Origin of the sequence: Mycobacteroides sp. H001 (assembly GCF_001440005.1) — a bacterium.
Taxonomy (GTDB): Bacteria; Actinomycetota; Actinomycetes; order Mycobacteriales; family Mycobacteriaceae; genus Mycobacterium; species Mycobacterium gwanakae.
The window spans coordinates 1-115,343 of the sequence record NZ_LJYH01000032.1; the positions used below are offsets into that span (position 1 = coordinate 1).

Genomic DNA, 115,343 nt, shown 5'->3' on the forward strand with positions numbered 1-115,343 from the left:
GCCTACCACCCCCGCCGCCGGGATGGCGTCCCCCGCAGCCTCCACCGCCGGGATGGCGCCCCCCGCAGCTTCCACCCCCTCCACCTGGCTGGGTGGCCAATCAACCGGGTCCGGATGCCGGTCATCCCGGGCCTCCCGGGCCGCCGCCGCAGCAGGCACACCGAGCAGCGCCGCCGGCGAATTACCGCCCCCCGCAAGCCTTTCGAGTGCCCACGCCGCTAGAGGAAGCGGAGCTGACGGGGCAGCATCCGAACGCACCGCAATCCGGCTGGCGACGCAGGGTGCGTATGGCCACGGGTGGTCACGTCAACCCTGGTCTGTCCCGTCGGGATCGCCTACGGCAGGAACTCGAGGAACAGATCCGGCAGCCGATCGTCGGCGACTTCCGTATCGCCGTGCTGTCTATCAAGGGCGGGGTTGGCAAGACCACGACCACGCTTGGGCTGGGGTCGGCACTCGCGATGGTGCGACATGATCGTGTTATCGCTGTCGACGCCAACCCCGACCGCGGCACTCTGGCAGAGCGAGTCCGCGACGAGTCGACGCGATCAACTGTGCGTGACCTGTTGTCGGACCCCAACCTGCACAGTTACGCCGATGTTCGCAACCACACGCTGATGGCAACGAGTCGGCTGGAAATTCTGGCAAGCGAACAGGAGCCAGCGGTCTCAGAGGTGTTTAGTGAGGGCGACTATCGGCGCACCGTCGATATTCTGCGGCACTACTACAACATCATCCTGACCGACTGCGGCACCGGCATCATGCATTCGGCGATGGCGGGGGTTCTCGACCTGGCGCACACCATCGTATTGGTCAGTGCGCCCGCGATGGATGCTGCCCGGAGCGCATCGGCAACGCTGGACTGGCTGATGCAGCATGGTTATTCAGGGTTGGTACGGGGCGCGCGCGTGGTGCTCAGTACATCGCGTCCGGGATCGGCGAACTTGAAAATCGACAAGCTTTACGAGCACTTCGAGTCGCGGTGCCGGTCGGTGCACACGATTCCATTCGACCCGCATCTCTCCGAGGGCGCCGATATCGATTTCGGGCTGCTCCGACAGCAGACTATGGACGCCTACCTCGATCTGGCGGCTGCGGTTTCAGAGGATTTCGGCCGTCTCCGAGGCCCCGCGGAACGACCGTAAAACCATCATTGTCGCTGGCCCACTAGCAACGCGCGTACGTACATAACGTCAGGGAAGATGTTGTCAGTCCAGATCGACGACCACCGGAGCGTGGTCGCTTGCGCCCTTGCCCTTACGTTCCTCACGGTCGATATGCGCGTCGCCCACCCGCTTGGCGAATTCCGGTGAGCCGAGGACGAAATCGATGCGCATCCCGCGCTTCTTGGGGAAGCTCAGTTGCGTGTAATCCCAGTAGGTGTACACGCCTGGACCGGGGGTGAACGGCCGCACCACATCGGCGAATCCGGCGTCGTTCATCGCGGTGAACGCGGTGCGCTCGGGCTCGGACACGTGGGTGCTGCCCTCGTAGGCCTCGACGCTCCAGATGTCGTCGTCGGTGGGTGCGATGTTCCAGTCACCCACCAGCGCCACCTGTGCTGCGGGATCGGCTGCGAGCCAGCCGGCGGCCTCGTCACGTAGGGCAGAGAGCCACCGCAGCTTGTACTGGTAATGCGGATCCTGCAGCGTCCGGCCGTTCGGAACATAGAGGCTCCATACCCGCACTCCGTTGCAGGTGGCGCCCAGCGCTCGGGCCTCGGCGGCCTCCTCGACATCCGCGCCGGACGCCCACCCGGGCTGACCCTCGAATCCGACGGTCACATCGTTCAGCCCGACTCGCGAGGCGATGGCCACTCCGTTCCACTGGCTCAGTCCCACGTGTGCCACCTCGTACCCGGCATCGGTGAACGCCTGCATGGGGAACTGCTTGTCGGAGCACTTGGTCTCCTGCATCGCGAGCACATCGGTGCCGGAGCGTTCCAGCCAGGAGATCACCCTGTCGGCACGGGCGCGGATGGAGTTCACATTCCAGGTGGCCAATCGCATGACGTCACCCTACTTTTCGATGCTGACAGCCTCGATACGTGCATACCGGTATCGGTGCTGTTCGGTAAAACCCAAGCTCGGGTATAGCGCTAGCGCCGCCATGTTCTCCGCCCGTACCTGGACGTATGCGCGGCGCGCGCCCTGCGCGGCCCCCCAGCCCAGCAGTACCTCACACACCTGTCGGGCCAGCCCCCGGCGTCGATGGGTCTCGGCCACCCGTACCGCGGAAATTCCGAGCCAGCCCTCGGTGACGGCACCGCGCGCGATGGCTACGGCGGGACCGTCATCGGCGACGGAAGCAAAGCCCAGTTTCCCGTCGATCACCGCGGTCAGCACCGGCACCGTCAGGGGGTGGCTATCTCCGTGCAGGGCAAGCCAATCCGGCGGTGGTGCGGGAGGCAGGGGCGGGCCATCCGGCTCGCCCAGATCACGCGCCATCACCACAGTTTCCTCGCTCGTCACCAGCGTCTCGGGCGGATGCACCAACCGGTCGGGCAGGCACAACAGGGTGGGCAGCTGGTGTGCGGAGTACCAGGCACCCACATCGCCGAGCGACCGAGGGGATGCCGAATGCTCCAGTGGGACAGCAGAGTTGCCGCGATGTGTGTACCCGCCCGCGGCCCGCACAAACCATCCGTCCACCCAAGCGTGTTCGATACCCGGCCAGGCGAAGGCTGCTGCTCGCTGCGCGGATCTGATGTCCCGGTTCAGCACCGGAACTGGGGGCAATACGCGCACTGAGACGATATCGAGGGGCGAAATATCCACCACCGCACCGGATTTATGCAGTACCCGTACCGCCGGATGCGTTGCCACCAACTCGCCGACGGTGTCGGTGAACGGGGGCACCGAGCCGGCAGGCCGTTGGCTGCGGATGGCGACCCGCGTACCGAGTTCGGGCAGGGACACGGCGCCGGGTCGCTCTAGTGTCCGAACGGATCAGCGACTTGTCCTGGCGTCCAACTCAATCCGGGTACGCCCCATCCGTTGGACTTGACCGCGCGTTTGGCCGCGCGAGCGTTCCGGCCGATCAGTGTGTCTATATAGAGGAATCCGTCGAGGTGTCCTGTTTCGTGCTGCAGCATGCGCGCGAACAGATCGTTGCCCTCCAGGGTGATCTCTTTGCCGTCGGCGTCCAGGCCGGTGACTCGCGCCCAGTCCGCGCGTCCGGTGGGGAAGGACTCTCCGGGTACCGACAGGCAGCCCTCTTCGTCGTCATCCGGGTCGGGCATCGTCTCGGGGATGGCGGAGGTTTCCAGGACCGGGTTGATCACCACGCCGCGATGGCGGGTTCCGCCGCCGCGGGTGTCGGCGCAGTCGTAGACGAACAGGCGCAGGGGCACGCCGATCTGGTTGGCGGCGAGCCCGACGCCGTTGGCGGCGTCCATGGTCTCGTACATGTTCGCGATCAGCTCGGGCAGATCGTCGGGTAGCGAACCGTCAGGACCGACCGGGACGGGCTCGGTTGGCGCATGCAGCACCGGGTCGCCGACAATGCGGATAGGAACAATAGCCACGGAAGGCAAGCTATCGGCTTGGTATTGAGAGCCGACGCGCGGGGTTGGCTAGCCGGAGTTGCGGTTTGAGCGTGGTTAAATATCGCCGAACCACAGTGTTGTTATTTTCGGTGTTGCAGTGAACGCGATCGATCAAGAGACAAGACGACAAACGCCCGGTTGGGTCAGGAGCTTTTATGGACGGCGCCCAGGCGCGAGCTGAGCAGTCGAAGGCTGCGAATGCTGGTCAGGATTCGCCTGCCGTCGGCTCAGACGGAGTCGAGATCGCTGCTGGTCTGAGCCGGCGCGAGCACGACATCCTGGCCTTTGAACGGCAGTGGTGGAAGTACGCGGGTTCCAAGGAAGACGCCATCAAGGAGCTCTTCGGCATGTCGGCCACCCGCTACTACCAGGTATTGAATGCGCTGGTAGATCGTCAAGAGGCCCTGGCTGCCGACCCGATGCTGGTTAAACGTCTCCGTCGGCTGCGGGCCAGCCGCCAGAAGGCCCGTGCCGCGCGTCGCCTGGGGTTTGAGGTCACATAGCTGTCTCGGAGCGGCCGGCTGAATAGGTGCTGGCGCCCTCGGACCGTAGAGTGGATTCACAATGAACGAACGCGTACCCGATTCTCATGGCCTGCCGCTTCGCGCCATGGTGATGGTGCTGCTGTTTCTCGGAGTGATTTTCCTGCTCGTCGGGTTCAACGCTCTCGGATCGGACAAGTCCGCGTCATCGGACTCGACGTCCACATCGGTCAGCGCCGCCGCAGCCCCGAAGTCGACGACACCGCCGCCCGCGCCCAAGCCGGAGGTTCGTGTGTACAACACCACCTCGGTGCCCGACCTGGCGCGGGGTGCCGCCGACCAGGTCACGGCCGCCGGCTGGAAGGTCGCCGAAGTCGGCAACCTGCCGATGCCCGAGGTGAACGTCACGACCGTCTTCTTCGGCAAGACCGCCGGAGAAGAAGAGGCTGCCCACGAAATCGCCAAGGTGCTCGGTGTTCAGGCCGCGCCGCGTGCACCCGAACTTGTGGAACAGCCGCCGGGTGTCGTCGTCGCTGTCGCCATCTGACCGATCTGACGGATCGGCACTGCGGGTGCTACACGCTGTAGGAGAGATGGCATGATGAGGCCCATGGTTAAGCCCGCCGTTCTCGCCGCCGGAACCCTTGCTGCCGTTGCCTTGTCCCTGAGTGGATGCTCCCCGGATCAGCCCGCCAGCACCACTCCGGGCACCACGCCTCCGGTGTGGACCGGTTCCACGGCGCCCTCGACCGCGGGCGGCCATGGCGGCCACGGTGGCGAGCAGCCGATCCCTTCGGGTGAGAAGCTCAACGCCACGCTCAAGCTCGCCGACGGCACGCCGGTGGCCAAGGCCGAGTTCGTGTTCCAGGACGGATTCGCCACCATCACTGTGAAGACCACCGAGAATGGCAAGCTCACCCCAGGGTTCCACGGGCTGCACATCCACTCGTTCAAGAAGTGCGAGGCCAACTCCACCGCACCTGCCGGCGGGACGCCGGGTGACTTCTTGTCCGCGGGCGGACATTTCAACGTCCCCGGTTACACCGGTCATCCGTCCAGCGGCGATCTGGTGTCGATCAACATTCTCAAGGACGGCTCGGGCGAGCTGGTTACCACTGCGGATTCGTTCACCAAGGATGATCTGACCGCTGGCAACGGCACTTCGATCATCATCCACGAGAAGGCCGACAACTTCGCCAACGTTCCGCCCGAGCGGTACACCCAGGCCAATGGCACGGCAGGCCCCGACGACACCACCAAGTCGACGGGTGATGCGGGCAAGCGTGTGGCCTGCGGTCTCATCGACGCGGGCTAGCCGCCAGAGTGGCCCGCCCGATCGAATTTCGCGGGTCACCGCGACCCACGCTGGGGGTTGAGTGGGAATTCGCGCTCGTCGACGCCCAGAGCAGAGACCTCACCAACGAGGCCTCCGCGGTACTGGAGGTGATTGGCGAGACACCGCATGTGCACAAGGAGCTGCTGCGTAACACCATCGAGGTGGTGACGGGGATCTGCGGGACGGTCGCCGAGGCGATGGATGACCTGCAGACAACCCTCGCTACCGTGCGCCCGACCGTGCAGTCGATGGGTATGGAGCTGTTTTGCGCCGGAACGCATCCCTTCGCCCGGTGGTCGGCGCAGCAGCTCACCGATGCGCCGCGATACGACGAGCTGATTGCCCGCACCCAATGGTGGGGACGTCAGATGCTGATCTGGGGTGTGCACGTGCACGTCGGCATCTCCTCTAAGCACAAGGTGATGCCGATCGTCACCTCGATGCTCAACTACTACCCGCACCTTTTGGCGCTGTCTGCGTCGTCCCCGATGTGGGAGGGGCAGGACACCGGATACGCCAGTAACCGGGCCATGATGTTTCAGCAGTTGCCCACCGCCGGTCTGCCATTCCACTTTCAGACCTGGGAGCAGTTCGAGGGCTTCGTCGACGACCAGATGAAGACCGGAATCATTGACCAACTCAACGAAATCCGTTGGGATATCAGGCCTTCACCGGCACTGGGCACCGTCGAGATCAGGATCTTCGACGGGATCTCCAACGTCGCCGAACTCGAGGCGCTGGTGGCACTGACGCACTGCCTGGTGGTGGACCTGGACCGCAAGCTGGAGGCGGGGGAGTCGTTGCCCACCATGCCGCCCTGGCATGTTCAGGAAAACAAGTGGCGCAGTGCGCGTTACGGGCTCGATGCGGTCATCATCCTGGATGAGGACAGCAATGAGAGATTGGTGACCGAGGACCTCGACGATCTGCTGACTCGGCTGCAACCCATCGCGCGGCTGTTGGAATGCGAGACCGAGCTGGCCGCCGTGGAAGATATCTACCGCCATGGCGGGTCGTATCAGCGTCAGCGGCGCGTGGCCGAAGAGCATGACGGCGACCTGGGCGCGGTCGTGGACTCGGTGGTCAACGAATTGGAAACCGAGCGCTAGACAGACAACCAGTACTCCAGGATCGCGGCCGCCTGCTGTTCTGGATTGCCTTCCTGCGGACGCAACACCAGCTCGGCGTTCACCGGGGCCTCGTAGGGCGCGTTGACTCCGGTGAAGTCGCTGATCTCCCCGGCACGGGCCTTGGCGTACATGCCCTTCGGGTCGCGTTGCTCGCAGATCTCCACGGGAGTGTCGACGAACACCTCGATAAAGGGCAGCCCGGCCTTTTCGTGCTGGGCCCGGATTTTGTCCCGATCGGCTTGATACGGACTGATGAGCGCGGCCACCGCGACCACCCCGGAGTCGGAAAGGATCTGGGCGACGGCACCCACGCGGCGAACGTTTTCGGCGCGGTCGGCCGCCGAGAATCCGAGGTCCGCATTGAGGCCGTGCCGCAGGTTGTCGCCATCGAGCCGATAGGCGGGGATGCCCATTGCCACCAGTCGCCGCTCCAATTCAACTGCCACGGTGGATTTTCCGGATGCGGAGAGCCCGGTGATCCATATCGTTCCACCCTTGGTGGAGCGTTCCTCGCGAGAAATCGCGGACGAGTGCCAGACCACCTTGGACTGGTGCAGAGTCGGGCCGGAGATCATCCCGGCGGCGACCGTGTTGTTGGTGGCCTCGTCGACCAGGATGAAGCTGCCGGTGGTCCGGTTGCGCCGGTACGGATCGAACATGATCGGTCGCTGCAGTCGCAACTGCACGCGCCCGATCTCGTTGAGCTTCAGTTCCTTTGCTTCCTGGTCCCGGTGCAGGCTGTTCACGTCGAGCCGGTAGTCAAGGCCGGCAACGGCGGCCTTCACCGTCGAGTTGGCATGCTGCATCACGAACCGCGATCCCTCGGAGAGGGTGGAAACATCGGTGAACCAGCACACCATGGCATCGATCTGGCCATCTACCAGTGGCCGATTGTTCGGCCGGCAGAGCATGTCGCCGCGGCCCAGATCGAGCTGGTCGGCAAGTTGCACGCTCACCGCGCTTCCGGCGAAGGCCTCATCCACGACCGCGCCACCCGGACCCCAGATCGCCGATACGGTTGAGGTGAAACCTGATGGCAACGCAACGATCTCGTCGCCAGGTTTGAATACGCCGCTGGCGACGGTTCCGGCCACGGCCCGGAAGTCGTGTAGGTCGGTGATGTGCTCGGCGCCCGGTGCCGCCGCACCGCCCTGGGGTCGGATGACGTACTGGATGGGAAAGCGGGCATCGATCAGGTTGCGGTCTGACGAAATATGTACCTGCTCAATATGGTGCAACAACGACGGACCCTCATACCAAGGGGTATTCGCCGACCGGGTGACGATGTTGTCGCCCAGGAGCGCCGACACGGGAATGACGGTGAGGTCATGCAGCTCCAGTTTGGTGGCGAATCTGCGGAATTCCTCTTTGATTTCGTCGAAACGCTGAGGGGACCAGTCGACCAGGTCCATCTTGTTGATGCACAGCACCACGTGCTCGACACCGAGCAGCGAGGTGATGAACGCGTGCCGGCGAGTCTGTTGTGTCAGCCCGTTGCGGGCATCGACCAGAATGATCGCCAGGTCAGCGGTCGAGGCGCCGGTCACCATATTGCGGGTGTACTGTTCATGCCCCGGGGTGTCCGCAATGATGAATTTGCGTGCGGGCGTGGAGAAGTAACGGTGCGCGACGTCGATGGTGATGCCCTGCTCACGCTCGGCGCGCAGCCCGTCGGTGAGTAGTGCCAGGTTGGTATGTGTCTCGCCCTTGGCCTTGCTGCTGGCTTCCACGGCGGCCAGCTGATCGGCGAAGATCGACTTCGAGTCGTACAGCAGACGACCGATGAGGGTGGACTTGCCGTCGTCGACGCTGCCCGCCGTGGCGATGCGGATGAGCTCCTGGGCAGGTTCTGTGGTTTCGATGGTCTGCGGGCTCATCAGCTCTGCCCTTGTTCTTCGCGCAAGCGCCTCATCAGAAATACCCTTCCTTCTTGCGGTCTTCCATGCCGGCTTCGGAGATTCGGTCATCGGCGCGGGTGGCTCCCCGCTCGGTGATGCGGGTTACGGCAACCTCTTCCACTACCGCGCTGGGAGTTGACGCGACAGATTCGACGGCGCCGGTGCACGTCGCGTCACCGATCGTGCGGAACCGAACGGACTTCTCGACGAGTTCCTCGCCCGGCTGCAGGGTGAGGAATCTAGTCTCGGCCAACAGCATTCCGTCGCGTTCCACCACGTTGCGTTTGTGCGCGTAGTACAGCGGAGGCAGCGTAATGTCCTCCGATTCGATGTACTGCCAGATATCCAGCTCGGTCCAGTTGGACAGCGGGAACACCCGGATGTGTTCACCCTTGCGGTGGCGACCGTTGTAGATGTTCCAGAGTTCCGGGCGCTGGGCGCGTGGATCCCATTGGCCGAACTCGTCACGGAAGCTGAACACCCGCTCCTTGGCGCGGGCCTTCTCCTCGTCGCGGCGCGCGCCGCCGAACACGGCATCGAAGCGGTGCTCGTTGATGCTGCGCAACAAGGTCGCGGTCTGCAGGCGGTTACGCGTGGCGCCCGGTCCGGTCTCCTCGACGACGGCACCCGAGTCGATGTCGTCCTGCACACTGCCGATTTCCAGCCGCAGGTTGTAGCGGCCAACCGTCTCGTCGCGGAAAGCGATGACCTCGTCGAAGTTGTGCCCGGTATCGATGTGCATGACGGGGAAGGGCGGCGGCGATGGCCAGAACGCCTTGGCCGCGACGTGGAGCATGACCACGGAATCCTTGCCGCCGGAGAAGAGCAGCACGGGCCTTTCAAAGGTCGCTGCAACTTCGCGGAAGATGTAGACGGCCTCGGCTTCCAGCGCGCTCAAGTGCGATAACTCGTACGACTCGGCGGGTGGTGAGCCTCTGTGGCGAAGAATATCGGGCGATGCCGGCATGCGATTACTCCATTTCGGTCCAAATATGTACCGTATCGGTTCGTATTCGGTCCAGCCCAGATTAGAACGTGTTCTCGTTGGGTGTCAATGGGATGCGGTGACAAAACCGTCGAGTGGGCGCGGTGTCGCGCACACTCGGCGGAGGGGGAAGACGATGAGGAACGGTGGAGCTAGGCGGGCTTGGTGCCGCCGATGTGTTCGGTGATTCCGTCCGCGGTGTGTACCAGAGCTTTGGCGCGCACGGTGATCTCGGCGTCGGTGAGGTCGTCGCCGATGTAGAGGCTCGCGACCATTGCCTGCTTGCCGTTGTGGTCGTAGACCGGTGCCGACATCACGTTTACCCGGTGGCGTACTTTCGCCCCCGAACCGACGGTGTAGTTCTCGCTGCGCAGGTAGACCCGTTCGCCGATTCCCGACACGATCTCGCCGAGGAGGGCGCGCAACTCGTTGGGGATGTCACCGGGCACTCCGGCCATGAGTGAGTACAGCTGACGTCCGGCGGGGGTCAGCAGTTCGACCAGATAGCCGTCGGCACGGCACTCCTGGATTACCTTGCGCAGCCGGTCATCTGCGGTACGGCCGGGCGCGGTCGGATCCTTGCCCAGCCAGGAGGCGATGGTTTCGTCGGTGTCCCAGAGCACGAACATCAGGCCCACCGGTGGAGTGAACGGATAACTCTGGCCTACCTCGACCCGGACCGGATGGTCGGGGTCGCTGACCACCTCCAGCACCGTGACCCGATCGCTGACGACGGCAGACAATGCCGCGGTGTGCCCGAATTCTCTAGTAAGCGTGAGTAATTGATCGCGGCTCGCCGGCTTGGCGCGCAGCGATTCCTGGGCGGCTCTGCCGACACGGATGAGCGCAGGGCCCAGGCTGTACGTCTTGTCGCGGTCATCCCGGATGAGATACCCCGACTCGGCCAGGGTCGTCACGATGCCCAGGCAGGTGGGCTTGCTCAGTCCCAACCGGCGCGCTAATTCGGAAAGTCCGAAGCGCTCGGTGCGGTGCCGTGCCAGGAAATCGAGTACGGCCATCACGCGTTCGGTAGGGGGCGACGTCCTGCCTGCCCCGTTGTCCCGTTCCTCGACCACCGGCGAAACCTCCTGTGCCCCTGCGTAGATCCAGACATTCTTGACGTACCTGGCAGGGCGCTCTAATGTCTGGAGGGATTCTACCACTGCGGTACACATTTGTACCAGTCAGGAGCGCCATGTACAGCGAGGCATTCACCGCCGCGATCGCGGAAGCCGAGGAGCTGATTGTCGCCGCACCCCATATCGACACCGAGGCCGACCTGCTCGAGGGGCTTCAGTATCTGGCGCAGGGGATTGCGGCCTGTACGCACATGGCGTTTCACACCGACCGCGATCACCCATTTCTTCTCTCCGGCACGGGGCCATTCACGAAAATGGGATTGGACAACCCCGACACCCTCTACTTCGGCGCGCGGGTCAACGGCGAGTTCGAGTATGTGGTCACCGGAACGCGCGGCACCACTGCGGATTTGAGCTTTCAGGTGCTCGGCGGCGGTGAGTACACCGACAAGAACGTGCCGGGAAGCGCCATCGCCTTCGACGATCGCGAAATCCATATCGAGAGCGACGGCAGCTTCGAAGTCCGTTTCGGCCCCGGACCGGCAAGTGAGTCGCGGCCCAACTACTTCACCCTCGGACCGGGACCTGCACAGCTGGTCATGCGTGAGGTGTACAGCGACTGGCGTGCACAGCGCGGCACCCTCGCCATCGCACGGGTGGACACCGCGGGCACCGCACCGACTCCGCTGACCAAGGAGCAGATTGAAAAACGTTACGCCAGTGCGGGTAAGCAGCTGGTGAACCGAGTCAAGACGTGGCTGCAATTCCCCAAATGGTTCTACGACAATCTGCCCGTCAACACCATGACGGAGCCGCGACTCACGCCCGGTGGTCTGGCCACCCAGTTCTCCTCGGTGGGACACTATGACCTGGCCGACGACCAGGCGATGATCATCACCGTCCCCAAATCCGAGGCGCCGTATCAGGGTTTTCAGCTCGGAAGCCTGTGGTACATCTCGCTCGACTACATCAACCATCAGACCTCGCTGAACTCCAGTCAGGCTCAGGTTGACCCGGATGGCAACATCCGGATGGTGGTGAGTAATGCCAATCCCGGTATCACCAACTGGATTGAGACACTGGGGCATCGCCGTGCATACCTCCAGTTCCGGTGGCAGCGGGCCGATCGCCCCCTTACGGCCGCCGACGGTCCGACGGTCGAGGTGGTCGCGATCGGTGATGTCCCCGCGAAACTGCCGCATTACGCGCTGAATCAGATCAGCGCGGAGGGCTGGCGCAGTCGCATCGCCGAGCGCCAGACCGCCATCGGGGCAAGGATGTTGGGCTGATGAGTCTCCTCGATTTTGGCGGCAAGGTCGTCGTGGTGTCCGGTATCGGCCCGGGACTGGGCGGCACACTGGCCACCAAGTTCGCCGCGTCCGGTGCCGATGTCGTCCTCGCGGCACGCACCCAATCGCGCCTCGACGAGGTGGCCGAACAGATCACCGCGACCGGGCGCAAAGCCCTTGCGGTGGCCACGGATATCACCGATGAGGCCAGCGTCGCCAACCTCGTCGAACGTGCCACCGAAACCTTCGGAAGCATCGACGTCCTTGTCAACAACGCCTTTAGCATTCCCTCGATGAAGTCTCTGGAGAAGACGGACTATCAGCATATTCGCGATAGCGTCGAACTCACGGTGGTCGGCACGCTGATGCTTACGCAGAGCTTTGCGGGTGCGCTCGCCCAATCGAACGGAGCGGTGGTCAACATCAACTCGATGGTCATCCGGCACTCGCAGATTCGTTACGGCAGTTACAAGATCGCCAAGTCCGCGCTGCTGGCCATGTCTCAATCGTTGGCCACAGAATTGGGGCCACAGGGAATTCGGGTGAACTCGGTGGTACCCGGATACATGTGGGGTGAGAACCTCAAGGGCTACTTCGAGCATCAGGCCAAGAAGTACGGCGGCACCGTCGAGCAGATCTACGAATACACGGCCGCGAATTCCGATCTCAAACGGCTACCAACCACCGATGAGGTGGCCAATGCCGTGCTGTTCCTTGCGTCCAACCTGGCGAGCGGGATCACCGGCCAGGCCCTCGATGTCAACTGCGGCGAGTTCCACGCTTAGCCATAAGGAGAATCCACATGAGTCTGGAATCAAACACCGAGCGCACCAGCGTCGGCACCGTCGACGACCTGCACGAGTCGGCCACCCGGCTGATCGGACTGGACGACTTCGGGGACGGGTCCGTCGACAACTACCGTGAAGCGCTCGGGGTGCTGCTCGACTCCTATCACAGCGAAGCCGGGCTGACCCCGTTGGGCTCCAAGATGTCTCGGGTGTTCCTGCGTGGTGCGCTGGGCGCACGGTTGCTCAGCGAAGCGGCCTTCAAGGCGCACCCCGACCATGCGCAGGTCGCCATCGATCGGCCGATCTTTGTCACCGGACTACCGCGCACGGGCACCACCGCGCTGCACCGCCTCCTGAACGCCGATCCGATGCATCAGGGGCTGGAGATGTGGCTGGCCGACTTCCCACAGCCTCGACCAGCGCGCGATACCTGGGATTCCAATCCGGTGTACCAACAGCTGGAGGCGCAGTTCTCCAAGCATCACGTGGAGAACCCGGAATTTATGGGCCTGCATTACATGTCGGCCACCGAGGTCGAGGAATGCTGGCAGCTTCTGCGGCAGTCGGTGCACTCGGTTTCGTATGAATGTCTTGCGCACGTGCCCTCCTACGCGCAGTGGTTGTCGCAGCAGGACTGGACCCCGGCCTACCGCCGCTATAAGGCCAACTTGCAGCTGATCGGTCTCAATGACATCGAAAAGCGTTGGGTGCTTAAGAATCCGAGTCATCTTTTCGCCCTTGATGCGCTCATGGAGGTGTACCCCGATGCCTTGGTCATCCAGACACATCGCCCCGCCGAGACCATCATTGCCTCGGTCTGCTCGCTCAACGAGCATGCGACGGCGGGTTGGTCGCAGACCTTTGTCGGTGCCACCCTCGGCGCCGATCAGCTGGATACCTGGGCTCGTGGTCTGGAGTCGTTCAAGTCCGCGCGCACCAAGTACGACGAGGCGCAATTCTGCGATGTCGACTACTTCGACTTCATCTCCGATCCGATCGGCACCGTTGAGTCCATCTACCGGCACTTTGGATTGGAGCTGTCGGCGTCCGCTCTGGTGGAGATGCAGAAGATGAACGACGAGAGTCAAAAGGGCCCGCGCGCACCCAAGCATGTCTACTCGCTCGCCGACTATGGGCTGAGTAAGGAAGCAGTGATGGAGCGCTTCGCGGGGCTGTGACCCGTATCGCCGTAGTGGGCGCCGGCGCGGCGGGAACGCTTGTCGCCCTGCATCTACTGCGGCACGCAGCCACCGGGACGCTACATCTGACACTGATCGATCCCGATAGGAGGACCGGGCCGGGAGTGCCCTACCGCACTACGGATCCGCGTCACCTTCTCAACGTTCCGGCGGGCAAGCTCAGTGTCACTGCCGCCGAGCCGGCAGATTTCGTGGCCTGGCTTGCCGAAAACGGCGTACCAGAGGCGAGCCCCGAGGATTTCGCTCCGCGAGAACTGTTCGGACGTTACCTCTCCAGTGCATTCGAAGGAGCACGCGGTGATCGCGTGACTCGGGTCCATCACCGCGCCGTCGCGGTGGCTCGGCACACCGGCGGGCTCTCGGTTGCTTTATGCAATGGCGACGAGGTGCACGCCGACACCGTGGTGCTGGCGGCCGGGCCGAATACCCCCGGAACCTCCTGGGCGCCAGACTGGTTGCGGCGCAGTGCGCTCTTTGTGAGTGATCCGTGGCGCGCAGGCGTGCTCGACAACCTTCCCGAGGACGGCGACCTGCTTCTGGTCGGAACCGGTCTGACGATGGCCGACCTGGCCTGCACGCTGCGACGGCCGGGCCGAATCCTGCATGCGATATCCCGTGGTGGGCTGCTCCCGCGAGCACATCGACTGGATCCACACCCTCCGGCGCGGGCTCCAGCGTTCGTTGCTGAGCGCGGCGACGTACTGGAGCAGGCCGTGCGTTACGTCCGGGACGTGATATCCGAGGGCGCCGACATGTGTGCGGCCGTGGATGCGCTGCGCCCCCACGCCGGAGCGTTGTGGGCGGGTATGAGTATGGGTGAACGCGAGTGTTTCCTGCGAAAATATCGCAGGCTGTGGGACATTCACCGCCATCGGATGGCGCCGCGCACTGCTGCTCAGATCGACGGGGATACCGCAGACGGTGCGTTGCGTGTTCATCGTGCGGAACTGCAGGACGTTGTTGCGTCGGGTTCCGGGGTCGCCGTGACGTTGTCGACAGGGCAGGTTCTCCACGTGCGCGCAGTGATCAATTGCACCGGGCCGCAATACGATCTCACCGCCGGTGCCGATCCGTTGTGGAGCCAACTCCTTGCCGACGGCCTGGCGCGACCCGGCCCACTGAACCTCGGGTTGGATACCGATACCGATGGAAGGCTGCTGCCTGGGGTGGTGTCGATGTGGGCAATAGGGCCACTGCGGCGTGGAAATCTCTGGGAAACAACGGCATTCGTGGAGATTCGAGCACAGGCGGAAAAACTGGCAGCGCTGATAGGGTCGTAGCGTGCGTGTTCTGGTGCAGCGGGTCACTTCGGCAACCGTGTCCGTCGACGGGGAAGTGGTCGGTGCGATCCGCCCCGAAGGTCAGGGGCTGCTCGCGTTGGTGGGCGTCACCCACGATGACGATGCGGACAAGGCCTCGCAGCTCGCGGAGAAGCTGTGGCAGTTGCGCATCCTAGATGACGAGAAATCCGCTGCGGACCTGGGTGCTCCGATACTGGTGGTCAGTCAATTCACGTTGTACGCCAACACGAAAAAGGGACGCCGTCCGGCATGGAACGCGGCGGCACCCGGAAGCGTCGCCGAACCCATCGTGACGGCATTCGCGAATGCCCTGCGCGGCCTCGGCGCGCATGTGGAAGCCGGTGTGTTCGGGGCACATATGAGCGTTGAACTGATCAATGACGGCCCGGTGACCGTGCTGCTGGAGCTCTAGCTCAGCCGTCCCCGGGTGGGGGCGCCGTGCAGATCGGGTCGAGGCACCCCTCGGCTACGGCATGCGCGATGCTGTCGGATAGCCGGGGGCACCCGCGCACCCGCGCGGTGTTCGTGCCTTCCTCGCGCATCTGCGCGAAGTAGGCGCAACGTCCGGCTGCTTCGGTATTCCATTGCACGGCAGTGTGATTGATGCCCAGCTTCTTGACCATGACCGAGCCGTGGCAGAACCGGCAGTCGACCTCCTGCAGGCCGGAGGTCAGATACCGCTGTTTGTCGCTCTCGGTCGCCTCGTGCAGAAGCGCGGCCTGCACCGGATTGTGTTCGAATGCAGGAGCCTTCGACCACTGGCCGTTCGGCCTGCCTGATCCAGCGGATTCGTGAGCCTCGTCTTCCCCATGGGCGCCGTGCAAAGCCAGCATCGACTGAGCCAGCTCCTCCACGGAAGGTGGGCTGGTGTTGGCCTCAGTCGATGCTGAAACTTCGGTCATGGCACTAGCTTTGCGTCGCCTCGGCGGGAGCTTCGGCCTGGGCTTGAGCTTCTGCGGAAGCCTTTTCGTCCGCTTGCCGCTTCAGGTTTTCGTCGACCTCACCATGCCAGAACTCGTTGGCCTTGGTGGTGTCGATCTCAAGCTCGAAGCGGTCGGTCATCTCCGCCGTGACGTCGGCCTTGTTGACGTAGAACTGCGAGTACCACCGGCGCATCTGGTAGACGGCGCCGTCCTCCTCGACCAGCAGCGGGTTGTCGATACGGGTCTTGTTCTTCCAGATCTCTACATCCTGCAGGAAGCCTTGTCCCACACCCTTGGTCATGGCGCGCGAGAGCTTGCCCGTCATCTTCTCGTCCATGCCCTCGGGCTTCTGCACGATGACGCCGTACTGCAGCACGAAGGAATTCTGGTCGATCGGGTAGTGGCAGTTGATCAGGATCGACTCGGCCTTGTAGCCGCCATAGTTGTTGTGCAGCCAGTTGATCATGAAAGAAGGCCCGAAGTAGGACGCCTCCGAATCGAGTATCTGCTCGCCGGTGTATTGCGAGGAACCACCGAGCTGCACGTCGGGGCGGCCGACGGTGCGCAGGTACTGCGAGGCGATGTGCCCCTCGAAGACATTCTTGAAGAACGTCGGGAATCCGAAGTGGATGTAGTAGAAGTGCGCCATGTCGGTGACGTTGTCCACGATTTCGCGGCAGTTGGAACCTTCGATGACGATGGTGTTCCAGTCCCAGGTGGTCCAGCCGTCGTCGGCGAACTCCGGAACTTCCGGAATCTCAACATCATCCGTCGGGCCGTTGCCCTCGGCGTCATGCCAGACGAAGAGGAGGCCGCTCTTGACGTCGGTAGTCCAGCTGCGGGTGCGGGCCAGCTTGGGGGTGCGCTTGGCGTAGGGCACCAGCTTGCACTTGCCGTCGCCGCCCCAGCGCCAGTCGTGGAACGGGCAGGCGACGTTGTCGCCCTTGATGGTGCCCTGGGAGAGGTCGCCGCCCATGTGACGGCAGTATCCGTCGAGGACCTTGATATCGCCCTGAGTGTCGGCGAATACGACCAGCTTGGTACCGAACGCGTCGATGGCGTGCGGCTCTCCGTCCCTGAACGATTCTGCGACGCCCAGGCAGTGCCAACCACGGGCATAGCGCGTGGGAAGCTCGCCGACGTCGATCTCGCGAACGCCGATTCCTGCGGTATCTGTGCTCATGGCGGGGCTGCCTCCAGTGTTTCGATGCTGGTCGCTGTGGCGACCATCTTCAACTAGAACATGTTACAGTTTTGGCCCCCCGGGGCGCAAGAAATGTGCCTGCCACAAGCGCAAATAAGGCCCTTGGCTAGGGTCTGCGCATGCCTTTGTACTCACTCGACGGAAAAAGCCCGAGCGTCCACCCTGAGGCGTTCGTCGCGCCGACCGCCTGTCTCATCGGGGATGTCACGGTGGAAGCCGGCGCTTCGATCTGGTTCAACACGGTCATCCGCGCCGATTACGCGCCGATTGTGATCCGGGCGGGCGCCAACATCCAGGACGGGTCGGTGCTGCACAGCGATCCGGGGATGCCGGTCGATATCGGTGAGGGAGCCACGGTGGCGCACATGTGCCTGGTGCACAGCTGCACCGTGGGTGACGGCGCCCTGATCGGAAATCACGCGACGGTGCTCGACGGCGCCTCCATCGGCTCGCGCAGCATGGTGGCCGCGGGTTCGTTGGTACTCGGCGGCAGCCAAATCCCCGAGGACGTGCTGGTGATGGGCTCGCCCGCCAAGGTCAAGGGGCCCGTCGCGGGCACCCCTGCGGAGTTCCTCACCAAGGGCGTTCCCGCCGCCTACCAGGCGCTGGGGAAGCGCTACCTGGACGGTTTGGACACGTAACCGCTACGGCCTGCTCAGCTGCAGGCAGTCGGGCACGTTGAATACCCGCTGCATCCGCAGTTCCTTGGCGGGCAGCTGGGTACGCACTTCGGCGGTGCGGACCACGCGTGGGTCGGTAAGGCGCAGAGTTTCCCCGGCCCGGACCAGTTCGGCCCCGCCCCGTGCGATGACATTGCGAACCCAGTCGGCGTTCGCGCCGTACGGCAAGAGAATGAGCACGGTGTTCTCGTGCGTGTCGAAGGCCTCGACGGGGGTCTCGTAGGCACGTCCGCTGTTCCTGCCGGTGTGGTGGATGACTGCTGTTGATGTGGATGCGGTACCGGCGGTTGTCATCACTCTGGGGTTGGTCACGGCGCGATTGAACCGGCGGACCGCGTTGAGTATCGCGGGGATCTGCATCCGGATACCGACTACAAGCAGTGCGAATAGGGCGAGCGGAACTGCGGCGACGATGAGGATGAGCGCGATGAGCACGCGTTCAGGCTACTGAGATGCGATCGGGAGTGTGACCAGGATCTCTGGACGTGCGTGCCACTTTCTTCGGAATTCTTTTTAGGCTTGCCTTACCTAATCGATGTCCGAATCAAAGGGGATGGCATGAGGAAGATCCGAGTCGCGGTTATCGGCGCAGGTCCGGCCGGTATCTACGCCGCCGATATCCTCACCAAGGAGTACGAGCAGGCGCAGGTCGATGTGTTCGATCGACTGCCCGCGCCCTATGGCTTGGTGCGTTACGGCGTGGCTCCCGATCATCCCCGCATCAAGGAGATCATCAAGGCGCTGCGCCGGGTGCTCTCGCGCGACGAGATCCGGTTCATCGGCAATGTCCACTACGGCACCGACATCAAGCTCTCGGATCTGCGGCGCTTCTACGACGCGGTGATCTTCTCGACCGGCGCGCGCGCCGACCGTGACCTCGACATCCCCGGTATCGACCTTCCGGAAAGCTATGGCGCCGCCGACTTCGTCTCCTGGTACGACGGTCACCCCGATGTACCGCGGGACTGGCCGCTGACGGCCAAGAGCGTCGCGGTGCTGGGAGCCGGGAATGTGGCCCTGGATATCGCGCGCATGCTGGCCAAGCCTGCCGACGAACAGCTCAGCACCGAGATCCCCGACAACGTCTATCAGGGCCTGGCGCTCAACCAGGCCACCGACGTACACGTCTTCGCGCGGCGCGGTCCGGCGCAGATCAAGTTCAGCCCCATGGAGTTTCGCGAGCTGTCCCACTCGCCGAGTGTGGATGTCATCGTGCACCCAGAGGGATTTGAGATCGACGAGGGCAGCCAGCAAGCTATCAATTCCAGTAAGGCCACCAAGCTCGTCGTCGACACCATGATGAAGTACCTGGACACCGAGCCCACCGGCGCGCCGCATCGCATCCACATCCACCTGTGCCAGTCGCCGGCGGCCGTGCTGGGGATAGATCGGGTCGAAGCCCTGCGCACCGAGCGCACCGAGCTCATCGGCGACGGAACTGTCAGGGGAACAGGCGAATACACCGACTGGCCGGTGCAGGCGGTCTACCGCGCGGTCGGCTACATCTCCTCGCACCTGGCGGATCTGCCGTTCGACCACCACGCCGGGGTTGTCCCGCACGACGCCGGGCGGGTGCTCGATATCGACGGAATCCCGGTCGAATCGACCTACGTCACGGGCTGGGTCAAGCGCGGGCCCGTGGGATTGATCGGACACACCAAATCCGATGCAGCCGAGACGATTTCCAGCCTGCTTGCAGACCTCCCGGGTATTCAACCCGCCGAAATCTCCGACCCCGATGCGGTTTTCGCGCATCTACGGGGAAGCGGGATTGACTACACCACGTGGGAGGAGTGGGAACGGCTCGATGCTCACGAGGTAGCCCTCGGCGAGGAGCAGGGCCGCGAACGCATCAAAGTGGTACCGCGCGAGGAGATGATCAGCGCCGGTCGCCAGGCCTCTTAGCGCGAAGACATAAAGGCCCCCGTCGCTGCGAGCGCGGGGGTCTTTATGTGGTGCGGCGGAGTCAGACCTTCTTGGCGGTCCCCGCCACCTTGTCGAACTCCCAGTACGCACGCAACACGACGAGCTTGCCCTCGTCATTGGCCTCGTAGGTGAACACACCCTCGGCCGTCATCTGGTAACCGTTCATCGTGGTGACGATCCGGCCCACGTTGGCCTGATGTGTGCCGCAGTCGTAGGTGGCGTCGAAGATGAAATCCAGGTTCTCGGTGGGCGCGATGATGTTGTCCCAGAAAGCCGCAATGGCCTGCTTGCCGCGATGCCCCTTGCCCTCGGGATCGAACGGCGACGGACCCACCGGATCCTGCACTACGCCGTCGTCGGCGAAGTTGTCGACCCAGGCCTGCTTGTCGCGGGCTTCGACGGCTGCGCGGGAACGCTTGCCCGCTTCATCTGCGAGGCTCATGCCTTACTCCCATTCCCTGCGGGCTTTTCGCTTCCCACGACCCACATCGAGTAGTACTGCGAACCGCCGCCATACGCGTGGCCCAGCGCCTTCTTGGCGTCCGGTACCTGATGATCGCCGGCCTTACCCATCACCTGGATGGCGGCCTCCGCGAACCGGATGAGGCCCGAGGCCCCAATCGGATTCGAGGAGAGCACGCCGCCGGAGGCGTTGACGGGGATCCGGCCACCAATGGCGGTCTCGCCGGCCTGTGTCAGTTTCCAGCCCTCACCCTCGGCCGCGAATCCCAGGTTCTCCAGCCACATCGGCTCGAACCACGAGAACGGCACGTAGATCTCTGCGGCGTCGATTTCGTCGATCGGGCTGGCGATTCCCGCGTCACGCCACAATGCCGCCGCGGCGTCGCGTCCTGCCTGCGGATTCACCCGGTCGCGCCCGGTGTAGTCGAGCGGCTCGGTGCGCAGCGCGGTGGCATGCACCCACGCGACCGTATGGCCGTCGGCGATACGGCGATCGGCGGTTTCTTCGTCTCCCACCACGATTGCGCATGCGCCGTCCGAGGACGGGCAGGTCTCGTCGAAGCGGATCGGGTCCCACAACATCGGAGAGGCCATCACCTTCTCGACGGTGATATCCGGCTGGTGAAGGTGCGCCAGTGGGTTCTTCGCCGCGTTGAGCCGGTCCTTGACCGCGACGATCGCTCCGGTGTCCAGCGGAGCCTTGGAGCGTTCGATGTATGCGCGCACATGTGGGGCGAAGTAGCCGCCCGCACCCGCGCCCACGGGCACCGAGAAGGGCACCGGAATCGACAACGCCCACATGGCATTCGACTCCGATTGCTTCTCCCAGGCCAGTGCCAGCACACGGCGGTACTTGCCCGACTGCACCAGGCTGGCCGCGACCACGCCGGTGGAGCCGCCGACCGAACCGGCGGTGTGTACCCGGATCATGGGCTTTCCGGTCGCGCCGATCGCGTCCGCCATGAAGAGCTCGGGCATCATGACGCCCTCGAAGAAGTCGGGGGCCTTACCCACGACGACGGCGTCGATATCGTCCCAGCCGACACCCGCATCGGTCATTGCCCGGTCAATCGCTTCGCGGACAAGGCCATTCATGGAGACGTCCTGGCGCTTGGCCACGTACTTGGTCTGCCCGGTGCCGATCACAGCAGCGAGGTTTTTTGATGCACCCACGATTACTTACCCTCCAGCACCGCGACGAGGTTCTGCTGAAGTACGGGCCCGCTGGTCGCGTGGGCCAGCACCCTTCCTGCCGAACCATTCCAGATATGTTGTGCGGCAAAGCCGATCCGCTCCAGCCCGGCCGAGAACATTGGGTTGGCTACCAGGGTGCCGCCCGAGGGGTTGACGGTCGTGGAGTCCTTGAGGCCAATGGCTTCGGCGAGGATCAGCTGCTGATGGCTGAACGGTGCGTACAACTCGGCCACCTCGATGGAGCCGGGGTCGCCGCCGGTCGCGGCGGCCGCGGAGGCAGCCGTGGACGGCGAGGTGGTCAGATCTCGGGCACCGAGTATCGGCGTCTCGATCCGATGTTCGAATCCGGTAATCCACGCCGGGTTTTCGCGTAGCTCGCGGGCGCGGTCACCAGAGGCCAGCACCATGATCGAGGCGCCATCGGATATCGGGGCGATGTCGTGCTTGTGCAGGGGATCGGCGAAGTACTCGCGCGCCAGCAGCTCGTCGACGCTCGAGGCCGGGGCCTCGGAATCCACGCGCTGGGCGCGGCCGAGGGCGTCGAGGGCAACCTGTGCCATCTGCTCCTTGGTCCACTTCCCCGAATCCAGGCCGATCCGCGCCTGCAGCGCCGCCAACGACACCGAATCGGGCCATAGCGGGGCGACGGTATACGGATCGGTCTGCAGGGCAAGGGCTCTGCGTAGGGTGCCGGCGGAGGACTTCCCGAATCCGTAGACGAGTGCGGTCTCCACCTGCCCGGTGAGGATCTTGATGTAGGCCTCGTACAGCGCCCACGCCGCGTCCATCTCCACATGAGACTCGTTGATGGGCGGCACCGCACCGATCGAGTCGATCGCCGAGATGAACGAGAAGGCACGACCGGCCAGGTAATCGGATGATCCCGAGCACCAGAAGCCGATATCGGACTTGGTGATTCCGAGGTCGGCGTAGATCTCCCGGAAACAGGGCACCAGCATCTCGACACCGTTGGTGGTGCCCTCGGTGCTGCGTACGTGAGGGGAGTGGGCGAAGCCCACAACTGCTACTGCGGGGGCAGCGGAACTCATCAGATCCGGTCCTTGTAGGTCTCGTAGTCGGCGTCGGGCTCACCGGTGGGGCGGAAGTACTGGATGTTGTCGATCCCGTATCCCCACTCCTCCTTGGGCTTCCACACGGCCTCGACTCGCATACCCATGCGGACATCCGCCGGATCGATGTCGTAGACGAGGTGCAGGAACGGAATATCGGCACCGTCGAGCAACACATATGCGGCCACATACGGCGGCTTGATGCGCTGCCCGGGGAAGGGGATGTTGATGATCGCGAAGGTGGTGACGACGCCCTTGTCGGCCACTTCCACCAGGTCCGAGGTGGGCTCACCGGTCAGCGGATCGGCCCCACGCGCCGGGAAGTACACGCGTCCACCGGCGCCGGTGCGGCCGCCGAGCAGCTTGCCCTCGGCCAGCGCGCGCAGATAGGCGCTCTCCTCCGGTGAGGTGATGTGCTGAACTTCCAGCCGGATGGGGGTGACCTGCATGGTCACCGGCTCCTGATCCGGTGCAGGCGCGGGCACGTCGACCGGACGGTCTCCGAGCGCGAAGTAGGCGATGTCGGTGATCGCGCCGACGGTCTCATCGGCCCATACCGCGTGCACGCGGGCACCGGTCTCGATACCGGCAGAGCCCGCATCCCCTGCGTCGACGGCGTGCAGCAGCGCGGTGTCGGCACCGTCGAGCTTGATGAGTGCCCAGGCGAACGGTTTGGCCAGCGGCTGGCCCTCGAGCGGCTCGGGCTGCCAGGACCACGACTGGACCGTGCCGACACTCGACACCGGCACCACCTCGGTCAGGGGTGCGTAGGTCACCGGGTCGTACTCGGCCGCCGGTACGTGAACCCGGCCGTCGCTGCCGCGGGTGCCGACGATCTGCCGATCGCGCAGGGCGGTGAAGAACTTGGAGAGGGTCGGTCCCACCGAACGGGTGTAATCAAAAGACAGTTCGAGGGGTGCCGTCAGGAGGGGCAATTGCCCGGTTGTGCTGCTTTGGCTGACTGTCACACCTCCGAGTAGAACAAGTTCTAGTTTTTTTCGCAAGGGTGGTGGTCGCGGCATATCCCGCCGGTTACAGTCGGGCCATGAAATTCGGATTGCAGCTGGGGTACTGGTCGGCCTCCCCGCCGGAGAACGCGCCCGAACTGGTGGCCGCCGCCGAGGAGGGCGGATTCGACGCCGTCTTCACGGCTGAGGCCTGGGGTTCCGACGCGTACACCCCGCTGGCCTGGTGGGGATCGGACACCAGCCGAATCAGGTTGGGTACCTCGGTGATTCAGCTCTCGGCGCGAACACCCACGGCCTGTGCCATGGCGGCCCTGACGCTGGATCACCTCTCCGGTGGCCGCCATATCCTGGGGCTGGGCGTGTCCGGGCCGCAGGTGGTGGAGGGCTGGTACGGACAACCATTCCCCAAACCTCTGGCCCGCACCCGCGAGTACATCGACATCATCAGGCAGGTATTGGCGCGCGAGGCGCCCGTACGCAGCGACGGCCCGCACTATCCGCTGCCGCTGACCGGGGACAAGGCCACCGGGCTGGGCAAGCCGCTCAAGCCGATCGTGCACCCGCTGCGCGCCGATATCCCCATCTTCCTCGGGGCCGAGGGCCCGAAGAATGTGGCGTTGACCGCTGAGATCGCCGATGGCTGGCTGCCCATGTTCTATGCGCCGCGGCTCGCCGGCATGTACAACGAATGGCTCGACGAGGGCTTCTCGCGTCCCGGTGCCCGGCGCAGCCGCAAGGACTTCGAGATCGCCGCCACCGCGCAGGTGATCGTCACCGACGACCGCCGCTCGGTGCTCGACCAGCTGAAGCCGTTCTCCGCCTTGTATATCGGGGGCATGGGCGCAGTCGAACTCAACTTCCACGCGGAGGTGTATCGGCGCATGGGCTACGGCGAGGTGGTTGATGAGGTCACCGAGCTGTTCCGCACCAACCGCAAGGACAAGGCGGCCGAAGTGATTCCGGACGAGTTGGTGCTCGACACCACCATCGTCGGAACCGAGGCAGAGGTACGTGAGCAGATCAAGACCTGGGAGGCCGCGGGGGTCACCATGCTGGTGGTCGGTTGCCGCAGTGTCGCGCACGTCAAACAGCTGGCGGCGCTGACCTAAACCTCGCGGAAGTCGAGCATCGCGGTGACGGTGTCGACGGCCTCGTTCAGTGCGTGAAACCGCGTCTCCAATGTCGGTGCTGCCAGCACGGCGTGCCGATCGGCCTGACCCATCGGTACTCGAGATGCCAACGCGTACAGCCGTTTTTCGGCGCCGCTGGGTAGCCCGGTGGCGATGGACCACCGGCGGGGCAGGCGCACCTGTTGTGCGGTCGCGACCCGGCGCAGCAGGTTCTCGATACGTGCCTGCACCTCGTTGAGGGCGCTCAACGGCAGCACCCGCTCATCGAGTTCGTCGGGCCACGGTTCGGTCTCGGCACGCGGATACGGATCGTCGTCGAGCCACCGGTTGATGCGGATTCGATGCGCGCCCTCACAACGCAACGCGAAGCGCTCCGCGCCGAGGGACTCGCAGTCCAGGACGCGGACCGCGGTGCCGACGTCGTGGCGGACGTCTCCGCCACCCACCTCTCTGCCGCGGGCGATCAGAACGGTGCCGAAGGTACGGTCGGCGGCCATCACGTCCCGGACCAAGGCGACGTAGCGCGGCTCGAAGATACGCAGCGGCAGGGGCTCACCCGGCAGCAGTACCGACTGCAGCGGGAACATGGGCGTCACGCCGCCCACACTATGTGGGCCGGTCTAGGTACCGGTGAAGTTGGGGGCGCGCTTCTCGGCGAAGGCGCGGGGGCCTTCCTTGGCGTCGTTACTGGTGAAGACCCCGATGCCGACCTTGGTGTCAGCCTTGAAGGCCTCGTTCTCGTGCAGGCCCTCAGAATCGCGGATGGTCTTGAGGACCGCTTGCACCGCCAGGGGTCCGTTCGCGGCGATCATGTTCGCGAGCTCCAGGGCCTTGTCCAGTGCCTGGCCGTCGGGGACGACGTGGCCGATGAGCCCGATTTCCTTGGCCTCCGGGGCCTTGAGGTGCCGGCCGGTGAGCAGGATGTCGCAGGCGACCGTGTACGGGATCTGGCGGGGGAGGCGCACGGCCGACCCGCCCATCGGGTACAGGCTCCACTTCACCTCGGAGACACCGAATTTGGCGCTCTCACCCGCGACACGGATATCGGTGGCCTGCAGGATTTCGGTGCCGCCGGCGATCGCGGGACCCTCGACGGCCGCGATCAGCGGCTTGGTCAGGCGCCGGCCCTTGAGCAGACCGGGGATGACGGACGGGTCGTAGCTGCCGTCGGAGAACTGGTCGCCCGGGGCGCGCTTGTTCATCGCCTTGAGGTCCGCTCCGGCGCAGAAGTACCCGCCTGCGCCGGTCAGGATGCAGACGCGAACGTCGGGATCGTTGTCGACGCGGTCCCAGGCCTGCGTCATGATTTCCAGCATTTCCCCGGACAGGGCGTTGCGTGCGTGCGGACGATTCATCGTCACGATGAGGACGTGATCGCGGAGTTCCACCAGGGCGTGCGGGGCGTCCTGTTCGGTCACTGTGTCCGTCATGAGGCTCCTTCATTGGGCCGGGGCTTGTCTAAAAATGTAACACGTTCTAATTTATGGACATGGCCCTTAACATTGCCGACCTCATTGAGCATGCAATCGACACTATGCCCGATCGTGTTGCCATCATTTCCGGTGACCGAAAGCTGACGTACGCAGAGCTTGAGGAGCAGTCCAACCGGCTGGGGCACTATCTGCAGAGCCAGGGCGTGGGCCCCGGCGACAAGGTCGGCCTGTACTGCCGCAACGGCATCGAGATCGTCGTGGCGCTGACGGCCATCGTCAAGATCCGCGCGATCTCGGTCAACGTGAATTACCGATACGTCGAGGCCGAGCTGCACTACCTGTTCGAGAACTCCGATATGGCGGCCCTGGTGCATGAGCGCCGGTATGCGGACAAGGTCGCGAACGTCCTGCCGAGCACCCCGAACGTCAAGACCGCGATCGTGGTGGAAGATGGCGCGGACGGGTCGTTTGACTCGTACGGCGGCGTCGCGTTCGCAGATGCGCTGGCGCAGGGATCCCCGGAACGTGATTTCGCCGAGCGCAGCCCCGACGACATCTTCCTGATCTACACCGGCGGCACCACCGGCTTCCCCAAGGGTGTGATGTGGCGGCACGAGGACATCTACCGCTCGCTGTTCGGCGGGATCAACTACGTCACCGGCGAGTACATCGAGGGTGAGTGGGACCTGGCCAAGCAGGGAGCCGAGGCCGCTCCATTCATCGGTTTCCCGATCCCCCCGATGATCCACGGCGCCACCCAGGCCGCGACCTTCATGGCCCTGTTCCAGGGGCGCACCACGGTGCTCGCGCCCGAGTTCAACCCCGAAGAGGTGTGGGAACTCATCGAGAAGCACAAGATCAACATGCTGTTCTTCGCCGGCGACGCGATCGGGCGACCGCTGATCGACGCGTTGGATACCGAGGTGGGCCGCGCCCGCGATCTGTCCTCGCTGTGGGTGTTGGCCAGCAGTGCCGCACTGTTCTCGCAGACGGTCAAGGAGCGGTACCTGGAGCTGCTGCCCAACCGGGTGATCACCGATGCGATCGGCGCCTCCGAGACCGGTACCGGCGGGTTGTCCACCGTTACCAAGGGGCAGATGCATCCGGGTGGCCCAACCGTGAAGATCAGTTCCACCACAACGGTTCTCGACGAGGAAGGCAATCCGATCCAGCCCGGTTCCGGGGTGCGGGGTCTCATCGCCAAGAGTGGGCACATCCCGGTCGGATACTTCAAGGACGAGAAGAAGACCGCCGAGACGTTCAAGACGTTCAACGGTGTACGGTACGCGATCCCTGGTGACTGGGCGACCGTCGAAGCGGACGGCACCGTCACCATGCTGGGTCGTGGATCGGTGTCGATCAACACCGGCGGCGAGAAGGTGTTCCCTGAGGAAGTCGAGAGCGTCCTGAAGGGCCACCCCGCCGTGTTCGACGCGGTTGTCGTCGGTGTGCCCGACGAGAAGTGGGGTCAGCATGTGGGTGCTGTCGTCGCGGTGCGTCCCGGCGTGGAGCTCACTTTCGAAGACCTGGACACCCATGCGCGCAAGGAGATTGCCGGATACAAGGTGCCGCGCAGCGTCTGGATTGTGGACACCGTCAAGCGCAATCCTGCGGGCAAGGCCGACTACCGCTGGGCCAAAGAGGTCTCGGAAACCGAGAAGGTGGACCTCGTGAACACCAAGCACGTCAACACGGGAGCCTGAGCCATGCATACCGACCTTTGTGAGCGATTCGGAATCCGCTATCCGATATTCGGTTTCACGCCGTCGGAGAAGGTCGCCGCAGCCATCACCCGCGCGGGCGGGATGGGTGTGCTGGGGTGTGTCCGCTTCAACGATCCCGACGAGTTGGACGCCGTTCTGAATTGGATGGATGAGAACACCGACGGCAAGCCCTACGGTGTCGACATCGTGATGCCGGCCAAGGTGCCCACCGAGGGCACCGCGGTAGACATCGACAAACTGATTCCGCAGGGGCACAAGGATTTCGTCGAAAAGACTCTTGCCGACCTGGGCGTACCCCCACTGCCGGGCGAACGTGAGTCGGCGGGGGTGCTGGGCTGGCTGCATTCGGTGGCCCGCTCACATGTGGAGGTCGCGCTCAAGCATCCGATCAAGCTGATCGCCAATGCGCTCGGCTCCCCGCCCAAGGATGTGATCGACCAGGCACACGAGCACGGCGTGCCGGTCGCCGCGCTGGCGGGTAAGGCCGAACACGCCAAACGGCATGTCGAGAACGGTGTCGATATCGTTGTGGCCCAAGGCTATGAGGCCGGTGGACATACTGGCGATGTGGCATCCATGGTGCTCTGGCCCGAGATCGTGGATGCCCTCGACGGCAGCGCCCCGGTGCTGGCGGCCGGCGGTATCGGTAGCGGCAGACAAGCCGCGGCAGCTCTGGCGCTCGGTGCCTCGGGTGTGTGGACCGGCTCCATCTGGCTGACCGCCGCCGAGTATGACCTTGGAACCGTCACCGCTGGTGGCGATTCCGTGGTGCAGCAGGCGCTGTTGAAGGCGACCTCCAGCGACACCGTGCGCACCCGTATCTACACCGGAAAGCCCGCGCGACTGCTGAAGACCAAGTGGACTCAGGCCTGGGATGCCGAGGGTGCACCCACGCCGCTGCCGATGCCGCTGCAGAACATTCTGGTCAGCGGGGCACACGAGCGGATGAATCGTGCGCATGACCCGGAGACTGTCTGCTTCCCCGCGGGGCAGATCGTCGGGCGGATGAACGAGATTCGGCCTACCGCCGAGATCGTGGCCGACCTGGTGGCCGGTTTCGAGAGCACTGTCGACAAGCTGAACCAGATCCGCGGCTAGCTCTACCCGCCGCTCTCCTGGCCGCCGAGTGTGCGGATAGTGTCGAATATCGGCGAGATTTCGACCGGATCCGCACACTCGACTACGCGGCCAGTGCAGTGAATGCTTCAGCGACCCTGGAGACGATCGTTCCCGCACGGTGGCGCACCATGTCGGAGCTCACGCGAACGATGCGCCATCCTTCGTCCGCCAATTCCTTCGCACGATCGATATCGCGGGAGCGTTGACCCGCGTCCGTCCAATGCTGGGCGCCGTCGAACTCGATACCCACTTTATGGTCCTTCCACCCCATGTCGAGGCGCGCGACGAAGTCGCCGAACCGGTTACGTACAACGAGTTGAGTCTGTGGAGCTGCGAAGCCTGCCCGCACCACGATGAGTCTGGTGCGTGTCTCCCAAGGTGACTCGGCGCCGCCGTCGACCAGGTCGAGGACATGCGCGAGCCTTGTCAGGCCTCTGGCACCTCGGTGATGTGCCATCACGGTTTCGATATCGGCGACGGATGTTCCGGTGGCATTCATCAAGGCGTCGAGACGTTCCACTGCCAGGTCGATCGCGTTGCGTCGTCCGATGTCGAACGCGGTGCGTGCGGGTGTGGTCACGGGTAGTCCGTCGATGACCGTCTGCTCGTCGCGGAGCAGACGGTCGCTCCATACCAAGATCCCCCACGGAGCACGACGATTGGTGTGGATGAGTTCGACGGGATCGTTCTGTGGCAGCCACTTTGTGCCATGGATGGCCGCCGCTGATGTACCGGCGAGCACGCCATGGCGCCTCGACCATAGCCATGCCGCTTCGGCTCGCTTGCGCGGTGTGACTTCGGCGCCCGCCGGCACATATATGGCGGGGTACAGCGCGGTGAATCCGCGGAGGGCGTACCCAGTGACCAGATGATTCGCGAGCGCCTCATCCCTGATGAACGGCCACGGTACGTCCCCCATGATGGCAGCCTTGCACCGACCACCGACGGTCTCTCGAGTGTGCGGATAGTGTCGAATACTGGCGAGATTTCGACCGGATCCGCACACTGGGCGTCAGGGCTGAATGTAGGTGCTCCCTGAGAGCCGCCACAGTGGGTCGCTGGTTTCCAACGCCTCGGCTGATAGCTGCCGCTTGATCACCTTGAATGTCGCGGTACGCGGGAGATCCGCGCTTATGCGGACGAATGACGGCCACTGTTTGGGCCCGAGATCCTCTTGCGCGGAGAGGAACTCGCCCAGCTTCGATGCCTCGAACCCGTTGCGTACGATCAGGGCCGCCATGACACGGTCTCCGACGGTGGGATCCGGAATGCCATAGATGGCAACCTCGGTGATATCCGGATGGCGCAGTAGCACGCGCTCGATGGGGGCGGTGCCCAGGTTCTCGCCGTCGACGCGCAGCCAATCGCCCAGGCGACCGGCGAAGTACACGAACCCGCTTTCGTCGGCATAGGCGAGGTCGCCGCTGCGGTACTTACCCTCGACCATGCGCTCGGCATCGGCCTCTGCGTTCTTGTAATAGCCGGTGAACCGTCCGGGGCCGGTCACATTCACCAGCTCGCCGGTGGCCTCCTCGGCATTGACCACCTTGCCGCTCTGGTCGAAAACCGCAGGGGGGCAAGGCTGTCCTGTCTGGACATTCAGAATCTGAACGTCGGGAGTCAGGGGGCCTATCGCACCTGGCGGCGTCCCCGGCGCCCAGCCCAGCGCCACCCCGCCCTCGGTCGACCCGAATCCGTCCACCACAAAGGCGCCGAACCGCTTGGCGAATCGGTCGGTATCGCCGGCTGCCGCCTCGTTGCCGTACATGAACTTCAAGGGGTTCTCGGCGTCATCGGGCTGTTCCGGTGTCGCCAGCACGTATGACATCGGCTTGCCGACATAGTTGGCATAGGTTGCCCCGTATGTGCGGATGTCGTCGAGGAAGCCCGAGGCGGAGAACCTGCGGCGCAACGCAATCGACGCACCGGCGGCGACGGCCACCGACCAGCCCGCGAGCACCGCATTGGAATGGAACATCGGCATCGAGAGATAACAGACATCTGCGGGACCGAGACCAAAGCGCGAGGACAGCATGACCCCGGCCGAGGCCACCTTGGCATGTGTGATCTGGACGGCCTTGGGGTCTCCGCTGGTGCCCGAGGTGAAGATGAGCATGAACAGTTCATCCGGTCGCACATCAGCGATTTCGATCAGCGGATGTTGTGGGTCGACAACGGTTTCGGACTCGTCGGTGATGATGAACTGGCAGTCGGCGAGCTCGACATCACGCTGCAATGCCGATCCGCGCCGGGTCGAATTCAAGCCCACCAGTACCAGGCCACCTAATGCGGCCGCGCAGAGAAGGCGCGCGAACCCGGGGGTGTTCTCCAGGATCACACCGACATGCGGCGGCTTCGACGGGTCCAAGCGTGCGCGCAATACCGATGCCAGGCGGCGGCTTTCGGCCACATGTTCACGCCACGGCGTGAACGAACCCTCGAAATGCAGCCCCCGGTCCTCAACATCGGCCAGGTCCGCCAGCAGCTGCGTGACCGTTGCGCTCTCCGGCGTGCTCACGACCAGATACTAGGCAGGTGTGTCGGCGAGTTCGCGGCCGATGCGGCGCAGCTGCTCCGTCGCGCTGCCCGAGGCGAACTCGCCGTGCTTGGCGGCCAGGAAGTAGCGGTGCACCGGATGGTCCTCGTCGATACCCACGCCGCCGTGCACGTGGACCGCTGTGTGCGCGACGCGGTGGCCGGCATCGGAGGCCCAGAACTTCGCCGTGGCGACCTCGACATCGGCAGCGAGATCCTCCGAGACGCGCCATGCTGCCTGCCACAGGGTGAGGCGCAGACCCTTGACGTCGATGTACCCGTCGGCCAGCCGCTGAGCCACCGCCTGGAAGCCACCGATCGGCTTACCGAACTGCTCGCGGGTGCGCGCGTAGTCGGCGGTGAGCTCCAGCGCCCGCTCCAGCACGCCGAGTTGATAGGCGCTGTGCCCCAAAGATTCCCGCAGCCGCAGCCACACCACAACCTCGACGCCGCCGACCTTGCGGTCGGCCGGAACGGGAACCTCGGAGAGAATCAGCTCAGCGGAGCTGTCTTTGCCGGTGGTGTGCAATGTCTCTTGAGTGACACCCGCATCGTCGGCTGCCACGAGAAAGACCGCGACACCGTTTTCGGTCTCGGCGGGCACCAGGTACGCGTCGGCCTCGACTCCGAACGGCACCAGGACCCGATTGCCGGTCAGCACGTAACCGGCACCCTCAGCCCGGGCGGCGACGGGCCCCTCGCCCGGTTCGCCGTCGAGCGCGATGGTCAGCACCTTCTTACCCGCGACGGCCGGTGCGGCCCAATCATTCTGCAGTGCTTCGGAACCGAAGGCAGCGAGCGCACCCGCCGCCAGCACCACCGACTCCAGGTACGGAACCGCGGCGAGTTCGCGGCCCAGTTCGACCAGAATCGAGGACTGCTCGAGCACGCCGAAACCACCGCCGCCCAACGATTCGGGAGCCGCGGTCGACAGGATGTCGGCCTCGACGAGCTTGCTCCACAGCTGCCAGTCGAACCGGCTGTCCTGCCTGTCGAGCTCCTTCTGGCGCTCCGGGGTGCTGATCGCCGACGCGATGGTGCGGGTCAGACCGGCAAGGTCGGTCTGTGCCTCGGTCAGGGAGAAATCCATTGCAGTGCAGTCCCTTCTAGCGTGTTGCCGCAGGCTGGCCGAGTGCAGTCATCGCGATGATGTCGCGCTGAACCTCGTTGGTGCCGCCGCCGAATGTGAGGATCAAGCAGGCCCGGTGCATCCGCTCGACGCGTCCGCGCAGCTGCGCACCGGGGGAGTCCTGACGCAGTGTCGCCGCCGTCCCGAGTACCTCCATGAGAAGGCGGTAGGCCTCGGTGGCCAACTCGGTGCCGAAGACCTTCGTGGCAGAGGCATCGGCGGGGGAGGGAGCGGCATCGGTGGTGGAGGCCAGCTCCCAGTTGATCAGCTTGAGGTATTCGACCTTGGCATGCACGCGCGCCAGGTTCAGCTGAACCCATTCGGCGTCGATGATCCGGCCGCCGGGGCCCTTGGTGTTCTGTGCCCACTCGCGTACCTCGCGCAGTGCGGTGATGATCGGCGCCGAGGAGACCAGAGCCACCCGCTCGTGATTGAGCTGATTGGTCACCAGCTTCCAGCCTGCGTTCTCCTCACCGACTCGGCTCGTTACTGGGACACGCACATCCTGGTAATAGGTAGCGCTCGTGCCGGGCCCGGCCATGGTGCGGACCTTGGTGTACGAGAAGCCCTCCGCGGTGGTGGGCACGATGAGCATGGAGATACCGCGATGCTTCTTTACTTCTGTGTTGGTGCGCACCGCCAGCCAGATGTAGTCGGCGTACTCGATGAGGCTGGTCCACATCTTCTGGCCGTTGATGATGTAGTCATCGCCGTCGCGAACAGCCGAGGTGCGCAGTGAGGCGAGGTCGGTACCGGCGCCAGGCTCGGAGTATCCGATGGAGAAGTGCAGCTTGCCCGCCGCGATCTTCGGCAGGAAGAACTTCTTCTGCTCATCGGTGCCGAAGTGCATGATCGTCGGCGCGACGCTGTTGATGGTCAGGAACGGCACGGGGGCGCCGGCGATTGCGGCCTCGTCGGTGAAGATCAGCTGATCCATCACCGAGCGGTCCTGGCCGCCGAATTCCTTGGGCCAGCCCAGAGCGAGCCAGCCGTCGGCACCCATCTGTTCCACGGTCTCGCGGTAGACGTTGCCGCTGCCGTACTCACCCTGATTGGACGCCAAGGCCTCGCGCCGCTCCGGGGTCAGCAGTTTGTCGAAGTACGCGCGTAGCTCGCGGCGCAGCTCTTCCTGCTCGGGCGTGTAGGCGATATGCATGTGTGACCTCCGCTGCCGTGGCCCTCAGGTGTGACCCACGTTGACACAAGAGTTGTAACACGTTCTAGTCTAGGGAGTCCAGACGCGGCACCACGACACAAACTCAGCCCAGAGATCCTGGCGTCACCAGGGTTGTGTCGTGGGTCACGTGTCGTAGTCTGGCGATACAGCCCAGCTAGACGACGGAGTCGGCTCATGGAGCCGGAAAGAGGTTTCCAATGCGTGTCGGTGTAATTCCTGACCGTTGTGAAGGCAACTTGGTGTGTCTCGGGATCGCTCCAGAGGTGTTCGACGTCGATGACGACGACTATGTCGTCATCCTGCAGGAGGAAGTACCGGCCGATCAGGAAGATCTGGTCGAACAGGCGATCGCGGAGTGCCCGCGCGCCGCTTTGATTCGCAAAGACTAGAGGCATTCGTAAATCGCCCGGCCTGCTTCGCCTTCGCGAAGCGGTGCCGGCGTGATCGGGGTGCGTCGAATGCATGGGACTGAAGGGAAAACACTATGAGCGCGATTGCTGATGCTGACCTGAGTGGCCGCGTCGCCATTGTCACCGGAGCTGCGGCGGGACTCGGCCGCGCCGAGGCCATCGGCCTGGCCCGGTCCGGAGCGACGGTCATCGTCAACGACATCGCGCCCGCCCTGGAGGGCAGCGATGTGCTCGACGAGATCGCCGCGGTGGGCTCCAAGGGTGTGACCGTCGCCGGTGACATCGGCGAGCGCTCTACCGCCGACGAGCTGATCTCCACCGCCGAATCGCTTGGTGGGCTGCACGCCGTGGTCAACAACGCCGGCATCACGCGGGACCGGATGCTCTTCAACATGTCGGACGAGGAGTTCGACGCCGTCATCCACGTGCACCTGCGCGGCCACTTCCTGCTGACCCGCAACGCCGCCACCTACTGGCGCGGTGCGTCGAAGGCGGCTGGTGCCCCCATCTACGGCCGTCTCATCAATACCTCGTCTGAGGCCGGTCTCCTTGGGCCGGAGGGGCAGGCCAACTACGGCGCTGCCAAGGCCGGTATCACGGCGCTGACGCTGTCGGCCGCGCGCGCCCTCGGTCGCTACGGAGTGCGGGCCAACGCCATCGCCCCACGCGCCCGTACCGCCATGACTGCCGATGTCTTTGGCGACGCGCCCGAGGACTCGATCGATCCGCTGTCTCCCGAGCATGTCGTGACCTTGGTGCGGTACCTGGCCTCGCCCGCCGCCGAGCAGGTGAACGGTCAGCTCTTCATCGTGTACGGACCCACCGTGACGTTGTTGGCAGCGCCTACAGTGGAAGCGAAGTTCACTGCGGAGTCGGATGCGTGGGATCCGTCAGCACTGAATTCGGCGCTGGCCGATTTCTTTGCTGGACATGACCCCAAGCGAACGTTCTCGGCGACCGCGCTGATGTCTGAAGGTTAACGAGCGTTACGGTACGGGGCGCGGCCAAGATTAGAACCGGTTCTAAATATCGCATCAAAATCCCAGCACAAAGTGGACGCTGCGTGCGATTTGCCTGCCCAATGATGAATTGACACTAAGAATTTTTTCTCGTTAATATGATGCGCCTCACAGCGTGGTAGGTACACGTCGATCGTTAACCGGGTGGTCGGGCAGAGGCAACGATGTGTGAGACAGGAGCGAAGGTTGAAGCAGCAGCTCGCGGCGCCCGCACGCGCCGTCGGCGGCTTCGTCTCCATGTCGTTGGCCACGTTCCGCAACATCTTCCGCCGCCCCTTCCAGGGCCAGGAATTCCTGGATCAAACCTGGTTCATCGCGCGGGTCTCGTTGCTGCCGACGCTCCTGGTTGCCATCCCCTTCACGGTGCTGGTGGCCTTTACGCTCAACATCCTGCTGCGTGAGATCGGTGCGGCGGATCTATCGGGTGCCGCCACGGCCTTCGGCACCGTCACGCAGCTGGGCCCGGTTGTCACGGTGCTCGTGGTGGCGGGTGCCGGTGCCACGGCGATCTGCGCCGACCTGGGCGCGCGCACCATTCGCGAGGAAATCGACGCGATGCAGGTGCTGGGCATCGACCCGATCCAGCGACTGGTGGTGCCGCGGGTGCTCGCCTCGACCTTCGTCGCGCTGCTGCTGAACGGTCTGGTGTGCGCCATCGGCATGGTCGGCGGGTACGTGTTCTCGGTGTTCCTGCAGGGCGTCAACCCCGGCGCCTTCATCAACGGCCTCACGGTGCTCACCGGTCTGGGCGAGTTGATGATCTCCGAGGTCAAGGCCTTCCTATTCGGCATCTTCGCGGGCCTGGTCGGCTGTTATCGCGGACTCACCGTCAAAGGTGGACCCAAGGGTGTCGGCGATGCGGTCAATGAGACCGTCGTCTACGCCTTCATTTGTTTGTTCGTCATCAACGTGGTCATGACGGCAATCGGCGTGCGAGTCCTGGTGAAACACTAGTGACCGGACCGTATCTTTCGACGCACACCGTGACCTCCTATACCGTCCGGTATATGCGTGGTCTGGGACGCTCGTTCGACAAATTCGGCGAGCAGGCACTCTTCTACGCTCAGTCGCTGAGTTACATCCCCGCGGCGTTGACGAAGTACCGCAAGGAAACCATCCGGGTACTCGCCGAGATCACCATGGGCACCGGGGCCCTGGTGATGATCGGCGGAACCGTGGGCGTCGCGGTGTTCCTGACCCTGGCTTCCGGCGGCGTCATCGCGGTGCAGGGCTATTCCTCGCTAGGCAATATCGGCATCGAAGCACTCACGGGCTTCCTGTCCGCCTTCCTCAATGTGCGCATCGTCGCTCCGGTGGTGGCGGGTATCGCGATGGCGGCCACTATCGGCGCCGGAACAACCGCCCAGCTTGGCGCGATGCGTGTGGCCGAGGAGATCGACGCGCTGGAAACGATGGCGGTCCACGCGGTCTCGTATCTGGTTTCCACCCGCCTGGTGGCCGGGCTCATCGCCATCATCCCGCTGTATTCGTTGTCGGTGCTGGCGGCGTTCTTCGCATCCCGCGCGACCACCGTCATGATCAACGGGCAGTCGCCGGGCGTGTACGACCACTACTTCAACACCTTCTTGGTGCCCACTGATTTGTTGTGGTCATTCCTGCAGGCGATCGTCATGTCAGTCGTGGTGATGCTGGTGCACACCAGCTACGGATTCAATGCCTCCGGCGGACCAGTGGGCGTGGGCGTCGCCGTCGGCCAGGCGGTACGCACGTCCCTCATCGTGGTTGTGCTTGTCACCCTGTTCATCTCACTCGCCGTCTATGGCGGGTCCGGCAACTTCAATCTCTCGGGCTAGGGCCACATGTCAGGAGAATCGTCGCGCCGGTCCGTCCGGCTAGCCGGCACGGTGCTCGCCGCCGTGCTGGTGGCGCTGACTGTGCTGACCTACCTGGCGTACAACGACGCCTTCGCCGATACCAAGCCCATCACCGTCGTCTCGCCCCGTGCGGGTCTGGTGATGGAGGAGGGCGGCAAGGTCAAGTTCCACGGGCTGCAGATCGGCAAGGTCAAGTCGATCACCTATGCCAATGACCAGGCCAAGCTGCAGCTTGCGGTCAATGCCAAGGACCTGCGGCTGATTCCCTCGAACGCCACTGTCCGCATTGCGGGTACCACTGTCTTCGGCGCGAAATCCGTGGAGTTCCTTGCCCCGCAACAGCCGTCGGACTCGTCGCTGAGGCCAGGCGCTACGGTGACCGCCGAGGCGGTGGCCCTGGAGGTCAACACCGTTTTCGAGAACCTGACCCGGCTGCTCGGCAAGATCGACCCTGTCAACCTCAACGCCACCCTGACCGCCGTCGGCGAGGGGCTGCGCGGCAACGGGGACAACTTCGGGCAGGGGCTCGTCGAGCTCGACCAGTACTTGGATCAGCTGAATCCCAAACTTCCTACCCTGCAACAGGATTTCCAGAAAGCTGGACAGGTGGGGCAGATCTATGGCGATGCCGCGCCGAACATCGTGCGTATCCTCGACAATCTGCCCACATTGAGCCGCACCGTCGTGGATCAACAGCAGGATCTCAAGGCAACGCTGCTTGCGGCAATTGGGCTGGGTAACAACGGATACGAAACCCTCGCCCCCGCAGAGAAGGACCTCACCGCGGCGCTGCAACGGCTGCGCGCGCCCACCACGCTGCTGGGCAGGTATTCACCGGAAATCCCGTGCACACTGCAGGCCATCTCCAAGGCGCTGGTGACCTTCACCCCGCTCATCGGCGGTGTACGGCCCGGCTTGTTCCTGAGTAACAGCTTCCCGCTGGGTGCGCCGGTGTACACCTATCCGGACAGCCTACCCATCGTGAACGGCTCCGGTGGCCCGAATTGCCGTGGGCTACCGAATATTCCGACGAAGGCGCAGAACGGGTCATGGTACCGATCGCCCTTCCTGGTTACCGATAACGCGTACATCCCCTACAAGCCACTGGAAGAGCTGCAAGTCAACGCTCCGGACACCTTGCAGTATCTCTACAACGGTGCCTTCGCGAAGCGAAGTGAGTTCTAGCGATGAACACAGGGACGCGGCTCAAAGTTATCGTCTTCACCGTCGTGATGCTGTTGGTGGCGGCGGGGCTGATCATCACCTTCGGCGAGTTCCGATTCGGTTCCGGCAAGCGGTATCACGCGACGTTCACGACGGCGTCGGACCTGCGGTCGGGGCAGAAGGTACGCATCGCGGGTGTGCCGGTCGGCCGCGTCAAGGACGTATCTCTCACCAAGGACAACAATGTCGAGGTCACTTTTGACGTCGACTCGAAGTATCAGCTCTACAGCTCCAGCCGGGCGATCATCAGATACGAGAATCTGGTCGGAGACCGGTACCTGGAGATCACGTCGGGCCCCGGAGAATTACGCAAGCTGCCCGACGGCGGAACGCTGGACAAGGACCACACTCAGCCCGCTCTCGATCTGGATGCGCTGCTCGGTGGACTTCGGCCCGTGCTCAAGGGATTCGACGCCGCGAAGGTCAACGAGATCAGCAACGCTTTCATTCAGATCCTGCAAGGACAGGGCGGGACGCTCTCCCAATTGTTGGGCGATACGTCCTCGTTCACTTCGGGCTTGGCAGAACGCGATCAGCTGATCGGCGATGTGATCAATCACCTCAACGAAGTGCTTGGCACCATCGACTCGAAGAGCAGCCAGTTCTCATCGAGCGTCGATCAGCTGCAGCAGCTCGTCTCCGGTCTGGCGCAACAGCGCGACGTGGTCGCCGGAGCGCTACCGCCGCTTGCGTCGACAGCCTCGTCGCTGGAATCGGTGCTCAAGGACACCCGCCCGTACATCAAGGGCACCATCGAACAGACTCGCCAGCTGGCCACACGGATGGACGAGCGTAAGGCCGATATCAACGTCGTTGTGGAGAATCTCGCGGAAAACTACCTGCGGCTCAACGCTCTTGGTGCCTACGGATCGTTCTTCAACATCTACTACTGTTCCATCCGGATCAAGGTCAACGGCCCCGTCGGAACCGACTGGCTGATCCCGTTCGGTGGACCGCCCGACCCGTCGAAGGGCAGGTGTTCCTTCAAAAATGAGTGACATCCAAGAGAAAGATCCGGTGCGCACCGGAATCTTCGGTATCGCCGTGGTGGCGATGCTGGTACTCGTCGCGTTCGGCTACACGGGTCTGCCGTTTTGGCCGCAGGGCAAGCAGTACACCGGATTCTTCGCGGACTCCGGGGGCCTGGAGCCTGGCGGCAACGTCTTCGTCTCGGGTATCAAGGTGGGCCAGGTCAAGGATGTGTCCTTGGCGGGCAACCAGGTTCGCGTGGACTTCACTGTCGATCGTTCCATCCGCGTGGGCGATCAGTCGCTGGCGGCGATCAGAACCACCACCGTGTTGGGTGAGAAGTCGCTGTCGGTGACGCCGGCCGGGGCGGGGCGTATCACCGAGATTCCGTTGGGCCGCACCAGGACTCCATACACGCTGAACAGTGCGCTGAGCGACCTTGGCGCATCGGCGGGCGGAATAGACAAGGCGCAGCTGGACCAGTCGTTACAGGTCATTACCGACGCGATGCGTGATGCCACCCCGCAGCTGCGCGGTGCCCTGGACGGTGTCGCCTCGCTCTCGCGCACGCTCAACGCCCGCGACGCCGCCCTCGAACAGCTGTTGAGCCGTGCCAAGTCTGTCAGCGGGATTCTTTCCGAGCGTGCCGGGCAGGTAAACAAGCTTGTCACCGACGGCAATCAACTGTTCGCGGCGCTCGACGAGCGGCGTTTGGCGATCGCCGAACTGATCAATCGTGTGCAGGGACTGTCCCAGCAGATCAGTGGGTTCGTGGCCGACAACCGCCAGGAATTCCGGCCCACCATGGAGAAACTGAACCTCGTGCTCGATGATCTGCTGGACCGCAAGGCCCATATCAGTGAGGCGCTCAAGCGTCTGCCGGGATACGGCACTGCGCTCGGCGAGGTCGTCTCCTCCGGACCCGGCTTCCACGTCAACGTCTACGGCTTCCCGCCCGCCACGCTGACGGCCGTCATGTTCGACACCTACTTCCAGCCCGGCAAGCTGCCTGCCAGTCTCTCGGACTACCTGAATGGTCTGATCGGTGAACGCCAAGTCATGAGGCCGAAATCGCCATGACAACACCGGAGAACCGTTTCAGGCCCTGGATCCAGAAGGGTGTCTTCGCGATGCTCGCGGTGGCCCTCGTGGGCGGCCTGCTGTACTGGGTGTGGCCCAGCCGCGGCACCCACAAGATCGTCGGGCATTTCGCCTCGGCCGTCGGCCTGTACCCGGGTGATGACGTTCGCATCCTCGGCGTGAAGGCAGGGCGCATCACCGCTGTCGAGCCGCGCGAGGGTGACGTGAAGGTCACCATGGAACTCCCGGACAAGTTCAAGGTGCCCGAAGGCGCACAGGCGATCATCATGGCGCCAAACCTGGTGACCGCCAGGTTTGTTCAGCTGACCCCGGCCTACACCGAGGGGCAGGCTCTTGCCGACGGTGCCTCGTTGGGGCTGGACAAGACCGCCGTCCCGATCGAATGGGACGAGGTCAAGACCGAACTGGCCAAGCTCAGCGACAGCCTGGGGCCACAGGGTGAATCCAAGGGGCCGGTCAGTGATTTCATCAACCAGGCGGCGAGCACCTTTGACGGTAACGGCGACTCGTTCCGCAATTCGGTGCGTGAACTTTCGCAGGCCGCCGGGCGGCTCGGTGACTCGCGCACGGACCTGTTCGGCACCATCAAGAACCTGCAGGTGCTGGTGGATGCGTTGGCGAACTCCAATGAACAGATAGTGCAGTTCAGCACCCACCTGGCATCGGTGTCGAAGGTACTGGCAGCCAGCACCGAGCACCTCGGAGCCACCTTGGGCGCCCTCAACCAGGCCCTCACCGATGTGCGAGGTTTCCTGGGAGACACCAACTCTGCGCTCGTCGACTCGGTGAACAAGCTGAGCGATTTCGTGAAGATTTTCTCGGACCAGAGCGACGACGTCGAGCAGATCCTGCACGTTGCGCCGAACGGTCTGGCCAACTTCTACAACATCTACAACCCTGCGGCAGGCACGTTGAACGGCATGCTCTCGATTCCGAACCTGGCCAACCCGGTGCAGTTCATCTGCGGTGGTGTGTTCGAAACGGGCACCAAGACCGAGTATTTGAAGCGGGCCGAGATCTGCCGTGAACGGATGGGCCCCGTGCTACGCCGCGCGACATTCAACTACGCCCCGATCCTGCTGCACCCGATCAACCAGATCTCGGCGTACAAGGGACAGATCATCTACGACACTCCTGAGACGGAGGCGAAGTCCGAGGCCCCCCGCGAGGATCTGGTGTGGGTTCGGCCCAACGGCGCACCGCCGCCGCCGAAGCCATCACCACAGGACCTCAGTGCGTTGATGCTCGGGCCCGAGGAAGTCAACGCGCCGCCACCCCCGGGCACGGAGCTGCGTCCCGCAGAGCCAGGACCGGTGCCGCCGGGATTCCCCGCGGCTGCGGATGAGCCCGCACCACCTGCTGTTCCTGGAGGACCGCGATGAGCCGTCTGAGTTCAACGCTCTTCGCGCGAGGCTCTCATCGCACACTGCGCGGCGTGGCGATCGGCGTCGGTGTCGCCGTGGTGGCCAGTGGGTGCCAGTTCAACGGGCTCAACTCGCTGAACCTGCCCGGGACCGCGGGGCACGGATCGCGGTCCTACACCATCACCGTTGAGCTGCCCGATGTCACGACGCTGCCGCAGAACTCCCCGGTCATGGTGGATGACGTGACGGTGGGCAGCGTGTCGGGCATTGACGCATACCAAAAGCCCGACGGCTCTTGGTATGCCGGAGTCAAAGTGTCTCTGGGGCCCGAGGTGCAACTGCCGGCCAACGCGGTCGCCAAGGTCGCCCAGACCAGCCTGCTCGGCTCGCAGCACATCGAGCTGGCCGCCCCCACCGGCGAGCCCGCGGTGGGCAGGCTGACCGGTGGTGCCACGATTCCGCTGAGCCGTACCGGCAAATACCCGAGCACCGAAGAGGTGCTCTCCGCGCTTTCCGTCGTGGTCAACAAGGGCAATCTCGGTGCGATACAAGACATCACCGACGAGACCTACAACCTGTTCAAAGGACGTACCGGCAACCTGACCCAGGTGCTGCCCAAACTCGCCACGCTGATCTCCTCGCTGAACGCGCAGCGGGACGACATCATCTCGGCCATGCAGGGCATCGACAAGTTTTCCCGAGTCCTAGCCGAACACAAGGAAAGCCTTGGGCGCGCCATCGATTCAATCGAACCCGCGCTGAAGGTGCTCAACGAGAATCGCGCCAACATCATCGAGGCGTTCCGCTCGGTGGGCAACCTCGCGAAGATCACTGACCGGGTGCTCCGAACCACCAAGGAAGACCTCGTCGCCGACCTCAAGGGTTTGTATCCGGTGGTTCGGGCGCTCGCGGAGAATCGGGACGTGTTGATCGACAGCCTCGATCTGCTGCCCACGTTCCCGTTCAGCACCAAGTACCTGCGCAACGCGGTGCGCGGTGACTACCTGAATGTCTTCGTGACGTTCGACCTGACCGCTCGGCGCCTGGGTGAAACGCTTTTCACCACATCGTTCTTCGACCCGAACATGCAACATTTCAATGATGTGGTGAATCCACCGGAATGGCTCATCGGATCCATGGCCAACCTGAACGGCAAGGAGACCAGCCCGTTCGATTTGCCTGCCCCGGCAGCCCCGGCCGCCCCACAGGGAGGTGGGCGCTGATGGAACGGCTGATCAAGATCCAGCTGATGATTTTCGCGGCCGTCACGGTGATCAGTGTCGCGCTGATGGCGATCTTCTACCTCAGGGTGCCTACCGCGCTCGGCATCGGAAAACACGATGTGAAGGCGCAGTTCGTTGCCTCGGGCGGCCTGTATCAGAACGCGAACGTCACCTACCGTGGCGTGCAGATCGGGCGGGTCACCGATGTGGCGCTGACTCCCGAGGGCGTCACCGCCAGCATGCGGCTCAACAACGACGTCAAGGTGCCCGGCAATGTGCGGGCCGTCGTCAAGAGCGTCTCCGCCATCGGCGAGCAGTACGTAGATCTGGTGCCGCCCCCCACGGGTGCCGCCGGAAGCCTCCGGCAAGGTGACGTGATCGGTACCGATCGGACCGCCATCCCCACCGATGTGTCCACCCTGCTACGCCAGGCAGACGGGCTGGTCAACACCGTCGCGGACACCCGGCTCCGCGAGGTGCTGTCCGAGGCGTTCAAGGCATTCAACGGATCCGGTCAGGAACTTTCCCGGCTGATCGATTCGTCGCGGCTGCTGATCCAGGAGGCCAACGCCGACTACGGGAGCACCACCAAGCTGATCGATCAGGTGGGGCCACTGCTGGATGCCCAGATCCGTAGCGGTGACAACATCCGCGGGTCTGTCTCCAGCCTGGCGGCATTGACTGAGCATTTCGCCAGGGCCGACCCGCAGCTGCGGCAGTTCCTCAAGGTGGCACCGGGTGCCGCCGAGGAAGCCTCCGAACTGTTCGCGGGTATTCGCCCGTCGTTCCCGGTACTCGCGGCGAGCCTGGCCAATCTGGGGCGAGTCGGCGTCATCTACAACAAGTCCATCGAGCAGTCGTTGGTGATTCTGCCCGCGTTGTTCTCCGCGCTGTTGACCGTCGCCGGCGGTGCCCCGATGGACGAGGGCGCGAAGCTGGATTTCCGGCTGAACCTGGGCGACCCGCCGCCATGCCTGACCGGTTTCGTCCCGGCACCGCTGATGCGTACCCCGGCCGATGAGACCCTGCGCGAGCTGCCCAGGGACATGTACTGCAAGACCGCCCAGAACGATCCCAGCGCGGTACGCGGCGCGCGCAACTACCCGTGCCAGGAGTTCCCCGGAAAGCGGGCACCGACCATTCAGCTGTGCCGTGACCCGCGCGGATACGTGCCGATTGGCAGTAACCCGTGGCGCGGCCCGCCCGCACCCTATGGCACCCCGGTGGAGGATCCGCGGAACATCCTGCCGCCCAATAAGTTCCCGAACATACCGCCGGGTGCCGAGCCGGATCCGGGTACTCCGACGCTGCCGCCGCCCCCTCCACCGGCTCCGGAGGCCCCGCCGGCCGGTGGCGACGTGATGCCGGTAGCAGCGAAATCGGAGCCGATGGCGGCACGTGCCTATGATCCGAAGAATGGTGTGTTCCTCGATGCCAACAACCAGCCGAGTGTGTACGCGCCTGCGCTGGACCGCGGTAGTGAGGCGGAGACGTGGGCGGATTTGATGCTAGGGCCGAAGCCGGTATGACCCAAGACGAGCCGAAAGCCGCGTCGCAGACAACGCGTAGGCGGGCAGCCCGGCCGGCCGGCCCCACGAGTGAGACCAGTGCCGAGCCCATCAGTGTGTCCCTGGGCCGCACCGAGGTCCGGTCGAAACCCGAACCCTCCGTTTCCGATTCCCGTCGACAGGGAAACGTGCGCGCTGTGGCATGGGTGGCATCGGTGCTGGCAGTGGTGCTGATTGGTGCATTGGGGGTGGCACTGGCGCTCATGGGTCGTGCCCAGCACCGCGATGACGTGCGAGCCGCGCGCGACCAGCATTTCGTCGACACGGCCGTGCAGACGGTGACGAACATGATGACCTACAGCCCGGACAGCATCGATAAGAACGTCGACCAGTTCGTCAACAGCACCAGTGGACCGCTGCGGGGCACCTTCAACCCCGACAACACCGCCAATCTCAAAGCGCTGTACCACCAAACCGGCACCAGCTCGGAGGTGGTGATCAAGAAGGCGAGCCTGGAGAGCGTCGACGAGGTGAGTAAGAAAGCCTCGATACTCATCTCCGCGCGGGTAACCCTCACCAACGCAGACTCGGGGGTCAACGAGCCCTCCAAGTCGTACCGCATGCGGATGATCGTCGCCGAGGATCAGCAGGGCAACATGACCGCATATGACCTGAGATGGCCGGACGGACAGAGCTGATGCGCTGGTTGACAAGAACTTTCGTCGCGATTGTGGTGCTGGCCGTGATCGGGTTGTCCGCCGTGGCAGGCGGCATGTACTGGCACCGGGTCGACACCATCGCCAGTCGAGCTGCGGGGCAGACGCTGATCAAGCAGGCCGGCAAGCAGGTGGGAAGCATCTTCGGATACGACTATCAGACCGTCGAGCGCAGCCTCGACGAACAGTACGCGGGGCTGACCCCCGAGTACCGGCGTGAGTTCGAAGACAAGGCGAACCGCGAGATCATCCCGCAGGCCAAGCAGCGCAAGATCGTCAGCCAGACCAGTATCGTGGGCACCGGAATCATTGCCGCGCATAGGGACTCGGCGCAGGTGGTGGTGTACATGAATCGCACCATCACGGACCAGTCGCGCACTCCGGTGTACGACTCGTCGTCGATTCAGGTGGATTACACGCGCGCAGGAGACAAGTGGTTGATCTCCTACATCACGCCGCTTTAAAGGGGTTCGCCGCCCAGCACCGCCGGCTGTTCCGGCGCGATCGAATCGCCGGTGGCCGGTGTGGCCAGCGCCTCCAGGAATGCGCGCGCCCATCGATCCACGTCATGCGCGAGTACCTGGCGGCGCAGCGCCCGCATCCGGCGGCGCCCTTCCTCAGGGGTCTGGTTGAGCGCCGACTCGATTCCGTCCTTCACGCCGTCGATATCGTGCGGATTGACCAGATAGGACTGGCGTAGTTCCGCTGCGGCACCGGTGAATTCGGAAAGTACGAGCGAACCGCCCAGATCGCTGCGGCAGGCCACGTACTCCTTGGCCACCAGGTTCATGCCGTCGCGCAGCGGAGTCACCAACATGACATCCGCCGCGACGAAGAAGGCGATGAGATCTTCGCGCGGTACCGGCCGATGCAAGTAATGCACCACCGGATGGCCGACCTCGCCGAACTCGCCGTTGATGTGACCGACCTGCTGCTCCACATCGCCGCGCATCTTCTTGTAGCTCTCGACGCGTTCGCGGCTGGGGGTGGCGAGCTGGATGAAGACGGTGTCGCTGCTGCTGGCGCGGCCCTCGGCGAGCAGTTCTTCATAGGCGCGTAGCCGGATATCGATGCCCTTGGTGTAGTCGAGTCTGTCGACACCCAGCAGGATCTTGCGCGGACCGCCGAGCTCGGCGCGAATCTCCTTGGCGCGCTGGCGAATGTGCTTACTGCGGGACACACTGTCCAGCTCTGCCGAGTCGATGGAGATGGGGAACGCGCCCACCTTCACGGTGCGGAAGCCCACCCGAATCTCGCCGAACCGCGAGCGCACGCCGATCGACGCACGTGACGTGCTGGCGCCCACCAATCTTCGTGCCAAGTACATGAAGTTTTGGGCACCGCCGGCCAGATGGAACCCGATGAGATCGGCGCCCAGCAGACCGTCGACGATCTCGGTGCGCCAGGGCATCTGCATGAACAGTTCGACGGGCGGGAACGGTATGTGCAGGAAGAACCCGATCGTCAGGTCGGGGCGCAGCATGCGGAGCATCTTGGGCACCAGCTGCAGCTGATAGTCCTGCACCCAGATGGTGGCGCCCTCGGCGGCCACCGCCGCCGTTGCCTCCGCGAACTTACGGTTCACATCGACGTAGGCCTGCCACCATTCCCGGTGATATTCGGGTTTGACGATCACATCGTGATACAGCGGCCACAGGGTGGCGTTGGAGAAGCCCTCGTAGTACTCGTTGACCTCTTGGGTCGACAGTCGCACCGAGTAGAGCACCATGTCGTCCTCGGAGACCGGCTCGACATCGGCGTCGGCGACACCCGGCCAGCCCACCCAAGCGCCGCGGCGCTTGCGGAGCAGCGGCTCCATGGCGGTGACCAGACCGCCGGGGCTGCGCTTCCAGGTAGTAGAACCGTCGGGCAGCTTTACCAGGTCGATCGGGAGGCGGTTGGCGACGACGACAAAGTCGGAGCCGCCGAAGGCGGGCTCGACGGCCGATCGCTCATCCGATCGAGGCACCATGTTTGTTTCTCAGTACGAATCGCGAGGAGACGTATGAGTTACGCGTCGACCTTGGTTGGCCCGATACCCAGCATCGCGAGCAGCATGCGGCACTCGTCGGCATCGTTCGCGTAGGCGGCCACGACGCGCTGCGCCTGGTGGGCAGTCTCGTCGGCCAGCGGCTCGAGGTCGTCGATCGCGGCTGGTTCGGTCTTGGCTGGCATTCACCCAGTCTAGGCGACGCAGTGCCAGGCGCCCACATGAGGAACGCGCACATCACTCTGAGGGGTTGCTACTTACCTGCCGTCGACCCAGTGTGATCCCGCGTTTTGGGTCCCAGCACTCCGGGATGTGCCCCGCTCCGGAAGGGCATTGATGGTGCGGAAGCCCTGATCACAGCCATCTTTGCGCATGTTCCGCCCAGCCTTGGCACGTTGACTCGGTTCCGCGCGAGAACGCGGAGGTTTTGATCTGGCTGATTCGTGATGCGGCGGCCGGGTCAGGCCGCGTTGCTCCCGGAATGGTTGTCCCCGGATTTGCCGTGATCGCTCGAGTTCGCGTGGTCACTGGGGCCGGCGTGGGCGCCGGATTCGGCGGTACCGCCATTTCCGGCGCCGACGGTTTCCTTGCTGGGCCCCGAACCGGTGCCGGTGGCGCCGGGCGCATTGCGGGCGCCCAGGCCCGGTATCGACTTGAGTCCTTCTCTGATCGACGGGAGTTTCGGATTCTTAGGTGTCGTTCCGGGGCGTGACGCGGGAAGCTTCGGAAGGCGCACGGTCGGCCTCGTTGTGTTTTTCGACGTGTCGATGTCCTTGACGGTTGCGACGGCAGGCTTGCGATGGTCCGGGTTCTCGTCGGGCGTGGCCTCGGGTTTGGTCCCCGTTTCTATCTTGGCCTGCGCGGTGGGCACGGTGCTTGCGCTGACCGCGATTGCGGTGGGATCGGAGAGCTTGGTCGGCGCGGGTGTCTGGGCCGCGGGCGGTGTGGCCCTTGTGGAATCAACCTGGGGAGCAGCGGGACTGGCGGTTTTGTCGACCTGTGCCGGTTGCTTGGGCGCCGTAGTCCCGGGCAGTCCGTTCTGGAAGTTCTCGGCGCCTTCCTCAATGGCACCGGGCAGCTTCTTGACTGCATCGACGATTTTCTTCGATGGGGTGAAGAGACTGAATGGTTTTACGGTGCCCGGGCCGGTCTCGCGGTCGTAGGCCATGTCGATGAACACCCGCAGGGTGGGCTCGATGGCATCCAGCACGAAGGAAGCGCCTATCGGGTTGGTGAGATCGCGCAGCGGTTGCAGCAGCGGGAGATGTTCGGTGTGCACGACGTAGTAGGTGGATGTGGAGCCGTTCGCGTTGGTGACCACCGTTTTGGTCGTGCCGTCTTCGTAGTAGTACTTGGTCGTGCTGCCGTCGACCTGGGTCTTGTCGGCAACGGCGTTCGCGTCGTCGTACTTATCCAGATCGGTGCCGTCATAGAACTGGTCGGGATGTGTATACGGAAATGCCACAAGGGCATTGGCGATGGCCAGCGGGTTGAAGTAGGCCGGGAAGTCGCCGATCGTGTCGTATTCGTTGGTGATGTCCGTGGTGGTGAAGATGTCCGGCTTCGCAGGCTGGGTCGAGTAGATATCCATGAACGGAATCCAGATACCAGGGAAGCGGGCCAGAATGCCCCCATTGGGCTTGTAGGCGTTGGAGATGAGGACGAATTGGATATCCGGGTTTCCGTTGGGCCCGTACTGCTCTTCGAGGTCTTTGCGTGACTCGTTGACGACTACCGCGCCGAGCGAGTAGCCGATGATGACCTTCTGCCCCGGATGGGTCGCAATCTCGTGGGCCAGTACCGTGTGCCCCGCAGTGACAGACTGGCGAAAGGTCTTGTCCCGCAGGCCGTCGACGGGCCACATCGTCCCCGGATAGGAAACGGGGACGTATGTGTCGGAAGAAGGGTCGTAGAAGCCGTTGAGGCCGCCGAGCTTGGCGGGAATGTTCGCGCCTGCGCCGTCGCCGCGGCCGCCGACTCCGATGACATAGGACGCGAGCGTCGAAGCGATGGTTCGCGACTCGATGGCGACCGGTGCCAGCACCGTGCAGGCCGCCGCCACCGCCGCGGCGGTGGCCACCGAGCGTTTGAGCGAGCGACGTTTCCCCAAAACCGAATGCTGCGCAGCCATCAGGACCCCTCCTGTGCTTTCGGCGCCGTTGCCGAATGCGGTGGCATGAGAGTAAGTAGGGCAAAGCTTTTACGCCATACCCCGAGGGGAGTGAATCGGCCGAAGCGAACATATTGACCACTGCGCTTGTCGTGCCTGGTCAACGGTTAATTTGGACGCAGAATCGTATCCAAATTAGCTGGCTCGCCCGCAGTGTGGTCGAGGATTTTCAGCAAATTCTGTGAGCGCTCAGCCGAGCATCCTCGCGTACCTGTCGTTGAGGTTTTGCCAGTCGTGAGTCATGGCATCGAGGCCAACCACGCGGCCGCGTGGTGTCCCGTCGACAGCGAGGGTGAGAGTGTCCAGGCAGATATGCCAACCGCCGGCATTTCCCGACGCGTCGCCCCGATCGGACATCGAGTGCTCGAGGGTCAGCCGACATCCCTTTTCCGTGGGCTCGATTCGCCAGCGCAGGGTGTCGTCGGGGCCCCAGCGATGGATCAGCTCGTGTGGCGGGTCGACGGTGAGCACTTCACCGTCGAGTACCGGATCTGCGGAGGTCTCCCGGACCTGAGCGGCTCCCACCGAATCCAGTGGGCGATCGGGTATTGCGGGTGACCACTGACGTAACTTGTCGGGGTCGACGAGCCACTGCCACACCTTCTCCGGCGAATGGTTCAACTCGCGGGACATGGTCAGGACCCACCTGCCGTCGTGATCGTCGCACGGCGCGAGGGTGGCATCCAGGGGATTAGTCACGGTCGTCGTCCTTCGTGTTGTCATGATCGTCAGCGTCGCTGTCGATGAGATGGGTAAGGCGATCGAACGCGTTTGCCCACTTGCGGTGATAGGGCGTTACCCAGGCCAGTACGGCGGGCAGGGGATCGTCGGCCAGGTGGTAGACGCGGCGCTTCCCGGCGACCTCCACGTGAACCGTGCCGGCATCGCGCAGGACGCCGAGGTGCTTGGACACCAGGGACTGTGAAACATCGAGTCGTTCGATCAGCGTGGTGACATCGGCCGCTCCTTCGCGCAGGGTGTCGATGATCCGGCGTCGGGTCGGGTCGGCGATCACCATGAAGGCGTCCATTGATTCATATCACCATGGCATCATATGAATGTCAAGATATATATTAAGCGAAGGCGATGTGGCGCTGCTGCGGCCCGTCGTGGTCAGGGTCAGTACTGTGGTCAACAGGTACCGGTGAGTGCTGCTCGCCGAGGTCGCGGTGGGGGCGTGATCGCCGGCTCAACGCTGAGGTGAGGACTATTTCTTGACGAAACCGCTGCGTATGCGGATTGCCGTTATCGGTGTATTCGCATCGTTCGGGCTCGTGGTGGCCACCTGGGCTGTGCACCTGCCGACCATGAAGCAGGCCACGGGGATGTCCTCGACGGCGCTGGGCCTGGTGGTGCTGGTCTTGGGTGGCGGCGCGCTGGTGGGCATGCTGATCAGCGGTGTGCTTGTCGACCGATTCGGCAGCGGGCCGATCGCCGTTGCCGGAGGCGCCGCGATGGCGCTTGGCGTCAATATCCCGCTGTCGGCCACGAATGTGTGGATCGCCGGAGCGGGCGCGTTCCTGTGCGGTGTCGCCGTCGGTGTCACCGATGTCGCGATGAACGCTGCCGCGGTCGACGTGGAGCGTTTCTACGGTCGGCCGATCATGGCCTCGTTCCACGGGGTGTTCTCCGTGGGCAATGTGGTGGGCGCCGGTATCGGAACCGTGGCGTTCGCGGTGCACGTGCCGGTCTTCGTCACGGTCCTCGGTGTCACCGTGCTGTGCCTGGTGGTGCTGGGATCGTCGGCCAGTGTGCTGTTGAAGGACAAGCTGCGCGTCGGTGAGGCCGAAGCGCCGGACACCGTGCCGTACACGCTGCCGCCCGCGGTCACCTGCCGCCGGGGTCAGGTCTTTCTCCTGGGCGTATTGGCCATGCTGCTGATGCTCTCGGAAGGGTCGGCGACCGACTGGAGCAGTCTGCACGCACAGGAGCACCTGGGTGCCTCCCATTCATGGGGTGCGTTCACATTCGGCGTGTTCATGGCGGCGATGACGGTGGGCCGGTTCACTGTCGACAAGCTCGTCGAACGAGTTGGCCGGGTACTGGTCCTGCGCTGGGGCTGTGCGCTGGCCGCGGTCGGTCTGCTGACCGTCATCGCGTCGCCGGCGCTGCCTCTCACCATGGCGGGCTGGGCGGCCGTGGGCCTCGGGCTTGCCGGTGGTGTTCCGCAGGTATTCACCGTGGCGGGCAATATCGACGAACAACACGAGGGCCGGGTGCTGTCGTGGGTGGTCGGGACCGGCTATGTCGCGGTGCTGGGTGGGCCGGCCCTTATCGGTTGGCTTGCCGATGCGTTGTCCCTCAACACCGCCTTGCTGCTGCCCATCTTCGCGGTGCTTGTCTGTGGCTGTGCGGCAGGTGCGCTGACGATGAGCGCGCCCGCGACCAAGGCGGCGCCCAAGGCCGGGCGTACCGTCAAACCGTGACGGACTTCGAGGCAGCCGCGTCTGCGCGGGAAGTGTTGCGTGACAGCTTTACCCGGATCATCGAACATGTCGGTGAGGTGACCGATGGTCTTCCCGATTCGGTGTTGATGTACCGGCCCACACCCGAAGCGAACAGCATCGCCTGGCTGATCTGGCATTCGGCGCGATGTCAGGACGTGCAGATCTGTGCCATCACGGGTGCCGAGCCGGTGTGGACGGCCCGCGGCTGGGAGCCGAGATTCGGCCTCGACCTGCCCGCCGACTCCAACGGATACGGGCACACGCCCGAGGATGTGGCCAAGGTGATCGCGACGGTCGACCTGCTCAGTGGCTACTACCAGGACGTGCACGAAATGACACTGCGCTATGTCGACACCCTGACCGATTCCGAACTTGCGCGTGTTGTCGATCAGCACTGGGATCCGCCGGTCACCGCGAGTGTGCGGTTGGTCAGCATCGTCGATGACTGTGCGCAGCACCTGGGTCAAGCCGCCTACCTGCGCGGGATGATTCCAACCAACTAGTGGGGATGGCGACGTGGGTCCCCGCGTGCCAGACTCCTCTAATGACAACGACGTCTGAAAACCTCGGCACCGCCCACAGCGCCGCCCGCGACGTACGCAATCCCGCGAACGGGCAGGTCGTCGGGCAGGTGAACTGGACCGATCCCGCGGATATCCCCGTGATCACCACACAACTGGCGAAGGCGCAGCCGTCGTGGGAGCGACTCGGGCCCGAGGGGCGCGGCAAGGTACTGGCTCGCTTCGCGCAGTGGCTGACCGACAACACGCCGCGCATCGAGGCCCAGTTGATCGCCGAGACCGGTAAGTCCAAGATCGACGCGGGCATCGAGATTCCGTCGATTCTCGCGATCATCGCGTACTACGCGCCTCGTGCGGCGGAATTCTTAACACCCGAGTCGCGGCCGGCCTCGTCCATCGCCATGAACACCAAGAAGATCACCCTGCATCAGCGGCCCCGCAAGGTCGTAGGAGTCATCTCGCCATGGAATTATCCTGTGGCACTTGGATATTGGGATGTGATCCCGGCCCTGTTGGCGGGCTGTTCGGTACTGCTCAAGCCCTCCGAACGCACGCCGCTGTCCGATGAACTCATCGCACGCGGCTGGGAGGAAATCGGAGCGCCGCCGGTGTTCGAGATTGTCCACGGCGCACGTGAGGTTGGCGAGGCACTGATCGACAACGTCGACTTCATCCAGTTCACCGGATCGACGGCCACCGGCAAGAAGATCATGGAGCGCGCCGCGCGCCGCCTCACCCCGGTCAGCCTGGAACTCGGCGGCAAGGACCCGATGCTGGTGCTCGCGGACGCCGACGTCAAGCGTGCCGCCCATGCCGCGGTGTGGGGGAGCATGTTCAACGCCGGTCAGACCTGCGTCTCCGTCGAGCGGGTGTACGTTCACGACTCGATCTACGAACAGTTTGTCGACCTGGTGGTCGACGAGGTGCGCAGTCTGGAGATCGGCGCCGGGATGGATCACAGCGTCGGCGCCATGATCGACGAGAATCAGCTCGAGGTCGTGGATCGGCATGTGCGCCAAGCGGTTGCGTCGGGTGCGCGGGCACTCACCGGCGGCGCGCGGGTCCCAGGCGGCGGTACCTTCTACGCTCCGACCGTGCTGGTCGACGTGGACCATTCCATGGACTGCATGCGGGAGGAGACCTTTGGTCCCACGCTGCCGATCATGCGGTTCTCCGAGGAGTCCACGGCGATCGCCCTGGCGAATGACAGCGAGTACGGGCTGTCTGCCAGCGTCTGGACCAAGGACCGAAGGCGCGCCGAACGCATTGCACTGCAACTTGATTGCGGGACCGTCAACATCAACGACGTGATCATGAACCTCTCCTGTCTGACCGCGCCGCACGGTGGCTGGAAGGGCTCGGGGATGGGCTCGCGCTTTGGTGGCGCCAGCGGTCTGCTCAAGTACTGCCGCACCGAGGCCATCGTCGACACCCGGGTGACGCTGCCCAGTGAGCCGCTCTGGTACAGCGGACCGAGCTGGCTGGCGCCGGTGGCGCTCAAGAGCCTGACCAAACTCTCGAACAAGGCACTGCGCCCCTTCCGCCGCTGACACCTCGCGTTCACTCGTCGGCCACCCTGGCGACGGTTGCCGGGGTTAGTTTCCGCTGGTGACCGAGACCATTACCGCCGCTGCGCAGGGCTACACCGTCGATGACGATGACGATGACGATCCGGTACTCATCGCGCCCGACGGCGTCGCGGTGGACACCTGGCGAGAGAACTACCCGTACGACGAGCGGATGAGCCGCCATCAGTACGAGCTGGAGAAGCGGCTGCTGCAGATCGAGCTGCTCAAGCTGCAGAATTGGAGCAAGCGCACCGGCGCCCGGCACGTCATCCTCTTCGAGGGGCGTGATGCGGCCGGGAAGGGCGGCACCATCAAGCGGTTCATGGAGCACCTCAACCCCCGTGGTGCTCGCGTGGTCGCGTTGGAGAAGCCGACCGAACGGGAACGCACCCAGTGGTACTTCCAGCGGTATGTTCCGCATCTGCCGGCTGCCGGCGAGATGGTCTTCTTCGACCGCTCCTGGTACAACCGTGCCGGTGTCGAGCGCGTCATGGGATTTTGTTCCGACGAGCAGCATTCCGAATTCATCCACCAGGCACCGCTTTTCGAGCAGATGTTGGTCAACGACGGCATCAGCCTGACCAAACTGTGGTTCTCGGTGTCCTCCGCCGAACAGCGCACCCGCTTCGCGATCCGGCAGGTTGACCCGGTGCGTCAGTGGAAGCTCTCACCAATGGATCTGGCCTCCCTGGACAAGTGGGATGCCTACACCAGGGCCAAGGAAGAGATGTTCTCGCTCACCGACACCGATCACGCGCCGTGGATCGTGGTGAAGAGCAATGACAAGAAGCGGGCCCGCGTCAGCGCGATGCGGCACGTTCTGGGCAAGTTCGACTACGACGACAAGGATGTCGACGTCGTCGGTCAGGCCGATCCACTGATCCTGGGTCGCGCGCTCACGGACTAGATCCCGCCGCCGACCCCCGGTTCCAGATCCCGAAGTCGCCTCGGTGCGGACGGCCGGACTAACCTGGGCTCGATGCGATTCCTGTTCGCGGTCCTGCTGTGGCTGCTGACCACTGCCGCGCTGGCTCTGACGGTAACGGCGGCCTGGACACAGTCCCGGATTGTCGATGAGAACGGCTATGTGGCGTTGACCGCGCCGGCGGCTGACGACCCGAGGGTGCAGCGGGCGATTGCCGGGGAACTCACCACCCAGATCGTGTCGCTGGGAAAGAAGCAGGGCTCGCGTGTCAACGAGACCCAGGTCGCGGAGTTGACCGCCACGTACACCGGTGGCCCGCAGTTCCGTGCGGACTTCGCTTCGGCGAATCGGATGGCGCACCAGTGGTTGTTCACGAACTCGAACTCGGCGCAACGTGATTCGCAGGGCAGCTGGCAGATCGATGTGGCGCCCATGATCAAGAGCCTGGTGCCGCAGGGGCTTTCCATAAAAGCGCCGGAGACCCTGAAGGTCTCGGTCACCGACGACAACCTGGCAGGCCTGACGCCGGGTCGTTTGGTGCCGGTGGCGCGCTTTGGTCAGCTTGCCGTCTGGATATCCTTCGGTTTGACCCTCGTCCTCGCGGGGCTGACTCAGTTGGCGGTCCGTAGCCGCGCCAAGGGCCTTGTTGGGCTTGGCATTTCGGCACTACTGGTGGGCACGGCCGGGTGGGCGGGGCTGGAGATCGGGCGGCGATACCTGGATCGGCCATTGAACCGGGTCAACGACAATCTGCGCGATGTTGCCGACAGTCTGGTCACCCAGGCAATCGGCAATGCCCACCATTGGCTGAGCCTCACGATGGCGGCCGGTGGCCTGGTGATCGTGGTGGGCGTGGTGTCGGGGCTAGTGGGCGGTTTGTTGCGGCGCTGACGTGAACGTCAGGCGGCGTGCGCGTCGCGGATGCGCTGCACGTCGTGCTCCACGCAGCCGACACGTTCGGCGGCGTCACTGACGGACAGCCGACGATCCAGCAGGATGTCTAGCTCGGTGGGCGAAAACTCTGGCTCGGTATCCCACGGAGCACGGTCCCACCCGTTCTCACTCAAGCCGATGAACAAGTCGTTTCTCATCGTGCACCTCACGGCAATCTGGCTCCAACTACCGAACATCGGGAAGCGCTGCAATGCGCTCACGTCATGTCGGTCAATAACTACGGCCCGCCAGGCAACTTTGCCAATGGCAATAATTCAGCTAGCTACCAAGCTAGCCGAGCACACCTAACGGCAACAACCCGCGACGGTCACGGATCGGTCTCGATTTCGGTAACGGCACTCGATGGCATGGTTCCATCCCTCAATTTTCCCCCGCCTCTGAACTGGGAAATTAAGAATCGAGTCCCTTAGTGCTTGCAGTAGTTAGCACCTGTGAGCTGCGGTTTTGTGATCAGGTCGAGTGGTGGTTGACGAGGTGGAAAACCTATCGAGCAAACTGCACACGTCGAGATGTGTGATTCGCTGACGCTCGTCTGGTTAGGCGGCGTGATTTGCGAGACTGTCGCCATCGTTAAGTGATGTGGGTCATGACAGGCGCACGGTCACCATGCTTTCGGTGGCGGCGGCGCGGTCGATATCGGACTGGTTGAGGCTGCCGTCCGCGTTGCGCCGCACGTTGTGGTACTTGGCATCGCGCGGCACTCTGTGCAGCAGGTCGGCTAGTGGCCCGGCGATCTGGGGGCCGGTGGACAACTGGGCAGTGCCATCGAGCCGCTTGCCGCGCACCAATGCGGTGACGGGGCGCCCGTCGCGCAGATTCTTGGCCCATGCCCTGTCGGTGAAGACGGTCAGTACATCGCCGTCGCGAATGTAGGTGGCGGCCACGTTGTACTCCTTGCCGCTCTTGCGTCCGGTGAAGGTGAACAACGCGATGTTGCCGCTGAGCACAGGGTGCAGCGGGCTGCGGAGCAGGCCCCTGACCATCTTGTTGACCCATGGTGGAACGGTGTTGGATTCGCTCATGGAGCCATTGTCTGCTCCGCCCACCGCGGCCGCATCGGGGATCGCCCTGAGATTTCGGGTCAGGGTGCGAGCTGGCGCCAGAGGAACTCGATGGCCAAGGCCGCCTTGAATGCCGACTGGTCGTTATTGGCCGCACCGCCGTGGCCACCCTCGATGTTCTCGTAGTACCAGACCGGTTGCCCGGCCTCTTGTAGCGCGGCGGTCATCTTGCGTGCATGCCCCGGGTGGACGCGGTCATCGCGGGTCGAGGTGGTCACCAGAACGGGCGGATAGTGCTTCCCGGGCGAAATATTCTGGTACGGAGAGTATTTGGAGATGAACTCCCAATCATCAGGATTGTCCGGGTCGCCGTACTCGGCCACCCAGGAGGCGCCGGCAAGTAGCAGGTGGTAACGCCGCATGTCCAGCAGTGGCACCTGGCACACCAGCGCGCCGAACAGCTCCGGGTATGCCGTGAGCATCACGCCCATCAACAGGCCGCCGTTGCTGCCTCCCTGTGCGCTCAACTGTGCCGCGGTGGTGATGCCCCGCTCCACTAAATCCCTTGCAACAGAGGCGAAGTCTTCATACGCCAGATGACGTCCTTCGCGCATTGCCTGGGTGTGCCATACCGGACCATACTCGCCGCCTCCGCGGATGTTGGCCAGCACGTAGGTGCCGCCGCGAGACAGCCACAGTTTGCCCAGCACGCCGTCATAGCCGGGAGTCCTGGAGACCTCGAAACCGCCGTATCCGCCGAGCAAGGTGGGTCCCGCTTCGGTGGATCCGCTGGGGCGCACGACGAAGTAAGGAATCGCGGTCCCGTCGTCTGACCGTGCGAAGTGCTGGGTCACGTCAAAGGAGCTGCCGTCGAAAAAGGACGGTGCCGATTTGATGGGGGATACCGAGGCCCCCGTGGTGCCTGCTGTGCCATGTAGCAGTGTGGACGGCTGGGTGAAACCCGATGTGTCAAGGAATATCTCATCGCCGAGGTCGTCGATCGCGACGATCTGGGTGGTGGCGTTGGAGGGCACACCGCTTAGTGGTTCGGAGTCCCAGCTGCCCGGGGTGAACACCATGATCTCGCTGACCACGTCGCGCAGGATCACGACGGTAAGCCGTTCCCGCGTCCACGCGTAGTGGTGCAGGCTCGCATGCTCATCGGGAATGAACACCGGAGTGACGGTGCGGTCCCCGGCGAGGAAATCGGCATAGCGGGCGGCCAGCAGGGTCCCGGCGGAGTGCTCGGCGCCGTCCAACTGCCACGGCGACTTGAGTTCGACCAGGAGCCATTCGCGGTGCACCGACACCGAGGCATCGGTGGGGACGTCGATATGCAGCAGCTCGCCATCGACACTCAGCTCGTGTACTTCGGAGTTGAAGAAGTCGGTGGCCCGGCTGATCAGGGTGCGTTCGAAGCCTGGGGTGTCGTCAAAGCTCGCGCCCACCATCACGTCCGAGGATTCGCCGCTGAAAACCAGTTCCGCATCATCGAGGGACTGTCCGCGCTTCCAGCGCTTGACCAGACGGGGATATCCCGAATCCGTGAGACTGTCGGGCCCGAAATCGGTGCCTACGAACACGGTATCGGCGTCGATCCAACCGATCTGAGTCTTGGCCTCGGGCAACACGAAACCGTCCGTCACGAACTGTCGTGTTTGCAGATCGAATTCGCGTACCACCACGGCATCGGATCCGCCGCGCGACAAGCTCACCAGCGCCCGGTTGAACTCGGGGCGTAGTGCCGTGGCACCCGCCCAGACCCAGTTCTCATCCTCGCTGACCGCCAGGGCGTCGAGGTCGATGATGACATCCCAATCGGGTTCATCGAGACGGTATTGATCCAAAGTGGTTCGCCGCCAAAGGCCACGGGCGTTGTTGGCATCGCGTCGGAAGTTATAGAGGAATTCGCCTCGCCGACGTACATACGGGATTTGTGCGTCGGTATTGAGAATGGCCAGCGCCTCGGCCCGCATTTGGTCAAAACGTGCACCGGAAAACTCGCCGGTTGTTACCGAGTTGTGTTCGCGTACCCAGTTCAGCGGCTCGTCGCCGCCGATGTCTTCGAGCCAGAGATGTGGGTCCAGGGAGCGGCGCGCCGACGTCATTTGAGCCAGTGTGCCAGTGATCGCAGTATGGTCGAAGGTGGCCCGGGGGCGGACAGAACACCGAGCAGGAGTTTTCTCGTGATACCACTGCCACGCGCGCAGGTTGTAGCCAGCGCGATGCTGCTGGGGATAGCAGTTGGACTTGTCGCTGGGATGTCTAGCGTGTTCATCGCGCACGAACCAGTGCGGCCCGACCTCTTCATTGGCGTCGTTGTCGCGGTACCGAGCTTGATCGGTTTCTTCATCTTGATCGCATCCACGCGTAAATGGATGACGGCTGCGGCGGCATTCGTGCTGGCGATTTCTCCCGGGTGGTTCGGGATTCTTGCGGCGATACAGGTGATTCACAGTGTCTGACAAAAATGCAGAAAACACCGTCGAAAAGACGAGCGCTGAAGCCGAGCTTGTGGACGACACGGAGAAGCCGAGCATCGTCGAGGGCGACCTGGCCGATCCGCTGGCCGTGCTGATCGATGGCGGTAGGACCAGAGACGGATTGGATACCGCCACCTTCACCGCGTTCTCGGCGTTCAAGGATGACGAAGACCTGGTGACCACCGGCCGCATCGACACCGATGCGTTGCCGCTGACCGCAGCGTTTGATGTCGCTAGCGACCGCACCGGCGCGATGCCGGTCACGTCGGCCGAATCGATGACGCCCGATCCCTACACCGGCGCGGTTCCGGTGCTCGCCGACGAACCGGCGAAGCCGGTACGGGTGCCCGCCGAACGGGAACCAGCCTTCCTGAAGCGCTGGGTCTTGCTGTTGCTGTTGCTGGCGGTGTGGATTCCTGCCGGGGCGATCGGACTGCTGCTGTACCAGCACTGGTTCGAGACGCTGTTGCCGAACGACCGGACGGTCGCGGTCACCTACGTTCTGATCTGGGTGTTTGTCTGCGTGGTGGTCGCGCTGCTGTTGGCCATGGTCGAACCGCTCCCCATAGTGGTCGCCCTCGCTTTTGCCGTGCTGACGGCGCCCGCGATCTCGGTGGCGGCCGCCGGTGTCAAGTACGGCTATGTGGCGTGCACCGCACCTTCGGTGCCCGGAGTTCAGTCACTGTGCCCGGAACCGCTGCGCAGTTGGGGCATTCAGTATCGAGACCGGGCTTGACGCTCCTCACCTGACATCGTCCTACTAGTGTGGAGCTCGTGACTGCACACTATGACGTCGTCGTTCTCGGAGCCGGTCCCGGTGGCTATGTCGCGGCTATTCGCGCAGCCCAGTTGGGCCTGACCACAGCCATTGTTGAGGAGAAGTATTGGGGCGGAGTCTGCCTCAATGTCGGATGTATCCCGTCCAAGGCGCTGCTGCGTAACGCGGAGCTGGCCCACATCTTCACCAAGGAAGCCAAGACATTCGGCATCAGCGGTGAGGCCACGTTCGATTTCGGTGCCGCGTTCGACCGTAGCCGTAAGGTCGCCGAGGGGCGTGTGGCCGGTGTGCACTTCCTGATGAAGAAGAACAAGATCACCGAATATGAAGGCGTGGGTACCTTCACCGATGCCAACACTCTGGCGGTCAAGAAGGCCGACGGCGCCACCGAGACGCTGACCTTCTCCAATGTGATCATCGCCACCGGTAGCAGTGTGCGGCTCGTGCCCGGGACCTCGCTCTCGGAGAACGTGGTCACCTACGAGAAGCAGATCATGACCCGCGAGCTGCCGGGATCGATCATCATCGCGGGCGCCGGGGCCATCGGTATGGAGTTCGCATACGTCCTCAAGAACTACGGCGTGGACGTCACCATCGTCGAATTCCTGCCGCGCGCGCTGCCCAACGAGGACGCCGAGGTGTCCAAGGAGATCGAGAAGCAGTACAAGAAGCTGGGCGTGAAGATCCTGACGGGCACCAAGGTCGAGTCGATCACCGACAATGGCTCGCAGGTCACGGTCAAGGTCAGCAAGGACGGGCAGGAGAGCGAGCTCGTCGCCGACAAGGTGTTGCAAGCCATCGGATTTGCGCCGAACGTCGAGGGCTTTGGCTTGGACACGACGGGTGTCGCGCTGACCGACCGCGGCGCGATCGCCATTGACGAGCGGATGCGCACCAATGTGCCCCACATCTACGCGATCGGTGACGTCACCTCCAAGCTGCAGCTGGCTCACGTCGCCGAGGCGCAGGCTGTTGTCGCCGCCGAAACCATCGCCGGCGCAGAAACATTAGAACTGGGCGACTACCGGATGATGCCGCGGGCCACCTTCTGCCAGCCTCAGGTGGCCAGCTTCGGGCTCACCGAGGAGCAGGCCCGCGCCGAGGGCTACGACGTCAAGGTCGCCAAGTTCCCCTTCACCGCGAACGGCAAGGCGCATGGCCTCGCCGATCCGACCGGATTCGTGAAGCTGATCGCCGATGCCAAGTACGGCGAATTGATCGGCGGGCACCTGATCGGTCCCGATGTTTCCGAGCTTCTGCCCGAGCTGACGCTCGCGCAGAAGTGGGATCTGACAGTCAATGAGCTGACTCGTAACGTGCACACTCACCCGACGCTGTCCGAGGCGCTGCAGGAGGCGTTCCATGGACTTGCCGGGCACATGATCAACTTCTGATCTGTCGCGGGCCGGGGGGCCCGTCGTAATCTGCTGGCCGGTAGAGGGGGAAACGTGGCGGAACCAGTTGGAATGCATGCTTGGCGTCAACTACTCGACGCAATGATCGACAACAAGCAGCGGCATGCCTCGGTGGACGACGGACTGTATCCGGTGACCCACCCAAATCCTGGTGCCACTGAGGAGCAACTTCGCGCTACCGAGGAACGGCTCGGCCGTCCGTTAGATCCGCAATACCGTGAGTTCCTCGGTGTGGCTGATGGCTGGGAGAGCTACCACTTCAGTACGAACCTGTTGGGCACCAGCGATATTGGTGTCGGCGATCGCTGGGGTGAGACTGCTCGCACTATCGCGCAATGGTTTGGCGAGACAGATACCGCCGAAGACTTGGGTGTCGCCGACGATTCGACTCAGTTCGCGCCGATCGCCGATACCGGCAACGGCTATGCCGGCTGCCTCTATCTGTACACCGGGCAGTCCGATGAAGCACGAGCGGGAAGTGTGTTCCGGCTCGACATCGATTCGCGGACGATGTGGCCGGACCTGTACTCGTATCTACATCACGAGAATCTTGAGCAGGGCATGTACCTGGCCGAGCAGGAGATGGGCCCGCATGCCCGAACCTGGGGGCGCGATATCCGCTCGTCACCACCGACGATGGCCGAGATCGTCGCGAAGCTTGCTGAGCTGACAGCGCTTGTCAAGTCCGTGACTCCTGCGCAGCGCCGTCCCGGCGCCAGTCAGTCCGAATTGAACTTGCTGACAGCGCATCTCGGTGCCGCGCTGGATTCCGAACACCGGGAACTCTTGGCGGCCAGTAATGGATTGACCAGCAGCTACATCGGCGAGGTGTTGTCCATAGGGCAGATCCTTGACGGGAGTCGTTGGCGGGAAGGAATTCTCAGCGCGCAGGAATTCCATGACGAACTCGAACGTCAAAGTGTGGCCATGTTCGGACCTCGAACGCGCGAGCGACTGTCGGTGCTGCAGATCGTGGGTTCGAGCTCCGCCGTGCCCTTCGCTGTTGCGCCCGGCGAGCTACTTGCCGTCCGCCCGGATGGCGAAGTCCGTGGGTTGGTTCGCGATGCGATGTCCGAGTTGAACGGTGGTTGGCATCCGCCGTACGGCTGCGTCCGTGAGTACTTGTTGAGGGTGTGCGATCACATCTGGGATCAGACCGCTCGTAACCGTTGACCATGTATATGCTCGCGCGTAGCTTCGCGCCATGTCGACCACTGACGAGCTGCTGAACAACGCGCGGGCCTATGCGGCCCACTTCGACAAGGGTGATCTGCCGCTGCCGCCTGGCCGCAAGGTCGCGGTTGTCGCGTGCATGGATGCACGCCTGAATCCGTATGGTCTGCTTGGTCTTCACGAAGGTGACGCGCACGTCATCCGCAATGCGGGCGGGGTGATCACCGAGGACGAGATCCGGTCATTGGCCATCTCGCAGCGTCTGCTGGGAACCGAGGAGATCATTCTCATCCACCACACCGATTGCGGCATGCTGACCTTCACCGACGACGCCTTCAAACGTTCGATTCAGGACGAGACCGGTATCAAACCGCCGTGGTCGGCCGAGGCGTTCACCGATCTGGACGAAGACGTCCGCCAGTCCCTGGCGCGGATCAAGGCCAACCCGTTTGTCCCGCGGAAGGGCAGCGTGCGCGGATTCATCTACGACGTCAAGGACGGAACGCTGCGCGAAGTCGGCGCTGAGGATTAGTGCTCAGGCAAGCAGAGCGGGTGTACGCACCGGGGCGGGCCAGGGCAAGGCCAGGTGGTCGCGCAGCGTGGCTCCCGTGTACTCGGCGCGGAAGATGCCACGGCGCACCAAGATCGGCACCACCTGTTCGGTGAACAGTTCGAACTGGCCGGGCAGCCCGGACGTGCTCAGAATGAATCCATCGGCCGCACGTTCGGTGAACCACCGTTCGATCTGATCGGCCACCTGTTCCGCGGAACCGACAAAGCGAGTGCCGAACGCGTTCAGAGTGCGGTAGAGGAACTCGCGAACTGTTGGATTACCCACGGTGGCAAGGTGTTTGTATCCAGCGAGCGCGGTTTGATGGGTCTCGGTGCTGTCCGGGAACGCGGACGCGGGCACGGGACCGTCCAGGTCGGCGCCGATGACGTTGACGTCCACTTCGAGGAGCCATCCCGCCTGATATTCGGGGATGAAGTGTTCGTACACAGTGCTTTCCGTGGCATGTGCTTCGGCCTCGGTGGAGCCGACAACGACGCCGAGAGACGGGGTGACCAAGGGGAGCGAGGACCGCCCGGAGGCGCGGGCCTCGTCGTGGAGCTGTCGATAGAAGCTCTTCGCGCGGTCGATATCGGTCTGCCCGGTGAAGACAACCTCAGCATGTTTGGCGGCGAACGCTCTACCTGTGGTGGAAGATCCGGCCTGAAAGATCACCGGCTGCCCCTGGCGGGAGGGTGTGACGCCCAGTGGGCCCTTGACCTTGTGGAACTCACCGTCGTGATTGGTCACGTGAATTTTGTTGACATCATTGTAGATTCCGGTCGCGCGGTCTTCGATGACGGTGTCCGCCTCCAGAGAATGCCACAGGGCCTTCACCACCTGAAGAGTCTCCTCGGCCAAACGGTAGCGCTCATCGTGCGGGAGGAAGCCACGCTCGCCGAAGTTGGCGGCGGCGGCCTGTGCGAAGCTCGTCACCAGGTTCCACCCGGCGCGTCTCGCGCTGAGGTGGTCCAGCGATAGCAGTTGGCGTGCTAGGTGATACGGCGGTTGAAAGGTCGATGAGCCGGTGACGACCAAGCCGAGGCGTTCGGTGACGGCGGCCAGGTATGAGGTGGCCGTGAGTGGTTCGAAGTCCTCGGTGGACTTGTGCGCCCAGGTGGCCTCCGGGCCGAAGTTGAGGCCGTCGGCGAAGAAGATGGCATCGAACTTGGCCGCCTCGGCCGCTCTCGCGGTGGCGACCAGAGTATCGAGCTGATTCGCGGGACCGTTCCGCACGCCGGGAAGTCGCCACGCGCCGCCCGAGCGCACATTGCCGAAGGCAAGGAGGTGAAGTTGGCGAAGACCATCAGTCACAGTGCGCTCCTAGAAATTGGTACCGGCGAAAGGCTGTGCACCGGTGGAGAACAGGGCGTCAGCGGAGGTGATCGCCCCCGCGGACTGCGCGGACACCAGTCCGGCACGCGCCAGTTGCGTCCACGAATTTCCGCCGAGATACACCGAACCGAGAGCGGCGATATCGAGTGACACATCGGGGGTGTGCTGGGTACGCCGAACCTTGTCCGCGCCCACCGCGAACCGCGCCGAGTTGTGTGGCAGCAGGTCGTCGCGTACCTCGATCACCACCGGTGCCGTGTCCGCATACGTGCGCGTTGCCAACGCCGCCTCGACATCGACAAGCCGGAGCCAGGTCTCGTCGCGGACGCCGGTGACCGTCACCGAGCGGGGATCGGTCACCAGGTGGGGGAGCGGGTCATCGATGGGGCGGGGGCCGATCTCGATGACGTCGACAAGGTCCAGATCCAACAGGTGACCGACCAGCGCGCGGTAGGCGTCATCGCTGTGCGCGACAAGATCGTCGACGGAGATGGTGCGTACGCTGCTGGCGAACCACTCGGCGGTGTCGCGCGGGCGGTATCTCACGTAACCGTCCGGATGAGTGACCACATATGGCTTGCCCGGGGCGGACGCATCGATCAGCTCGTGTAGTCGCCACCATTGTGGTGGACGTGCCACCGCCCCGGTCCATGCCGCACGGTCGTAGATCGCGGCGAGCACTTCAGGTGACGCCGCCGCATCGAGCAGGGTGATCGAACCGGAGTCGGTGGGGCTCTGTGGCAGGGCCCGTCGCCGCTGAATGCGATAGGTCGCGCTACTGGTTGCCACCCCATAGCCGAAGCGTCGGTATATCACCGCTTCGGAGGCGCGCAGGCTGGCGACGGCCTCGCCTCGTCCCGCGATATCGGCGAGCTGTCGCGAGACCAAAGTTGTCAGGATTCCGCGCCGGGTGTGGGTGGGTAGCACGCCGATATGTGTGACGGCGGCGTGAGGAATCCGCGAACCGCCGGGGACGGTGAGCCAGCTGGTGTAGGAATCGGCCCCGCCGACCAGCTCCGTGCCGTCGAACGCTCCCAAATACCGCCCGGGTTCCAGCAATCCGTCGGTCGCGAGATCACCCAGGGGTGGCAGCCCGACCATGGCCCGCCAGAAGACCGCGAAGGCACGCTCGCGCTCCTCGGAGGTCTGCAGGAAGCGGATATCCGTCACGATTGCTTGCCCTGTGTCGCCTCGGCGAGGCGTCCCAGCCCGTTGAGGCTGCGCGGTGAGGGCCACTCACCGGTCAATAGATATCGGCCGATCTCGCGTTGCCGGTAGGGCAGCGGATCGTGGGTGGTGTGCGTGCGGGCGTTGCGCCAATAGATGTCCAGTCCAACGGAATTGGCCGTCGACCGAGCCCCTGTGGCCTGGAAGATGTTGTGCGTCACATCCAAGGCTACCTCGGTCGCGATGGACTTGGCCTGGTCAACGCGAACCGCCAGCGCACCCCACTGGTCCGCGGACAGTTCGTGTCCGGACGCCAGGGTCTGTTCGAACTCTCGGGTCACCGCATCGGCCAGGGCGATCCCGGCGGCCACCCCTGCGGACAGGCGCCCCAGCAGCTGCTGGTGGTACGGGTCCTCGGTGACCTCCGTGGAATTCGCCTCGGGCCATGGACGGCCCTTGTCCTTGATGTAGGTGACACCGGCGGAGAGTGCGCCCTCGGCGATCCCGAGATACAGGTGGACGAAGATCAACTGGCTGAACAAAGCCCGCAGTCCGTCGCGGAGCTCGCGGCGGTCACCGTACTCCTCAAGTCCGGTGAGCACCTCGTCGTGGCGTAACAGCACATTGTCGAATTCGACGCTGCCGCTTGCGGTGAGACGCTGCCCGAGGTTGTCCCAATCGTCGTTGAACTGCAGGCCTTCCCGGTCGCGGGGGATGATCGCGTTGATCGGCTCCTGTTCGTAGAGCAGCACGGTGATCAGGTCGGCCACCGCGACCCCGGTGGCAAAGGTGCGCTTGCCGTTGACCAGGTATCCCTGCGCTGTCGGGGTTACCGTGATGCCCGGATCGCGTGGATTGCTGACACTGCCCTGGAACCAGCCGTGCTCGCCGACCCCGCGCGCGATGTGCTCGCGCTGAGCCGCAGACCCGAGGATATGGGTCCACACGCCGTTGGAGTAGTGGTAGACCAGCAGCTGGCCGATGGACCCGTCGGCCGCCGCGATGATCCGGCTGAGCTGCAGCGCCTGCGTCAGACTTCCTCCGGCACCACCGAATTCGTGGGCCGTGGCGAAGGACAGTAGCCCGTGCTCGCGCAACAGCCCGATCTCGGCGACGGGATTCTGGTTGGCACGATCTCTTTCCAGCGCGGTGGCTGCCAGTTCTTCGGCGGCGCGTTGAGCGACCCGCGTCCACGCGGCGAACTCGGTGTCGCCAACTCCCAGATAGGCGCGGGTGGGCGAAGAGGCGGCGATGGTCATTTGACGAGAACTCCTGAATCAGCGGTTTCGGGTTCGACGGCCGGTTCCTCGTGCAGGACTTCGAGGATGCCGAGCTCGGTCAGCCGTTCCCTCTCGGAATCGGAAAGTGTTTGGATGGAGCCGATCCGGGCCGCGACTTCGGGTCGCCGGGCTCGCAGGTACCAGTAGCGCAGCAGCCCGGCGAGCAGAATCGCGCCGAAGATGAGCGGCAGGATGTTGAACGGAAAAGCGGGGACCGGGTAGAAATTGCTGAAGATCACATACCCGATGGCCAGGGTGGCCGCTATCGACACCGCCAGCCGGGCGGGCGTGAGTGCTCTGATGCGGTACAGCCAGATCGGGGTGGCCACCACCACCAGCAGATAGCTGGTGAGAAAGCCCCAGTTGGCCACGTAGTTTCCGTACACGTCGAAGACCAAGCGGCCTACCGAGCTGAGGGTGGCGGTGACGGAGAAGGCCGCCGCGATGATTCCGATGAGGAAGATGCCGGCGACAGGGGTTTTGTAGACGGGGTGGACCCTGGCGAGTGTGGCTGGAAGCGCTCCCTCGTGGGCCAGGGTGAACAGCCCGCGCGCCGCAGAGTTGATGACGGCGGTGACGAACACGATGAACGCGATGGTCACCGCCAGGCTTATCGGGTAGATCGACCATGCCACACCGGAATTCGTAGCGACCTGGGGGAGTATCGCGCTGTCGCCGTCGATGTTCCGGAATTGCAGGATCTGCGGGTAGGTGGCCAGGATGTAGAGCACGCCGATGATCAGCACAACGCGCAGCAGCGAGCGGGCAATGGTGCGGTGCGCGTCGCGTGATTCGGCGCCGAGGGACGCCACGCTCTCGAATCCCGCATACGCACCGACCGCGGTGACCGCCGCGATGAAGGTGGTGCTGTTACCCAAGTTGGACAGCGACCACTGCTCGGTGTCGATGCGCCAGCCGTAGCTGACATACGAGGCCACAATGATGATCAAAATCAGTGCGGTGGCGATGATTTCGAAGACGAGCTCATATTTCGCGGAGATGGAGACGCCGCGGTAGGGCAGATAGACAGCGACCGCGACGACGACGGCGACCAGCGCGAGCTTGAAGAACGTTGCCTCCGAGTGGATTCCGATTGCGTCAAGGAAGGATTCGAAGTACAGCACGCCGCCGAGAGTCCCGGTGGTCGCGAAGGTGATGTATCCGATGAGCAGGCTGAATCCGGCGGCGTACGCGGCACCGGGGCCCAATCCATTGCCGGCATACGTGCCGAGCGAGCCCGAGGACACGGTCCGTTTGGCTTGAAAGCTGATGGTGGTAGCGATCAGGATCACTGCCACCAGGCCGATCACCGCGGCCCAGGCGGCACCCTTGCCGGCCGCTACGAACAGCGAAAATGGCACCGTTGCGACCGCGACACTGGGGGCTGCCGCTGCCAATCCCTGTGCGAAGACGCCCCAGGAGCCGACGGCGTCGCGCTCGAGGCCGTGAGATTCGGCGTTTTGAAGAGATCTGCCATTGACGGTGAGCTGCTGGGCGGAAGCGGACATGCGGAGAGGCCTTCGTTTGGCGGGAGATGGGCTGAAACAGGCAGCGCGCAAACGAAATCGCGCGCCTACCTACAGTCCTGGGCCAAGCGCATGTTCCGATGGTGCGGCGGCATCGGGAAGGTGTCAACGGCCCCCGCGGCGCCGTCGCCGGTACCAGCGCGGACTTTCGTGGCGCCCTGCGCGGAATCTCCACTTGACCTGGAGTTGACTCCAGGTTCTACCGTGGCTTTTGTGAGCACAAGTGAGCCGCAGAACGAGGGGTTCCCCATCTCGTACGTCGCCGAACGAACCGGCCTGTCGATCGATGCGTTGCGCTGGTTCGAACGGGAGGGACTGTTTCCCCGGGTGGCCAGGGACGCCGGGGGCCGCCGTCGCTTCCGCACCGATGACATCGAACGTGTCGAGCTGATGCTGCGGCTGCGCCGCACAGGTATGCCGGTGCGGGACATGCGCCGGTTCATCGAGTTGTTGTCGGGCGGCGCGGAGACGCACGCCGAGCGTTTGGAGCTGCTGTTCGCGCAGCGTGTCCGAATCCTGGCCACGATGGAGCGGCTCACCGAGGACCTCGCGGTCGTCGATTTCAAGGTTGCGCACTACACGGAGTCGGTCAATGACGCCTCGGCTCAACCCGCCGGAGGAAAGAAGAACTGACATGAAGTACACGCAGCTTGGTGAGCTATCGGTGTCAAGGATGGGCCTCGGCGCCATGTCGATGTCTGCTTACTACCGCGCGATTGGTGCCGAAGGCGGGCCTGACGAAGCGACCTCGATCCACACGCTCCAGCACGCGTTGGATCTGGGTATCAGCTTGATCGATACCGCAGAGATCTACGGCCCCTTCGTCAATGAAGAGCTTGTCGGTAAGGCCATCGCGGGTCGGCGCGAAGACGTCGTCCTTGCCACCAAGTTCGGATTGGTGTCCCACGGCAATGGTGGACCACAGATTCTCGACAGCTCGCCGGCGAATATCGCTGTCGCGGTGGAAGGTTCGTTGCGGCGGCTCGGTGTCGACCACATCGACCTGTACTACCAGCATCGTGTCGACCCGAACGTGCCCATCGAGGACACCATCGGGGCGGTGGCCGAGCTGGTGCAACAAGGGAAGGTTCGGTACATCGGGTTGTCGGAGGCTTCTGCCGGGACGATTCGCCGGGCGCATGCTGTTCATCCGATCACCGCGCTGCAGAACGAGTATTCGTTGTGGACCCGCGATATCGAGGACGAGATATTACCGACCGTGCGGACCCTTGGCATTGGCCTGGTCGCCTACTCGCCGCTTGGCCGGGGCTTTCTCACCGGTGCCATCAGCTCGCGGGACCAACTGGCCGAGGATGACTTCCGTAAGGAACAGCCGCGGTTCAGTGCAGAAAACTTTGATGCGAACCTGGCCCTGGTGGAGGAGGTTCGCTCGGTGGCGTCCTCGATCGGGGCGACCAGCGCGCAGGTAGCGCTGGCGTGGCTGCTCGCCCGTGGTGACGACATCGTGCCGATACCCGGGACCACGAAGGCCTCTCGTGTCGACGAGAACGCGGGCGCGGTGGATATCGAACTGCTACCAGAGCATCTGGCGCGCCTCGAGAGTCTTACCGCAGCGGCGGGAGATCGGTACAGTGCCGAACACCTCGCCCGCCTGGAGAGCTAGCGTCGGCTGGTCGGGCTGCTAGAGGTCCAGCGGGATGCGCAACGACGACATGGTCGCGGCCAGGCCGTCGTACTGCGTGACGAGTAGACAAAAGCCGATGAGCTGGCGGCGGTCCAGGTGCTTGGAGAGCCCTTCCCATGCTTCATCGGAAAGTGTTCTGGTGGTCAGGATTTCGTCGACGCCGGTGATGAGGGCGCGCTCCTTGTCGGAGAGTCCTTCGGCCCCGGCCCCCGCGAAGATGCGCTCTTGGTATGCGTGATCTATCCCGGCGGACTTGGCGATGCGCGTGTGGTGCTGCAGCTCGTACGCGCATTCACGCACGTGGGCCACGCGCAGAATCACCACTTCGGTGTCACGGGTGGACAGCTTGGTGCCGCGCAGGATGGCGCCGGAGTAGGCCAGCCACGGCCAGAACCTGGTGCCCGTCTGCCCGAGCGTGGTCGCCAGGTGCATCTGCGGTGCGCTGATCGCGCGTGCCATCCCCTTGGCAATCACCCAGTTGATCGGTCCGAGCTCGCGTAGACCACCTGGTGGGATGCGACCATCGCTCATTGTCGGGCTCCTTCTTGCTGAACAAGGTATGGCGACACCGTACTGCGATGCTCGTCAAGGTCCAGAGCCCGCCCGAGTGCGGGGAAGGCGCGCTGCGGGCAATTGTCGCGTTCACAGACCCGACAACCCACGCCGATGGGTGTCGTCGCACCCTCGGAGGACAGATCCAGACCCTGCGAATAGACCAGTCGATGCGCATGCCGTAATTCGCATCCGAGCCCGATCGCGAAGGTCTTACCCGGCTGTCCATACCGCGACGCACGCCGTTCGACGGTGCGTGCCACCCAGAGGTAGTTGCGCCCGTCGGGCATCTGCGCCACCTGCACCAGGATCTTGCCCGGGTTGCCGAAGGTCTCGTATACGTTCCACAGCGGACAGGTACCGCCGCTGGAGGAGAAGTGAAAACCGGTGGCTGACTGACGTTTCGACATGTTTCCAGCACGATCGACCCGGACGAATGAGAAGGGGACCCCGCGCATCGACGGACGCTGCAGGGTCGACAGCCGGTGGCAGATCGTCTCGTAGCTCACCGAGTAGAACGCCGACAGACGCTCGATGTCGTACTGGAAGTCCTCGGCCACCCCATGGAACTGCCGGTACGGCAGCACTGTGGCAGCGGCGAAGTAGTTGGCCAGCCCCAGCCGCGCCAGTTTGCGTGATTCCTCGGAGGTGAACTTGCCGTCGTCGACCATGGTGTCGATGAGATCGCCGTACTCCAGGTACGCCAGCTCGGCGGCCAGTTTGAAAACCTGCTGGCCTCCGGAGAGGTGGTTGCTGATTTCCAGCGTCTTGGATACCGGGTCGTACTTGTGCAGCACGCTGTCGCCGAGATCGATGCGCCGGGCGATCTGCACGCCATGGACCTCGGTGATGCGGTCGGCGATCTCTCTGGCGAGGTCCGCTCGGTGCATGCGCATCCGAACTGTCAGGTCTTCTGCCGCGGTGTCGAGCTCGTGGAGATAGTTGTGCCGTTGATAGAAGTAGTCGCGCACCTCTTCGTGCGGCATGGTGATCGATCCGCTGCCGCTGCCGTCGGTGTATCGGTCCTCGGTGGCGGCGGCCAACTGCGTGGTGGTGATCCGGTAGCGCCGATGCAGATTGACCATGGCACGCGCCAGTGCGGGGTGTCCGGCGACTACATCGGCGATCTCGGCAGGATCGACGTCGATGTCCAGGTCCTTGTCCTGCACCACCTCGCGCAGTTCGGCGATGAGGCGGCTGTCGTCCTGGGAGGAGAAGAACGTCGCGTCGACGCCGAACACCTCGGTGATACGCAGCAGCACCGCGACGGTCAGGGGGCGGACGTCATGCTCGATCTGGTTGAGGTAGCTCGGGGAGATCTCCAGCATCTGGGCGAGCGCAGCTTGGCTGAACCCGCGTTCGCTGCGGAGCTGACGTAGGCGCCCTCCAACGTACGTCTTGGACACGCTGACCAGCCTACGCGCTTTGCGAACTCCTCCTTCGCAGTCTTGGCAAGGTTCGGATAGGCCCAGGATGCTCTCCGGATCGCGATGCGCGCACCGGATGCCGGCGAGCAATCAAGCTGGTTTGCTTTCTGGGTCTATCCGGGAGGGGGCGACGGGCGAACATGGCTGGCTGAGCTGTCTCTCGCTATGACCGGCGCCACTGTGGCTCTTGGTTCGGCCCTGAGGTCACAAAGTGGGGTCTCAGCTGCTGATTAGCCATCCGTTCACCCATTCGTAGGAATTGGAGAATCGGGCGATCGTGGTTGCCCATGGCGGTATGCAGTAAATCTGTACACGTCCGTATCCAAAATAGCGTGCTACTCATTGCATATCGGGTGTGCAACGGGTACATACGCGACTCTCATGCATGGTCTAATCTTTAACGGCCGGGGAGCGCCGCTGAGGTGTTCCGCGTTTTGCAATTGGGATGTGCATGTCCGAGCATGGTGCCGGATGCGGAGATAGACGAGGAGGGTTACGATTCTTCGGCTTTTGATGCGTCTGTGGATTCCACTACTGGTGCTCGCGGTAATTGGTGCCGGCGGTTTTACGGTGTCGCGGCTTCACGGTGTATTCGGTTCTGAGAACCGTCCGTCGTATGCCGATACGAATGTCAGTGACGCCAAATCGTTTGATCCCAAGAAGATGTCGTACGAGGTTTTCGGATCGCCGGGGAATGTGGCCGATATCAGCTATTTCGATGTCAATGGCGATCCGCTGTTCATTCAGAAAATTCCATTGCCATGGTCGGTGAAATTCGAGATCGGTAAGACGACAGCGGTGGGAAGCATCATGGCGCAGGGGGATGGCCGCAGTATCGGGTGCCGCATCATCGTGGACGATGAGGTTAAGTCCGAGAAGGTGACAAATCAGACCAATGCCTTTACCTCATGCCTGCTGAAGGCCGCATGAGCGAGGGCGACGGCAAAGGTCAATCACACCGACCGATAATGGCGACCGTTATCCGCAAGGGTGCGGTATTCATTATCTTGGGCTGGCTTGCGATCACTGTCCTGCTGACCGTCAAGGTGCCGCCGCTGGAGATCGTTGAAAGGGAGCATTCGGTCTCCCTCAGCCCGCCGGACGCACCCTCCGTCAAAGCAATGACGCAGATGGGGAAGGTTTTCCAGGAATCTAATTCCGAGAGCGTCGCGGTGATCGTGCTCGAGGGGGAGAACCCTCTCGGCGACGATGCGCACAAGTATTACGACGCCGTCGTCCGCCAATTGAAGGACGATCCGAAACATGTGCAGCACATCCAGGACTTCTGGGGTGACCCGCTAACCGCCGGCGCTGCCCAGAGTGCCGATGGCAAAGCCGCGTATGTGCAATTGAATCTCACCGGGCGATTCGGCCAGGCTGATGCCAACGAATCCGTGGAAGCCGTTCAGAAGATCGTCAAAGACACTCCGGGGCTGCCGCCGGGGGTCAAGACCTATGTCACGGGTCCCGCCGCCGTCGTCTCCGATATGTCGGAGAGCGGAAACCGGACGGTCATCCTCATCACCTTGGTGAGTGTTGGCGTGATTTTCCTGATGCTGCTCCTGCTCTACCGGTCATTCATCACGGTCATCATCTTGCTGTTCACCGTCGGCATCGAGCTGCAGGTCGCGCGAGGACTGGTCGCGTTCCTCGGTATGCACGGGATCGTGGGTCTCACCACCTTCGTGGTCAACCTGCTGGTGTCTGTGGGCATCGCCGCAGGTACGGACTATGGAATCTTCTTCACCGGGCGCTATCAGGAAGCGCGTCAGGCGGGCGAGGATCGCCAGACTGCCTACTACACCGCCTACCGCGGGGTGGCCAAGGTCGTGCTGGCATCCGGCCTGACCATCGCCGGTGCGATCGCGTGTCTGCACTTCACCCGGCTGCCGTACTTCAAGCCGCTGGGCATCCCGGGCGCGGTCGGCATCCTGGTCGCGGTGGCGGTTGCGCTCACCCTGGTTCCGGCGTGCATCGCCGCAGGTAGTCGCTTCGGGCTGTTCGACCCCAAGCGCCAGGTGACGACGCGGCGCTGGCGGCGGCTGGGTACCGCGATTGTGCGTTGGCCCGGACCGATCCTGGCCGGGACGGTGGCCATCTCACTTATCGGGCTTTTGACGCTGCCGGGATACAACCCCAGCTACACCGACGCGAAGTACATACCGAAGGACATCCCCGCGGTACAGGGACTCGTGGCCGCCTCGCGGCACTTCCCGGAATCGAAGATGTCTACGCCCGACATCCTGTTGGTCGAGGCCAATCACGACATGCGTAACTCGGCCGATCTGCTGGTGCTGAACAGGCTGGCCAAGGCGGTCTTCGCGGTCCCCGGCATCGCCAACGTGCAGTCCATCACGCGTCCCGAGGGAACGCAGATCGAACACTCGTCGGTGCCGTTCATGCTCAGCATGTCGAACGCGAGCCAGCGGTTGAGCCTGCCGTTCCAGCGTGCGCGCATGGACGACATGCTCAAGCAGGCCGATGACATGGGAACGACGATCGCGCTCATGCAGCGCATGTTCGATCTGATGAAACAGATGGTGGCGACTACTCACCGGATGGTCAGCACCACGCACGATCTTCAGAAAGATATGTCCACGCTGCGGGACCACATCGAGAATTTCGAAGACTTCTGGCGGCCGATCCGTAACTACTTCTACTGGGAGAAGCACTGCTTCGACATTCCCATCTGCTGGTCGATCAGGTCGATCTTCGATGCGCTCGACGGCGTCGATCAGGTGACCGACAAGATGCAGACTCTGGTGGGCGATCTTGACGAGCTGGACAGGCTGATGCCGCAGCTGCTCGAGCAGTTCCCCATCATGATCGACACCATGAAGAGCACCCGCGAATCGATGCTGACCATGCACAGCACGATGTCCGGCATCTTCGCCCAGATGGATGAATCCACCGAGAACTCGACGGCCATGGGCAAGGCGTTCGACGCATCGAAGAACGATGACTCCTTCTATCTGCCGCCGGATGTGCTGAACAACAAGGACTTCAAGCGCGTCATGAAGATCTTCATGTCGCCCGATGGCAAGTCGACGCGCATGCTCATCTCTCAACGTGGAGATCCCGCGACACCCGAAGGCATTGCGCGAGTGGATCCGATCAAGACCGCCGCGGAGGAAGCGCTCAAGGGAACTCCACTGGAGCACGCCAAGATCTCCCTGGCGGGTACGGCGGCGGGTGTCAGTGAGCTGGTCGATGGATCAAAATACGATCTCTTGATCGCGGGGGTCGCCGCCCTGTGCCTCATTTTCATCATCATGTTGCTGATGACGCGAAGCTTGGTTGCCGCGCTGGTGATCGTCGGAACAGTGGCGTTGTCGCTGGGTGCGTCGTTTGGTCTGTCTGTGCTTGTCTGGCAACACATTTGCGGCATCCAGATCAACTGGGTGGTGTTGGCCATGTCGGTCATCGTGCTGCTCGCGGTGGGCTCTGACTACAACCTATTGCTCGTCTCGCGCATGAAAGAGGAGTTAGGCGCCGGCCTCAATACGGGCATCATCCGGGCGATGGGCGGTACCGGCAAGGTGGTGACCGCTGCCGGGCTGGTCTTCGCCGCGACGATGGGCTCCATGATCGTCAGCGACCTGCTCACCCTTGGGCAGGTGGGAACCACGATCGGTTTGGGTCTGTTGTTCGACACCTTGATCGTGCGAGCGTTCATGACCCCGGCCATTGCCGCGCTCCTGGGCCGGTGGTTCTGGTGGCCACTGCAGGTGTCGCCCCGGCCGGTCGGTGCGGTGCACGGGTGGAAGGGACCGCGCCTCGTCCGTTCCGTGCTGCAGAGGAACTAGCGGCGGCGCATGAGTACCGAGAAGTCGCGCCCGTTCATCGCGCGGACCATACGAAACCTGTCGCCCCTGATCATCCTGGGCTGGCTGGCGCTGATTCTGTATACGACGCTGGCATCGGTCAATTGGGACTTGACCAAGGCGATTCCGGCATTGGAGAACGTCGCAGAAGAGCGTTCGGTATCGCTGATGCCCCAAGATGCGCCGGCCGTCAAGGCCATCATGCGCATGGGCAAGGACTTCAACGAATCGAATTCGGACAGCTCCGCGATGATCGTGCTCGAGGGGAAGGACCCACTCGGCGAGGACGCGCATACGTACTACGCCGGACTGATCCGCGAGCTGCGTAACGATCCCAAACACGTAGAGCACGTGCAGGATCTATGGGGAGATCGGCTGACATCGTCGAGTGTGCAGAGTCCCGATGAAAAGGCCGCATATGTGCAGCTGAATCTCGTCGGCAATCAGGGCACCGCCATGGGTGACGAATCAGTGGCCGCGATCCGCGAAATCGTCAATCGGACACTGCCTTCGGCTCCCACCGATGTGAAGGTCTACGTGGCCGGTGCGGCGCCGCTCGCTTCGGACATGCAGCATGCCGGCAACAAATCGATTCTGAAGATCACCGCGGTCACCGTGGTCATCATCTTCACGCTGCTGTTGATCCTCTATCGCTCTGTTGTCACCGTGATCCTGCTGCTGATCATGGTGGGTGTCGAATTGGCTGCGGCCAGAGGCATTGTGGCGTTCCTGGGCTACCACGATGTTTTCGTGTTGTCGACGTTCGCCGTCAACATGCTGGTCTTCTTGAGCATCGCCGCAGGCACCGATTACGGGATCTTCTTCTTCGGTCGTTATCAAGAGGCACGCCAGGCCGGTGAGGACCGGGAAACGGCCTACTACACCACATATCGCAGTGTGGCTCCCGTCGTCCTGGCTTCCGGGCTGACCATCGCCGGAGCCATTCTGTGTCTACATTTCACGCGACTGCCCTATTTCCAGACCATGGGAATCCCCTGTGCCATCGGAATGCTGACGGCCGTCGCGGTCGCGGTCACCCTGGTACCCGCGGGGATTGCGGTGGCCAGCCGATTCGGACTGCTTGAACCCAAGCGCAAGCTGCGGGTTCAGCGGTGGCGCGGGCTCGGTACGGCGATTGTCCGCTGGCCCGCACCGATCCTGGTCGCCTCGCTGGCCGTGGCACTGGTCGGGTTGTCCACGCTGCCGGGATACAAGACGAGCTACAACGACCGGCTGTACATCTCCGGGGATATCCCGGCCAATCAGGGATTCGCTGCCGCGCAACGTCACTTCTCCGAGTCGCGACTGACGCCCGATGTGTTGTTGATTGAAACCGATCGGGACCTTCGGAACCCGGCCGACTTCCTGGTGCTGAACAAGGTGGCGAAGGCCATTTTCAAGGTGCGGGGAGTCTCGCGGGTGCAGGGGATCACCCGGCCCGAGGGAACTCCGATCGCCAACACGTCGGTGCCCTTCCTGCTCAGCTTGCAAAGCGCCGGCCAGGTACAGGCGACCCGTTTCCAGAAGAAACGCATCGCCGACATGCAAAAGCAGGCCGACGACATGTCGAAGATGATCGCGACGATGCAGCGCACGTACCTCGTGATGAAGCAGATGTCCGAGACCACGCACCGCATGACGGGCCATACCCACGAGGTGCAGCAGCTGACCGACGACTTGCGGGGCAGCATCGCGCTGTTCGATGACTTCCTTCGGCCGATACGCAACTATTTCTATTGGGAGAAGCACTGTTTCGATATCCCGATCTGCTTCTCGCTTCGATCGATCTTCGATGCGATGGACGCGGTCGACGCGCTCGATGACGGGCTGATGGTTCTGGTCAGGGACATGGATCAGCTGGACGCCATCATGCCGCAGCTGCTTGTCCAGTTCCCTCAGATGATCTCGGTCATGCAGAGCATGCGCACCTCGGTGCTCACCATGTACGCCACCATGTCCGGGCAGTTCGCTTCGATGGACGAATCCACCAATGACGTGATGGCCATGGGGCAGGCATTCGACGCCTCTAAGAACGACGATTCGTTCTTCCTGCCTCCAGAGGTGTTCAAGAACCCGGACTTCCAGCGCGCGATGAGTTCGTTCCTGTCGCCGGACGGAAAGACGGTGCGGTTCATCATCTCTCATAACGGTGATCCGATGTCGCCGGAGGGCATCACGCGGATCGAGCAGATTCGGAACGCGGCAGAAGAGGCTCTCAAGGGAACGCCACTGGTGGGCGGCAAGATCTATCTGGCCGGCGCCGCGTCGACCGCAAAGGACTGGAAAGACGGCTCCACGTACGACCTGTTGATCGCGGGCATCGCGGCGATCTGCCTGGTTTTCATCATCATGCTCATCACCACCCGAAGCTTCATCGCGGCCTTGGTGATCGTCGGAACGGTGGCCCTCTCCTTGGGTGCGTCCTTTGGCATGTCCGTGCTGCTGTGGCAGTACATCCTTGGCATCAATCTGCACTGGATGGTGCTGGCGATGTCCGTGATCATCCTTTTGGCGGTCGGATCCGATTACAACCTGCTGCTGGTCTCTCGTATGAAAGAAGAGCTGGGTGCGGGGCTGAACACGGGCATCATCCGCGCGATGGGTGGCACCGGAAAGGTCGTCACCTCAGCCGGATTGGTGTTCGCGGCCACCATGGCCTCGATGGTGGTCAGTGATCTGCAGATCATCGGTCAGATTGGAACCACGATCGGGCTGGGCCTGTTGTTCGATACGTTGATCGTCCGCTCGTTTATGACGCCGGCAATCGCTGCTCTCCTGGGTCGGTGGTTCTGGTGGCCGCAGCGAGTGCGGCTGCGTCCGCCGAGTGCGCTGCTTGCGCCGGTGGGTGCGCGCCCGGCGCCGCCCGCCCCGGGCCGCCTCGATGATGACGAGCCGACCACGGAACTGCCGAAATTCAGCGACTAATCACGTTGTCGTTCAACTGGTTCTGTGCTTGATGCGGCGCATACACAAAAGGCCGGGCGCGAGTTCACCTCGGCCCGGCCCTTGCGTATGAAGACTCAGTACTTGTGGCAGCTGCGCACCATCTGCTGGAAGACGGGGATAACGTACTCGATCCCCTGATTGCCCCTCACCTGGTTGATCATGCTGATCCGCTTGTCTTTAGGCGCACCGAGGAACTCTCGCATGAACTGCTGGTTGGGTGGCGACGCGTCGAAGTACTCCGCGGCCATGGGGTTCTCCGCGTGTAGTGCCGCGTTCGCCTGATCGTACGTACAGGTGCTATTCACCATCTCGTCTGTAACGGGGTCGGCGGATGCGAGCCCTGCGCCGGCGCTCAACGCCAGCGTGGCACCGCCTACCACCGCCGCAATCTTCGTCAATGATTTTTTGTTCATGTTCTCAATTGCCTCCTCGTACCGACCACATCAACTTTACGTATTCAATGAAACTCAAGGCCCAGGGTGTTCTCAGACCCATGACTATTTATACGTCTCACCGTCCATTGCGTTACCGACGACCAGAGGATCGGGTTATTTCCGCTGCAAGAGCTCAAGTAGGTAACTTCCGTATCCAGACTTGAGCAGCTCCTGAGCACGCGCAGCGAGCTGGTCGTCATTGATGAAACCCGCGCGCCACGCAATTTCTTCCGGTACGCCTATCTTCAGGCCCTGTCGGCGTTCGATGGTGCGCACGTAGTCGCTCGCGTCCAGCAGTGAATCGAAGGTGCCCGTATCCAGCCACGCGGTTCCACGCGGGAGCACTTCGACAGAAAGACGTCCCTGGTCCAGATAGGTCTGGTTGACCTCGGTGATCTCGTACTCACCCCGAGCCGACTTCTTCAGCGAGCGCGCGATCTCGATGACGTCGTTGTCATAGAAGTACAGACCGGGCACCGCATAGTGGGATTTCGGCGTCGCGGGCTTTTCTTCCAGGGACAATGGGACGCCCGAGGCATCGAACTCGACCACACCGTATGCCGACGGGTTGGCCACCCAGTACGCGAAAATGGCTCCACCGCTGATGTTCTCGAACCGGCGCAAACTCGTGCCCAAGCCGGGCCCGTAGAAGACATTGTCGCCCAGGGCGAGCATCGCCGTGTCGGTGCCGATATGCGAGGCTCCGATCACGAACGCCTGTGCCAGGCCCTCGGGCTTGGGCTGGACCGCATAGGTCAGGTTGATGCCGAATGCCGAGCCGTCTCCGAGGAGTCGCTCGAATGCCGAGGCGTCCGAGGGGGTGGTGATCACCAGAATGTCGCGGACCCCGGCCATGATCAGCGTGGAGAGCGGGTAGTAGACCAGCGGTTTGTCGTACACCGGTAGCAGCTGCTTGCTGACACCCGTCGTTATCGGATGCAGGCGCGTGCCCGAACCGCCCGCGAGAATGATGCCGCGCATGTGTGCTCCTACTCGACGACAATGCGAGTTCGGTTGCGGCGGGGACAATTTGTACATTGTCGTGGCGCAACCCGTAGGCCACCCTATCGCGTATGTAGGCGGAATGCCGACGGAATCAAACGCCGGCAGCGGGCATGCGGGCCGCTTTGGTGAACGGTGTGTGGCGACAAAGTATGTCAAGGTGGTTCCGGCGCGCCCGCAGCCGTATATGCATATCGTGCGACCTGCCGAACCTGGGCCGGCCGGTATTGCATTGCCGCATTCCTGTGCGATAGCGATTTTAGTGTGGCAACCCGCGAAGCGGAATTCTTTCGGCTGTAGCTGAATTGATGTTCCGGAATTTGGAGACGGATGTATGCCTGTCCTCGTGAGGCTATCCGAGAAGCACAAGATCGGTAATAATGACCGGCAACACCGACGGCCATTCTGCGAGTACCTAACATATCGGGGAGGTCGACACCGTCATGAAATTCGCCATGGCAAGTTATGGCACGCGCGGCGATATCGAACCTGCCGTTGCTGTCGGACGAGAACTGCAGCGCAGAGGCCACGAAGTGCGCATGGCGGTGCCGCCAGACTTGATCGGCTTCGCCGAGTCTGTCGGGCTCTCGGCAGTTCCCTATGGCGTCCAGGTGGGGCCCCAGCTTGATGAGTATCGTGACCTGTGGATGTCGTGGACCCGTCATTTCTGGAGGGTTCAGGATTTGGTTGCGTTGTGTCAGCAGGCACTGAAACTGGTAACCGAACAGTGGTCGGAAATGAGTAAGGCCCTTGTGTCGGTGGCCGAAGGGGCGGATCTGCTGTCGACCAGTGTGGGCTATGAGGAGCCGGCCGCCAATGTTGCCGAGTTCTACGGAATCCCACTGGTTGCCCTACACACCATGCCGTGGCGCCCCAATGGTCAGCTCTTTCCTGTCCTGCCGCCGCCGGTGACCCGCACAGCGATGACCGCCTACGACTGGTTGACCTGGCGTGTGACCAAGAGGGCGGAGGATGCGCAACGACGCGAGCTGGGTTTACCGAAGGCGACAAGCCCTTCGCCGCGGCGGATCGGGCAGCGTGGCTCACTGGAAATCCAGGCCTACGACCGTATTTGCTTCCGCGGGCTGGCAGATGAGTGGGCGAAGTACGGCGAGCGAAGGCCTTTCGTGGGGGCACTGACCATGGAATTGACCACTGCGGCCGATGACGAGGTCATGTCCTGGATTGCCGCCGGTCCACCGCCTATCTGTTTCGCTTCGGGAAGCATTCCGGTGGAATCTCCGGCGGAGACCGTCGAGATGATCGGTTCAGCGTGCGCGGAATTGGGGGAGCGTGCGTTGGTGTGCGCCGGCGCCACTGACTTCAGCGACGTACGTCCACCCGAGCACGTCAAGGTGGTCGGCGTGGTGAACTATGCGGCAGTCTTTCCGGTGAGTCGGGCGATTGTTCACCACGGTGGGTCGGGCACCACGGCCGCGAGCCTGCGCGCCGGAGTGCCTACCTTGATCCTGTGGACCGTCGGTGATCAGCCATTCTGGGGAAATCAGCTCAAGCGCATGAAAGTGGGTGCCTCTCGGCGCTTTTCGACCACTTCCCGGGACACCTTGGTCTCGGACCTGCGGGAGATCCTCAGCCCCGACTATGCGGTTCGGGCTCGGGAGATCGCTCCCCACATGTCCAAGCCGTACGAGAGTGTGGGCAAGGCAGCCGACCTTTTGGAGGAGCGGGCTGCTCGTGTTTAGGTCAGTTGTCGTAGCGCGGCAGTCCATGCGGGAAGAACCCCGCGCGATGTCATCTGGACCATCGATATCATTGACCCGGAACGCATTACCGGTGCGTGCCGGTTACCTGGCTGGTCCGTAAAGAACGGGAGGAATCGGCTTTGTCGACATCTGTACTCATTTCTGGTGGAGCGGGATTCATTGGATCCGCGCTATCCAACCGCCTCGTGCAGGCGGGATACGACGTCGCGGTGATGGACGTCCTACATCCTCAGGTGCATGCCAGGGGCCGGGACATCGACCTTCCGCCATCGGTGCGGCTGTTCACGGGCGACGTGACCCATGCCCCCGACTGGGATGCCGTGCTGCGGTTGTTTGAACCCTCGCAGGTTGTCCATTTGGCTGCGGAGACGGGTACCGCGCAGTCGCTTTCGGAAGCGACGCGTCACGGCTCGGTCAATGTGGTGGGTACCACCCAACTCCTTGATGCGCTGAGCCGTGCGGCGTTTGTGCCCGACCAGCTGGTACTCGCATCGTCGCGCGCGGTGTACGGCGAAGGTGCCTGGCAGTCCGGTGCGGAAGTCTTCTACCCACGCCCGCGCAGCCATGCCCAGCTACTTGCCGGCCAGTGGGATCCGAAGGGTCCCACCGGTGAGCCTTCGGAACCGCTCGCCAGCTGCGCCAGTAGGACCGAGCCCCGGCCTACCAATATCTATGCGGGTACGAAACTTGCCCAAGAGCATCTGTTGGCTTCCTGGGCGGCCGCCCATGACACCAACCTCAGCGTTCTGCGTCTGCAGAATGTGTATGGGCCCGGTCAGTCACTCACCAACTCGTACACCGGAATCGTCACGCTCTTCGCGCGTCTGGCACGCGAGAAGCAGTCCTTGGAGGTGTACGAGGATGGACGGATAGTTCGCGATTTCGTCTTTATCGACGATGTTGTCGATGCGCTCTTTGCCGCGGTACACACACCCGCAGTTGAGCGACGCACTCTCGACATCGGTTCTGGCACTGCGACAACCATTCATGAGTTGGCTCGTAAGGTTGCGGACATCTGTGCGGCGCCCGAACCCACCGTTGTCGGGAAGTTTCGCGACGGCGATGTGCGTGCCGCGAGCTGTGACGTCGAGCCGGCAATCGAGCAGCTCGCGTGGAGCCCGAAGTGGACGCTCGAGGATGGCCTGCACGCACTTCTGGAATGGATCGACAAGGACTGCCCGAATCGCTTTTGAGCGCATCGCCGCCCCACTGTGGTCTGGTGGCGAGAAACCCTGTCGCGAATATGAATCATCAGTTGTGACAATGTTTTCCAACTACATGTGGAAACACCGGAAAGCCTGATCTCGAACTGAGATGACGATACGATGACGCTTCCGGCGAAGAGTGGTGGAGGCGCATGAAGCTCGGTTCTGTATTCGATCCGCGAAACAACGCGCTGAACGCATGTCGGCTCGCCTTGGCGACAGAGGTGATCCTTTTTCACTCGTTTCCGCTTACGGGTCACGTGGTGGAATCCAAGGCGATACTTCAACTGCTGTTTTCGGTAGGAGTTGACGGATTCTTTGCTCTTTCGGGATTTCTGATCACTGCTAGTTGGCTCCGTAATCCCAGCTCGCGCGACTACTTCATCGCGCGAGCCCTGCGCATCCTGCCCGGGTACTACGTGGTACTGGCGGTAACGGCGTTTGTCATCGCTCCGCTCAGTGTTGCGATCCAGGGCGGATCGGCCGCGAGGCTGCTGTTCTCCAGTGCGCCGATCGAGTACATGTTGAAGAACAGCGCGCTGATTCAGCTCCAGTTCGACGTGGGTGGGACGCCGCGCGATATCCCGTATCCGGGAATCTGGAACGCGTCCCTGTGGTCGCTCGTATTCGAAGTGATGTGCTACATCGCCGTAGCGGGGCTGGGGCTGCTCGGGCTCGCCAGCCGTCGCTGGACCGCACCGGTGATACTGATATTGGCAACGATTGCGGCGATTCTCCTGCCGCCGCTGACCTTCCCTGGGCTATGGACAATTCCGCAGCTCGCGGTGCGCAGTGCCATCATGTTTTCCGCCGGCGCACTGCTGTATCAGTGGCGAGATGTGATTCCGGCCCGGTGGTCGCTTGTTTCGGTGAGCGTGGTGATTGTGCTGGCGTCGGGCATGTTGCCCGACTACCGCGTCATCGGTGCTCTTCCGCTTGCTTACGCCGTCGTCGTTTCGGGTGTGCTGATCAAGAACAAGCGCATGAATATCCAGACGGACCTGTCATACGGTGTCTATATCTATGCCTCGCCGACGCAGCAGTTCTTAGCTGTCGCAGGCCTCGCCAGCCTGAATCCGTTTGTTTTCTTTATTGTTTCGGCGGGTGCGACGTTGGTGCCCGCCGCATTCAGTTGGTTCCTGGTCGAGAAGCGTGCCCTCGCGCTCAAGTCGCGCCTCAAACGCAAGCATGCCGATCAGGCGGCGACGCGTGCGGGGCCCGCGGATTCGGATAGCCTCGCGCCGCGAGAACGGGCTCTATCACCGCGCGAGGACAGTTAGCGCACAGGTGTCGCCATGGATATGTCGGTAGGCTGAATCGCATGGCATTTCGGGATTCTGAGAATGGGCGATGTTCTTCGAACATCAAAGGACAGCAAAGGATCTCGTGATCATGCCACTCTTCCGTCTGGCACTGCAGCGCAAACCTCCGTTCATTGCGCGGCGTTATCCGTACGGGTCCCGCCGTCGAATGCTCGGTGCGCTGGGGCCGGACCTGGCCAGGACGGTCTCGATGCGGGCCGACACCTCGGCACCGGCGGAAACCCCCATCGGGAGGATCTTCGAGAACACCGACAACGTCCATAAGCTGCGTCATTACCTGCCCATCTACCAGCGTGCGCTCACGGGGATCGAGCGAATGCTCGAGATCGGCGTGGATCGGGGCGGATCCCTACAGATGTGGCGGGAACACCTGCCTCAGGCCACCATTGTGGGTCTGGACATCAGCCCCAAGTCTGCGCAGCACGACGACCCGGGGCGCGGTATCCACGTGCGGATCGGTGACCAGACCGATCCGCACTTTCTCGGTACGGTGGTCGAGGAGTTCGGCCCATTCGACGCCGTCCTCGATGATGGTGGCCACACCCCGAAACAGATGATCGGGTCGTTCAGGTATCTATTTCCGCGTCTGCGGCCCGGCGGGGTCTACATCGTGGAGGACGTCTGCGCGAACTACTGGACGATCTATCGTGACCAGCGCCAATCGTTCATCGATTTCACCAAATGGCTGATGGACGCTATGCACGCTCATTATATGGAGATGAGCTCGGTCTACCAGATCATGGAGGACCATCCCAAGCGGCTTGAGACAGTCGAGGTGCCGTTCGCGGCCACCATCATCGACCGGATCGAGGTGTTCGACTCCGTAGTCGTGATTCATCGCGCAGAAGAGTCGAAGCGGCTACCCCGTGCTGTGTTCCGATGAGGCTGAATATTAATGAAGGGTGGCAGGATCTCCGATCGCCAGCGTGCCGCAGATATTTGGCGACATTCGTTCACAAGAATTCTTGACAGATTCTGCTGAAAATGCAGCCCCTGCAAGGGGAGTAGCCCGGTCCGAAACGTGTCGACGGAGTCGCACAGACGGCTATTGTTAGCGCTGGGACGGGACACCAGCATTTCGAGATAGGGGCAGTTCTTGACCGTGACCGATTACGACACTCGATCCGCTTATCTGGGCCTGCTTCGACAGGACCTCACCCGATACGGAGTTGATGAACTTGTGCCAGTGGGTTGGAACTGGCTGCACCGCCCCTTTTTCAAATTTGGCGACTACGTGCTTGTGCGCAAGCGTCCGTTCGACGCGCACAAGCGTGACTTGGGCCTGGATTGGCCGGCGGATGCGCTGACAATGATCGGTATGCAGCGACTCACCAGCCTGCAACAGTGCGTCGAGACGGTGCTTGCCGATGATGTGCCTGGCGACCTGGTCGAATGCGGTGTGTGGCGCGGTGGTGCGTCCATCCTGATGCGCGGGGTTCTGGCCGCGTATGGGGACACCACGCGGAACGTGTGGCTCTGCGATTCGTTCGAGGGCGTACCTCCGCCGGATACCGCGCATTACAAGGCGGACAAGGGCGACAGGCTGCACCTTGCGGCGCCGATCCTGGCGGTGACCGAAAAGAATGTCAGGGCTAATTTCCAGCGCTATGGATTGTTGGATGACCAGGTTCGATTTGTTCCAGGCTGGTTCAAAGACACGCTGCATGATGCCCCGATTCAACAAATCGCTGTATTGCGGCTTGATGGCGACCTCTATGAATCCACAATCCAGGCGCTCGACGGGCTTTACGAGCGTTTGTCTCCCGGAGGCTTTTGCATCATCGACGACTACCATGCGCTCGACTCGTGCAAACAGGCCGTCACCGATTACCGCACGAAGCACGGGATAACCGCCGAGATCAAGGAAATTGACGGAACAGGCGTGTTCTGGCGTAAGGAATGACGGCGGCCCGACTCCGCTGAACCGCGATACCCGAAAGGCGTTAGAGGCGATGAAGTTTGTGCTGGCGAGCTACGGAACCCGGGGTGATGTCGAGCCCTCTGTTGTCGTGGCTCGTGAGTTACAGCGCAGGGGACACGATGTGGTCATGGCTGTGCCGCCGGACCTGATCGGCTTCACGGAGTCGGCTGGTCTGGAGACCGTTTCCTACGGGTTGGATACGAAGACCTGGCTGGACGTTTATCGCAATTTCTGGACGTTCTTCTTCCACACCTTCTGGAAGGTGGGGGAGATTCGGACGATGTGGCGTCAGATGTGGGAGCTCAGCGACGAATGCTGGGCGCAGATGAACACCACGCTGATGTCCGCGGCCCAGGATGCCGATGTGTTGTTCGCGGGCCAGAGCTACCAGGAACCCGCTGCGAATGTCGCTGAATACCATGACATTCCATTGGTCACACTTCATCACATCCCGATGCGGCCGAACGGTCAGCTTGTCACCATCCTGCCGTCCCGGTTGGGGCGTGCGGCGATGACAGCGTTCGACTGGTTTGCTTGGCGCCTGAATAAGAAGGTTGAGGACACGCAGCGGCGTGAGCTCCGCCTACCCAAGGCCTCACGGCCGTCGCCGCAGCGGATCGCCGAGCGCGGCTCCCTGGAGATCCAGGGCTATGACGAGGTCTGTTTTCCCGGCCTGGCCGAGGAGTGGAAGGAATGGGATGGCTTGCGGCCGTTTGTCGGCTCGCTGACCATGGCGTTGACCGCCGAGGCCGACGGTGACGTCGCCTCATGGATCGCTGACGGGACGCCGCCAATCTTCTTCGGATTTGGCAGTATGCCGGTCGAATCCCCCACTGCCGCACTCGAGATGATCGGCTCGGCGTGTGCGGAGCTGGGAGAGCGGGCCTTGATAGGCGCGGGATGGACAGACTTCAGCGATGCGCAGCTTCCCGACCACGTGAAGGTCGTGGGAGCAGTCAACTATGCGACGGTCTTTCCGGCCTGCCGGGCGGTCGTGCATCACGGGGGGTCCGGCACCACCGCGGCAAGCCTGCGCGCCGGGGTCCCCACGTTGATCTTGTCGATGGATGCCAATCAGACGCTTTGGGGTGGACAGATAAAGAAGCTGAAAGTGGGTACCACGCGGCGTTTTTCGACCACCACGCGAGAATCTCTGATTGCGGATCTGCGCCAGATTCTTGCACCGGACTACGTTGACCGGGCTCGCGAGCTCGCCAACGGAATGACCAAACCGGGTGAGAGCGCGGAGGCCGCCGCTGATGCCATGGAGCAGTTCGCTCGCTCAAGGTGTTCCGCGTGAGTGGGCCGGAGGGGCCGAGGCCAGCGAGAAACCCGACGCTCGGCCAGGTATTCGACCCGAGAAACAATGCGCTCAACGCATGGCGGTTGATCCTGGCGGTCAGCGTCATCTTCTGGCACTCCTGGCCGCTGACCGGTCGAACGATCACCTATCGCCCATTCGAGCAACTCATCGAGCAGGTCGGCGTCGACGGTTTCTTTGCGATATCGGGCTTTCTCATCACCGCGAGTTGGCTGCGCAAACCCAAGCTTCGTGACTTCGCGATTGCCCGTGGCCTTCGCATCTTCCCGGGGCTGTGGGTGTGTCTACTGATCATCGCGTTCGTCATAGCCCCCATCAGTGTCCTCATCCAGGGCGGCTCGGTCTCGGCGTTGTTCTCGTCGCACAAGCCGGTCGAGTACGTCATCAACAATGGTCTGCTGAACGTGTACTACGCCGGTGTCGATGGCACCCCGCGCGGTGTCCCATGGCCGGGCGTGTGGAACGGGTCAATCTGGACGCTTGTCTTCGAGATGATCTGCTACATCGCGGTGGCAGTGCTGGGCGTCGTCGGACTCCTGAAGCGGCGATGGGTTGTTCCCGCGGCCTTCGTGCTATTCCTTTGTGCCACGGCGTATCTCTCGTACCCGGTCTTCGCGGCGACTTCTATCGCGCAGATGGTGGCACGGTTCGCTGTCATGTTCGCGGCAGGAGCCCTGCTGAACCAGTACAAAGACGTCATTCCCGCGCGCTGGTCGCTCGTTGCGGTGAGCGTCGTGATCGTGCTGGCTTCCGGACTGTTGGAGAACTATCGGGATATCGCGGCTTTGCCGTTGGCGTATGCGGTCATAGTGTCGGGCTCGCTCATCCACAATCCACGACTGAACCTGCGCAACGACCTGTCCTACGGTACGTACATCTATGCCTATCCCGTGCAACAGCTACTGGTCGTCATGGGACTGGGTAGTCTGAATCTGTTGCTGTTCTTCGCTATTGCCACGGCGGCCACCGTGCCGCTAGCGGCCTTCAGTTGGTTCGTGGTGGAAAAGCAAGCGATCTCGCTGAAGTCTCGACTGAACCGAAAACGTCCCGCAGAGGTAGACACCGCGTCAGCGGCGCCGGTGGAGCGTGATGCGGTGTGAGGGCCGGATATGGCATCGATCAGCTTGTGAGCCATAGCTATTCGACGTGGTTGAATCGATTCGCCACGCGCTTTTCTCATCTCCAACCTGACGGCGGATGCTATCGTTTCCGCTGTGGCAGATGAGCTAACGCTCCGTACCCGTATTTGGCTGTGGGCGGTTCGCAAGGAATATTGGCTTGCGCGCACGCTCCTGCCCAACGTCTATTCGAACGATGCGCTGATTTGTTTCAACAATCACGCATTCCTCGATGACCCGGCGTTCCAGCGTGCATACCAGCGCGGTGTCCGCGCGCTCGGTGGTACCGACTGGTATCAGTGGCATTGGCGCGTACATGTCGGGCTGTGGGCGGCTGCCAGTGCGAGCAAGGTGAAGGGTGACTTCGTCGAATGTGGCGTCAGCTACGGCTTTTTGAGTAGCGCCATCATGGAGTACCTCGATTGGGATCGACTGGGGAAGACCTTTTATCTCCTCGACACCTTCGCCGGACTCGACCCGCGCTTCGTCAGCGCGGGTGAACGCGACTCGGGGGCGCTCGAGAAGAGCGAGGAACTCGTACGCAATGGCATGTACGTGAGCTCCGTGGACAGCGTCAAGGCGAACTTTGCGCAGTGGAAGAACCAGCGCGTCATCGCTGGAGCAGTTCCCGAAACGCTTGAGGAAGTCCACGCCGATGCGGTGGCGTTCCTGCATATCGACATGAACTGCGCACCACCCGAAGTCGCGACACTGCGATACTTCTGGCCGCGACTTTCACCAGGAGCATTTGTGCTCCTGGACGACTACGCGAATCGCGGTCGCGACGAACAGCGTATTGCCATGGATGAGGTGGCGCGCGATTTGGGCGTATACATCGTGGCCTTGCCGACCGGCCAGGGTCTGATTATCAAACCACCGCAGTAAGGGTCATTTCTTACTTGCTTTACCGCGGGCGGCAGCCTCGAAGAGATCTGCGGCCTTGGTGACGCTTTCCTCAGGGCTGGTCATCCGAGTGGCCAACTCTCGGGCGGCCGCCGCGTACTCGGGCGCCAGGATACGACGCAGATCGGCCACCAGTGTTTTTCGATTGGTCGCCGAGAACCGTCGAGCAGCACCGACTTTCAACCTGCCGAGCTGGTTTCCCCAGTACGGCTGATCGGCCGTGCTCCACAGGATCAGCGTCGGGGTACCGGCTCGCAGACTCGCGGCCGTGGTGCCCGAACCTCCGTGATGAACAACGGCTCGGCTGGCGGCGAAGACCGCTGAGTAGTTGACGGCGCCCACGACCTTGACATGGTCGGGTTGGACGATGTCACCGAAATCGGTACCGCCGGCGCAGACAAGCGCCCGCTCACCCAGTTCCGCACACGCAGAACTAATCATCTCGATGGTGCCGGCCGGTGATTCGAGCGGAATGCTGCCGGTGGCGAAGCAGATCGGCGGTTTCCCTGCGGCGATCCAGGACGCCACCTCATGGTCGGCGGCGGTAGATAACCCCATTGTGAGGGCGCCGACGAAAGGCCGCTTGCCATTCCATTTCGCCCACTCATTAGCCAGTCCGGGAACGGAGATCGCGTCATAGGCTTGTATTTCGATGGCTGCGCTGCGGGCGATCCGCCGCGGCGAGGGTCCGGTGGCCTCGGGTAGGCCGAGCTCGCGTCGCTGCGTGTCCTCGGCGTCCTTCGTGGCGCGCCACAGCAGCCACTCGGAGAGCATTCCGCCCGATCGTACGAGCGGTGCCGGAAGCATCGGAAGCAGTTGACCGTTGGGTCGCATCGGGAAGTGGTGCAGCATCATCAGGGGGATGTCGAAATACTCGGCCACGTTGGCAGCCGATTGCTCGAAGTTGAGTCCTGTCGACAACAGATCAGCCCCGTCTGTCACCGAGGCGAGCGTCGCGCTGGTGTCACTCCAGTAACGGGCAATCGGCGCCCAAAGCTCACGCAGCGTACCGACGGGGTTGCGTACCAACTGAGTCCAGAAATTCCGGAGGAACTCGTCCTGTAGGAAATCCTGTAGTTCCGGGCCATAGGGAACCGCGGCCAGTCCAGCCGACTCCGCGAAGGTGACGAGGTCCGGGGGGACAGCCACGCAGACGTCGTGTCCTCGTCGGGTCAGCTCGCATCCGACGCTGACGGAGGGCTCGACGTCGCCGCGAGTGCCGTAGCACGCCAGCGCAAACTTCATTCCGTTCCTGGCCCTTCAGTCGTTGTCGCGTTGGTGGACCGAATAACTGCGTCATTATCTCTGGTTCTCCAACTGTCGCAAGGCAGTTCGGAGTTCGATAAGCCAGCCTGAAACTCAGAACTCTGCCATAATTCGTCTATGGTGCGCAGTCATCCGGTTCGGAAGTCGCGAGATTGGGTCATCTTCAAGCTGAACGCTCAGTTCACTCAGGCGGTGCAGAAGTTCATCTACCGGCATGCCACCCGTAAGCTCGAAACAGAGAACGTCGTGTTCCTCAATTACGGCTACGAAGAGGATCCGGCGATGGATGTCCCGTTGTCGGCTTCCGATGAGCCCGATCGGTATTCCATTCAGCTCTACCACAGCACCGCTACCCAGACGGAGCTCGACGGTAGGCGGGTGCTGGAGGTCGGTTGTGGCCACGGCGGCGGAGCTTCCTACCTCGTACGCACATTGCATCCGACGTCCTACACGGGGCTGGATCTCAATCCGGACGGGATCGAGTTCTGTCGCAAACGGCACAATCTTCCGGGCCTGGAGTTCACGCACGGAGATGCGCAGAACCTGCCATTCACCGATCAGTCCTTCGATGCGGTGATCAATATCGAGTCATCGCACCTGTATCCCCAATTTCCGGTGTTTCTCACCGAGGTGGCGCGTGTGCTTCGTCCGGGCGGACATTTTCTCTACGCAGATGCGCGCAGCGCTCAGGATGTCGCTGGGTGGAAGGTGGCGCTCGCGAATGCGCCGCTACGGATGGTGTCCGAGCGGGGGATCAATGTCGAGGTCCGGCGCGGGATGGAGAAGAACCTGGAGCGCTGGCGGTACGTGATCGATCGCGCTACACCCAGACTCTTGCGCGGGTTGGTTCGCAGGTTTGCGCCGGCTCAGCGTGCTTACGAGGACCTACGGAGCGGGGGAGCGGTGGAGTATCGGATGTACAGCTTCACCAAGGCGTAGGCCTTGCGGCAGATTCGTCTTCCGACAAGGATTTTCATCGTCGAGTGGGTATAGTCAAAGCATGAACGTCGTCGAGTCGATAGAGCGCGGTCTGGACTGGCTCGCGACGCCCAGGCAGTTACCCGGGCGCTTGGAGATGGAGACTCGGCGGGGTAAGCGTCTGGAGCTGGAGGTCGTTTCCGTCGCGATCCGGCTGCCGATCCTCAACGGTGCCGTGGTGCGACTACCGGTGTTTGTCATGCTGATGCCAGCCGGATCGTCGCCCATCGAGGGAACGCAAGCCCGTCCCGAGCACCTCGACGACTGAACTATTTCGGTAGCGGGCTCGCCATGGGCCGGGGCTTCGTGTTCCGCATGAAAATATCGTCTTCTCGGGCGCTCTCAGCGTTGGTCAAAGCGGTCTCGCGGGCGGCTTCCGCACACTTTTGGCGATGTGCGACGAGGAACGCTGTGAGGATGCTGTGCTCGGTGTAATCGGTGCGGGTATGGACGATCTACGTGGCCACAGGATATTTCTGGCGATGCGCGCATAACAATGTTTTTCGTGGAATTTGTTGCAGCATCGACTGGAGCCGCTGAGGTGGCCAAACCGCCATGGATATCTTCGGTATTTCTTATAGACGAGAACTTAATTCGTAGTGGTTTGTCACCACATTTACTTCCAGGTACCCGATACTCCGTCACATTCTGTTGCTAGGGCGGCTTCTGCCCCATCAGTTCTCGGCTGAATCAGAATTCAGGTCGCGGCGAGTTCATTCGATACGCCCCAGGTTGTAACACTCTCGGCGCGGCGCGCAATGTAACGGAATGGCCCGACCTGTTACCTGAACTCGAAAAACATCCAAATATTGAGCTGTGGGCTACTTCTTCAAGTTACTTGATTAAGATGCGCAGCAAGCCCGAATATTAGGTAACGTGCGTCTCCAGTTCTAGTATCATACTTTGCTGGACGATAGGCGAACCGGTGGTCACTTGATTGCTCTCGCCGACGGCCCTGCGCTCGCCTCACGTGGCGTGCTCAGACTTGGTATACTCATATGCGCGTTCATCGCAACAACTAGAGATCTATCTAACCATACTTGACCTGGATAAATACATTCATACCGATATTGTGGCTAATTAGTTGCGGTAGTAAGCAACGATGTGTCAAAGTTGCGAAGATTAGAACTTTGTGAAACCCGCTACGCCGCTATAAATTCAGCCGTATGTTTGCGATGTCCACCGAAGCAACCTGGAGAAAGCGTGAGCATCAATCCATTCGATGATGACAAGGGAAGCTTTTTCGTCTTGGTCAACGACGAGGAGCAGCACAGCCTATGGCCGGCTTTCGCCGATGTGCCTGATGGCTGGCGGGTTGTATTTGGTGAAGCGGACCGTGCCGCCTGCCTGGAGTACATCGAACAAAACTGGACCGATATCCGGCCGAAGAGCCTGCGCGAGAGATTGGCGCAGGGTGGGGGTCTTGGGCGCTGAACCTTCGGAGAGGGGGTAGGCGAATGTTGGAGTCTGAAGACGGGGCATTACCGCTTTCGCGCGGACAATTGGATATCTGGCTTTCCCAGGAAAGCGGTCTCGTCGGTGCGGAGTGGCAGCTTGGCCTTCTGGTTCGAATCGAAGGAAAAGTAGAACGAGTTCTACTTGAGCAAGCCGTCCGCCAGGCAATCAATGAAGCCGAACCTGCGCGGGCCGCCTTCCTTGAGGTCAATGGTCAGATCGTTCAGAGGGCGATTGACCATTCGGAACTCGTGTTGGACTTCCATGACGTCCGTGATTCAGAAGATCCCGTCGAGCACGCTCGCCAGATCGCCTCGTCGATCCAACGCACATTGATGCCTTTGACCGACCAACTGCTGAAATTCGCGTTGATCCGGACGGCCGACGATCAGTACTACATGTTCGGGCTGTGCCATCACATCAACTTGGACGGCTTGGGCATGGCGATCGTGAGCCGCCGAATCGCATCGATCTACTCCGCGCTGGTCGCGGGGGATCCGATTCCCGACGCCTACTTCGGCACCCTGCAGGAGCTGGTCGAGCTGGAGGCGGAGTATGAAGCCTCCACCGACTACGCAGAGGATCGGGAGTACTGGAGCCGTAACCTTCCGCCGGATAGTGGCCTGGACCCCCGCCCGCCCCATGCCCATGAGGGCCATGAGGGCTACACACCGACAGCTTCGGTTCAGATCGATGACGCGGTAGTCGGCGAAATCAAAGACTTGACAAAGGCTTTGCGTGTTCGCCGGTACTCGGTTATCACGGCCGCCTGTGCGTTGTTGGTGCGCGGGTGGTCCACCAGCGGGTCGGAAGTGGCGCTGGACTTCCCGGTTAGCCGTCGTGTCCGTCCCGAGTCGAAGACGCTTCCGGGGATGCTGGCCGGCGTGGTGCCGCTGGTACTCAGTGCCCCGCCGGAGTCCACGGTCGCCGAATTCTGCCAGCACGTCGATGTGCGCATTCGCGAACTGCTGAAGCATCAACGATTCCCGGCGCATGTCCTGGACGGCGGCGAATTCGGTCTCCGGGGCCCCCGGCAGGCGGGAAATCGCGTCGCCATCAACTTCATCCCCATGAGACTCACCTTGGACCTCGCTGGTGTGCCTGCCACGGCGACGTACACCAACCACGGCCCCATGGGGCACTTCGGACTCTTCTTTATCGGAGCCAGTGACCAACTACTCCTGAGCACCTCGGGCGACGGACTGCCGTTCTCGAAGTTCGGAGTGCCGAACCTCACGGAGCGGTTGCAGCGGCTCTTATCGGAGATGGCGGCCGATCCTGATCGGCGGCTCTCCTCTCTGAATTCCCTGGTCAACGACGAGCTCACGAGCTTGGCTGAGGTTGGCAACAGTGCGGTTCTCGCGGGGCCGCTTGCCACGCGTGTATCGATTCCCGAACTGTTCTCCTCTCAGGTGGCCGCCGATCCCGAGGCTCCGGCGCTGACCTTCGGTGCGCACACTCTGACGTACCGAGAGCTGGACGAGGCCTCCGATGCGCTGTCGGGTCAGCTTGTATCGCAAGGCGTGAGTCCCGGCGACCGCGTTGTCCTGCTGTCGGACCGCTCTGCTCAGGCGGTCATCGGCATACTCGCCGTATTGAAGGCCGGGGCGGCATATCTGCCTATAGACCCCGCGGTACCCGCGTCGCGGCTCGAGTTCATCGTCGGCGATGCGGCGCCGGCGGCCGCGATCACCACAGCCGGGCTCAGGGCGCGACTGGACGGCTTCGATCTGCCGATCATCGACCTTGACCCCTCCGCTGCCGAGACGGAGCCCTCGGCTCCCGCGCCGGGTGCTCGACCAGATGACATCGCCTACATCATTTACACCTCGGGAACAACGGGAGCGCCCAAAGGCGTGGCCGTCACTCACCACAACGTCACCCAGCTGATGTCGTCGCTGGATGCCGGCCTACCAAACCCTGGCGTATGGCCCCTGTGCCATTCTCTGGCGTTCGACGTTTCGGTATGGGAGATCTGGGGGCCGTTGCTGCGCGGTGGTCGGCTTGTGGTCGTCCCCGAATCGATCACGGGCTCACCCGCGGACTTCCACGACGTGCTGGTCGCCGAACAGGTCACCGTACTTACGCAGACTCCGTCGGCTGTGGCCATGCTTTCCCCGGAAGGCCTGGAGTCCACGGCGCTCGCGGTGGTCGGTGAGGCGTGCCCTGCCTCGGTCGTGGAGCGGTGGGCTCCCGGGCGGGTGATGATCAACGCGTACGGTCCGACCGAGACCACGATGTGCGTGGCGATCAGTGCGCCGCTGGTGGCAGGGGCGCCGGATTCCGCCGTCCCCATTGGCGCGCCGGTACCCGGCGCGGCGCTCTTCGTGTTGGACACGTGGATGCAACCGGTGCCTGCCGGCGTCGTCGGAGAACTGTATGTGGCCGGTGAGGGCGTCGCCTCCGGATACATCGGTCGTTCCGATCTGACGGCCTCCCGCTTTGTGGCATGCCCCTTCGGGCAGCCCGGTACCCGCATGTATCGCACCGGGGACCTGGTCTCGTGGGGCGACGACGGACAACTGCAGTATCTGGGCCGGGCCGATGAGCAGGTCAAGATTCGCGGATACCGTATTGAACTCGGTGAAGTCCAAGCGGCGTTGAGCGCACTCGACGGAGTGGACCATGCCGCCGCGATCGTCCGGGAAGACCGGCCAGGAGACAAACGTCTCGTCGGCTACGTCACCGGGACCGTCGACCCCGCCGAAGCGCGCAGCACCTTGGCGAAACGCCTTCCGCCCTACATGGTTCCCGCGGCGGTGGTGGTGCTTGAGACATTGCCTTTGACGTCCAACAACAAATTAGACACCCGCGCATTGCCGACTCCCGAATATGGCGGACTGGGGGCCGACTACCGCGCCCCCGCCACCGCCGTCGAGGAAATTCTGGTCGACGTCTACGCCCAGGTGCTCGGTGTCGATCGTGTCGGCGTCGACGACTCCTTCTTCGATCTGGGCGGCGACAGCATCCTCTCGATGCAGGTGGTCGCGCGCGCCCGGGCGGCGGGTGTGCTGTGCCGACCGCGCGATGTCTTCATCGAACAGACGGTGTCGCGGCTGGCCGCTGTCGTCGAAATCTCCGGTGGCGAAGCCGATGTGGTGGACGAGGGTCTCGGACCCGTAGAAGTCACGCCGATCATGCACTGGCTGCGCGGTGTGCAGGATTCGGCGGGCGCGATCGACGAGTTCAACCAGACACTCGTGGTTCAGGCACCCGCGGCCGTGTCTGAGGACGACGTGGTTTCGGTATTGCAGGCATTGCTGGATCGCCACCCCACCCTGCGGTTGCGTGCCACGGACAACGATGGCGAATGGTCGCTGCTCGTCCCGGAGGAGGGGGCGATAGACGCCCGCGACTGCCTACGCGTCGTTGACTCGTTATCGGATGAAACGTTGGTGGCGGTACGTTCTCGGCTGAACCCGGCCACCGGAACGATGCTCAGCGCGGCGTGGATTCCCGACACCAAGCAGCTGGTGCTGGTGATTCACCACCTGGCTGTCGACGGTGTTTCGTGGCGAATTCTGTTGGAAGACTTGAATATCGCGTGGGCGCAGCATCACAGTGGAGCCGATGTGGTGCTACCGGCCGGTGGAACGTCTTTTGCCCGCTGGTCTTCACTGCTCTCCGAACACGCGCGGTCCACGGACGTGGTGGCGCAGGCCGATGTGTGGAAAGAGGTGCTGACCGCGCCTGCATACGTGCCCGCGGTTCAGCCGGCCACCGACACGTACGCCAACGCTGGACGTCTGTCCTTGTCATTGGATGCCGAGACCACTCGGCATCTGCTGGGCGAGGTACCCGCGGCGTTTCATGCTGGGGTGCAAGACATTCTGCTCATCGCCTTCGGGCTGGCCTGGAACGAGTTCCTGGGCGCCGGGGGCGCGCCGATCGCGTTCGACATCGAGGGGCACGGGCGCCAGGAAGAAATCGGCGAATCCGTGCACCGTCGCATCGACCTGTCGCGCACCGTCGGGTGGTTCACCACCAAGTACCCGGCGGCCTTGGCGGTAGGGGAGCTGTCGTGGGCGCAGGTGACAGCGGGCGAGTCGGCCCTCGGTCAGGTGATCAAGGCGGCCAAGGAGCAGCTGCGTGCGCTGCCAGATGGGCTGACCTATGGTTTGCTGCGTTATCTGAACGCCGATATCGGGCTGACCGGGTCGGAGCCGACAATCGGGTTCAACTATCTCGGGCGCCTGGGTGCGGGAGCGGCTGACCTCTCCGAGGACTTCTGGCGGATAAGCCGCGAGAGCCTGTCGATGACCGATGTGGCTGCGGCCATTTCGATGCCATTGGCCCACTCGGTGGAGCTCAACGCCGGGATCGTCGAGACAAATTCGGACGCCGAGTCCGGACCAGAACTTCGGGCCAATTGGACCTGGGCGCCTTCGGCTTTGGACGACGCACAGGCCGCACGTCTCAGTCGGTTGTGGTTCGAGGCTCTCAGCGGGATCTGCGCTCATGTGCGTTCCGGCGGAGGCGGCCTGACGCCGTCTGATCTGGTGCCTGCACGCTTGACTCAGCAGCAGATCGACGCGTTGGTGCAGCAGTACGAAGTTGCCGACGTGCTGCCGCTTACCCCGCTGCAGCAAGGCCTGCTGTTCCAGGCGGGATTTGCTGAGGCCACCGGGGACTCCGTCGAGGACGACGTCTACTCGGTGCAGTTGGGTCTCACAGTCACAGGTCCCCTGAACGCGAGCCGCTTGCGTGATGCGGTGTACGCGGTGGTGAAACGCCACCCGAATCTGGCCGCCCGCTTCAGCGAGGAGTATGGGGAGCCGGTACAGGTCATCCCTGCAGAGCCTGTGATCGCTTGGCAGCATGCCGAATTGGTTGGCGATGTCGATCAGCAAGTCGAGCAGCTGTGTGCGGCCGAACGTGCGGCGGTCTGCCGGATCTTCACCGAGCCGGTTTTTCGGGCGACGCTCATCTCCGGGCTCGGTGGCCCCGCGGAAAGCCGGCATCGGCTCGTGTTGACCGCTCACCACATCGTGATCGATGGCTGGTCGCTGCCCATCCTGCTGCAGGAGATATTCGGTGCCTATTACGGGCAGCGTCTACCGTCGCCTGCGCCGTACCGAAACTTCGTCACCTGGTTGGCAGCGCAGGATCGCGTTGCGGCGCAAAGAGCATGGGGTGTGGCACTCGACGGTTTCGAGACCCCGACGCTGGTTGGTTCGCTTGCCTCATCGGGTCGCAGGGGCTCGGAGTCGTATCGGATTTCGGAGCAGATATCCCGCGCACTGTCCGAATTGGCACGTGCGCAGCGCACCACCGTGAACACAGTGCTGCAGGCCGCGTGGGCGCAGGTGCTGACCTGGTTGACCGGGCAGCACGATGTCGCATTCGGCACTGCGGTGTCGGGCAGGCCCAGCGACCTCGCTGGCGCGGAATCAATGGTCGGTCTGTTGATCAACACGGTGCCGGTGCGGGCAAACATCAACGCGGCCAGCACTGTTGCAGATCTGCTGGATCAGTTGCAACGTGCCCACAACGACACCGTGGAGCACGAGCACCTGGCGCTCAACGAGATTCACCATGCGATCGGCCTCGACAGGCTCTTCGACACGTTGTTCGTGTACGAGAATTACCCGATCGACATCGGCGCACAGCTGGGTGTGCAGGAGCTGGCCATCACCGACTTCAGCAGCCGTGAATACAACCATTATCCGTTGTCGGTTGTGGCCATGCCGGGCCATGAGCTGGGCTTGCGGGTCGAATTCGATACCGATGTATTCGAATTGGCCACGATCGAGATCATCGTTGACAGGTTCCGTCAGGTGCTGGCGGCCATGATCGCGGACCCGGCCACCCGGCTGTCCTCGATCGACCTGCTCGATGCCGGTGAGCACGACCGATTGGATGCGTGGGGTAACCGCGCGGTGTTGACCCGCCCGGAACTGGCATTGACGTCGATCCCAGAACTCTTTGCCGCACAGGTGATACGGGCGCCGGAAGCAATCGCGATCACCTGTGGTGAACGTTCCTGGAGCTATGGCGAATTGGATGCGACCGCCAACAGGCTGGCGAATCATCTGGTCAGCCGTGGAGCCCACCCGGGTGAGCGGGTTGCGCTGTTGCTCCCCCGTACCGGGGAGGCGATCGCGGCGATCTTGGCCGTACTGAAGACCGGCGCGGCATATCTGCCTATCGACCCCGCGCATCCGGATTCCCGGGTGGAGTTCGTGCTGGGCGATGCGGCGCCGATCGCCGCCGTCACGACGGCGGACCTGCTGCCGCGACTGGGCGCGTCCGGGATACCCGCCATCGATATCAACGATCCCGCCGTGGATCGGCAATCTGACGTGGCGTTGCCCGTCCCCGCTGTCGACGACATCGCCTACATCATCTACACCTCGGGAACCACCGGCGCGCCCAAGGGCGTGGCGGTTACCCATCGCAACGTCGCGCAGCTGCTGGAATCGCTTGACGCAGAACTGGATCTGGGACAGGTCTGGACGCAATGCCACTCCCTGGCCTTCGACTACTCGGTATGGGAAATCTGGGGCGCGCTGCTGTACGGGGGCCGGCTGCTCATCGTGCCCGACGCGGTTGTCCGTTCCCCTGAAGATCTGCACGCCATGCTTGTCAGTGAACAAGTCAGCGTCCTGAGCCAAACTCCTTCGGCCTTCTACGCGTTGCAGACAGCCGATGCGATGCAACCGGAAGTGGGACAGCAGCTCAAGCTGCAGACGGTGGTCTTCGGCGGCGAGGCACTTGAACCGCAGCGTCTTTCGCCCTGGTTCGACAGCCATCCCGGGCTTCCGCGGATGATCAACATGTACGGCATCACCGAGACGACGGTGCACGCATCGTTCCGTGAGATCGGGAGCGGAGACGTCGATAGCAACAGCAGCCCGATCGGCGTGCCGCTGGAGCATCTGGCCTTCTTCGTGCTGGACGGCTGGCTCCGGCAGGTGCCGGTGGGTGTGGTCGGTGAGCTGTACGTGGCGGGGTCCGGCCAGGCGAGTGGATACCTGGGGCGTTCGGACCTGACGACAACACGTTTCGTCGCATGCCCGTTCGGGGCGCCCGGCTCGCGGATGTACCGCACCGGCGACCTGGTGCAGTGGGGCGAAGACGGTCAACTGCGGTATGTGGGACGCGCCGACAAGCAGGTGAAGATCCGTGGGTACCGCATCGAACTGGGTGAGGTACACGCGGCACTGGCGCGTGTGGAAGGCGTGGATCAGGCAGCGGTGATCGCGCGCGAAGACCGCCCCGGCGATAAGCGGCTGGTGGGTTACATCACCGAATCAACCAAGGGCACCCTGGATCCCGCCGCGGTGCGCGCAGTGCTGGCCGAGCGACTGCCCGCCTACATGGTTCCGGCGGCCGTCGTGGTCCTGGGCACCATGCCGTTGACAGTCAACGGCAAGCTCGACACCCGGGCGCTACCGGCACCGGAGTATCAGGACGCCGACCACTATCGGGCGCCCGAGGATGCTGTCGAGGAGATCCTGGCCGGCATCTATGCGCAAGTGCTCGGTGTCGAACAGATCGGCGTCGACGATTCATTCTTCGACCTTGGCGGAGACAGCATTTCGTCGATGCAGGTGGTTGCCCGTGCACGCGCCGCCGGTCTGCTGCTGCGGCCACGTGACATCTTCGTCGAGCAGACCGTCTCGCGGCTGGCTCAGGTCGCGGTGTTCGCCGATGGCGAGACGGCTCTTGTCGACGCGGGCACAGGCCCGGTGGTGGCCACGCCGATCATCCGGTGGCTGCATGGGCTCGGCGGCAAGGTCGACGAGTTCAACCAAACCGTGGTGCTGCAGGCCCCCGAGGGAGTGGCCGACGACGACGTGGTCACTGTGCTGCAAGCCCTGTTGGACCGACACGCCACCCTGAGGCTGCGCGCCGAAGACAGCGACGGCGAATGGTCGCTTCTGGTTCCGGAGGCAGGGGCGGTAGACGCACGCGAGTGCCTGCTTACCGTGGACGTGCTTACCGATGAGGCGCTGCGTCAGGCGCGGTCGCGTCTGAATCCTGCCACCGGTTCGATGCTGAGCGCACTGTGGGAGCGCGGCAGCAGTCGGCTGGTGCTGATCGTTCACCACCTGGCGGTGGATGCGGTGTCATGGCGCATCTTGTTGGAAGACCTCAACATTGGCTGGGCACAGCATCACGGTGGACAGCCGGTGGAACTGCCGCCGGGAGGAACATCATTTGCCCGGTGGGCGACACTGCTCGACCAGCACGCACGCGCCGCCGACGTGGTGGCGTTGGCCGACGCCTGGCGCCAGGTAGAGGCGATCCCGGCCGCGTTGCCTGCGGCGCACCCCACGATGGACACCTATGCCAGCGCGGGACAGTTGTCGGTATCGCTGGACGCCGATCTCACCCGGGAACTGCTGGGAGAGGTGCCCGCGGCGTACCACGCCGGGGTCCAGGACATCTTGCTGATCGCTTTCGCCTTGGCGTGGAACGAGTTCCTCGGGTCGGGTGGAGCCCCGATCGGCATCGACGTCGAGGGTCACGGTCGGCAGGAAGAGTTCGCGGGCGATGCGGATCTGTCCCGCACCGTCGGCTGGTTCACCAGTAAGTACCCGGTCTCGTTGGCAGTGGGTGAGCTGTCCTGGGCGCACATAGTGGCCGGTGACTCCGCACTGGCGCCAATCATCAAGGACGCCAAGGAACAACTGCGCGCGTTGCCGGACGGAATAACCTACGGACTCTTGCGGTACCTGAACCCCGACGCAGGCGTCGGGGGACCGGACCCGGCGATCGGGTTCAACTACCTGGGCCGCCTCGGCGCCGGCGGTGCAGATCTGTCCGAGGATCTCTGGCGGATAGACCCGGATGGGGTGTCGATCACGGCCGCGGCGACCTCGGTCCCAACTCCGTTGGGGCACACCGTCGAACTCAATGCCGGCGTGATGGAAGGTGCCGGGCCCGACTCGGGTCGCTTGCACGCGACATGGACGTGGGCGCTTTCGGCGTTGAGTCACGACCAGGTTGACCGCATCAGCCGGCTCTGGTTCGACGCGTTGGCCGGGATCTGCTCGCATGTGCGCACCGGTGGCGGCGGACTGACTCCGTCCGATGTCGCTCCGGCGCGACTGAGTCAGTCACAGATCGACCAGCTGCACGAGCAGTATCAGATCGCCGATGTGCTGCCGCTGACGCCGCTGCAGCAGGGGCTGTTGTTCCACTCCAATCTGGCACCGGAAGCGATGGACGGCAGTGACGATCTCTACGCGGTGCAGCTCGATGTCGCCCTGAGCGGCCCGCTCGATCCGAAGCGGCTCCAGGAGGCCGTGCACACCGCGATCAAGCGGCGCCCGAACGTCGTTGCCACGTTCTACGAGGAATTCGGCGAACCGATACAGCTCATCCCCGCCGCTCCCGAACTCGCGTGGCAGTACATCGAGTTCGACGCGGACGGTGGCCTGGACGTCGAGCAACAGGTCGACCGGCTCTCCGCCGCAGAGCGGGCTGCGGTCTGCGACCTCGCCGGACAACCGGCTTTCCGGGCCGCGCTGGCCCGAACCGGGGAGGACCAGTACCGGTTCGTGCTGACCAATCACCACATCGTTCTCGATGGGTGGTCCAAGCCGATCCTGCTGCAAGAGATCTTCGCCAGCTACTTTGGCGAGCGGCTTCCGGCGCCGGTGTCGTACCGCCGGTTCGTCACCTGGCTGGCCGCACAGGACAACAGCGGCGCACGGTCGGCCTGGCGTGAGGTGTTCGAAGGTTTTGAGACCCCGACACTCGTCGGTCCGCCCGGCCGGATAGTGCTGGGTCGACGTGGGGTGGAGTCCTTCGAGGTGTCCGCTGAGACCACACAGGCACTCGGTGAACTCGCACGCTCCTGCCGCACCACGGTCAGTACGGTGTTGCAGGCCGCATGGGCGCAGCTGCTGATGTGGCTCACAGGCCAAAACGATGTCGCGTTCGGCACCGCGGTGTCGGGCAGGCCCAGCGATCTCGTCGGCGCCGAATCGATGGTCGGTTTGTTGATCAACACCGTGCCGGTCCGCGCGACCATCACGCCGACCACCACCATCGCAGACCTGTTGAACCAGCTGCAGGGTGCCTACGGAGACACGCTGGAACATCAGCACCTGGCGCTCAACGAGATTCACCATGCTGTCGGGCACGATCAGCTGTTCGACACTATGTTCGTCTACGAGAACTACCCGATCGACACGGCTGCACTATCGCGTGTGCACGAGTTGTCCATCACCGGGTTCAGTAATCGTGAGTACAACCACTACCCGCTCGCGGTGCAAGCCACACCGGGCCACGAGCTGGGACTCCGCGTCGAATTTGACACTGACGTCTTCAACGCCGTCCGAATTGGAAAGTTGGTCAAGAGGTTCCAGCGTGTGCTGGAGGCCATGACATCCGATGTCAAAGGGAACAAGAAGGAGCCCGCATGAGCGCCGATCCCACCCGGACTTTGTTGTCGATGGATCTTCTCGACGACGACGATCACGACCGGCTCGACGAATGGGGTAACCGCGCGGTGCTCACCGAGCCCACCGCCGAACCCGTCGCGATCCCGGTGCTGTTCGCGGTCCAGGTGGAGCGCGCGCCGGAGACCGTCGCGCTGGTATGCGGGGACAGGTCCTGGACCTATCGCGACCTGGATCAGGTCACCAACCGCATCGCCCATCTGTTGGCGGGCAATGGAGCCGGCCCGGGAGAGGTTGTGGGACTGCTGGTTCCGCGCTCGGGCGAGGCGATCATCGGGCTGTTGGCGGTGCTGAAGACGGGTGCTGCCTATCTGCCCATCGACCCTGCCCATCCGGACGAGCGCATCAAGTTCATGGTGTCGGACGCCGAACCGGTGGCGGTTCTCACCACGGCCGACTTGAGCTCGCGATTCGATGGACTCGATGTGCGGGTCACCGAGATCGACGATCCCCTGATCGACGGCCAGCCCAGTTCCGCGCTCCCCGCCCCGGAGCCCGATGACCTTGCGTACATGACCTATACCTCGGGCACGACCGGGGTTCCCAAAGCGGTTGCGGTCACCCACCACAACGTCACCCAGTTGGTGGACGCGGTGCGCGCGGATCTGCCGGCCGGACCCGGCCAGGTTTGGTCGCAATGGCATTCGTTGGTCTTCGACGTTTCGGTGTGGGAGATCTGGGGCGCGCTACTGCACGGCGGACGCCTGGTGGTGGTCCCGGAATCGATCGCGTCCTCACCGGATGAGCTGCACGAGCTGTTGATCAGCGAGAAGGTCAGCGTTCTGTGCCAGACACCTTCGGCCGCAGGGATGTTGTCGCCTGAGCGGTTGGAGTCGACGACGCTCATCGTCGCCGGTGAAGCCTGCCCGACCGAACTGGTGGATCGATGGGCCACCAGCGGACGAACGATGATCAACGCCTATGGCCCGACCGAGGCCACGATTTACGCGGCGATGAGTGGACCGCTGAGGCCGGGTTCGGATGTGGCACCGATCGGTTCGCCGGTGCCCGGGGCGGCGCTGTTCGTGCTGGACAAGTGGCTGCGGCCCGCGCCCGAGGGCGTGGTCGGCGAACTTTACGTCGCAGGCAACGGCGTCGCGCCCGGTTATGCGCATCGCTCGGGACTGACCGCATCGCGGTTCCTCGCCTGCCCGTTCGGTGGGCCGGGCTCGCGGATGTATCGCACCGGAGATTTGGTGCAGTGGGGTGAGGACGGCCAGCTGCAGTACCTGGGCCGCGCCGATGAGCAGGTGAAGATCCGCGGGTATCGCATCGAGCTGGGTGAGATCCAGGCGGCACTGGCCCGCCTGGATGGAGTCGAGCAGGCGGTGGTGATCGCCCGCGAGGACCGTCCCGGCGACAAGCGCCTTGTCGGCTACATCATGGGGAGCGCCGACCCGGTGGAGGCGCGCACCGCACTGGCCGAAAGGCTCCCGGCGTACATGGTTCCGGCCGCAGTGGTGGTCCTGGAGACGCTGCCCCTGACAGTGAACGGCAAGCTGGACAAGCGTGCTCTTCCCGCACCCGAATATCGCAGTGTCGGTACGGATTACCGCGCACCGACCGGACCTGTCGAGAAGATCCTGGCCGATATCTACGCCCAGGTTCTCGGAGTCGATCGCGTGGGCGTCGACGAGTCGTTCTTCGATCTCGGTGGCGACAGCATCCTGTCGATGCAGGTGGTGTCGCGGGCGCGGGCGGCCGGGGTGGTGTGCCGGCCACGCGACATCTTCGTCGAACAGACCGTCAGTGGGGTAGCGGCGGTGGCCGTGCTCTCGGACGGCCAGTCCGGAGTCGTCGACGAGGGCATCGGCCCGGTGTCGGCTACGCCGATCATGCACTGGTTGCACGGCGTACAAGGTCCCACCGACCAGTTCAATCAGACGATCGTGCTGCAGGCTCCCGCCGGGGTGACCGAGGACGACGTCGTCGTCGTGCTGCAGGCGCTGCTGGACCGGCATGCCACCCTGCGGTTGCGTGCCGAGGACAGCGATGCTCCCGATGCCGACGTGTGGTCGCTGACCGTCCCGGAGAAGGGGGCGGTGAACGCGCGTGATTGCCTGCGTGTCGCCGAGACCTTGTCCGATGCAGAGTTGGTGGCGGCCCGCGCGCAGCTGAATCCGGCCGCGGGCGCTGAGCTGAGTGCGGTCTGGATCCCCGAGACCCGGCAGCTGGCCCTGATGATTCACCACCTGGCCGTTGACGGTGTGTCGTGGCGAATTCTTTTGGAAGACTTGAACATCGCCTGGGCGCAGCACCATGGCGGGCAACCGGTGGAGTTGCCGACCGGAGGGACCTCGTTCGCCCGCTGGGCGTCGCTGCTCGACGCGCACGCACATTCGGACGACGTGCTCGCAACGGCCGACACCTGGCGAGAGGTGACCGCGGTTCCCGCGCCATTACCTGCCGTGCTGCCCGAGCTGGACACCTACGCCACTGCCAAGACGTTGTCGGTATCGCTCGATGCCGAGACCACCCGCGAGTTGCTCAGTGAGGTCCCGGCTGCGTTTCACGCTGGCGTGCAAGACATCCTGCTGATCGCTTTCGGGCTGGCGTGGAACGAATTCCTGGATTCGAATGTGGATTCGGTCGGCATCGGCGTCGAGGGTCATGGGCGTCACGAAGAGCTGGCAGACGATGTCGATCTGTCGCGTACCGTCGGCTGGTTCACCACCAAGTACCCGGTGGCGTTGAGCGTACGGGGTCTGTCCTGGCAGGAAGTTGCCGGTGGAGCTGCGGAATTGGGGCCAATCATCAAGGGCGCCAAGGAGCAACTGCGCGCACTTCCCGATCCGTTGACCTATGGGCTGCTGCGCTACCTGAACCGCGATGTGGATCTGGCCGCGCCGGAGCCGGTCATCGGGTTCAACTATCTCGGGCGCCTCGGTGCCGGGGCAGCCGATCTCGGGGACGACCTGTGGCGGATCAACGAGGACAGCTTGACCTCGACCAGCGTGGCGTCTTCGGTGTCGATGCCGCTGATGTACACGGTGGATCTCAATGCCGGAATCGTGGAGGGTGGACTTGGTGACGAATCCGGCGCGCATCTGCGGGCCGGGTGGACATGGGCGCCCTCGTCGGTCACCGAACCCCAGGTGCAGCGGCTGAGTCAGCTGTGGTTCGAAGCACTCGCCGGAATCTGCGCGTATGTCCGCAACGGCGGCGGCGGATTGACCCCGTCCGATATCGCGCCCGCACAGTTGAGCCAACTGCAGATCGATGAGCTGCACGAACAGCACAACATCGTTGATGTGCTCCCACTGACGCCGATACAGCAGGGTCTGCTCTTCCACACCACTTTCGCCCGTGCGGCCGGCGTACTGGAGGACGAGGCAGCTGGAGTCGACTTCTATGCGGTGCAGCTCGACATCACGGTGACCGGTCTGGTCGACCAGCTCAGGCTCCGCGACGCGGTGCACTCAGTGGTGCGCCGTCACCCCAACCTGGCGGCCCGGTTCTGCACTCAGTACGGAGATCCGGTACAGGTGATTCTTGCCGATCCGGTCATCGCATGGCGATACCTCGACCTTCGTGGGGACGATCTGACTCCTGACGAAGAGATCCAGCGGCTCTGCGCCGCCGAGCGTGCCGCGGTCTGTGACCTTGCCGATCGACCGACGTTGCGCGCGGCGCTGATTCGCACCCAAGGGAACAAGCACCGGTTCGTGCTGACGTTCCACCACGTCGTCATCGACGGCTGGTCGTTGCCGATCCTGTTGCAGGAGATCTTCGCGAGCTACTTCGGGCATCGGCTCCCGGCGCCGTCCTCATACCGCAATTTCGTGAGCTGGCTGGCAGAACAGGATCGTGACGCAGCGCGCTCGGCTTGGGGCACGGTGTTGGAGGGCTTCGACACTCCCACGCTCGTCGCACCGCCCGCGCCCCCGGGTGCCAGAGGTATCGAGTCCTATCGGGTGTCGGCTGAGACCACGCAGGCCCTCGCCGATCTCGCGCGGTCGCAGCACACCACGATCAGCACGGTGCTGCAGGCCGCCTGGGCGCAGCTGCTCATGGTGGTGACCGGACAGCACGACGTCGCATTCGGTACGGCGGTTTCGGGCCGGCCCGCCGAGTTGGCCGGGTCCGACTCGATCGTGGGTCTGCTCATCAACACGGTGCCGGTGCGGGCGCGCGCCACCGCGACCACCACAGTCTCAGAGCTGTTGGCGCAGTTGCAGAGTGCCCACAACGACACCATCGAGCATGAACATCTGGCCCTCAACGAGATTCACCACATCGCGGGTCACGAGCAATTGTTCGACACCCTCTTCCTGTACGAGAGCTATCCGATTGACACCAGCGCGTTCACGGGTGTGCAGGAGTTGGCGATCACCGAGTTCGTCACGCGCGAGTACAACCACTACCCGCTGTCGGTGATGGCGTTACCCGGTCATGAGTTGGGAATTCGCGTCGAATTCGACACCGACAAGTTCGATTCGACCCAGATCGAGGCCGTATTCGAGCGGTTCGAGCGGGTGCTGACGTCGATGGTTGCCGATGCCTCGCAACGGCTCTCGGCACTCGATGTGCTGAAGGCCAGCGAGCACCAACAGCTTGATGGCTGGGGCAATCGCAAGGTGCTGGCGCGGGGGCCGGAGCCGGTGCTGTCGATTCCGGAGTCGTTCGCCGAGCAGGTCAATCGTGCCCCGGAGGCGGTGGCGCTGACGTTCGAGGGCCGCTCGACGACGTATGGCGAGTTGGACGAGGCCGCAACGAGATTGGCGAATCTGCTGGCGATCTATGGTGCCGGTCCGGGTGAGTCGGTGGCGCTCTTGATGCCGCGCTCCGACGACGCGATCGTGGCGATCCTCGCGATTCTCAAGACCGGAGCGTCGTATCTGCCGATCGATCCCTCGGTGCCGGATACACGACTGGAGTTCATGCTGTCCGACGCCGTGCCGGTCGCGGCTGTCACGACCGCCGAGCTGCGCGCACGGTTTGACGGATCCGGAGTCTCCGTCGTCCAGTTCGATGATGCCGAAGACGACCCCACCGGCGCGATTTACGGCCATACGCCGCTGCTCACCCCGGCACCCGATGACATTGCGTACACGATTTACACGTCGGGAACGACCGGTGTTCCCAAGGGTGTGGCCATTGCGCACGCCAATGTGACTCAGGCCCTTAAGTTCCCGCTCACTCACATGCCCACCGGGCCGGGCGAGGTGTGGACGCAGGCAGGGTCTCTTGTCTTCGACATCACCGTGTGGGAGATCTTTGGTGCACTGCTGCACGGTGGCCGGTTGGTGATCGTTCCGGATTCGGTGGTGCGGTCCCCGGACGATTTCCGTGATCTGCTGATCCGGGAGAAGGTCACCGTCCTGTTCCAAACCCCCTCGGCGGTCGGAATGTTGTCCCCGGAAGGTCTGGACAACATGACGCTGGTTGTCGCGGGTGAAGCCTGCCCCACCGAAGTGGTGGACAAGTGGGCACCTGGCCGGGTGATGATCAACGGCTACGGTCCGACCGAGACCACCATCTATGCGACGTTCGGCGAGTTGATCGCCGGATCGGGTGTGGTGCCGATCGGTGTTCCGGTGCCCGACGCCGCGCTGTTCGTCCTGGACCGGTGGATGCGTCCGGTGCCGCCGGGTGTGGTCGGCGAGTTGTATGTGGCCGGACTTGGCGTCGGCATCGGTTATGTCGGCCGTGCAGGGCTGACCGCATCGCGGTTCACGGCATGCCCGTTCGGGGAGCCGGGGGCGCGCATGTATCGCACCGGGGACTTGGTGCGCTGGGTCGCCGGAGGCCAGCTCGAGTACCTGGGCCGTGCCGATGAGCAGGTCAAGATTCGCGGTTTCCGCATCGAACTCGGTGAGATCCAGGCCGCCCTGGCCGACCTGGACGGGGTAGAGCAGGCGGCCGTGATCGCCCGTGAGGACCGTCCCGGAGACAAACGCCTGGTCGGTTACTTCATCGGGGCCGGTGAGCCCGCCGAACTACGCAGCTCCCTGGCCAAGCGACTGCCGCCCTACATGGTCCCGGCCGCGGTGGTACGGCTGGAGGCGTTGCCGCTCACCGTCAACGGCAAGCTCGACAAGCGTGCCCTTCCGATACCTGAGTACGACGACAGGGCCCGTTACCGCGCGCCTGCCAATGCGATTGAGGAGGCGGTTGCCGGCATCTACGCCCAGGTGCTGGGTGTCGATCGGGTCGGCACCGACGATTCGTTCTTTGATCTGGGTGGCGACTCGATCTCCGCGATGCGCGTGGTTGCCGCGATCAACACGTCGCTCGATGCCCAGCTGGCGGTGCGAACTCTGTTCGAGTCCCCGTCGGTGCGCAGCCTCAGCGTGTATCTGGACGGCGCCGCAAGCTCCGGAGCCAGCGGGCCGACCTATGCGTCGGTGCACGGACCCGGCGCGTTGGAGGTGCGGGCCAGCGACCTCACCTTGGACAAGTTCATCGACGAGGCGACGCTGCAGGCGGCTCCGGCACTGCCGCGTGCCGACGCACGTCCGCGGACGGTGCTGCTGACCGGCGCCACCGGGTTCCTGGGGCGCTACCTCGTGCTGCAATGGCTCAAGGAACTGGAAGATGTTGATGGCACGCTGATTTGCCTGGTGCGTGCCAAGTCTGACGAAGATGCTCGACGTCGTCTCGACAAGACCTTCGACAGCGGCGACGCCGAACTCATCCGGGTTTACGAAGCGCTCGCTGCTGACCGGCTGCAGGTAATCGCCGGTGACAAGGCCGAGCCGGGCCTTGGTCTGGATGATGAGACCTGGCAACGGCTGTCCGGGACTGTCGACCTGATCGTCGATTCCGCGGCGCTGGTCAACAGCGTTCTGCCCTACAGCGAGCTGTTCGGACCCAACGTGGTTGGCACGGCGGAGCTGATCCGGTTCGCGCTGACCTCGAAGCTCAAGCCGTACACGTTTGTGTCGACGGCAGACGTCGGGCGCGAGATCGAGAAGTCAACCTTTGTCGAGGACGCCGATATCCGGCTCATCAGCGCCATCCGTCCTTCCGACGGGAGCTACGCCAACGGGTATGGCAACAGCAAGTGGGCGGGCGAGGTGCTGCTCCGCGAGGCCCACGAGCAGGTTGGCTTGCCGGTCACGGTCTTCCGCTCGGGCATGATCATGGTCGGCACCAGTTACGCGGGCCAGGTCAATGCCTCCGATACGGTCGCCCGAATGGTGCTGAGCATTGTCGCCACCGGTGTTGCGCCCCATTCCGTCTACCGGCTGACCGAGGAAGGCGATCGTCAACGCGCGCACTTCGACGGGCTTCCCGTGGAATTCGTTGCCGAGGCGATCACGACGCTGGGAGGGCGGGCGGCGGGCTCGTCTACCGGAGCGTTCACCGGATTCGAGACGTATCACGTGATGAATCCACATGACGACGGCATCGGAATCGACGAGTACGTCGATTGGTTGATCGAGGCCGGCCACCCGATTGAACGCGTCAGCGATTTCAGTGAATGGGTGGCGCGCTTTGAGGCCGGCCTGCACGCTTTGCCGGATCATCAACGCCAAGGCTCTGTGTTGCAGATGCTGAAAATCTTGCAGGATCACGGCTGGGACGGTCAGCCGCCAGATCCCTCGCGGGGGTCCATGGCACCGGCCGACCGATTCCAGGCCGCGGTGCGAAAGGCCAAGATCGGTTCCGGTCACGACATTCCGCAAGTCTCGGCGCCAATCATCGCCAAATACGCGACCGACTTGCGATTGCATGGATTGCTTTAACGTGCGAGAAATGGTCGGGTTCGTAACGCACGTTGATTCATGATGGCTAAGTTATTTGGGCTGCGTACTACCGGAATGACTAGCGGTCTCATGAGTGCATTCAGCATGATTCATCGCATTTCGGCTGGCACTGCCATTCGCGAGCAAACAGAGTAGGGTTACCGATATGTGGCGCGAACTGTTGGGGTTGGCATTTTTGATGTCACTCAATCCGGTGCTGCTTGGCCTGATTTTGGTGGTCATCTCCCGGCCTCGCCCGGTGCAGAACCTCCTGGCCTTCTGGGTTGGCGCACTGATCGTGAATGTGCCGTCCTTCCTTGTCGCGCTTTTCGCATTGCATCTCGTCCCGAGTTTCGCCTCCTTCGCGAAAAACCTTGCGACGGCGGACCCGGGTTCGTCCGTCAAGCCTCTCCAGCTGGGCACCGGTGTGTTGTGCATTGCGCTCGCCGTGGTGATCGCCGTGCGGCTTCGGTCGCGCAAGCGAGAGAATCAGCCCGTGGCCGCCGGCGCGGGCGGGGATTCATCGGTTTTGGTCCTCGATCCGGAGACGCCGACCGCCGAACCCCAGTCTGTCGGCCGCATCAGAAGTGCCATCGCCGTTGTGGTGTCGAAGTTCCGGCGTCTTTTTCACCATGGCAAGGGCGCCTGGGAAAACGGGGCGCTGTGGGTCGCCCTGGTCCTCGGCATCGGATACATGCCGCCACCTCCGCTGGTGCTCCTCGTCGACACCATCATCGTCGGCTCGGGAACCTCGATGGGTACGCAGGTTCTGGCTGCCATCGTGTTCGTCTTCGCGATGCTTGCCGTTTTCGAGGTGGCTCTCATCAGCTACGTGATCGCTCCGGCGAGGACTCAAGCCGTGCTGGAACCGGTTCACAATTGGGCCCTTGCCCACCGGCAGCTGGTGCTGCTCATTCTTTTCGCGGTGGTCGGGGTCTGGCAGGTGCTCACCGGCGTAGGCATCGTCTAGCCGCGCGATCAGCAGGGCATGTGCCTTTGCGTGCGGGAACGATCGTCAGCTGATGAGCATGTCGAGGTAGATCAGGTTGACGGCGATATGAATGGCTATCGGAGCCCAGATGTTTCGGTATCGGCTCCATAGATAGCCCTGCATCACGCCGAACGTTCCCTGAACCGCCACGATGGTCGCGAGGTCCACGGCCACGGTGGTGGCGTGGACATGCGAGGCGATGTGCATGGCGGCGAAAAGCACCGACGCGGTGGCGATGGCCGGCCAGCGGCCCACCAACGACTCCAGCCGGGTCTGCACAAAGCCCCGGTAGAACACCTCCTCGAGCACGCCCGCGGTCAGCAGCGTGATCAGCGATGCCACCGCCACGGTGACAGGGTCGGGCAGGCCGGACAGTGCGCTGGCCGGCGGTGCGAGGGGGCCCAGTCGGGCGAGTGCGATCCATGCGACAACCGGAACGATCGGCGCCAGTATGCGGGTGCGGTCCAGGCGGGTTCTCCATCGAGCCTTGGGGCCGTCCCCGCGGAGCATCCGAAAGGCCAACAGGGGGATCACAAGAAACATCAGTACCTTGATGGAGCTGTACACGGCATCACGCGGTACCCCAGCGGCCGTCGCCGTGACGATCAGGGCGGGGAACGCGAGGGCCGCTCCCACCAATACCCACACCTCACGGATGAGGCGCCGCTGATCGATGCCGGCAAGCGGGTCGATCGCCGGCAGATGCGGTGGTACCAGGCGCGTGAGCAGCAGCACGATCAAGGTTGAGGCCAGCGGCATCCACAGCGGATAAGGGCCGGCCGCTTCATCGGAGGAGAATCGGACCAGGGTGTGTCCGGTGAGCGCGAGTCCCCCGATGGCGATGACGAACAACAGGCCGGCGGCCGTGAGAAGACCTCGGCCGACCCGGTAGTTACCTTCCGGCCGCGTGGCTACCACCAGGTGATCGTATGGCCCAGCGGAGAGCACCCTGCGTGAACGAGTCGTCAAGCATGCGAGATCAATTGGCCCTCAATCGAATACGCTGTGACACGCTGTCGATGTTTGGCCGGTTTCGGTTATGGGACCATGGATTGCGAAGAATGCGCGGTTGACGCAGTCTCCGTCGTGCCGGCTGCCGGCGTGACCTCGCGAAAGGACCGAACCGTGAGCGTGGAAGCCAGCACCGGCCTCGACAAGGACATGATGCCCGTTCCGCACGCGCATCCTCACGTCTACGAGGGGCGTTGGCCCGTTCGCATCGCCGACGTCGACTCCGGCGGGCGTCTACGGCTAGATGGGGCCGCTCGGCATATCCAGGACATCGGCCAAGATCACCTGCGGGGCGTGGAGGCCGAGGAGAGCCACCCGCACTGGATAGTCCGCCGCACCATGATCGACGTGATCAAGCCGATTGAGTTCAGGGAGGCGCTGTGGCTGCGCCGCTGGTGTTCGGCCACTTCTAATCGGTGGTGCCAAATGCGGGTGCGGGTGGATGGCAGAGCGGGCGGCCTTATCGAGTCCGAGGCGTTCTGGATTCACGTCAGCCGCGAGACCCAGGGTCCGGCGCGTATCGAAGACGACTTCCTGGCCACCGTCGCGTCCACCACGGAGGTGGACCGGTTGCGGTGGAAGCCCTATAACAAGCCCGGTAACCGTGAGACGGCGACCGATGTCCGGGACTTCCCGGTGCGCTTCACCGATATGGACCTGTTCGACCACATGAATAACTCCGTTTACTGGAGCATCGTCGAGGATCACCTCTCGCGGAATCCGGAGCTGCTGTCGGGCCCCTATCGGGTAAGCCTCGAGCACGACTCCGCGGTTTCGCTGGGAGACAAGCTCGAGATCATCACCAACGTCTACGAGGACGGAACCGAGCTTGGCGTCCCCGGTCGCAGTGTTACAACGCTCACATATGTCGTTGGCGACGAAGTGAAGGCTCTCGCATCGATATTCGCTCGATAACTGGACGCGGTGTCGACGGTTTAACAGTACGAGCGTTCTGAACAGGGGATTGTTGGTTACCGATCGGTAGCAACAGTACGGGCGTACGATTAGCCGCTTCGCAAGGTTAGCAAAAGCCCGTTAATACCTAGCGAAAATTGGCATTGGGAACGGGTGGACCTGCGCATATGGTCTGTGACATCGTCGTAACAGTCAACGCAGTGAACGTGCCTGGGCGTTAACAATCTGTCTGCGACAGCCAAACGCCAGGGCAAGTAACAGAGGAGCACCAATGTCGAATGTCGGCAAGCCGCGCACCGCGGCCGAAATCCAGCAGGACTGGGACACCAACCCCCGCTGGAAGGGCATCACCCGCGACTACACCGCCGCCCAGGTCGAAGAGCTGCAGGGCAGCGTCGTCGAGGAGAACACCCTGGCCCGCCGTGGCGCGGAAATCCTGTGGGACGCCGTCACCAAGGACGACGACTCGTACATCAACGCGCTGGGCGCGCTGACCGGCAACATGGCCGTGCAGCAGGTCCGTGCCGGCCTCAAGGCCATCTACCTGTCGGGTTGGCAGGTTGCCGGTGACGCCAACCTCTCCGGCCACACCTACCCCGACCAGAGCCTGTACCCGGCCAACTCGGTGCCGGCCGTGGTTCGCCGCATCAACAACGCCCTGCTGCGTGCCGACGAGATCGCCCGCGTCGAGGGTGACACCAGCGTCGACAACTGGCTGGTGCCGATCGTCGCCGACGGTGAAGCCGGTTTCGGTGGCGCCCTGAACGTCTACGAGCTGCAGAAGGCCATGATCGCCGCGGGTGCCGCCGGTACCCACTGGGAGGACCAGCTGGCCTCGGAGAAGAAGTGCGGCCACCTCGGTGGCAAGGTGCTGATCCCCACCCAGCAGCACATCCGCACCCTGACCTCCGCGCGCC

The 115,343-nt window shown here is 63.3% G+C and carries 95 protein-coding genes (1 of these 95 running past the window's edge); 58 read left to right on the plus strand and 37 right to left on the minus strand.

All coding sequences use genetic code 11. The features are described 5' to 3' along the window. The coding region (locus AOT83_RS14570) for a MinD/ParA family protein (RefSeq protein ID WP_131727373.1) at window positions 1–1,145 on the plus strand (1,145 nt) is incomplete at its 5' end. Between the two features lie 63 nt (window positions 1,146–1,208). On the opposite strand, the gene AOT83_RS14575 is transcribed toward AOT83_RS14570, so the two are convergent. Genes AOT83_RS14575 through AOT83_RS14585 form a run of 3 tightly spaced genes read right to left on the minus strand, consistent with a single transcriptional unit; the run spans window position 1,209 to window position 3,526 of the window. After that, on the minus strand, window positions 1,209–2,009 hold the full coding sequence (locus tag AOT83_RS14575; protein WP_057964328.1) for an exodeoxyribonuclease III: 801 nt from the start codon (window positions 2,007–2,009) through the stop codon (window positions 1,209–1,211). Window positions 2,010–2,018: 9 nt separating this feature from the next. Beyond that, complete coding sequence (locus AOT83_RS14580) at window positions 2,019–2,918, minus strand: GNAT family N-acetyltransferase (protein ID WP_070919603.1); 900 nt, start codon at window positions 2,916–2,918, stop codon at window positions 2,019–2,021. 14 nt (window positions 2,919–2,932) lie between these two features. Further along, window positions 2,933–3,526: a peptide deformylase gene (locus tag AOT83_RS14585; protein WP_030096298.1), complete on the minus strand. Its 594-nt coding sequence runs from the start codon at window positions 3,524–3,526 to the stop codon at window positions 2,933–2,935. Between the two features lie 176 nt (window positions 3,527–3,702). On the opposite strand from AOT83_RS14585, the gene AOT83_RS14590 reads away from it, so the two are divergent. The 4 genes from AOT83_RS14590 to AOT83_RS14605 all read left to right on the plus strand — a co-directional run bounded on the left by AOT83_RS14590 (window position 3,703) and on the right by AOT83_RS14605 (window position 6,474). Next, complete coding sequence (locus tag AOT83_RS14590; RefSeq protein ID WP_030096299.1) at window positions 3,703–4,050, plus strand: DUF3263 domain-containing protein; 348 nt, start codon at window positions 3,703–3,705, stop codon at window positions 4,048–4,050. 61 nt (window positions 4,051–4,111) lie between these two features. After that, the gene (locus tag AOT83_RS14595; protein ID WP_030096300.1) at window positions 4,112–4,576 is read left to right on the plus strand and encodes a LytR C-terminal domain-containing protein; all 465 of its coding nucleotides are present in this window, start codon (window positions 4,112–4,114) and stop codon (window positions 4,574–4,576) included. A gap of 51 nt (window positions 4,577–4,627) precedes the next feature. Beyond that, window positions 4,628–5,344: a superoxide dismutase family protein gene (locus AOT83_RS14600; protein WP_030096301.1), complete on the plus strand. Its 717-nt coding sequence runs from the start codon at window positions 4,628–4,630 to the stop codon at window positions 5,342–5,344. A gap of 8 nt (window positions 5,345–5,352) precedes the next feature. Beyond that, window positions 5,353–6,474, plus strand: a complete 1,122-nt coding sequence (locus AOT83_RS14605) for a glutamate--cysteine ligase (RefSeq protein WP_030096302.1) — start codon at window positions 5,353–5,355, stop codon at window positions 6,472–6,474. On the opposite strand, the gene cysC is transcribed toward AOT83_RS14605, so the two are convergent. From cysC to AOT83_RS14620, 3 genes are all read right to left on the minus strand, one after another. After that, window positions 6,471–8,372: an adenylyl-sulfate kinase gene (gene cysC / locus AOT83_RS14610; RefSeq protein ID WP_057964329.1), complete on the minus strand. Its 1,902-nt coding sequence runs from the start codon at window positions 8,370–8,372 to the stop codon at window positions 6,471–6,473. The two genes, AOT83_RS14605 and cysC, sit on opposite strands and share 4 nt — an antisense overlap. A gap of 34 nt (window positions 8,373–8,406) precedes the next feature. Further along, window positions 8,407–9,360, minus strand: a complete 954-nt coding sequence (gene cysD / locus AOT83_RS14615) for a sulfate adenylyltransferase subunit CysD (RefSeq protein ID WP_057964330.1) — start codon at window positions 9,358–9,360, stop codon at window positions 8,407–8,409. Between the two features lie 170 nt (window positions 9,361–9,530). After that, window positions 9,531–10,454: a helix-turn-helix domain-containing protein gene (locus tag AOT83_RS14620; RefSeq protein WP_030096305.1), complete on the minus strand. Its 924-nt coding sequence runs from the start codon at window positions 10,452–10,454 to the stop codon at window positions 9,531–9,533. Between the two features lie 119 nt (window positions 10,455–10,573). Between AOT83_RS14620 and AOT83_RS14625 the strand changes: the two genes are divergently transcribed. The 5 genes from AOT83_RS14625 to dtd are packed head-to-tail and all read left to right on the plus strand — an operon-like array spanning window position 10,574 to window position 15,446. After that, on the plus strand, window positions 10,574–11,746 hold the full coding sequence (locus AOT83_RS14625) for a hypothetical protein (protein WP_057964331.1): 1,173 nt from the start codon (window positions 10,574–10,576) through the stop codon (window positions 11,744–11,746). After that, complete coding sequence (locus AOT83_RS14630) at window positions 11,746–12,531, plus strand: SDR family oxidoreductase (protein WP_057964332.1); 786 nt, start codon at window positions 11,746–11,748, stop codon at window positions 12,529–12,531. The genes AOT83_RS14625 and AOT83_RS14630 overlap by 1 nt, the downstream gene beginning before the upstream one ends. A 17-nt stretch (window positions 12,532–12,548) precedes the next feature. Beyond that, complete coding sequence (locus tag AOT83_RS14635; RefSeq protein ID WP_057964333.1) at window positions 12,549–13,712, plus strand: sulfotransferase; 1,164 nt, start codon at window positions 12,549–12,551, stop codon at window positions 13,710–13,712. Further along, a complete protein-coding gene (locus tag AOT83_RS14640) occupies window positions 13,709–15,013 on the plus strand; it encodes an FAD/NAD(P)-binding protein (RefSeq protein WP_057964334.1) in 1,305 nt (434 codons plus the stop codon). The genes AOT83_RS14635 and AOT83_RS14640 overlap by 4 nt, the downstream gene beginning before the upstream one ends. Before the next feature lies 1 nt (window position 15,014). Continuing rightward, the gene (dtd, locus tag AOT83_RS14645) at window positions 15,015–15,446 is read left to right on the plus strand and encodes a D-aminoacyl-tRNA deacylase (RefSeq protein WP_057964335.1); all 432 of its coding nucleotides are present in this window, start codon (window positions 15,015–15,017) and stop codon (window positions 15,444–15,446) included. Window position 15,447: 1 nt separating this feature from the next. Here the strand turns inward: dtd and AOT83_RS14650 are convergent, their stop codons facing one another. Both AOT83_RS14650 and AOT83_RS14655 read right to left on the minus strand, forming a co-directional pair. Further along, entirely contained in the window at window positions 15,448–15,888 is a 441-nt protein-coding gene (locus tag AOT83_RS14650; protein ID WP_030096311.1) for a hypothetical protein, read from the minus strand. Between the two features lie 52 nt (window positions 15,889–15,940). Then, on the minus strand, window positions 15,941–17,140 hold the full coding sequence (locus AOT83_RS14655; protein WP_030096312.1) for a Rieske 2Fe-2S domain-containing protein: 1,200 nt from the start codon (window positions 17,138–17,140) through the stop codon (window positions 15,941–15,943). A gap of 140 nt (window positions 17,141–17,280) precedes the next feature. Here AOT83_RS14655 and AOT83_RS14660 point away from each other — a divergent pair, with 140 nt between their 5' ends. Continuing rightward, window positions 17,281–17,802: a gamma carbonic anhydrase family protein gene (locus AOT83_RS14660; RefSeq protein WP_057964336.1), complete on the plus strand. Its 522-nt coding sequence runs from the start codon at window positions 17,281–17,283 to the stop codon at window positions 17,800–17,802. A 3-nt stretch (window positions 17,803–17,805) separates the two neighbouring features. Here AOT83_RS14660 and AOT83_RS14665 read toward each other — a convergent pair whose 3' ends face one another. Beyond that, entirely contained in the window at window positions 17,806–18,276 is a 471-nt protein-coding gene (locus tag AOT83_RS14665) for a nitroreductase family deazaflavin-dependent oxidoreductase (protein WP_057964337.1), read from the minus strand. A gap of 123 nt (window positions 18,277–18,399) precedes the next feature. Here AOT83_RS14665 and AOT83_RS14670 point away from each other — a divergent pair, with 123 nt between their 5' ends. Then, window positions 18,400–19,746: an FAD-dependent oxidoreductase gene (locus tag AOT83_RS14670; RefSeq protein ID WP_030096315.1), complete on the plus strand. Its 1,347-nt coding sequence runs from the start codon at window positions 18,400–18,402 to the stop codon at window positions 19,744–19,746. Window positions 19,747–19,807: 61 nt separating this feature from the next. Here AOT83_RS14670 and AOT83_RS14675 read toward each other — a convergent pair whose 3' ends face one another. Genes AOT83_RS14675 through AOT83_RS14690 form a run of 4 tightly spaced genes read right to left on the minus strand, consistent with a single transcriptional unit; the run spans window position 19,808 to window position 23,461 of the window. Next, window positions 19,808–20,209, minus strand: coding sequence for a nuclear transport factor 2 family protein (locus AOT83_RS14675; protein WP_057964338.1), 402 nt, complete (start codon window positions 20,207–20,209; stop codon window positions 19,808–19,810). Continuing rightward, window positions 20,206–21,402 (minus strand): thiolase domain-containing protein, encoded by a 1,197-nt coding sequence (locus AOT83_RS14680; RefSeq protein ID WP_109394559.1) that lies wholly within the window; start codon window positions 21,400–21,402, stop codon window positions 20,206–20,208. The genes AOT83_RS14675 and AOT83_RS14680 overlap by 4 nt, the downstream gene beginning before the upstream one ends. Before the next feature lie 2 nt (window positions 21,403–21,404). Beyond that, entirely contained in the window at window positions 21,405–22,472 is a 1,068-nt protein-coding gene (locus AOT83_RS14685) for a thiolase domain-containing protein (protein ID WP_057964340.1), read from the minus strand. Beyond that, window positions 22,472–23,461: an OB-fold nucleic acid binding domain-containing protein gene (locus tag AOT83_RS14690; protein WP_109394557.1), complete on the minus strand. Its 990-nt coding sequence runs from the start codon at window positions 23,459–23,461 to the stop codon at window positions 22,472–22,474. Before AOT83_RS14690 ends, AOT83_RS14685 begins: the two co-directional genes overlap by 1 nt. 77 nt (window positions 23,462–23,538) lie before the next feature. Between AOT83_RS14690 and AOT83_RS14695 the strand changes: the two genes are divergently transcribed. Then, entirely contained in the window at window positions 23,539–24,570 is a 1,032-nt protein-coding gene (locus tag AOT83_RS14695; RefSeq protein WP_057964379.1) for an LLM class F420-dependent oxidoreductase, read from the plus strand. Here AOT83_RS14695 and AOT83_RS14700 read toward each other — a convergent pair. Together AOT83_RS14700 and AOT83_RS14705 are read right to left on the minus strand one after the other, a co-directional pair. Then, window positions 24,567–25,196, minus strand: coding sequence for an LON peptidase substrate-binding domain-containing protein (locus AOT83_RS14700; RefSeq protein ID WP_078353962.1), 630 nt, complete (start codon window positions 25,194–25,196; stop codon window positions 24,567–24,569). The two genes, AOT83_RS14695 and AOT83_RS14700, sit on opposite strands and share 4 nt — an antisense overlap. A gap of 15 nt (window positions 25,197–25,211) precedes the next feature. Beyond that, entirely contained in the window at window positions 25,212–26,021 is an 810-nt protein-coding gene (locus AOT83_RS14705; protein ID WP_030096322.1) for a crotonase/enoyl-CoA hydratase family protein, read from the minus strand. Window positions 26,022–26,074: 53 nt separating this feature from the next. Between AOT83_RS14705 and AOT83_RS14710 the strand changes: the two genes are divergently transcribed. Beyond that, window positions 26,075–27,727, plus strand: a complete 1,653-nt coding sequence (locus AOT83_RS14710) for an acyl-CoA synthetase (RefSeq protein ID WP_078284445.1) — start codon at window positions 26,075–26,077, stop codon at window positions 27,725–27,727. Between the two features lie 3 nt (window positions 27,728–27,730). Beyond that, on the plus strand, window positions 27,731–28,846 hold the full coding sequence (locus AOT83_RS14715) for a nitronate monooxygenase family protein (protein WP_030096324.1): 1,116 nt from the start codon (window positions 27,731–27,733) through the stop codon (window positions 28,844–28,846). Between the two features lie 82 nt (window positions 28,847–28,928). Here AOT83_RS14715 and AOT83_RS14720 read toward each other — a convergent pair whose 3' ends face one another. From AOT83_RS14720 to AOT83_RS14735, 4 genes are all read right to left on the minus strand, one after another. Next, on the minus strand, window positions 28,929–29,786 hold the full coding sequence (locus AOT83_RS14720; protein WP_030096325.1) for a DUF559 domain-containing protein: 858 nt from the start codon (window positions 29,784–29,786) through the stop codon (window positions 28,929–28,931). Between the two features lie 93 nt (window positions 29,787–29,879). Then, the gene (locus AOT83_RS14725) at window positions 29,880–31,385 is read right to left on the minus strand and encodes a long-chain-fatty-acid--CoA ligase (protein ID WP_057964343.1); all 1,506 of its coding nucleotides are present in this window, start codon (window positions 31,383–31,385) and stop codon (window positions 29,880–29,882) included. A 9-nt stretch (window positions 31,386–31,394) separates the two neighbouring features. After that, window positions 31,395–32,492, minus strand: a complete 1,098-nt coding sequence (locus AOT83_RS14730; protein ID WP_057964344.1) for an acyl-CoA dehydrogenase family protein — start codon at window positions 32,490–32,492, stop codon at window positions 31,395–31,397. A gap of 16 nt (window positions 32,493–32,508) precedes the next feature. Next, a complete protein-coding gene (locus tag AOT83_RS14735; RefSeq protein WP_030096328.1) occupies window positions 32,509–33,687 on the minus strand; it encodes an acyl-CoA dehydrogenase family protein in 1,179 nt (392 codons plus the stop codon). A gap of 218 nt (window positions 33,688–33,905) precedes the next feature. On the opposite strand from AOT83_RS14735, the gene AOT83_RS14740 reads away from it, so the two are divergent. The 12 genes from AOT83_RS14740 (at window position 33,906) to AOT83_RS14795 (ending at window position 45,541) form a co-directional block, all read left to right on the plus strand. Next, window positions 33,906–34,097, plus strand: coding sequence for a ferredoxin (locus AOT83_RS14740; RefSeq protein ID WP_030096329.1), 192 nt, complete (start codon window positions 33,906–33,908; stop codon window positions 34,095–34,097). Window positions 34,098–34,192: 95 nt separating this feature from the next. Further along, entirely contained in the window at window positions 34,193–35,098 is a 906-nt protein-coding gene (locus AOT83_RS14745; protein WP_030096330.1) for a 3-oxoacyl-ACP reductase, read from the plus strand. Window positions 35,099–35,323: 225 nt separating this feature from the next. Then, a complete protein-coding gene (locus AOT83_RS14750) occupies window positions 35,324–36,091 on the plus strand; it encodes an ABC transporter permease (protein WP_005071300.1) in 768 nt (255 codons plus the stop codon). Window positions 36,092–36,144: 53 nt separating this feature from the next. Further along, window positions 36,145–36,951, plus strand: coding sequence for an ABC transporter permease (locus AOT83_RS14755; protein ID WP_043076719.1), 807 nt, complete (start codon window positions 36,145–36,147; stop codon window positions 36,949–36,951). Between the two features lie 6 nt (window positions 36,952–36,957). Continuing rightward, window positions 36,958–38,157, plus strand: a complete 1,200-nt coding sequence (locus AOT83_RS14760) for an MCE family protein (protein ID WP_030096332.1) — start codon at window positions 36,958–36,960, stop codon at window positions 38,155–38,157. Between the two features lie 2 nt (window positions 38,158–38,159). Continuing rightward, the gene (locus AOT83_RS14765) at window positions 38,160–39,194 is read left to right on the plus strand and encodes an MCE family protein (RefSeq protein WP_030096333.1); all 1,035 of its coding nucleotides are present in this window, start codon (window positions 38,160–38,162) and stop codon (window positions 39,192–39,194) included. Beyond that, window positions 39,187–40,245: an MCE family protein gene (locus AOT83_RS14770; protein WP_057964345.1), complete on the plus strand. Its 1,059-nt coding sequence runs from the start codon at window positions 39,187–39,189 to the stop codon at window positions 40,243–40,245. Before AOT83_RS14765 ends, AOT83_RS14770 begins: the two co-directional genes overlap by 8 nt. Then, window positions 40,242–41,648 carry an MCE family protein gene (locus tag AOT83_RS14775; RefSeq protein WP_057964346.1) on the plus strand — a complete coding sequence of 469 codons (1,407 nt, stop codon included), beginning with the start codon at window positions 40,242–40,244 and terminating at the stop codon, window positions 41,646–41,648. Before AOT83_RS14770 ends, AOT83_RS14775 begins: the two co-directional genes overlap by 4 nt. Further along, on the plus strand, window positions 41,645–42,853 hold the full coding sequence (locus tag AOT83_RS14780) for an MCE family protein (RefSeq protein ID WP_044105039.1): 1,209 nt from the start codon (window positions 41,645–41,647) through the stop codon (window positions 42,851–42,853). The genes AOT83_RS14775 and AOT83_RS14780 overlap by 4 nt, the downstream gene beginning before the upstream one ends. Next, on the plus strand, window positions 42,853–44,382 hold the full coding sequence (locus AOT83_RS14785) for an MCE family protein (RefSeq protein ID WP_057964347.1): 1,530 nt from the start codon (window positions 42,853–42,855) through the stop codon (window positions 44,380–44,382). Before AOT83_RS14780 ends, AOT83_RS14785 begins: the two co-directional genes overlap by 1 nt. Further along, on the plus strand, window positions 44,379–45,059 hold the full coding sequence (locus tag AOT83_RS14790; protein ID WP_057964348.1) for a hypothetical protein: 681 nt from the start codon (window positions 44,379–44,381) through the stop codon (window positions 45,057–45,059). The genes AOT83_RS14785 and AOT83_RS14790 overlap by 4 nt, the downstream gene beginning before the upstream one ends. Continuing rightward, on the plus strand, window positions 45,038–45,541 hold the full coding sequence (locus AOT83_RS14795; protein ID WP_057964349.1) for a hypothetical protein: 504 nt from the start codon (window positions 45,038–45,040) through the stop codon (window positions 45,539–45,541). Before AOT83_RS14790 ends, AOT83_RS14795 begins: the two co-directional genes overlap by 22 nt. Here AOT83_RS14795 and AOT83_RS14800 read toward each other — a convergent pair. From AOT83_RS14800 to AOT83_RS14815, 5 genes are all read right to left on the minus strand, one after another. Next, window positions 45,538–47,049 (minus strand): trehalose-6-phosphate synthase, encoded by a 1,512-nt coding sequence (locus tag AOT83_RS14800; protein WP_057964350.1) that lies wholly within the window; start codon window positions 47,047–47,049, stop codon window positions 45,538–45,540. The two genes, AOT83_RS14795 and AOT83_RS14800, sit on opposite strands and share 4 nt — an antisense overlap. Before the next feature lie 38 nt (window positions 47,050–47,087). Continuing rightward, window positions 47,088–47,252, minus strand: a complete 165-nt coding sequence (locus AOT83_RS27395; protein ID WP_044105041.1) for a hypothetical protein — start codon at window positions 47,250–47,252, stop codon at window positions 47,088–47,090. A gap of 275 nt (window positions 47,253–47,527) precedes the next feature. Further along, the gene (locus AOT83_RS14805) at window positions 47,528–49,198 is read right to left on the minus strand and encodes a PE-PPE domain-containing protein (RefSeq protein WP_057964351.1); all 1,671 of its coding nucleotides are present in this window, start codon (window positions 49,196–49,198) and stop codon (window positions 47,528–47,530) included. Between the two features lie 228 nt (window positions 49,199–49,426). Next, entirely contained in the window at window positions 49,427–49,870 is a 444-nt protein-coding gene (locus tag AOT83_RS14810; RefSeq protein ID WP_057964380.1) for an SRPBCC family protein, read from the minus strand. 58 nt (window positions 49,871–49,928) lie between these two features. Then, window positions 49,929–50,267, minus strand: a complete 339-nt coding sequence (locus tag AOT83_RS14815; protein ID WP_057964352.1) for a metalloregulator ArsR/SmtB family transcription factor — start codon at window positions 50,265–50,267, stop codon at window positions 49,929–49,931. A gap of 202 nt (window positions 50,268–50,469) precedes the next feature. Between AOT83_RS14815 and AOT83_RS14820 the strand changes: the two genes are divergently transcribed. From AOT83_RS14820 to AOT83_RS14840, 5 genes are all read left to right on the plus strand, one after another. Beyond that, on the plus strand, window positions 50,470–51,663 hold the full coding sequence (locus tag AOT83_RS14820) for an MFS transporter (RefSeq protein ID WP_044105043.1): 1,194 nt from the start codon (window positions 50,470–50,472) through the stop codon (window positions 51,661–51,663). Beyond that, window positions 51,660–52,187 (plus strand): mycothiol transferase, encoded by a 528-nt coding sequence (locus AOT83_RS14825; RefSeq protein WP_057964353.1) that lies wholly within the window; start codon window positions 51,660–51,662, stop codon window positions 52,185–52,187. The genes AOT83_RS14820 and AOT83_RS14825 overlap by 4 nt, the downstream gene beginning before the upstream one ends. Window positions 52,188–52,228: 41 nt before the next feature. After that, window positions 52,229–53,755, plus strand: coding sequence for an aldehyde dehydrogenase family protein (locus AOT83_RS14830; RefSeq protein ID WP_057964354.1), 1,527 nt, complete (start codon window positions 52,229–52,231; stop codon window positions 53,753–53,755). Window positions 53,756–53,813: 58 nt separating this feature from the next. Further along, window positions 53,814–54,680, plus strand: a complete 867-nt coding sequence (gene ppk2 / locus AOT83_RS14835) for a polyphosphate kinase 2 (protein WP_030096347.1) — start codon at window positions 53,814–53,816, stop codon at window positions 54,678–54,680. A gap of 72 nt (window positions 54,681–54,752) precedes the next feature. Then, entirely contained in the window at window positions 54,753–55,589 is an 837-nt protein-coding gene (locus AOT83_RS14840; protein WP_030096348.1) for a hypothetical protein, read from the plus strand. Between the two features lie 8 nt (window positions 55,590–55,597). Here AOT83_RS14840 and AOT83_RS14845 read toward each other — a convergent pair whose 3' ends face one another. From AOT83_RS14845 to AOT83_RS14855, 3 genes are all read right to left on the minus strand, one after another. Then, window positions 55,598–55,789 (minus strand): hypothetical protein, encoded by a 192-nt coding sequence (locus AOT83_RS14845; protein WP_046256038.1) that lies wholly within the window; start codon window positions 55,787–55,789, stop codon window positions 55,598–55,600. 447 nt (window positions 55,790–56,236) lie between these two features. Then, entirely contained in the window at window positions 56,237–56,674 is a 438-nt protein-coding gene (locus tag AOT83_RS14850; RefSeq protein ID WP_057964355.1) for a nitroreductase/quinone reductase family protein, read from the minus strand. Window positions 56,675–56,733: 59 nt separating this feature from the next. Next, window positions 56,734–58,761 carry a prolyl oligopeptidase family serine peptidase gene (locus AOT83_RS14855; protein ID WP_057964356.1) on the minus strand — a complete coding sequence of 676 codons (2,028 nt, stop codon included), beginning with the start codon at window positions 58,759–58,761 and terminating at the stop codon, window positions 56,734–56,736. A 78-nt stretch (window positions 58,762–58,839) separates the two neighbouring features. On the opposite strand from AOT83_RS14855, the gene AOT83_RS14860 reads away from it, so the two are divergent. From AOT83_RS14860 to AOT83_RS14880, 5 genes are read left to right on the plus strand one after another with little or no spacing between them, the layout of a single operon-like run. Beyond that, on the plus strand, window positions 58,840–59,118 hold the full coding sequence (locus AOT83_RS14860) for a putative holin (protein WP_030096352.1): 279 nt from the start codon (window positions 58,840–58,842) through the stop codon (window positions 59,116–59,118). Beyond that, window positions 59,111–59,872 (plus strand): hypothetical protein, encoded by a 762-nt coding sequence (locus AOT83_RS14865; RefSeq protein ID WP_057964357.1) that lies wholly within the window; start codon window positions 59,111–59,113, stop codon window positions 59,870–59,872. The genes AOT83_RS14860 and AOT83_RS14865 overlap by 8 nt, the downstream gene beginning before the upstream one ends. A 38-nt stretch (window positions 59,873–59,910) precedes the next feature. Next, on the plus strand, window positions 59,911–61,308 hold the full coding sequence (gene lpdA, locus AOT83_RS14870; RefSeq protein WP_046256037.1) for a dihydrolipoyl dehydrogenase: 1,398 nt from the start codon (window positions 59,911–59,913) through the stop codon (window positions 61,306–61,308). Window positions 61,309–61,362: 54 nt separating this feature from the next. After that, window positions 61,363–62,502, plus strand: coding sequence for an SMI1/KNR4 family protein (locus AOT83_RS14875; RefSeq protein WP_125911131.1), 1,140 nt, complete (start codon window positions 61,363–61,365; stop codon window positions 62,500–62,502). Window positions 62,503–62,533: 31 nt separating this feature from the next. After that, entirely contained in the window at window positions 62,534–63,034 is a 501-nt protein-coding gene (locus AOT83_RS14880; RefSeq protein WP_030096356.1) for a carbonic anhydrase, read from the plus strand. A gap of 3 nt (window positions 63,035–63,037) precedes the next feature. Here the strand turns inward: AOT83_RS14880 and AOT83_RS14885 are convergent, their stop codons facing one another. From AOT83_RS14885 to AOT83_RS14900, 4 genes are read right to left on the minus strand one after another with little or no spacing between them, the layout of a single operon-like run. Next, complete coding sequence (locus AOT83_RS14885) at window positions 63,038–64,366, minus strand: NtaA/DmoA family FMN-dependent monooxygenase (RefSeq protein ID WP_057964358.1); 1,329 nt, start codon at window positions 64,364–64,366, stop codon at window positions 63,038–63,040. 9 nt (window positions 64,367–64,375) lie between these two features. Next, window positions 64,376–65,557 (minus strand): GNAT family N-acetyltransferase, encoded by a 1,182-nt coding sequence (locus AOT83_RS14890; RefSeq protein WP_057964359.1) that lies wholly within the window; start codon window positions 65,555–65,557, stop codon window positions 64,376–64,378. After that, window positions 65,554–66,813 carry an acyl-CoA dehydrogenase family protein gene (locus AOT83_RS14895; RefSeq protein ID WP_057964360.1) on the minus strand — a complete coding sequence of 420 codons (1,260 nt, stop codon included), beginning with the start codon at window positions 66,811–66,813 and terminating at the stop codon, window positions 65,554–65,556. The genes AOT83_RS14890 and AOT83_RS14895 overlap by 4 nt, the downstream gene beginning before the upstream one ends. Next, the gene (locus tag AOT83_RS14900) at window positions 66,810–68,342 is read right to left on the minus strand and encodes an APC family permease (RefSeq protein WP_057964361.1); all 1,533 of its coding nucleotides are present in this window, start codon (window positions 68,340–68,342) and stop codon (window positions 66,810–66,812) included. The genes AOT83_RS14895 and AOT83_RS14900 overlap by 4 nt, the downstream gene beginning before the upstream one ends. A gap of 231 nt (window positions 68,343–68,573) precedes the next feature. Here AOT83_RS14900 and AOT83_RS14905 point away from each other — a divergent pair, with 231 nt between their 5' ends. Further along, window positions 68,574–68,993, plus strand: coding sequence for a MerR family transcriptional regulator (locus AOT83_RS14905; protein ID WP_030096361.1), 420 nt, complete (start codon window positions 68,574–68,576; stop codon window positions 68,991–68,993). A 1-nt stretch (window position 68,994) separates the two neighbouring features. Continuing rightward, window positions 68,995–69,984 carry an aldo/keto reductase gene (locus AOT83_RS14910; protein ID WP_030096362.1) on the plus strand — a complete coding sequence of 330 codons (990 nt, stop codon included), beginning with the start codon at window positions 68,995–68,997 and terminating at the stop codon, window positions 69,982–69,984. A gap of 18 nt (window positions 69,985–70,002) precedes the next feature. On the opposite strand, the gene AOT83_RS14915 is transcribed toward AOT83_RS14910, so the two are convergent. Further along, a complete protein-coding gene (locus AOT83_RS14915; RefSeq protein ID WP_030096363.1) occupies window positions 70,003–70,536 on the minus strand; it encodes a carboxymuconolactone decarboxylase family protein in 534 nt (177 codons plus the stop codon). Further along, window positions 70,533–71,963, minus strand: coding sequence for an acetate metabolism transcriptional regulator RamB (gene ramB / locus AOT83_RS14920; RefSeq protein WP_030096364.1), 1,431 nt, complete (start codon window positions 71,961–71,963; stop codon window positions 70,533–70,535). Before ramB ends, AOT83_RS14915 begins: the two co-directional genes overlap by 4 nt. A gap of 534 nt (window positions 71,964–72,497) precedes the next feature. Here ramB and AOT83_RS14925 point away from each other — a divergent pair. The 3 genes from AOT83_RS14925 to AOT83_RS14935 are packed head-to-tail and all read left to right on the plus strand — an operon-like array spanning window position 72,498 to window position 78,733. Beyond that, the gene (locus AOT83_RS14925) at window positions 72,498–72,914 is read left to right on the plus strand and encodes an MmpS family transport accessory protein (RefSeq protein ID WP_030096365.1); all 417 of its coding nucleotides are present in this window, start codon (window positions 72,498–72,500) and stop codon (window positions 72,912–72,914) included. After that, a complete protein-coding gene (locus AOT83_RS14930; protein WP_030096366.1) occupies window positions 72,911–75,790 on the plus strand; it encodes an RND family transporter in 2,880 nt (959 codons plus the stop codon). Before AOT83_RS14925 ends, AOT83_RS14930 begins: the two co-directional genes overlap by 4 nt. Before the next feature lie 9 nt (window positions 75,791–75,799). Further along, window positions 75,800–78,733 carry an RND family transporter gene (locus tag AOT83_RS14935; RefSeq protein ID WP_030096367.1) on the plus strand — a complete coding sequence of 978 codons (2,934 nt, stop codon included), beginning with the start codon at window positions 75,800–75,802 and terminating at the stop codon, window positions 78,731–78,733. Window positions 78,734–78,828: 95 nt separating this feature from the next. Here AOT83_RS14935 and AOT83_RS14940 read toward each other — a convergent pair whose 3' ends face one another. Both AOT83_RS14940 and rfbA read right to left on the minus strand, forming a co-directional pair. Next, complete coding sequence (locus tag AOT83_RS14940; protein ID WP_030096368.1) at window positions 78,829–79,167, minus strand: hemophore-related protein; 339 nt, start codon at window positions 79,165–79,167, stop codon at window positions 78,829–78,831. Between the two features lie 135 nt (window positions 79,168–79,302). Beyond that, window positions 79,303–80,169 (minus strand): glucose-1-phosphate thymidylyltransferase RfbA, encoded by an 867-nt coding sequence (gene rfbA / locus AOT83_RS14945; RefSeq protein WP_030096369.1) that lies wholly within the window; start codon window positions 80,167–80,169, stop codon window positions 79,303–79,305. 464 nt (window positions 80,170–80,633) lie between these two features. Between rfbA and AOT83_RS14950 the strand changes: the two genes are divergently transcribed. From AOT83_RS14950 to AOT83_RS14985, 8 genes are all read left to right on the plus strand, one after another. Further along, entirely contained in the window at window positions 80,634–81,893 is a 1,260-nt protein-coding gene (locus AOT83_RS14950) for a glycosyltransferase (RefSeq protein ID WP_057964362.1), read from the plus strand. A gap of 140 nt (window positions 81,894–82,033) precedes the next feature. Then, entirely contained in the window at window positions 82,034–83,107 is a 1,074-nt protein-coding gene (locus tag AOT83_RS14955; protein ID WP_057964381.1) for an NAD-dependent epimerase/dehydratase family protein, read from the plus strand. 164 nt (window positions 83,108–83,271) lie between these two features. Beyond that, window positions 83,272–84,399 carry an acyltransferase gene (locus tag AOT83_RS14960; RefSeq protein ID WP_057964363.1) on the plus strand — a complete coding sequence of 376 codons (1,128 nt, stop codon included), beginning with the start codon at window positions 83,272–83,274 and terminating at the stop codon, window positions 84,397–84,399. 190 nt (window positions 84,400–84,589) lie between these two features. Continuing rightward, window positions 84,590–85,324, plus strand: a complete 735-nt coding sequence (locus AOT83_RS14965) for a class I SAM-dependent methyltransferase (protein ID WP_030096373.1) — start codon at window positions 84,590–84,592, stop codon at window positions 85,322–85,324. 219 nt (window positions 85,325–85,543) lie between these two features. Beyond that, window positions 85,544–86,344 (plus strand): TylF/MycF/NovP-related O-methyltransferase, encoded by an 801-nt coding sequence (locus AOT83_RS14970; protein ID WP_030096374.1) that lies wholly within the window; start codon window positions 85,544–85,546, stop codon window positions 86,342–86,344. A gap of 49 nt (window positions 86,345–86,393) precedes the next feature. Further along, entirely contained in the window at window positions 86,394–87,662 is a 1,269-nt protein-coding gene (locus AOT83_RS14975; RefSeq protein WP_030096375.1) for a glycosyltransferase, read from the plus strand. Then, window positions 87,659–88,783: an acyltransferase gene (locus tag AOT83_RS14980; RefSeq protein WP_057964382.1), complete on the plus strand. Its 1,125-nt coding sequence runs from the start codon at window positions 87,659–87,661 to the stop codon at window positions 88,781–88,783. Before AOT83_RS14975 ends, AOT83_RS14980 begins: the two co-directional genes overlap by 4 nt. A 114-nt stretch (window positions 88,784–88,897) precedes the next feature. After that, window positions 88,898–89,686 (plus strand): TylF/MycF/NovP-related O-methyltransferase, encoded by a 789-nt coding sequence (locus AOT83_RS14985; RefSeq protein ID WP_030096377.1) that lies wholly within the window; start codon window positions 88,898–88,900, stop codon window positions 89,684–89,686. A 3-nt stretch (window positions 89,687–89,689) separates the two neighbouring features. Here AOT83_RS14985 and AOT83_RS14990 read toward each other — a convergent pair whose 3' ends face one another. After that, complete coding sequence (locus tag AOT83_RS14990) at window positions 89,690–90,949, minus strand: glycosyltransferase (RefSeq protein ID WP_057964364.1); 1,260 nt, start codon at window positions 90,947–90,949, stop codon at window positions 89,690–89,692. Between the two features lie 180 nt (window positions 90,950–91,129). Between AOT83_RS14990 and mtf2 the strand changes: the two genes are divergently transcribed. The 6 genes from mtf2 to AOT83_RS15020 all read left to right on the plus strand — a co-directional run bounded on the left by mtf2 (window position 91,130) and on the right by AOT83_RS15020 (window position 112,479). Next, entirely contained in the window at window positions 91,130–91,909 is a 780-nt protein-coding gene (mtf2, locus tag AOT83_RS14995; RefSeq protein WP_030096379.1) for a fatty-acid O-methyltransferase Mtf2, read from the plus strand. A 61-nt stretch (window positions 91,910–91,970) separates the two neighbouring features. Next, on the plus strand, window positions 91,971–92,216 hold the full coding sequence (locus tag AOT83_RS15000; protein WP_030096380.1) for a hypothetical protein: 246 nt from the start codon (window positions 91,971–91,973) through the stop codon (window positions 92,214–92,216). Between the two features lie 935 nt (window positions 92,217–93,151). Then, window positions 93,152–93,382, plus strand: a complete 231-nt coding sequence (locus AOT83_RS15005; protein WP_005062145.1) for an MbtH family protein — start codon at window positions 93,152–93,154, stop codon at window positions 93,380–93,382. 23 nt (window positions 93,383–93,405) lie between these two features. Further along, the gene (locus tag AOT83_RS15010) at window positions 93,406–103,782 is read left to right on the plus strand and encodes a non-ribosomal peptide synthetase (RefSeq protein WP_081343769.1); all 10,377 of its coding nucleotides are present in this window, start codon (window positions 93,406–93,408) and stop codon (window positions 103,780–103,782) included. After that, window positions 103,779–111,509 (plus strand): non-ribosomal peptide synthetase, encoded by a 7,731-nt coding sequence (locus AOT83_RS15015; protein WP_057964365.1) that lies wholly within the window; start codon window positions 103,779–103,781, stop codon window positions 111,507–111,509. The genes AOT83_RS15010 and AOT83_RS15015 overlap by 4 nt, the downstream gene beginning before the upstream one ends. A 166-nt stretch (window positions 111,510–111,675) precedes the next feature. Then, the gene (locus AOT83_RS15020; protein ID WP_057964366.1) at window positions 111,676–112,479 is read left to right on the plus strand and encodes a GAP family protein; all 804 of its coding nucleotides are present in this window, start codon (window positions 111,676–111,678) and stop codon (window positions 112,477–112,479) included. A 45-nt stretch (window positions 112,480–112,524) separates the two neighbouring features. On the opposite strand, the gene AOT83_RS15025 is transcribed toward AOT83_RS15020, so the two are convergent. Further along, window positions 112,525–113,418 (minus strand): CPBP family intramembrane glutamic endopeptidase, encoded by an 894-nt coding sequence (locus AOT83_RS15025; RefSeq protein WP_070943190.1) that lies wholly within the window; start codon window positions 113,416–113,418, stop codon window positions 112,525–112,527. Between the two features lie 243 nt (window positions 113,419–113,661). Between AOT83_RS15025 and AOT83_RS15030 the strand changes: the two genes are divergently transcribed. Together AOT83_RS15030 and aceA are read left to right on the plus strand one after the other, a co-directional pair. Further along, complete coding sequence (locus tag AOT83_RS15030) at window positions 113,662–114,426, plus strand: acyl-[acyl-carrier-protein] thioesterase (protein ID WP_057964384.1); 765 nt, start codon at window positions 113,662–113,664, stop codon at window positions 114,424–114,426. A 271-nt stretch (window positions 114,427–114,697) separates the two neighbouring features. Continuing rightward, window positions 114,698–115,343 carry the beginning of an isocitrate lyase gene (gene aceA / locus AOT83_RS15035; protein WP_030096386.1) on the plus strand. The gene runs 647 nt beyond the window's last position, so only the first 646 of its 1,293 coding nucleotides appear in the window; its start codon is at window positions 114,698–114,700; its stop codon lies off the right edge, out of view.

Bases quoted from the DNA above. Each gene is read 5' to 3' on its own strand.
- AOT83_RS14975 (WP_030096375.1), top strand. From the start codon at position 86,394: ATGAAGTTTGTGCTGGCGAGCTACGGAACCCGGGGTGATGTCGAGCCC.
- AOT83_RS14910 (WP_030096362.1), top strand. From the start codon at position 68,995: ATGAAGTACACGCAGCTTGGTGAGCTATCGGTGTCAAGGATGGGCCTC.
- AOT83_RS14805 (WP_057964351.1), bottom strand. From the start codon at position 49,198: ATGGCTGCGCAGCATTCGGTTTTGGGGAAACGTCGCTCGCTCAAACGC.
- AOT83_RS14710 (WP_078284445.1), top strand. From the start codon at position 26,075: ATGGACATGGCCCTTAACATTGCCGACCTCATTGAGCATGCAATCGAC.
- AOT83_RS14850 (WP_057964355.1), bottom strand. From the start codon at position 56,674: ATGAGCGAATCCAACACCGTTCCACCATGGGTCAACAAGATGGTCAGG.
- rfbA (WP_030096369.1), bottom strand. From the start codon at position 80,169: ATGCGCGGCATCATTCTCGCGGGCGGTTCGGGCACGCGCCTGCATCCG.
- AOT83_RS14740 (WP_030096329.1), top strand. From the start codon at position 33,906: ATGCGTGTCGGTGTAATTCCTGACCGTTGTGAAGGCAACTTGGTGTGT.
- AOT83_RS14830 (WP_057964354.1), top strand. From the start codon at position 52,229: ATGACAACGACGTCTGAAAACCTCGGCACCGCCCACAGCGCCGCCCGC.
- AOT83_RS14840 (WP_030096348.1), top strand. From the start codon at position 54,753: ATGCGATTCCTGTTCGCGGTCCTGCTGTGGCTGCTGACCACTGCCGCG.
- AOT83_RS14900 (WP_057964361.1), bottom strand. From the start codon at position 68,342: ATGTCCGCTTCCGCCCAGCAGCTCACCGTCAATGGCAGATCTCTTCAA.
- AOT83_RS14770 (WP_057964345.1), top strand. From the start codon at position 39,187: ATGAGTGACATCCAAGAGAAAGATCCGGTGCGCACCGGAATCTTCGGT.
- cysC (WP_057964329.1), bottom strand. From the start codon at position 8,372: ATGAGCCCGCAGACCATCGAAACCACAGAACCTGCCCAGGAGCTCATC.
- AOT83_RS14775 (WP_057964346.1), top strand. From the start codon at position 40,242: ATGACAACACCGGAGAACCGTTTCAGGCCCTGGATCCAGAAGGGTGTC.
- AOT83_RS14925 (WP_030096365.1), top strand. From the start codon at position 72,498: ATGCGTCTGTGGATTCCACTACTGGTGCTCGCGGTAATTGGTGCCGGC.
- AOT83_RS27395 (WP_044105041.1), bottom strand. From the start codon at position 47,252: ATGCCAGCCAAGACCGAACCAGCCGCGATCGACGACCTCGAGCCGCTG.
- AOT83_RS14675 (WP_057964338.1), bottom strand. From the start codon at position 20,209: ATGAGCCTCGCAGATGAAGCGGGCAAGCGTTCCCGCGCAGCCGTCGAA.
- AOT83_RS14755 (WP_043076719.1), top strand. From the start codon at position 36,145: ATGCGTGGTCTGGGACGCTCGTTCGACAAATTCGGCGAGCAGGCACTC.
- AOT83_RS14575 (WP_057964328.1), bottom strand. From the start codon at position 2,009: ATGCGATTGGCCACCTGGAATGTGAACTCCATCCGCGCCCGTGCCGAC.
- AOT83_RS14845 (WP_046256038.1), bottom strand. From the start codon at position 55,789: ATGAGAAACGACTTGTTCATCGGCTTGAGTGAGAACGGGTGGGACCGT.
- AOT83_RS15030 (WP_057964384.1), top strand. From the start codon at position 113,662: ATGATGCCCGTTCCGCACGCGCATCCTCACGTCTACGAGGGGCGTTGG.
- AOT83_RS15000 (WP_030096380.1), top strand. From the start codon at position 91,971: ATGAACGTCGTCGAGTCGATAGAGCGCGGTCTGGACTGGCTCGCGACG.
- AOT83_RS14810 (WP_057964380.1), bottom strand. From the start codon at position 49,870: ATGTCCCGCGAGTTGAACCATTCGCCGGAGAAGGTGTGGCAGTGGCTC.
- AOT83_RS14590 (WP_030096299.1), top strand. From the start codon at position 3,703: ATGGACGGCGCCCAGGCGCGAGCTGAGCAGTCGAAGGCTGCGAATGCT.
- AOT83_RS14895 (WP_057964360.1), bottom strand. From the start codon at position 66,813: ATGACCATCGCCGCCTCTTCGCCCACCCGCGCCTATCTGGGAGTTGGC.
- AOT83_RS14950 (WP_057964362.1), top strand. From the start codon at position 80,634: ATGAAATTCGCCATGGCAAGTTATGGCACGCGCGGCGATATCGAACCT.
- AOT83_RS14670 (WP_030096315.1), top strand. From the start codon at position 18,400: ATGAGGAAGATCCGAGTCGCGGTTATCGGCGCAGGTCCGGCCGGTATC.
- cysD (WP_057964330.1), bottom strand. From the start codon at position 9,360: ATGCCGGCATCGCCCGATATTCTTCGCCACAGAGGCTCACCACCCGCC.
- AOT83_RS14600 (WP_030096301.1), top strand. From the start codon at position 4,628: ATGATGAGGCCCATGGTTAAGCCCGCCGTTCTCGCCGCCGGAACCCTT.
- AOT83_RS14760 (WP_030096332.1), top strand. From the start codon at position 36,958: ATGTCAGGAGAATCGTCGCGCCGGTCCGTCCGGCTAGCCGGCACGGTG.
- AOT83_RS14880 (WP_030096356.1), top strand. From the start codon at position 62,534: ATGTCGACCACTGACGAGCTGCTGAACAACGCGCGGGCCTATGCGGCC.
- AOT83_RS14990 (WP_057964364.1), bottom strand. From the start codon at position 90,949: ATGAAGTTTGCGCTGGCGTGCTACGGCACTCGCGGCGACGTCGAGCCC.
- AOT83_RS14765 (WP_030096333.1), top strand. From the start codon at position 38,160: ATGAACACAGGGACGCGGCTCAAAGTTATCGTCTTCACCGTCGTGATG.
- AOT83_RS14655 (WP_030096312.1), bottom strand. From the start codon at position 17,140: ATGAGCACAGATACCGCAGGAATCGGCGTTCGCGAGATCGACGTCGGC.
- AOT83_RS14630 (WP_057964332.1), top strand. From the start codon at position 11,746: ATGAGTCTCCTCGATTTTGGCGGCAAGGTCGTCGTGGTGTCCGGTATC.
- AOT83_RS14780 (WP_044105039.1), top strand. From the start codon at position 41,645: ATGAGCCGTCTGAGTTCAACGCTCTTCGCGCGAGGCTCTCATCGCACA.
- AOT83_RS14720 (WP_030096325.1), bottom strand. From the start codon at position 29,786: ATGGGGGACGTACCGTGGCCGTTCATCAGGGATGAGGCGCTCGCGAAT.
- AOT83_RS14635 (WP_057964333.1), top strand. From the start codon at position 12,549: ATGAGTCTGGAATCAAACACCGAGCGCACCAGCGTCGGCACCGTCGAC.
- AOT83_RS14960 (WP_057964363.1), top strand. From the start codon at position 83,272: ATGAAGCTCGGTTCTGTATTCGATCCGCGAAACAACGCGCTGAACGCA.
- AOT83_RS14685 (WP_057964340.1), bottom strand. From the start codon at position 22,472: ATGAGTTCCGCTGCCCCCGCAGTAGCAGTTGTGGGCTTCGCCCACTCC.
- AOT83_RS14705 (WP_030096322.1), bottom strand. From the start codon at position 26,021: ATGACGGACACAGTGACCGAACAGGACGCCCCGCACGCCCTGGTGGAA.
- AOT83_RS15015 (WP_057964365.1), top strand. From the start codon at position 103,779: ATGAGCGCCGATCCCACCCGGACTTTGTTGTCGATGGATCTTCTCGAC.
- AOT83_RS14935 (WP_030096367.1), top strand. From the start codon at position 75,800: ATGAGTACCGAGAAGTCGCGCCCGTTCATCGCGCGGACCATACGAAAC.
- AOT83_RS15010 (WP_081343769.1), top strand. From the start codon at position 93,406: ATGTTGGAGTCTGAAGACGGGGCATTACCGCTTTCGCGCGGACAATTG.
- AOT83_RS14790 (WP_057964348.1), top strand. From the start codon at position 44,379: ATGACCCAAGACGAGCCGAAAGCCGCGTCGCAGACAACGCGTAGGCGG.
- AOT83_RS14785 (WP_057964347.1), top strand. From the start codon at position 42,853: ATGGAACGGCTGATCAAGATCCAGCTGATGATTTTCGCGGCCGTCACG.
- AOT83_RS14815 (WP_057964352.1), bottom strand. From the start codon at position 50,267: ATGGACGCCTTCATGGTGATCGCCGACCCGACCCGACGCCGGATCATC.
- AOT83_RS14625 (WP_057964331.1), top strand. From the start codon at position 10,574: ATGTACAGCGAGGCATTCACCGCCGCGATCGCGGAAGCCGAGGAGCTG.
- AOT83_RS15020 (WP_057964366.1), top strand. From the start codon at position 111,676: ATGTGGCGCGAACTGTTGGGGTTGGCATTTTTGATGTCACTCAATCCG.
- AOT83_RS14820 (WP_044105043.1), top strand. From the start codon at position 50,470: ATGCGGATTGCCGTTATCGGTGTATTCGCATCGTTCGGGCTCGTGGTG.
- AOT83_RS14595 (WP_030096300.1), top strand. From the start codon at position 4,112: ATGAACGAACGCGTACCCGATTCTCATGGCCTGCCGCTTCGCGCCATG.
- AOT83_RS14660 (WP_057964336.1), top strand. From the start codon at position 17,281: ATGCCTTTGTACTCACTCGACGGAAAAAGCCCGAGCGTCCACCCTGAG.
- AOT83_RS14930 (WP_030096366.1), top strand. From the start codon at position 72,911: ATGAGCGAGGGCGACGGCAAAGGTCAATCACACCGACCGATAATGGCG.
- AOT83_RS14795 (WP_057964349.1), top strand. From the start codon at position 45,038: ATGGCCGGACGGACAGAGCTGATGCGCTGGTTGACAAGAACTTTCGTC.
- AOT83_RS14940 (WP_030096368.1), bottom strand. From the start codon at position 79,167: ATGAACAAAAAATCATTGACGAAGATTGCGGCGGTGGTAGGCGGTGCC.
- AOT83_RS14735 (WP_030096328.1), bottom strand. From the start codon at position 33,687: ATGCATATCGCCTACACGCCCGAGCAGGAAGAGCTGCGCCGCGAGCTA.
- AOT83_RS14695 (WP_057964379.1), top strand. From the start codon at position 23,539: ATGAAATTCGGATTGCAGCTGGGGTACTGGTCGGCCTCCCCGCCGGAG.
- AOT83_RS14745 (WP_030096330.1), top strand. From the start codon at position 34,193: ATGAGCGCGATTGCTGATGCTGACCTGAGTGGCCGCGTCGCCATTGTC.
- AOT83_RS14915 (WP_030096363.1), bottom strand. From the start codon at position 70,536: ATGAGCGATGGTCGCATCCCACCAGGTGGTCTACGCGAGCTCGGACCG.
- AOT83_RS14965 (WP_030096373.1), top strand. From the start codon at position 84,590: ATGCTCGGTGCGCTGGGGCCGGACCTGGCCAGGACGGTCTCGATGCGG.
- AOT83_RS14855 (WP_057964356.1), bottom strand. From the start codon at position 58,761: ATGACGTCGGCGCGCCGCTCCCTGGACCCACATCTCTGGCTCGAAGAC.
- AOT83_RS14715 (WP_030096324.1), top strand. From the start codon at position 27,731: ATGCATACCGACCTTTGTGAGCGATTCGGAATCCGCTATCCGATATTC.
- AOT83_RS14730 (WP_057964344.1), bottom strand. From the start codon at position 32,492: ATGGATTTCTCCCTGACCGAGGCACAGACCGACCTTGCCGGTCTGACC.
- AOT83_RS14800 (WP_057964350.1), bottom strand. From the start codon at position 47,049: ATGGTGCCTCGATCGGATGAGCGATCGGCCGTCGAGCCCGCCTTCGGC.